This window comes from Enterobacter cloacae complex sp. 2024EL-00711 (assembly GCF_047529885.1).
In the GTDB taxonomy this organism is placed as follows: domain Bacteria; phylum Pseudomonadota; class Gammaproteobacteria; order Enterobacterales; family Enterobacteriaceae; genus Enterobacter; species Enterobacter ludwigii.
The window spans coordinates 1,084,324-1,199,372 of the sequence record NZ_JBLIZC010000001.1 but is presented as its reverse complement, the minus strand read 5'-3'; the positions used below and the strand labels follow the sequence as shown (position 1 = coordinate 1,199,372).

The 115,049-nt window shown below is 54.8% G+C and carries 106 protein-coding genes (2 of these 106 only partly in view); 66 read left to right on the top strand and 40 right to left on the bottom strand.

Features of this window, described 5'->3' with window-relative positions:
- The 3 genes from ACMVME_RS05840 to ACMVME_RS05830 form a co-directional block, all read left to right on the top strand.
- Positions 1-194, top strand: the end of a protein-coding gene (locus ACMVME_RS05840; RefSeq protein ID WP_316246176.1) for a phage terminase large subunit family protein. The gene continues 421 nt to the left of window position 1, outside the view; only the last 194 of its 615 coding nucleotides appear in the window; its start codon lies beyond the left edge, outside the window; the stop codon is at positions 192-194.
- Positions 195-200: 6 nt separating this feature from the next.
- Positions 201-638 (top strand): terminase gpA endonuclease subunit, encoded by a 438-nt coding sequence (locus ACMVME_RS05835; protein ID WP_316246177.1) that lies wholly within the window; start codon positions 201-203, stop codon positions 636-638.
- Between the two features lie 211 nt (positions 639-849).
- Positions 850-1,590, top strand: a complete 741-nt coding sequence (locus ACMVME_RS05830; RefSeq protein WP_068794434.1) for a hypothetical protein — start codon at positions 850-852, stop codon at positions 1,588-1,590.
- A 66-nt stretch (positions 1,591-1,656) separates the two neighbouring features.
- On the opposite strand, the gene ACMVME_RS05825 is transcribed toward ACMVME_RS05830, so the two are convergent.
- Positions 1,657-1,905: a hypothetical protein gene (locus ACMVME_RS05825; RefSeq protein WP_072001204.1), complete on the bottom strand. Its 249-nt coding sequence runs from the start codon at positions 1,903-1,905 to the stop codon at positions 1,657-1,659.
- Between the two features lie 45 nt (positions 1,906-1,950).
- Here ACMVME_RS05825 and ACMVME_RS05820 point away from each other — a divergent pair, with 45 nt between their 5' ends.
- The 4 genes from ACMVME_RS05820 (at position 1,951) to ACMVME_RS05805 (ending at position 4,956) form a co-directional block, all read left to right on the top strand.
- Positions 1,951-2,664: a methyltransferase gene (locus ACMVME_RS05820; protein ID WP_068794435.1), complete on the top strand. Its 714-nt coding sequence runs from the start codon at positions 1,951-1,953 to the stop codon at positions 2,662-2,664.
- Positions 2,665-2,755: 91 nt separating this feature from the next.
- Entirely contained in the window at positions 2,756-2,977 is a 222-nt protein-coding gene (locus ACMVME_RS05815; protein ID WP_072051591.1) for a DUF2188 domain-containing protein, read from the top strand.
- Positions 2,978-3,347: 370 nt separating this feature from the next.
- Positions 3,348-3,731 carry a biofilm formation regulator BssR gene (bssR, locus tag ACMVME_RS05810; protein ID WP_020884887.1) on the top strand — a complete coding sequence of 128 codons (384 nt, stop codon included), beginning with the start codon at positions 3,348-3,350 and terminating at the stop codon, positions 3,729-3,731.
- A 106-nt stretch (positions 3,732-3,837) separates the two neighbouring features.
- Positions 3,838-4,956, top strand: coding sequence for a PQQ-dependent sugar dehydrogenase (locus ACMVME_RS05805; RefSeq protein WP_014169289.1), 1,119 nt, complete (start codon positions 3,838-3,840; stop codon positions 4,954-4,956).
- Here ACMVME_RS05805 and ACMVME_RS05800 read toward each other — a convergent pair whose 3' ends face one another.
- Positions 4,957-5,583, bottom strand: a complete 627-nt coding sequence (locus ACMVME_RS05800; protein WP_068794436.1) for a glutathione S-transferase family protein — start codon at positions 5,581-5,583, stop codon at positions 4,957-4,959.
- Between the two features lie 256 nt (positions 5,584-5,839).
- On the opposite strand from ACMVME_RS05800, the gene dacC reads away from it, so the two are divergent.
- On the top strand, positions 5,840-7,045 hold the full coding sequence (gene dacC, locus ACMVME_RS05795; RefSeq protein WP_020884884.1) for a serine-type D-Ala-D-Ala carboxypeptidase: 1,206 nt from the start codon (positions 5,840-5,842) through the stop codon (positions 7,043-7,045).
- 52 nt (positions 7,046-7,097) lie between these two features.
- Here dacC and deoR read toward each other — a convergent pair whose 3' ends face one another.
- The 3 genes from deoR to ACMVME_RS05780 all read right to left on the bottom strand — a co-directional run bounded on the left by deoR (position 7,098) and on the right by ACMVME_RS05780 (position 9,268).
- On the bottom strand, positions 7,098-7,856 hold the full coding sequence (deoR, locus tag ACMVME_RS05790; RefSeq protein ID WP_068794437.1) for a DNA-binding transcriptional repressor DeoR: 759 nt from the start codon (positions 7,854-7,856) through the stop codon (positions 7,098-7,100).
- Positions 7,857-7,923: 67 nt separating this feature from the next.
- A complete protein-coding gene (gene ybjG / locus ACMVME_RS05785) occupies positions 7,924-8,532 on the bottom strand; it encodes an undecaprenyl-diphosphate phosphatase (RefSeq protein WP_032677753.1) in 609 nt (202 codons plus the stop codon).
- A 7-nt stretch (positions 8,533-8,539) separates the two neighbouring features.
- Entirely contained in the window at positions 8,540-9,268 is a 729-nt protein-coding gene (locus ACMVME_RS05780) for a phosphatase PAP2 family protein (protein WP_068794438.1), read from the bottom strand.
- 168 nt (positions 9,269-9,436) lie between these two features.
- Here ACMVME_RS05780 and ACMVME_RS05775 point away from each other — a divergent pair, with 168 nt between their 5' ends.
- On the top strand, positions 9,437-10,669 hold the full coding sequence (locus tag ACMVME_RS05775; protein WP_014169295.1) for an MFS transporter: 1,233 nt from the start codon (positions 9,437-9,439) through the stop codon (positions 10,667-10,669).
- A 40-nt stretch (positions 10,670-10,709) separates the two neighbouring features.
- Here the strand turns inward: ACMVME_RS05775 and ACMVME_RS05770 are convergent, their stop codons facing one another.
- Both ACMVME_RS05770 and ACMVME_RS05765 read right to left on the bottom strand, forming a co-directional pair.
- Positions 10,710-11,522 (bottom strand): Cof-type HAD-IIB family hydrolase, encoded by an 813-nt coding sequence (locus ACMVME_RS05770; protein WP_020884881.1) that lies wholly within the window; start codon positions 11,520-11,522, stop codon positions 10,710-10,712.
- Positions 11,512-12,726 carry an MFS transporter gene (locus tag ACMVME_RS05765; protein WP_050736557.1) on the bottom strand — a complete coding sequence of 405 codons (1,215 nt, stop codon included), beginning with the start codon at positions 12,724-12,726 and terminating at the stop codon, positions 11,512-11,514. Before ACMVME_RS05765 ends, ACMVME_RS05770 begins: the two co-directional genes overlap by 11 nt.
- A gap of 82 nt (positions 12,727-12,808) precedes the next feature.
- Between ACMVME_RS05765 and ACMVME_RS05760 the strand changes: the two genes are divergently transcribed.
- Positions 12,809-13,360, top strand: coding sequence for a TetR/AcrR family transcriptional regulator (locus ACMVME_RS05760; RefSeq protein ID WP_020884879.1), 552 nt, complete (start codon positions 12,809-12,811; stop codon positions 13,358-13,360).
- Here the strand turns inward: ACMVME_RS05760 and ACMVME_RS05755 are convergent.
- The 5 genes from ACMVME_RS05755 to ACMVME_RS05735 all read right to left on the bottom strand — a co-directional run bounded on the left by ACMVME_RS05755 (position 13,357) and on the right by ACMVME_RS05735 (position 18,277).
- Entirely contained in the window at positions 13,357-14,133 is a 777-nt protein-coding gene (locus ACMVME_RS05755) for an SDR family NAD(P)-dependent oxidoreductase (protein ID WP_068794439.1), read from the bottom strand. The two genes, ACMVME_RS05760 and ACMVME_RS05755, sit on opposite strands and share 4 nt — an antisense overlap.
- A 117-nt stretch (positions 14,134-14,250) precedes the next feature.
- Positions 14,251-14,682 carry a glutaredoxin-dependent arsenate reductase gene (arsC, locus tag ACMVME_RS05750; RefSeq protein ID WP_025204600.1) on the bottom strand — a complete coding sequence of 144 codons (432 nt, stop codon included), beginning with the start codon at positions 14,680-14,682 and terminating at the stop codon, positions 14,251-14,253.
- Positions 14,683-14,694: 12 nt separating this feature from the next.
- On the bottom strand, positions 14,695-15,984 hold the full coding sequence (locus ACMVME_RS05745) for an arsenic transporter (protein ID WP_068794440.1): 1,290 nt from the start codon (positions 15,982-15,984) through the stop codon (positions 14,695-14,697).
- A gap of 36 nt (positions 15,985-16,020) precedes the next feature.
- Positions 16,021-16,341, bottom strand: a complete 321-nt coding sequence (locus tag ACMVME_RS05740) for a metalloregulator ArsR/SmtB family transcription factor (protein ID WP_040017017.1) — start codon at positions 16,339-16,341, stop codon at positions 16,021-16,023.
- 250 nt (positions 16,342-16,591) lie between these two features.
- Positions 16,592-18,277 carry an aspartate:alanine antiporter gene (locus ACMVME_RS05735; protein WP_014169303.1) on the bottom strand — a complete coding sequence of 562 codons (1,686 nt, stop codon included), beginning with the start codon at positions 18,275-18,277 and terminating at the stop codon, positions 16,592-16,594.
- A gap of 273 nt (positions 18,278-18,550) precedes the next feature.
- Here ACMVME_RS05735 and ACMVME_RS05730 point away from each other — a divergent pair, with 273 nt between their 5' ends.
- On the top strand, positions 18,551-18,925 hold the full coding sequence (locus tag ACMVME_RS05730; protein WP_032677760.1) for an inner membrane protein YbjM: 375 nt from the start codon (positions 18,551-18,553) through the stop codon (positions 18,923-18,925).
- Positions 18,926-18,955: 30 nt separating this feature from the next.
- Here the strand turns inward: ACMVME_RS05730 and ACMVME_RS05725 are convergent, their stop codons facing one another.
- Positions 18,956-19,225, bottom strand: a complete 270-nt coding sequence (locus tag ACMVME_RS05725) for a GrxA family glutaredoxin (protein ID WP_014169305.1) — start codon at positions 19,223-19,225, stop codon at positions 18,956-18,958.
- A 182-nt stretch (positions 19,226-19,407) separates the two neighbouring features.
- On the opposite strand from ACMVME_RS05725, the gene nfsA reads away from it, so the two are divergent.
- The 11 genes from nfsA to ACMVME_RS05670 all read left to right on the top strand — a co-directional run bounded on the left by nfsA (position 19,408) and on the right by ACMVME_RS05670 (position 30,125).
- Positions 19,408-20,130, top strand: a complete 723-nt coding sequence (nfsA, locus tag ACMVME_RS05720; protein WP_025204598.1) for a nitroreductase NfsA — start codon at positions 19,408-19,410, stop codon at positions 20,128-20,130.
- 69 nt (positions 20,131-20,199) lie between these two features.
- Positions 20,200-21,102 carry a 30S ribosomal protein S6--L-glutamate ligase gene (rimK, locus tag ACMVME_RS05715; protein WP_020884872.1) on the top strand — a complete coding sequence of 301 codons (903 nt, stop codon included), beginning with the start codon at positions 20,200-20,202 and terminating at the stop codon, positions 21,100-21,102.
- 63 nt (positions 21,103-21,165) lie between these two features.
- Positions 21,166-21,642, top strand: coding sequence for a YbjN domain-containing protein (locus tag ACMVME_RS05710; RefSeq protein ID WP_020884871.1), 477 nt, complete (start codon positions 21,166-21,168; stop codon positions 21,640-21,642).
- Between the two features lie 351 nt (positions 21,643-21,993).
- Positions 21,994-23,106, top strand: a complete 1,113-nt coding sequence (potF, locus tag ACMVME_RS05705) for a spermidine/putrescine ABC transporter substrate-binding protein PotF (RefSeq protein WP_014169310.1) — start codon at positions 21,994-21,996, stop codon at positions 23,104-23,106.
- Positions 23,107-23,249: 143 nt separating this feature from the next.
- On the top strand, positions 23,250-24,383 hold the full coding sequence (gene potG, locus ACMVME_RS05700; protein WP_041162516.1) for a putrescine ABC transporter ATP-binding subunit PotG: 1,134 nt from the start codon (positions 23,250-23,252) through the stop codon (positions 24,381-24,383).
- A 10-nt stretch (positions 24,384-24,393) separates the two neighbouring features.
- Positions 24,394-25,347, top strand: a complete 954-nt coding sequence (gene potH / locus ACMVME_RS05695) for a putrescine ABC transporter permease PotH (RefSeq protein ID WP_014169313.1) — start codon at positions 24,394-24,396, stop codon at positions 25,345-25,347.
- Positions 25,344-26,189 carry a putrescine ABC transporter permease PotI gene (gene potI, locus ACMVME_RS05690; protein ID WP_020884869.1) on the top strand — a complete coding sequence of 282 codons (846 nt, stop codon included), beginning with the start codon at positions 25,344-25,346 and terminating at the stop codon, positions 26,187-26,189. The genes potH and potI overlap by 4 nt, the downstream gene beginning before the upstream one ends.
- A 65-nt stretch (positions 26,190-26,254) precedes the next feature.
- Positions 26,255-26,728, top strand: coding sequence for a YbjO family protein (locus ACMVME_RS05685; RefSeq protein WP_014169315.1), 474 nt, complete (start codon positions 26,255-26,257; stop codon positions 26,726-26,728).
- A gap of 40 nt (positions 26,729-26,768) precedes the next feature.
- A complete protein-coding gene (rlmC, locus tag ACMVME_RS05680; protein ID WP_044858516.1) occupies positions 26,769-27,896 on the top strand; it encodes a 23S rRNA (uracil(747)-C(5))-methyltransferase RlmC in 1,128 nt (375 codons plus the stop codon).
- Positions 27,897-27,967: 71 nt separating this feature from the next.
- Positions 27,968-28,672 (top strand): response regulator transcription factor, encoded by a 705-nt coding sequence (locus tag ACMVME_RS05675; protein ID WP_014169317.1) that lies wholly within the window; start codon positions 27,968-27,970, stop codon positions 28,670-28,672.
- Positions 28,659-30,125 carry an ATP-binding protein gene (locus ACMVME_RS05670; RefSeq protein ID WP_020884866.1) on the top strand — a complete coding sequence of 489 codons (1,467 nt, stop codon included), beginning with the start codon at positions 28,659-28,661 and terminating at the stop codon, positions 30,123-30,125. Before ACMVME_RS05675 ends, ACMVME_RS05670 begins: the two co-directional genes overlap by 14 nt.
- Positions 30,126-30,188: 63 nt before the next feature.
- Here the strand turns inward: ACMVME_RS05670 and artJ are convergent, their stop codons facing one another.
- The 6 genes from artJ to ACMVME_RS05640 all read right to left on the bottom strand — a co-directional run bounded on the left by artJ (position 30,189) and on the right by ACMVME_RS05640 (position 34,714).
- Positions 30,189-30,920, bottom strand: coding sequence for an arginine ABC transporter substrate-binding protein ArtJ (gene artJ / locus ACMVME_RS05665; protein ID WP_251858791.1), 732 nt, complete (start codon positions 30,918-30,920; stop codon positions 30,189-30,191).
- Between the two features lie 177 nt (positions 30,921-31,097).
- On the bottom strand, positions 31,098-31,766 hold the full coding sequence (gene artM / locus ACMVME_RS05660; RefSeq protein ID WP_025204592.1) for an arginine ABC transporter permease ArtM: 669 nt from the start codon (positions 31,764-31,766) through the stop codon (positions 31,098-31,100).
- The gene (gene artQ / locus ACMVME_RS05655) at positions 31,766-32,482 is read right to left on the bottom strand and encodes an arginine ABC transporter permease ArtQ (RefSeq protein ID WP_014169322.1); all 717 of its coding nucleotides are present in this window, start codon (positions 32,480-32,482) and stop codon (positions 31,766-31,768) included. Before artQ ends, artM begins: the two co-directional genes overlap by 1 nt.
- Positions 32,483-32,488: 6 nt before the next feature.
- Complete coding sequence (artI, locus tag ACMVME_RS05650; RefSeq protein WP_020884864.1) at positions 32,489-33,220, bottom strand: arginine ABC transporter substrate-binding protein ArtI; 732 nt, start codon at positions 33,218-33,220, stop codon at positions 32,489-32,491.
- A gap of 20 nt (positions 33,221-33,240) precedes the next feature.
- Positions 33,241-33,969 (bottom strand): arginine ABC transporter ATP-binding protein ArtP, encoded by a 729-nt coding sequence (gene artP / locus ACMVME_RS05645; RefSeq protein WP_014169324.1) that lies wholly within the window; start codon positions 33,967-33,969, stop codon positions 33,241-33,243.
- A gap of 226 nt (positions 33,970-34,195) precedes the next feature.
- Positions 34,196-34,714, bottom strand: coding sequence for a lipoprotein (locus tag ACMVME_RS05640; RefSeq protein ID WP_040017025.1), 519 nt, complete (start codon positions 34,712-34,714; stop codon positions 34,196-34,198).
- 97 nt (positions 34,715-34,811) lie between these two features.
- On the opposite strand from ACMVME_RS05640, the gene ACMVME_RS05635 reads away from it, so the two are divergent.
- The 3 genes from ACMVME_RS05635 to ACMVME_RS05625 all read left to right on the top strand — a co-directional run bounded on the left by ACMVME_RS05635 (position 34,812) and on the right by ACMVME_RS05625 (position 36,854).
- Positions 34,812-35,135, top strand: coding sequence for a heavy metal-binding domain-containing protein (locus ACMVME_RS05635; protein ID WP_006174327.1), 324 nt, complete (start codon positions 34,812-34,814; stop codon positions 35,133-35,135).
- Positions 35,132-35,962, top strand: a complete 831-nt coding sequence (locus tag ACMVME_RS05630) for an N-acetylmuramoyl-L-alanine amidase (RefSeq protein ID WP_251858790.1) — start codon at positions 35,132-35,134, stop codon at positions 35,960-35,962. The genes ACMVME_RS05635 and ACMVME_RS05630 overlap by 4 nt, the downstream gene beginning before the upstream one ends.
- Before the next feature lie 268 nt (positions 35,963-36,230).
- The gene (locus ACMVME_RS05625; RefSeq protein WP_044859038.1) at positions 36,231-36,854 is read left to right on the top strand and encodes a helix-turn-helix domain-containing protein; all 624 of its coding nucleotides are present in this window, start codon (positions 36,231-36,233) and stop codon (positions 36,852-36,854) included.
- Here the strand turns inward: ACMVME_RS05625 and ACMVME_RS05620 are convergent, their stop codons facing one another.
- Together ACMVME_RS05620 and ACMVME_RS05615 are read right to left on the bottom strand one after the other, a co-directional pair.
- Complete coding sequence (locus ACMVME_RS05620) at positions 36,855-37,451, bottom strand: hypothetical protein (RefSeq protein ID WP_047955284.1); 597 nt, start codon at positions 37,449-37,451, stop codon at positions 36,855-36,857.
- The gene (locus ACMVME_RS05615) at positions 37,451-39,013 is read right to left on the bottom strand and encodes an ExeA family protein (RefSeq protein WP_068794446.1); all 1,563 of its coding nucleotides are present in this window, start codon (positions 39,011-39,013) and stop codon (positions 37,451-37,453) included. The genes ACMVME_RS05620 and ACMVME_RS05615 overlap by 1 nt, the downstream gene beginning before the upstream one ends.
- A gap of 300 nt (positions 39,014-39,313) precedes the next feature.
- Here ACMVME_RS05615 and gspC point away from each other — a divergent pair, with 300 nt between their 5' ends.
- The 15 genes from gspC to ACMVME_RS05540 all read left to right on the top strand — a co-directional run bounded on the left by gspC (position 39,314) and on the right by ACMVME_RS05540 (position 55,581).
- Positions 39,314-40,045 (top strand): type II secretion system protein GspC, encoded by a 732-nt coding sequence (gene gspC, locus ACMVME_RS05610; RefSeq protein ID WP_068794881.1) that lies wholly within the window; start codon positions 39,314-39,316, stop codon positions 40,043-40,045.
- 13 nt (positions 40,046-40,058) lie between these two features.
- On the top strand, positions 40,059-41,975 hold the full coding sequence (gene gspD, locus ACMVME_RS05605) for a type II secretion system secretin GspD (RefSeq protein WP_068794447.1): 1,917 nt from the start codon (positions 40,059-40,061) through the stop codon (positions 41,973-41,975).
- A gap of 14 nt (positions 41,976-41,989) precedes the next feature.
- Positions 41,990-43,468: a type II secretion system ATPase GspE gene (gene gspE / locus ACMVME_RS05600; protein WP_068794448.1), complete on the top strand. Its 1,479-nt coding sequence runs from the start codon at positions 41,990-41,992 to the stop codon at positions 43,466-43,468.
- Positions 43,468-44,676, top strand: coding sequence for a type II secretion system inner membrane protein GspF (gspF, locus tag ACMVME_RS05595; RefSeq protein ID WP_068794449.1), 1,209 nt, complete (start codon positions 43,468-43,470; stop codon positions 44,674-44,676). The genes gspE and gspF overlap by 1 nt, the downstream gene beginning before the upstream one ends.
- Positions 44,677-44,679: 3 nt before the next feature.
- Positions 44,680-45,129, top strand: a complete 450-nt coding sequence (gene gspG, locus ACMVME_RS05590) for a type II secretion system major pseudopilin GspG (protein ID WP_014169334.1) — start codon at positions 44,680-44,682, stop codon at positions 45,127-45,129.
- Positions 45,129-45,614, top strand: coding sequence for a type II secretion system minor pseudopilin GspH (gspH, locus tag ACMVME_RS05585; protein WP_014169335.1), 486 nt, complete (start codon positions 45,129-45,131; stop codon positions 45,612-45,614). Before gspG ends, gspH begins: the two co-directional genes overlap by 1 nt.
- A complete protein-coding gene (gene gspI / locus ACMVME_RS05580) occupies positions 45,607-45,987 on the top strand; it encodes a type II secretion system minor pseudopilin GspI (RefSeq protein WP_014169336.1) in 381 nt (126 codons plus the stop codon). The genes gspH and gspI overlap by 8 nt, the downstream gene beginning before the upstream one ends.
- Complete coding sequence (gene gspJ / locus ACMVME_RS05575) at positions 45,984-46,607, top strand: type II secretion system minor pseudopilin GspJ (RefSeq protein WP_020884854.1); 624 nt, start codon at positions 45,984-45,986, stop codon at positions 46,605-46,607. Before gspI ends, gspJ begins: the two co-directional genes overlap by 4 nt.
- A complete protein-coding gene (gspK, locus tag ACMVME_RS05570; protein WP_068794450.1) occupies positions 46,604-47,614 on the top strand; it encodes a type II secretion system minor pseudopilin GspK in 1,011 nt (336 codons plus the stop codon). Before gspJ ends, gspK begins: the two co-directional genes overlap by 4 nt.
- 15 nt (positions 47,615-47,629) lie before the next feature.
- Complete coding sequence (gene gspL, locus ACMVME_RS05565; protein WP_068794882.1) at positions 47,630-48,763, top strand: type II secretion system protein GspL; 1,134 nt, start codon at positions 47,630-47,632, stop codon at positions 48,761-48,763.
- Positions 48,760-49,245, top strand: a complete 486-nt coding sequence (gene gspM, locus ACMVME_RS05560; RefSeq protein ID WP_068794451.1) for a type II secretion system protein GspM — start codon at positions 48,760-48,762, stop codon at positions 49,243-49,245. The genes gspL and gspM overlap by 4 nt, the downstream gene beginning before the upstream one ends.
- Positions 49,242-50,039 (top strand): prepilin peptidase, encoded by a 798-nt coding sequence (locus tag ACMVME_RS05555; RefSeq protein ID WP_068794452.1) that lies wholly within the window; start codon positions 49,242-49,244, stop codon positions 50,037-50,039. The genes gspM and ACMVME_RS05555 overlap by 4 nt, the downstream gene beginning before the upstream one ends.
- Before the next feature lie 260 nt (positions 50,040-50,299).
- Positions 50,300-53,035: a glycosyl hydrolase family 18 protein gene (locus tag ACMVME_RS05550; RefSeq protein ID WP_032681347.1), complete on the top strand. Its 2,736-nt coding sequence runs from the start codon at positions 50,300-50,302 to the stop codon at positions 53,033-53,035.
- Positions 53,036-53,172: 137 nt separating this feature from the next.
- A complete protein-coding gene (iagB, locus tag ACMVME_RS05545) occupies positions 53,173-53,613 on the top strand; it encodes a type III secretion system invasion protein IagB (RefSeq protein WP_020884847.1) in 441 nt (146 codons plus the stop codon).
- A gap of 144 nt (positions 53,614-53,757) precedes the next feature.
- The gene (locus ACMVME_RS05540) at positions 53,758-55,581 is read left to right on the top strand and encodes a chitinase (protein ID WP_020884846.1); all 1,824 of its coding nucleotides are present in this window, start codon (positions 53,758-53,760) and stop codon (positions 55,579-55,581) included.
- Positions 55,582-55,643: 62 nt separating this feature from the next.
- Here the strand turns inward: ACMVME_RS05540 and ACMVME_RS05535 are convergent, their stop codons facing one another.
- The 4 genes from ACMVME_RS05535 to poxB all read right to left on the bottom strand — a co-directional run bounded on the left by ACMVME_RS05535 (position 55,644) and on the right by poxB (position 60,955).
- Positions 55,644-56,657, bottom strand: coding sequence for an NAD-dependent epimerase/dehydratase family protein (locus ACMVME_RS05535; protein WP_020884845.1), 1,014 nt, complete (start codon positions 56,655-56,657; stop codon positions 55,644-55,646).
- Positions 56,658-56,746: 89 nt separating this feature from the next.
- Positions 56,747-58,186, bottom strand: coding sequence for an SDR family oxidoreductase (locus ACMVME_RS05530; RefSeq protein WP_032677782.1), 1,440 nt, complete (start codon positions 58,184-58,186; stop codon positions 56,747-56,749).
- A 10-nt stretch (positions 58,187-58,196) separates the two neighbouring features.
- Positions 58,197-59,198: a low-specificity L-threonine aldolase gene (ltaE, locus tag ACMVME_RS05525; protein WP_025204576.1), complete on the bottom strand. Its 1,002-nt coding sequence runs from the start codon at positions 59,196-59,198 to the stop codon at positions 58,197-58,199.
- A 38-nt stretch (positions 59,199-59,236) separates the two neighbouring features.
- On the bottom strand, positions 59,237-60,955 hold the full coding sequence (gene poxB, locus ACMVME_RS05520; protein WP_014169348.1) for a ubiquinone-dependent pyruvate dehydrogenase: 1,719 nt from the start codon (positions 60,953-60,955) through the stop codon (positions 59,237-59,239).
- A 151-nt stretch (positions 60,956-61,106) separates the two neighbouring features.
- Here poxB and ACMVME_RS05515 point away from each other — a divergent pair, with 151 nt between their 5' ends.
- Positions 61,107-61,541 (top strand): DoxX family protein, encoded by a 435-nt coding sequence (locus tag ACMVME_RS05515; protein WP_032677784.1) that lies wholly within the window; start codon positions 61,107-61,109, stop codon positions 61,539-61,541.
- A gap of 45 nt (positions 61,542-61,586) precedes the next feature.
- On the opposite strand, the gene hcr is transcribed toward ACMVME_RS05515, so the two are convergent.
- The 4 genes from hcr to aqpZ form a co-directional block, all read right to left on the bottom strand.
- Entirely contained in the window at positions 61,587-62,555 is a 969-nt protein-coding gene (gene hcr / locus ACMVME_RS05510; RefSeq protein WP_014169350.1) for an NADH oxidoreductase, read from the bottom strand.
- A gap of 10 nt (positions 62,556-62,565) precedes the next feature.
- The gene (hcp, locus tag ACMVME_RS05505) at positions 62,566-64,218 is read right to left on the bottom strand and encodes a hydroxylamine reductase (protein ID WP_032677785.1); all 1,653 of its coding nucleotides are present in this window, start codon (positions 64,216-64,218) and stop codon (positions 62,566-62,568) included.
- Between the two features lie 144 nt (positions 64,219-64,362).
- Entirely contained in the window at positions 64,363-65,262 is a 900-nt protein-coding gene (locus ACMVME_RS05500; RefSeq protein WP_020884841.1) for a lysine exporter LysO family protein, read from the bottom strand.
- A 166-nt stretch (positions 65,263-65,428) separates the two neighbouring features.
- Positions 65,429-66,124, bottom strand: a complete 696-nt coding sequence (gene aqpZ, locus ACMVME_RS05495; protein ID WP_025204573.1) for an aquaporin Z — start codon at positions 66,122-66,124, stop codon at positions 65,429-65,431.
- Positions 66,125-66,413: 289 nt separating this feature from the next.
- On the opposite strand from aqpZ, the gene ACMVME_RS05490 reads away from it, so the two are divergent.
- Entirely contained in the window at positions 66,414-68,072 is a 1,659-nt protein-coding gene (locus tag ACMVME_RS05490) for an ATP-dependent endonuclease (protein ID WP_014169354.1), read from the top strand.
- Here ACMVME_RS05490 and ACMVME_RS05485 read toward each other — a convergent pair.
- Positions 68,069-69,025 (bottom strand): VirK/YbjX family protein, encoded by a 957-nt coding sequence (locus ACMVME_RS05485; protein ID WP_020884839.1) that lies wholly within the window; start codon positions 69,023-69,025, stop codon positions 68,069-68,071. The two genes, ACMVME_RS05490 and ACMVME_RS05485, sit on opposite strands and share 4 nt — an antisense overlap.
- Before the next feature lie 159 nt (positions 69,026-69,184).
- Between ACMVME_RS05485 and macA the strand changes: the two genes are divergently transcribed.
- Positions 69,185-70,300 (top strand): macrolide transporter subunit MacA, encoded by a 1,116-nt coding sequence (gene macA / locus ACMVME_RS05480; RefSeq protein WP_020884838.1) that lies wholly within the window; start codon positions 69,185-69,187, stop codon positions 70,298-70,300.
- Positions 70,297-72,237 carry a macrolide ABC transporter ATP-binding protein/permease MacB gene (macB, locus tag ACMVME_RS05475; RefSeq protein ID WP_068794454.1) on the top strand — a complete coding sequence of 647 codons (1,941 nt, stop codon included), beginning with the start codon at positions 70,297-70,299 and terminating at the stop codon, positions 72,235-72,237. Before macA ends, macB begins: the two co-directional genes overlap by 4 nt.
- A gap of 70 nt (positions 72,238-72,307) precedes the next feature.
- Here macB and cspD read toward each other — a convergent pair whose 3' ends face one another.
- Positions 72,308-72,529 (bottom strand): cold shock-like protein CspD, encoded by a 222-nt coding sequence (cspD, locus tag ACMVME_RS05470; protein WP_008499993.1) that lies wholly within the window; start codon positions 72,527-72,529, stop codon positions 72,308-72,310.
- Between the two features lie 267 nt (positions 72,530-72,796).
- On the opposite strand from cspD, the gene clpS reads away from it, so the two are divergent.
- The 3 genes from clpS (at position 72,797) to ACMVME_RS05455 (ending at position 76,243) form a co-directional block, all read left to right on the top strand.
- Positions 72,797-73,117: an ATP-dependent Clp protease adapter ClpS gene (gene clpS, locus ACMVME_RS05465; RefSeq protein ID WP_006174393.1), complete on the top strand. Its 321-nt coding sequence runs from the start codon at positions 72,797-72,799 to the stop codon at positions 73,115-73,117.
- A gap of 28 nt (positions 73,118-73,145) precedes the next feature.
- Positions 73,146-75,425, top strand: coding sequence for an ATP-dependent Clp protease ATP-binding subunit ClpA (clpA, locus tag ACMVME_RS05460; protein ID WP_020884836.1), 2,280 nt, complete (start codon positions 73,146-73,148; stop codon positions 75,423-75,425).
- 371 nt (positions 75,426-75,796) lie between these two features.
- Entirely contained in the window at positions 75,797-76,243 is a 447-nt protein-coding gene (locus tag ACMVME_RS05455; protein ID WP_068794455.1) for a hypothetical protein, read from the top strand.
- 70 nt (positions 76,244-76,313) lie between these two features.
- On the opposite strand, the gene infA is transcribed toward ACMVME_RS05455, so the two are convergent.
- The 5 genes from infA to trxB all read right to left on the bottom strand — a co-directional run bounded on the left by infA (position 76,314) and on the right by trxB (position 82,138).
- Entirely contained in the window at positions 76,314-76,532 is a 219-nt protein-coding gene (infA, locus tag ACMVME_RS05450; protein WP_002211347.1) for a translation initiation factor IF-1, read from the bottom strand.
- A gap of 284 nt (positions 76,533-76,816) precedes the next feature.
- Positions 76,817-77,521: a leucyl/phenylalanyl-tRNA--protein transferase gene (aat, locus tag ACMVME_RS05445; RefSeq protein WP_014169362.1), complete on the bottom strand. Its 705-nt coding sequence runs from the start codon at positions 77,519-77,521 to the stop codon at positions 76,817-76,819.
- 46 nt (positions 77,522-77,567) lie between these two features.
- Positions 77,568-79,289, bottom strand: a complete 1,722-nt coding sequence (cydC, locus tag ACMVME_RS05440) for a heme ABC transporter ATP-binding protein/permease CydC (protein ID WP_014169363.1) — start codon at positions 79,287-79,289, stop codon at positions 77,568-77,570.
- Positions 79,289-81,055, bottom strand: coding sequence for a heme ABC transporter permease/ATP-binding protein CydD (cydD, locus tag ACMVME_RS05435; RefSeq protein WP_193163011.1), 1,767 nt, complete (start codon positions 81,053-81,055; stop codon positions 79,289-79,291). The genes cydC and cydD overlap by 1 nt, the downstream gene beginning before the upstream one ends.
- Before the next feature lie 114 nt (positions 81,056-81,169).
- Positions 81,170-82,138 (bottom strand): thioredoxin-disulfide reductase, encoded by a 969-nt coding sequence (gene trxB / locus ACMVME_RS05430; protein ID WP_025204565.1) that lies wholly within the window; start codon positions 82,136-82,138, stop codon positions 81,170-81,172.
- 544 nt (positions 82,139-82,682) lie between these two features.
- Here trxB and lrp point away from each other — a divergent pair.
- The 10 genes from lrp to ACMVME_RS05380 all read left to right on the top strand — a co-directional run bounded on the left by lrp (position 82,683) and on the right by ACMVME_RS05380 (position 96,903).
- Complete coding sequence (gene lrp / locus ACMVME_RS05425) at positions 82,683-83,177, top strand: leucine-responsive transcriptional regulator Lrp (RefSeq protein ID WP_000228469.1); 495 nt, start codon at positions 82,683-82,685, stop codon at positions 83,175-83,177.
- Positions 83,178-83,312: 135 nt separating this feature from the next.
- Complete coding sequence (locus ACMVME_RS05420; RefSeq protein ID WP_068794457.1) at positions 83,313-87,209, top strand: DNA translocase FtsK 4TM domain-containing protein; 3,897 nt, start codon at positions 83,313-83,315, stop codon at positions 87,207-87,209.
- Between the two features lie 127 nt (positions 87,210-87,336).
- Positions 87,337-87,951, top strand: coding sequence for an outer membrane lipoprotein chaperone LolA (gene lolA, locus ACMVME_RS05415; RefSeq protein ID WP_014169368.1), 615 nt, complete (start codon positions 87,337-87,339; stop codon positions 87,949-87,951).
- Between the two features lie 9 nt (positions 87,952-87,960).
- Complete coding sequence (gene rarA / locus ACMVME_RS05410) at positions 87,961-89,304, top strand: replication-associated recombination protein RarA (protein ID WP_068794458.1); 1,344 nt, start codon at positions 87,961-87,963, stop codon at positions 89,302-89,304.
- A 92-nt stretch (positions 89,305-89,396) separates the two neighbouring features.
- Complete coding sequence (gene serS, locus ACMVME_RS05405) at positions 89,397-90,689, top strand: serine--tRNA ligase (protein ID WP_414743394.1); 1,293 nt, start codon at positions 89,397-89,399, stop codon at positions 90,687-90,689.
- 211 nt (positions 90,690-90,900) lie between these two features.
- Positions 90,901-93,342: a dimethylsulfoxide reductase subunit A gene (gene dmsA / locus ACMVME_RS05400; protein ID WP_020884827.1), complete on the top strand. Its 2,442-nt coding sequence runs from the start codon at positions 90,901-90,903 to the stop codon at positions 93,340-93,342.
- A gap of 10 nt (positions 93,343-93,352) precedes the next feature.
- The gene (locus ACMVME_RS05395) at positions 93,353-93,970 is read left to right on the top strand and encodes a DMSO/selenate family reductase complex B subunit (RefSeq protein WP_014169373.1); all 618 of its coding nucleotides are present in this window, start codon (positions 93,353-93,355) and stop codon (positions 93,968-93,970) included.
- Between the two features lies 1 nt (position 93,971).
- Complete coding sequence (locus ACMVME_RS05390; RefSeq protein ID WP_014169375.1) at positions 93,972-94,835, top strand: dimethyl sulfoxide reductase anchor subunit family protein; 864 nt, start codon at positions 93,972-93,974, stop codon at positions 94,833-94,835.
- Between the two features lie 274 nt (positions 94,836-95,109).
- Positions 95,110-96,258, top strand: coding sequence for an MFS transporter (locus ACMVME_RS05385; protein WP_014169376.1), 1,149 nt, complete (start codon positions 95,110-95,112; stop codon positions 96,256-96,258).
- A 123-nt stretch (positions 96,259-96,381) separates the two neighbouring features.
- The gene (locus ACMVME_RS05380; protein WP_014169377.1) at positions 96,382-96,903 is read left to right on the top strand and encodes an anti-virulence regulator CigR family protein; all 522 of its coding nucleotides are present in this window, start codon (positions 96,382-96,384) and stop codon (positions 96,901-96,903) included.
- A gap of 34 nt (positions 96,904-96,937) precedes the next feature.
- Here ACMVME_RS05380 and pflA read toward each other — a convergent pair whose 3' ends face one another.
- From pflA to ycaO, 4 genes are all read right to left on the bottom strand, one after another.
- The gene (pflA, locus tag ACMVME_RS05375; RefSeq protein WP_020884823.1) at positions 96,938-97,678 is read right to left on the bottom strand and encodes a pyruvate formate lyase 1-activating protein; all 741 of its coding nucleotides are present in this window, start codon (positions 97,676-97,678) and stop codon (positions 96,938-96,940) included.
- 204 nt (positions 97,679-97,882) lie between these two features.
- A complete protein-coding gene (pflB, locus tag ACMVME_RS05370) occupies positions 97,883-100,165 on the bottom strand; it encodes a formate C-acetyltransferase (RefSeq protein ID WP_014169380.1) in 2,283 nt (760 codons plus the stop codon).
- Positions 100,166-100,216: 51 nt separating this feature from the next.
- Complete coding sequence (gene focA / locus ACMVME_RS05365) at positions 100,217-101,074, bottom strand: formate transporter FocA (RefSeq protein WP_025204555.1); 858 nt, start codon at positions 101,072-101,074, stop codon at positions 100,217-100,219.
- A gap of 406 nt (positions 101,075-101,480) precedes the next feature.
- A complete protein-coding gene (ycaO, locus tag ACMVME_RS05360) occupies positions 101,481-103,241 on the bottom strand; it encodes a 30S ribosomal protein S12 methylthiotransferase accessory factor YcaO (RefSeq protein WP_032677795.1) in 1,761 nt (586 codons plus the stop codon).
- 127 nt (positions 103,242-103,368) lie between these two features.
- Between ycaO and ACMVME_RS05355 the strand changes: the two genes are divergently transcribed.
- The 9 genes from ACMVME_RS05355 to lpxK all read left to right on the top strand — a co-directional run.
- A complete protein-coding gene (locus ACMVME_RS05355) occupies positions 103,369-104,061 on the top strand; it encodes a DUF421 domain-containing protein (protein WP_020884820.1) in 693 nt (230 codons plus the stop codon).
- A gap of 162 nt (positions 104,062-104,223) precedes the next feature.
- Positions 104,224-105,312, top strand: coding sequence for a 3-phosphoserine/phosphohydroxythreonine transaminase (gene serC, locus ACMVME_RS05350; protein ID WP_014169384.1), 1,089 nt, complete (start codon positions 104,224-104,226; stop codon positions 105,310-105,312).
- A 69-nt stretch (positions 105,313-105,381) separates the two neighbouring features.
- Complete coding sequence (gene aroA / locus ACMVME_RS05345; RefSeq protein ID WP_414743393.1) at positions 105,382-106,665, top strand: 3-phosphoshikimate 1-carboxyvinyltransferase; 1,284 nt, start codon at positions 105,382-105,384, stop codon at positions 106,663-106,665.
- 253 nt (positions 106,666-106,918) lie between these two features.
- Positions 106,919-107,602, top strand: coding sequence for a (d)CMP kinase (gene cmk, locus ACMVME_RS05340; protein WP_014169386.1), 684 nt, complete (start codon positions 106,919-106,921; stop codon positions 107,600-107,602).
- Positions 107,603-107,712: 110 nt separating this feature from the next.
- A complete protein-coding gene (gene rpsA, locus ACMVME_RS05335; RefSeq protein WP_014169387.1) occupies positions 107,713-109,386 on the top strand; it encodes a 30S ribosomal protein S1 in 1,674 nt (557 codons plus the stop codon).
- 171 nt (positions 109,387-109,557) lie between these two features.
- A complete protein-coding gene (ihfB, locus tag ACMVME_RS05330; protein WP_008499965.1) occupies positions 109,558-109,845 on the top strand; it encodes an integration host factor subunit beta in 288 nt (95 codons plus the stop codon).
- Positions 109,846-110,060: 215 nt separating this feature from the next.
- On the top strand, positions 110,061-112,325 hold the full coding sequence (locus ACMVME_RS05325; protein WP_068794460.1) for a ComEC family protein: 2,265 nt from the start codon (positions 110,061-110,063) through the stop codon (positions 112,323-112,325).
- Positions 112,326-112,361: 36 nt separating this feature from the next.
- Positions 112,362-114,110 (top strand): lipid A ABC transporter ATP-binding protein/permease MsbA, encoded by a 1,749-nt coding sequence (msbA, locus tag ACMVME_RS05320; protein ID WP_020884816.1) that lies wholly within the window; start codon positions 112,362-112,364, stop codon positions 114,108-114,110.
- On the top strand, positions 114,107-115,049 hold the 5' portion of the coding sequence (gene lpxK, locus ACMVME_RS05315; protein WP_068794461.1) for a tetraacyldisaccharide 4'-kinase. The gene runs 35 nt beyond the window's last position; 943 of the gene's 978 nt are visible here — the first part of the coding sequence; its start codon is at positions 114,107-114,109; its stop codon lies beyond the right edge, outside the window. Before msbA ends, lpxK begins: the two co-directional genes overlap by 4 nt.

Below are 115,049 nucleotides of genomic sequence, written 5' to 3'. Positions count from 1 at the left end.
TTAATGCGGAATATAACCTATCTGATAAACGCCGTTACTTTGTTACACATTCTTGCGGTCATGAGTATATTTTTGAATGGGAGCAGGTAGCATTCGAATTTAAATATTTAGAGAATGGTAGAGCAATTCCAGATAGTACAACTACCCGTTTAATATGTCCGTGCTGTGAAAAGGAAATTGATGAACATACATGACATCAAATGATTGATAACGGGCGATGGGTTGCAACTAATCCAGATGGTGAACCTGGTGTAGTAGGTTATCAAATCAGCCGTATGTATTCCCCATTGAATACGATTACTGAAATGGTAAGTAAGTTTGCTGATGCCCTTTATAACTTCAATCTACAAACATTCTATAACAACGAACTTGGATTACCTTATGAGGATGAATATCAAAAAGAATTAGATATTCTCCAATTGGAATCACTACGCGAAGATGAATTTAACCTACATAAAATCCCTGAAAGTACGTTAGGTATTTGTATATCAGTTGATCAGCAAATTGATAGATGCGAAGCCACTATATTAGGCTTTGATGAGAAGAACATATATGTACTTGGTCATAAAATTAAAGCCCCACAAGGGGCTTTTTTAAATTTTAAATGGGTTGATTATGTTGTTTTTTTAAATGTATAAAAGCAATTGTGTTATTAATAATGTATGCAAAATAATTTCATTGGTTTATGAAGTAATTAATAAGAAATTATGCTATATAGTGTTAATTATTTTTATAAAACACTTGAAATTAAAAGCTCTTTGTTGATAATATTACATGTATTTTGTTGATCTAATGTTGATGAATCGACCGCACTTGAACATAAGTTAATATATTTTAGGGGTATTGGTTGTGAAATATATAATCTCCACGGCTGTGGTTCTGATTTTTACATTTTTGTTATTGTGCTCCCTGTTTGTTTTTAATCCTGCTCTATTCAAAGATGTTAAAATTACTGATTATATAAGTGCTATATCATCGATGGTATCGCTTTTAATAGCTTTTTATGCCTTCTATTTTGCAAAAGATTATTTAGGTCAGGAAAAAAGAAAGAATGCAGCAAAATTAGCTTTTGATATAATTCAAAAGGATTTGCCACAGATTTCACAATTAGATGAGGTTTTTGATAGCCTCTATGTTTTGGAGCAGACTATAAAACGGTTTCATAAAAGTTTGACCCCCGATGAAGAGCATTATTGTATTGAGGTTTTTATTAAGTATAATGAAAAATTAAGTGCTGTAGTTAAAGATTTACATAATAAAAATAATATATTAAAAACAAACTTGCTGAGTGCATCTATACTTGGTTGCAAAATTAGAGATGATGTTGATACTTTTGATAAAATTCTGAGAAATCACCAATTTTTGATGCTTAGTGTGATTGGTATTCGAGAAGTCCTTATAACTTCATTAGAATATGAAAATAATGAAGAACTTGGTCAGTTTGTTAACCCAGGTAAGGTAGAGTCACAACTTGACAAGCTCAATGACTCTATTACGCGATCCTTATATTATTACAAACAGTTCAATAATGAAGTTTCTAAAATACAAAGTGATACTGTCGATGTGGATAGTTTATTTGTTTTTAAATGATTAGATTAATTATTAGATGTTATAGATAATTATTTTAGGCTACAGTTTAATGTAGCCCCAAAAAATTTATTCACACTTCCAGATCGTATTCTGTACACCACTACCTTTAGGTAGATGTGGGTTCATATTGGCACTATGAACGTATGTTGCCTTTTCCTTTCCATACTGCTGACATGCTTCATTTGCTGTTTTTTGTAAGCTATCTAAACCATACCAACCGTCAGACTGAATACTAACAGTTTTACCATCATTATATTGTACTGCTGCACATCCCGCTAATGTTAACGGGATAAGAATCATTATTAGGGATTTCATTATTATTTCCTAAATACCCGTACAACAACTGTACAAGGGTATTTTATGGCAAGAATTACTAAAAAGGAATCTGCATTACACATTCAGGTTATGGATCTCATCCACTCTGATAAGCAACTCACAGAAGACAATAAAGAGTTTATCTTCAACAACTACAAAGGCGATGGTATAGGGGCTACTGGTGCTTTCTTCACACCTGAAATGCTCGCATGGGATTTCATACTTGATGCTGGCTGTACTGGTCAGTGTATCGAACTATGTGCGGGTATAGGTCGCCTCAGCTACTACCAGTACTTAAGAAACAACCCAACACACATTACTTGTGTCGAACTAAATCCAGAGTACGTAATGATTGGGAAGAGGGTACTACCTGAAGCTGAATGGATTATTGGTGACGCTCTACAGTACTCATCAGACCGTTTCTATGAAGTTGCCTATGGCAATCCACCTTTCGGTAAGATCAACACGTCAGAAGCGTATACAGGCCGTTATAAGGGCAGTGAGTTTGAATACAAGGTGATTGAACATGCAAGTACCTTATCCTCATATGGGGTATGGATAGTACCGCAGGGTTCAGCAGGGTTTAAGTACTCTGGACATAGGTACTATGACGCTTCAGTACAGACAGCTAAGTACCAGAAGTTAGTTAATGATACAGGGTACACGTTTCAACCTGAGGTATGGATTGATACCAGTATCTACAAGAACGAATGGAACGGTACAAAGGTAATCTGTGAGGTTGTGACGGTTGAGTACTAAAAATGTGATTTCAAGCAAGTGTAACGCTACATATTGTGTCTATACTTACTTATTGCACCACATGGTGTATTTCACACAGCAGGTAACTTGTATGGGTAAGAACCAACATGTAGTAACGCATCCTGATGGATGGGCTGTAAAAGGTGAAGGTAACGAACGAGCAACTTCTGTACATTCAACGCAAGCTGAAGCTATAGAAGCTGCTCGTGAGATTGCTCGACATCAACAAAGTGAATTGTTAATTCATGGACGTGATGGGCAGATTCGTTCTCGTGACTCATATGGCAACGATCCATATCCGCCTAAGGGATAAATTTTAGGAAAACAAAAGAGGCCAATGGCCTCTTTTTTTGTCTTTTCAATAGATAACGTTGAGTGAATATTTATTAGGCGGATTTTATTTCTTGATTGTTAGGGCAGCCCAGGGAGACGAAGCCGATTTTAGGCTGGTGCGTAACATTGCTCATAGGTTAAAAATTCATCAATTATGGAGTTATCAGGGCGGGATTTTACAGCGTTCCGCGGGGGATTTATACACTCTTTGCGAGGCGGATGACCGACGAGAAGGTTGTAACATTGTAAATAATGTTAATCAGTTAAGAATTATTGATCTCAGGCATTAAACTGTACAAAAAATAACCTTATTCTGAATGTGCACAATGGCTGACAGAGGAGGAAAGAGCATGTCCGTTGACAGACTGAAACGCGATCTGCTTAACAAGCTGATCAATGCCCGAATCGACCTTGCCGCGTACCTGCAGTTGAGGAAGGCAAAAGGGTATATGTCAGTCAGCGAAAGCGAACATCTGCGTGATAATCTCTTTGAACTTTGCAACTTCATGCGTGAAAAAGCACCCGTCCTGAAAGCGGAATACGCCGAAAGCGAACTCGTTGCGCTGCGCCGCGCCGCCGAGGTGCTCTCCATTGCAGGGGTATGTTTGATGAACGGACGCCACGACTGCCCAAATTTTATTGCTGTTAACGCGGAGAAGCTTGAAAACTGCCTGACCACGCTCTCTCTATGCATCATGTGTCTGAACAAGCACGAGACGCTTGAACAACACTGACACCGGGGGAGGCAACTCCCCCTTCTGATTAAGCTTTTGTAAAAGTGATAACGTGCCCGGACCCAGTGGCTAACCTTTATGCCATAAACCGATAAAGGAGCGCGTTATGCATCGATCTTCGCTGATTTTCCTGCCTGCGTTATTTTTCCCGATTTCTCTCCTCGCCGCCCCTGACGCGGTAAAAGTCGACGTTGTGCAAAACCGGCTCGATCATCCCTGGTCGATGGCGTTCCTGCCGGACAATAAAGGGCTGCTGGTGACCCTTAAGGGAGGCCAGTTAAAGCACTGGCAGGCCGGAAAAGGGCTTTCCGACCCGATCGTCGGCGTACCCAAGGTCTGGGCAAACGGCCAGGGCGGGTTGCTGGACGTGGCACTCGCCCCGGATTTTGAAAAATCGCGCCGCGTCTGGCTGAGCTATGCCGAGGCGGGGAATGACGGCAAAGCGGGAACGGCGGTTGGCTATGGCCGCTTAAGCGATGATCTCTCCCGAATTGAAGGTTTCCAGGTGGTCTTCCGTCAGATGCCGAAACTGTCCACCGGTAACCATTTCGGTGGTCGACTGGTCTTCGACGGTAAAGGCCATCTGTTTATTGGTCTGGGTGAGAACAACCAGCGTCCGACGGCGCAGGATCTGGATAAACTGCAGGGCAAAGTTGTGCGCCTGACGGAGGACGGCAAAGTGCCTGCCGATAATCCGTTTGTGAACACTCCCGGCGCACGGCCCGAAATCTGGTCTTACGGCATTCGTAACCCGCAGGGGATGGCGATGAACCCCTGGAGCGACACGCTATGGCTTAACGAGCACGGCCCGCGCGGCGGGGATGAAATCAATATCCCGGAGAAAGGCAAAAACTACGGCTGGCCGCTGGCGACGCACGGTATCAACTACAGCGGCCTGAAGATCCCGGAAGCCCAGGGCGAGCACGTCGAGGGAACGGAAAAGCCGCTGTTTGTCTGGAAAGTGTCCCCCGCCGTGAGCGGGATGGCGTTTTACAACAGTGACGTATTCCCGCAGTGGAAAAACACGCTGTTTGTCGGGGCGCTGAAGGAGAAAGACGTTATCGTGCTGAGCGTGGAGGGTAACACGGTCACCGAGAAGGGGCGAATTTTAGGTGACAGAGACCAGCGCATTCGCGATGTGCGGGTGGGGCCGGATGGGTATCTGTATGTCCTGACCGATGAGACGGACGGGCAACTGTTGAAAGTCAGCCCGTCCGGATCGTAATCACGTCACCGGGATCATCACCACGTGATGGTATGCCGGGCGCTCGCTCAGTTGCTTCAGCCAGCGCTCAAGATGCGGGCGCGGCGTCCAGGTAACGTCAATATTAGTCAGGTTCCAGATGAAGGGCGCAACGGCAATATCGCCTACGCCGAAGCGTTCGCCTGAGAACCACGGATGCTTCGCCAGTTCGTCGTCCATCATCGCAAACAGGTTTTCACAGGTGTCCTGGGCTGCATGAATGGCAGGATAGTCGCGGTCAGCTTCGGGGGTTCTGACAAGCCCCATCAGGATCACACGGTGTGCGGGGGAGAGCGTCTGGTTTGCCCAGTCCATCCACTTTTCACCCTGAGCGCGTTGGGCAGGACTGTCCACCCACAGGCGGCTCTGACCATACTGTGCCGCGAGGTAACGCACGATGGTGTTGGACTCCCACAGCGTCACGTCGGTCTCTTCGTCGCGCAGCAAGGGCACCAGACCGTTTGGGTTCATGGCCAGATAGTCGGCATCTTTATTTACCCCAAACTGCAAACCTGCCATCACCTGCTTAAACGGTAAATCCAGCTCCTCCAGCGTCCAGAGGACTTTCTTAACGTTGGTTGAATTGTTCCTGCCCCACAGCGTAATCATAGAAACTCCCGAAATAGTCAAACAACCTGAGATGTGAATCAACGCCAGCGATTTGCCATGGTGAGATAAACCTAACAATTACGCAACAGAAGACAAAAAAATCGCCTGAATCAAAGCGTATCTGAATGTTATTGCATAAACTTTAATAACTTTACCTTGGTTAGGTTTCTTTAACCGTTTTAGTGCGCTATTACTCATCGCTTCTTGCGACACGGTGATGTGACGTAATTTTTGAATGGACACTCGGGTGGCATTTATGACGCGAAAAATGACTTCTCTGCGCAGCCTGGCGGCAGGCTCTGCGCTCCTTTTCCTGTTTGTACCAACTCTCTACGCAGCGGAACAGGCTGCGCCCGAAGCGCCGCCTGTGGATGCGCGCGCCTGGATCCTGATGGATTATTCCAGTGGTAAAGTGCTGGCGGAAGGCAATGCGGATGAGAAACTTGACCCGGCAAGCCTGACGAAAATCATGACCAGCTATGTGGTGGGTCAGGCGCTGAAAGCGGGCAAAATCAAGCTTGACGATATGGTCACCATTGGGAAGGACGCCTGGGCGACCGGCAACCCGGCGCTGCGTGGGTCATCGGTGATGTTCCTCAAACCCGGCGATCAGGTGTCAGTGTCTGATTTGAATAAAGGGGTCATTATCCAGTCCGGTAACGATGCCTGTATTGCGCTGGCCGATTACGTTGCGGGCAGCCAGGACTCCTTTATTGGCCTGATGAACGGCTACGCGCAAAAACTGGGCCTGACCAATACCACCTTTAAAACCGTGCACGGTCTTGATGCGCCGGGTCAGTTCAGTACCGCGCGCGACATGGCGCTGTTAGGCAAAGCGTTGATCCACGACGTGCCGGATGAATATGCCATCCACAAAGAAAAAGAGTTTACCTTCAACAAAATCCGCCAGCCGAACCGTAACCGTCTGCTGTGGAGCAGCAACGTCAACGTCGACGGTATGAAGACCGGCACCACGGCCGGCGCGGGTTATAACCTGGTCGCTTCCGCAACTCAGGGCGATATGCGCCTGATCTCGGTCGTGCTGGGCACCAAAACCGACCGCATTCGTTTTAATGAATCAGAAAAATTGCTGACCTGGGGTTTCCGCTTCTATGAAACCGTCACGCCCATTAAACCGGATGCCACGTTCATCAGCCAGCGCGTCTGGTTTGGTGACAAGAGTGAAGTGAACCTGGGGGCGGGTGAAGGCGGGTCGGTGACCATTCCCCGTGGTCAGCTGAAAAACCTGAAAGCCAGCTACACCCTGACCGACAGCCAGCTCACCGCGCCGCTGAAAAAAGGCCAGGTGGTCGGGACGATTGATTTCCAGCTTAATGGCAAATCGATTGAACAGCGTCCGCTGATTGTGATGGAAGCGGTAGAAGAGGGCGGTTTCTTTAGCCGGATGTGGGACTTCGTCATGATGAAATTCCACGGATGGTTTGGCAGCTGGTTCAGTTAAGCCTCCATTGTCGGGTGGCATCGCGCCACCCGGCATGACCTCTGCACCTGACTCAGTACATCAACTTCACCTGCTGCGCTTTCGCGTAGGCCACGGTCTCTTCATCCGGACGGCAATCGCTGACGATGGCGTCAAAGCGCGACAGCTCACCCATTCTTGCCGGACGAACCTTGCCAAACTTGCTGTGATCGACCACCAGCACATGGTACTGCGCGGCGCTTAATGCCCAGTGCTTGACCGGCAACTCTTCCAGGTTAAAGCAGGTTGCTCCCTGACGGACAGTGACCCCCGCTGCGGAATAAAACGCGGTATCCGGACATACGTTGCTGAGCGTATCCTGCAGATTCAGCGGCTTAAAGATGGCATTGCTGGCGTGAAACTCACCGCCACAGAGGATCACCCGGCACTCGGGTTTCTCCTGCAGTGCCAGAAAGGTATTCAGCGAGTAACACACCGCCGTAAACGGGATGCTGCTGTCGATCGCTTCGATTATCCACGGCGTGGTGGTGCCGCAGTCAAAAAACAGCGTCTGATGCGGCTGCACCAACGAGGCCGCAAGCCGGGCGGCTTTGCGTTTCTCTTCCACCAGGCGCGTCTTTTGGTCGCTGATCAGATAATGGCTGGCGCTACGCGGCTCAAGCACAATGTACCCGCCCAGCAGCACGACAGGCGCGCTCTCGCTGTTCAGATCCCGGCGAATGGTCATCTCAGAGACCCCGAGGAGACTGGCGGCTTCCTTAAGATGAAGCTTATCACTGCGCTTCAGCGCCTGTATCAGCTGAGCAATGCGGTCATCGCGACGTGTTTCCATAGTTCCTCGGGATAAAAAAGTGAACCCCCGCAGGGCGGGGGTTCAAGTGTAACCTGTCAGACTGGGGTTAGTCACGTACCCAGCCTTTGCGGATCGGGATAGCAAAAAGGGTGCGATAAAGATAAGACAGGCCGCGGTAGAGCGCTTCACCGAAGAGATTCCACAGGAGCGCTGCGCTGACGCAGCCGATGAGACCGACCAGCAACCCCCCCACCATATCCATCGGCCAGTGGACGCCGAGATAAACGCGAGACCAGGCGATAGCCCCGGCCACCATCATCAGCACCGCACCCGACCACAGACGATGCCAGAACAGGAAGGCCAGCGCGAAGGTAAAGATAACCGTCCCGTGATCGCTTGGGAACGAGTCATCCGGAGCATGGTGCAGGAAGGTATACCCCGCGTGGTCGACGAAGGGGCGGTCGTGCGGGAACGTCAGGCCCAGAATGTAGCTGACCAGCACGCTGATCCCGAGGGCCATCGCCATCTTAATTACCAGCTGGCGCTGCGCCTTCACCTGGCTTCTCGGTCCCCACAGCCAGAGGATCGCCGCCAGCACCGGCACGATACTGATCAGATCTTTTGCCAGGAAGGTGGCGAAATCAATCATCCACTCTGGCGAGGCCGGAGTGGCGTTGATGAGATAAAACAGCTGGTAATTCAAATTCTCTAACATTGCGTTGTCACTCTTTAGCAAACCAGGTGGAGACCAGACCGTAGACCACCAACTGGGAAAACCAGACCCACCACCCAGCCCACAGGTTGTGAGAGAAAAAATGCGCCCCGCGCATGACCTGGCCGTAACCCATCGCCAGACCTAAAGCGACGCCCAGCACGACGAAGCACCAGGCAAGACGCGGACGCTCGCGCCAGAAGGCAAAGAACAGTCCCATCACCATAAAGCCGCTTGAGGCATGACCGCCGGGGAAACAGCGCCCCGGACCGCTGTCAGCGGGAGCGGCACTGAACAGCGGATAAGAAACGGCCTTACCGCCATACTCCACCAGATCCCACGGGCAGCTGTGATGGCTTATGCTTTTCAGTACGCCAACCACCAGCGCGCCAAGCCCCATCAGCAGCGCGGCCGTGACCAGTCTCGCATTGCGCCTGAACGCGCCATAAATGAGCGCAACAGCACCTGCGGCGATGGCGATGTACTTCGCCAGTCGATGGTTCAGCAGGTCCAGCAGGTGGTCTTGCTGCAGTGGAAAACGGTGAGCAGCTGCGTCATACCATAAACCGGTGATCCATCTGTCGAGCGTTTCATCGCGGGATAGCCAGGTAAACAGCACGGCAAGGGCTATCAGTATTAAAAGCTGATAACCATAAAAGCGGGGTGGTAGACGGTAAAGTCGTTTTGTCTTATTTGTCTGTAAGTTAGACAATTCTGAACGGCTGGAAGTGGGTGCCATAATCCGGAGTCGTTGACGAGAAATGGGGCTATCATAAATCTGTCAACTTAAGGAAACCTTAAACAAAGACGATATGTGCTTTATTTCTGTTTCTTCTGGATAAATCACTATCTCGGGCCAGGGCATTTCATTACACTCGTCGCGATTTTGTCACGATAAAGAGATTGCATGTTAAACCGTTCTTCTTCTGGTTCACGTCTGGGTCGTCAGGCGTTGCTTTTCCCCTTATGTCTGGTGCTCTACGAATTCTCTACTTACATCGGCAACGATATGATCCAGCCCGGCATGCTGGCCGTTGTCGAACAGTACAACGCAGGGATCGAATGGGTACCGACCTCCATGACCGCTTATCTGGCTGGCGGCATGTTTTTGCAGTGGCTGTTAGGGCCGCTGTCGGATCGTATTGGCCGTCGTCCGGTGATGCTGACGGGCGTGGTGTGGTTTATCGTGACCTGCCTCGCCACGCTGCTGGCGCAAAATATTGAGCAATTTACCCTGCTGCGCTTCCTGCAGGGGGTGAGCCTCTGCTTTATCGGTGCCGTCGGGTATGCCGCCATCCAGGAGTCGTTTGAGGAAGCGGTGTGTATCAAGATTACCGCGCTGATGGCGAACGTGGCGCTGATCGCGCCCCTGCTGGGGCCGCTGGTGGGCGCTGCCTGGGTACACGTTGCGCCGTGGGAAGGGATGTTCGTGCTGTTTGCCGTGCTGGCCGCCGTCGCTTTCTTTGGCCTGCACCGCGCGATGCCGGAAACCGCTACCCGTCTGGGTGAGAAACTGTCGCTAAAAGAGCTGGGCCGGGATTACAAAGAAGTGCTGAAGAACGGCCGCTTTGTGGCGGGCGCGCTGGCGACGGGGTTTGTTAGCCTGCCTCTGCTGGCGTGGATTGCCCAGTCGCCGGTCATTATCATTAGCGGTGAGCAGCTCAGCAGCTATGAGTATGGCCTGCTGCAGGTGCCGATTTTTGGCGCGCTGATTATCGGTAACCTGGTGCTGGCGCGTCTCACATCCCGCCGTACGGTGCGTGCCTTGATCATTATGGGCGGCTGGCCCATCGCTGCCGGGCTGGTTCTGGCGGCGGTCGCGACAGTGGTGTCGTCCCATGCGTATCTGTGGATGACCGCAGGATTAAGCGTTTACGCGTTCGGTATCGGTGTGGCGAATGCCGGGCTGGTGCGCCTGACCCTGTTCGCCAGCGAGATGAGCAAAGGCACGGTGTCAGCGGCGATGGGCATGTTGCAAATGCTGATTTTCACCGTTGGAATCGAGGTGAGCAAACACGCCTACGCATTTGGCGGCAACGGTCTGTTCAGCCTGTTTAATCTGGCTAACGGCGTGCTGTGGGTTGGGCTTATCGTGGTGTTCCTGAAGGATAAACGCGTCGGGAATGCTTTACAGCCGTAAGCTGTTTTCCCTCTCCCGGCGGGAGAGGGCCATGGTGGCGTCAATGAAACGGCGCTTCGCCGTTCAACACCTTATCAATTACATCCAGCACGCCTTCGTCGTTATTGTGCGGGGCTTCAAAGCGCGCCACCGCCTTAATATGCGGCCTGGCGTTTGCCATCGCAAAGCTGAACCCTGACTGGCGCAACATTTCTACGTCGTTCCCGCTATCGCCAAAAGCCACCACTTCGCTGTCATCAATGCCCCAGCGCTTTTGCAGTATTCGCAGACCGTTGGCTTTATGCACCCCGGGGATGATGAGGTCGATACTGCCGTGGCCGGTCGTGACGGGCACCATAATGTCGTTCAGCTTTTCGTGCAGCATCGCCTGAATACGCGGGATGTCGTCGTCAGAGACGTTAAGCCCGAATTTGAAGAAAATATCGTTCAGGTTGCCGAAATCACTCACCATTTCGAGACGGTGGTAGTACTTTGCCGCGATATCCTTAAAGCCGTCGTCATAGTGCTTCAGCGTATAGGCGCTGCTTTTTCCGCAGGCGATAATCTCAATGCCCGGCACATCGTTTAACACGGCGGCAACGGTGTCGAAGTGCGTCTTCGACAGTTCACCGTTAAAGACATCTTCCCCGGCGCTGACCACCCAGCCGCCATTTTCCGCGACAAACGCAATTTCATGGGCAATCTCCGGGAAAAAGGAAATCAGCTGGTAGTATTGGTTGCCGCTGGCAACCGCAAAGCGAATGCCTTGCGCTTTCATTCGTGCATATTGCGCCAGAAAACGCGGGCGGTTATAGGTCTTGGCATCGCTCAGAAACGTGCCATCCATGTCGACGGCGATCAGTTTAACGCTCATATCCCTTCTCCAGTGTCGTTTGTTCCGTTTCCGGCTTCGCGACCGCGCGCGCTACCAGCGCTGCGATGATCACTAACCCTAACACCACCAGCATGGCGCTGCGGAGCCCGTAGTGCTCACCGAGGAAGCCGAGCAGCGGTGGCCCCACCAGGAAGGCGAGGTAGCCCGTGGTGGCCACCACGCTGACGCGGGTCGGTGCATCCGGGCCAGTGTCGCTGGCGGCTGAAATGGTGAGCGGGAAGCCAAGCGATGCCCCCAGACCCCAGAGGATCACCGACACGCCGGCAATCCAGTCCACGTCCACAAAGATGATCATCGCAATCCCCAGCCCGCCCAGCAGGGCGCTGGCACGCACCACCGCCACGCGGCTGTAGCGGTCAATAAACCAGCCACCGGTAAAGCGCCCGACGGTCATCCCGAGGGTGAAACCGGCGTAGATCAGGGAGCCGGAAGTTGGGCTAAAACCGTGGCCGTCAACCATCAGCAGCGGCAGCCAGTCGTTAGCGGACCCTTCCGCAAAGGCCATCGCCAGCACCACCACGCCGATCAGCATCAGCTGAATGTCGCGGTAAAACGGCAGCCCTTTTTCCGCGGTGGCGTGTTCGTCAGAGGTGTTCTTGCCGGTGCCGTCAGGGATCGCCCGGATACCGGTCAGAATGGGGATAATACATACCAGTGCGGCCAGCAGAATATGCAGGTTCGCGGCGACGCCCGAGGCCGTCAGCGCCATCCCCACACCCGCACCGGCCAGCGTGCCAAGGCTGTAAAAGCCATGCATCATCGGCAGTACGGTTTTATTCATCTCACGTTCAACCGATGCCCCTTCAACGTTAATGGCCACTTCAGCGGCACCGAAGCTGCCGCCAAACACCGTCAGCCCAAGGGCAAACAGCACCGGCGAGGCAAACCACAGCGCCACGCTCAGCACCAGCATCCCGAACACGGCACAGCACATGGTGGTGCGGATGACCGCCCGTGTACCGAAGCGTTTGACAAGCCACGCGGAGCACAGAATACCGCTCATGGAGCCTATCGACAGGCCAAACAGCACGATGCCCATCTCGGCCGTTGAGACGGATAAAATATCGCGAATGGCCGGGGTTCGCGTGGCCCATGAGGCCATCAGCAGACCGGGAATAAAGAAGAACATAAACAGCGCCCACATGCGCAGTTGCAGAGTTCTACGGGGGGAGGTCAGAGTCATTGAAGTCAGCACCGGAAGTACAACAATAGCGACAACACTAGCAAGTTTGTGTACATTTGTACACAAACCACGTGGGGAATTTATGAGCAGAGCACCGAACGATCCTCAACGCCGGGAGAAGATCCTGCAGGCGACCCTGGACACCATTGCAGAGCACGGTATTCATGCCGTGACGCACCGGAAAATCGCCACCTGCGCGGGCGTGCCGCTGGGGTCGATGACCTATTATTTTGACGGTATGGAGTCGCTGCTGGAAGAGGCCTTTACGTGGTTTACCCGGCAGATGTCGCAGCAGTATCGGGATTTCTTCGCCGGCGTGACCGGGCCAGAAATGGCGTGCGAATCCATCACCACGCTGATCCACAGTTCGCAGGTCACGACGCCGCAGAATATGGCGCTGATGTACCAGCTCTATGCCTTTATGCACCGCAGTGCGGCGCTCAAAACGGTAATGCAGGACTGGATGAAGATGAGCCAGACCACGCTTGAGCAGTGGTTCGACCCGGTGACCACCCGCGCGCTGGATGCCTTTATCGAAGGGATGACGCTGCACTTTGTGACCGACAGAGCCCCGCTCACCCGGGAGGAGATCCGGGCGATGGTCGGCAGGATAGCGGGCGAGAGCGGACGTTAGATTGTGGTCGCGCCGGCCGTCATGTTTACCGTTGTGCCCGTGATGGCACCGGCTGCATCTGACGCCAGAAACGCGATGGTGTCTGCCACCTGCTCCAGCGTCGGCAGGCGATTCAGCATCGTGCTCTGTGCCGCGCCCTCCAGAAACTGCTCCACGCTGATACCCATCGCCTGCGCCTTGATGGCGAACAGGTCACCCACACAGGAACCGGCCTGAACCGCGTCGGCTATCGCATGCGAACGCACGCACAGGACGCGAATATTCTTTGCCCCCAGCTCCGCCGCGAGCGCACGGGTTAACGCTTCCGTCCCCGCACAGCCAACGATATGCCCGAGATGTCCCGGCATCGCCATATTTGCAGCCGGAGCAACGACGGTGATAAACGTTCCGGCACGCTCACCGCCCATACGGGGTGCGACAGCTTTGGCGATGTTGAAATAGGCGGCCAGAAAAGGGTCGAACCCCTGTCTGAATTCACTGAGCGTTAATGCGTCGAGGCGTTTACCCTGGTCATGCATAAAGCCCGTGGCATTCACGACGATATCAATCCCGGCAACGTCCGGGAGCGTCGCGTCGGCATTGAGAGCATCGAAAACAAACCGCCGGGCTGACCCGCCAGCGGCGTGAATGCGGTTAGCGACGTGCTCCAGCCTGGCCTGATCGCGTGCCGCGAGGTAGACCGTAGCCCCTTCACGGGCGAGCGCATACGCAGCGGCGCTGCCAATAGCGCCGCTGCCACCAAAGATAACGGCGGTTTTATTTTTGAGACTCATACCTGCATCCCCTCACCAGACCGGTCCATCAAATTATGGGTCGGGTGACGGCGGATGCAACTCCGCCACGGGGCAGGGTAAGTGGCTGACAAGACTTACGGCATCACTATCAGCAGATTAGCTGCCGGAGATTTTTTTTCCGCTGGCGTCCACCACCGCTTCGCCATCTTCTTTCGTAAACGCCCCTTTCTGTGCATCAGGCAGGATATCGAGTACGACTTCGGAAGGGCGGCACAGGCGAGTGCCCAGCGGCGTCACCACGATCGGACGGTTAATCAGGATCGGATGCTGCAGCATAGAATCGATAAGCTGGTCGTCGGTAAACCGGTCCCCGGCGAGGCCCAGCTGTTCATAAGGTTCGACATTTTTGCGCAGCAAATCCCGCACGGAAATCCCCATCTCAGCAATCAGTCTGGTCAGTTCATCACGAGACGGTGGGTTCTCGAGGTACAGAATAATTTCGGGTTCAGTGCCGCTGTTGCGGATCATCTCCAGCGTGTTGCGCGAGGTGCCGCAGGCTGGATTGTGGTAAATGGTGATATGGCTCATATCCGTTACTCATTACAGTGTGAAGGAGAGACGTAACGCCAGCGCGGCGAGCGTCACAAACAGAACCGGCAACGTCATGATGATGCCTGTCCGGAAATAATAGCCCCAGGTGATCGTCATGTTTTTCTGCGCCAGGACATGGAGCCAGAGCAGGGTGGCCAGGCTGCCGATAGGCGTGATCTTCGGACCCAGGTCGCAGCCAATCACGTTGGCATAAATCATCGCGTCTTTAATCACACCCGATGCCGTGCTGCCATCGACAGACAGTGCCCCAATCAGGACGGTCGGCATATTGTTCATTATGGATGACAGGAACGCCGTGATGAACCCGGTACCGAGCGTGGTGGCCCACAGGCCATGCCCGGCGAGGAGATTAAGAACCCCTGACAGATACTCCGTCAGCCCGGCATTGCGCAGGCCATACACCACCAGATACATCCCCAGCGAGAAGATAACGATCTGCCAAGGTGCGCCACGAAGCACTTTTCCCGTATTAATGGCATGCCCGCGCTTTGCAACGGCAAACAAAATCAACGCGCCTGCTGTCGCGATAGCACTGACCGGAATACCGAGCGGTTCAAGTACAAAGAACCCGACAAGGAGCAGTAACAGAACAACCCAGCCCGTTCTGAAGGTTGGAAGATCGTTAATCGCGCGGGAAGGCTCGCGGAGTTTTGACAGGTCGTATGCTGGCGGAATGTCCTTTCGAAAGAACAGGTGCAGCATCACCAGCGTGGCCGCAATCGCGGCCAGATCCACGGGGATCATCACCGAGGCGTATTCGCTGAACCCCAGCGAGAAGAAGTCTGCCGATACGATATTCACCAGGTTCGAAACGATTAGCGGCAGGCTGGCAGTGTCGGCGATAAATCCAGCCGCCATGACAAACGCCAGCGTGGCCTGCTTGCTGAACCCGAGGGCGAGCAGCATGGCGATAACGATGGGCGTGAGGATAAGCGCCGCGCCGTCGTTGGCAAAAAGCGCCGCAACGGCCGCACCCAGCAGAACGATATACGTAAACAGTAACCGGCCCTTGCCATTACCCCAGCGGGCCACATGCAGCGCCGCCCACTCGAAAAATCCGGACTCATCAAGCAGCAGGCTGATGATGATGACGGCGATAAACGTGGCCGTCGCGTTCCAGACAATATTCCACACCACCGGAATATCGTTAATGTGGATCACGCCGCTGACCAGCGCCAGTACAGCACCCATCGTGGCGCTCCAGCCGATACTTAACCCTCTGGGCTGCCAGATGACCAGCACCAGTGTAAACAGAAAAATTGCCCCAGCCAGAAACATCGTGAACTCCGTTATATCTGTTTTTATGAATGTGTTTTAACACGCGCCCGGAAGACGGTTTTTCAGCTTTGCGCGAGTCTCTTCCCGCAAGCAGTTCCAGCTGTTCTCAATCACGGTGGCAGCCCATGCCGGCATAGTGGGGGACAAACGGTAATAAACCCATTTCCCTTCCCGGCGATCGCTCACCAGCCCGGATTCACGCAGCAGTGCCATATGGCGCGATACCTTGGGCTGTGATTCAGCCGTGGCGGAACAGAGATCGCAGACGCACAGTTCCCCGGCTTCGCGCAGAAGCATGACGATGGACAGGCGGGTCTCGTCGGAGAGGGCTTTGAAAAGTTGGACCGGATGTAGCATCGGCTTTCCTGCGGTTGGTTATATATATGGTTAAGCATATATGTTTGGATGGAAAGAGGGAAGGCGGAATGTTGAAGAGGGGAATTTCAGGCAACAAAAAACCCATCAACCTTGAACCAAAACGGCGGGGTTGATGGGCTCCACAAATTGGGGACATCAAAGAAAAGCAGTGGCAATAGTTATGACTGCCCCCTGATAAAAAAGTTCTGCGCGTAACGAAAATTTTTTCGTCGTGCGCAGAACTTAAGAGTTATCCGAGTCCAGGCCAGATGATGATGATCAGCGTACCCGCCAGCGTAAGCAGTACGTTAGCGATAGCGTAGGTGCCCGCATAGCCCAGCGCAGGAATATTGCTGCGTGCGGTATCACTGATAATTTCCATTGCCGGGGCGCAGGTACGGGCCCCCATCATTGCCCCGAAGAGCAGGGCGCGGTTCATGCGAAGCACATAAGCACCGAACAGGAAGCAAATCACTACCGGTACCAGGCTGACGATAAGTCCGGAAACCAACATCTGCCAGCCAACAGCCCCCAGGCTGTGGCCAATGCCGCTACCGGCGCTTAAGCCGACGCCCGCCATAAAGACCATCAGACCAAACTCTTTCACCATATTAAGCGCACCCTGCGGAATGTAGCCGAAGGTCGGGTGGTTCGCTCGCAGGAAGCCCAGCATGATGCCGGCGAACAGCAGCCCGGCAGCGTTACCGATGCCAAAGCTAAAGTTGCTGAACTGGAAGGTGATCATCCCGATCATCAGGCCAACGATAAAGAAGGCGCAGAAGGCCAGCAGGTCGGTGACCTGGCTGTGAATAGAGATAAAGCCGATGCGGTCTGCAACGGTTTTCACGCGTCGCGCATCGCCGCTGACCTGAAGAACGTCGCCTTTGTTCAGCACGACGTTGTCGTCAATTGGCATCTCAATCTGGCTGCGGATCACGCGGTTGAGGAAGCAACCATGATCGGTCAGCTTCAGCTGCGCCAGACGACGGCCGACGGCGTTATGGTTTTTCACCACAATCTCTTCGGTGACGATACGCATATCGAGCAGATCGCGGTCAAACACCTCTTTACCGTTGCGGAAGCTCGGGTCGAGGCGGGCGTGGGCATCCGGGTAACCGACCAGGGCAATGTCATCGCCCATCTGCAGCACGGCGTCGCCGTCCGGGTTTGCCAGAATGCCGTTACGGCGAATACGTTCGATATAGCAGCCTGTCTGGCGGTAAATCCCCAGCTCGCGGAGGTTTTTCCCGTCCGCCCATGCAACCAGCTCGGGCCCAACGCGGTAGGCGCGAATCACGGGCAGATAGACTTTACGCTTGCTGTCAGTGTCCAGACCGCGTTCGCGGGCAATTTGCTGAGCGCTGGTCTGCAAATCCTGGTGCTGCAGTTTTGGCAGGTAGCGGGCGCCCACAATCAGGCTCACCAGACCAATCAGATAGGTCAGGGCATAGCCCAGGCTCAGGTGGTCGAGCGCGGTAGAGAGTTGCGCACCGGCCATGCCGGAGTGGCGCAGGGTATCGCCTGCACCCACCAGCACCGGCGTGGAGGTCATCGAGCCGGCGAGCATACCGGCCGTCAGCCCGATATCCCAGCCAAACAGTTTACCCAGTCCTAAGGCGATCAGCAGCGCGCTGCCGACCATGACCAGCGCCAGCATCAGATAATTTTTGCCGTCGCGGAAGAAAATTGAAAAAAAGTTGGGCCCGGCTTCCACACCAACACAAAAAATAAACAGCATAAAGCCTAAGTTGAGCGCGTCCGTGTTAATGCTGAAATGCTGCTGGCCTAATAATAGTGAGACGACTAAAACGCCAATGGAATTACCAAGTTGAACCGAACCAAGGCGCAATTTACCCAGGCAAAGGCCCAGCGCCAGTACCACAAATAATAACAGGATGTAATTCCCATTTAACAAGTCTGCGACGTTTATATTCACGGAGGCTAACTTCTTGTTTACCAGTAAGTTGTTGAATGAAAGGACTTTTTGGGCTACTGTTTTCTGGGTCAGGGAAAGGCTTTAACGCTCCCTGTTTCCAGCTTTATTCCCTAAAACATTAGCTGGCGGTTAGTTTAATCGTATTAGCTACTGACAGCCACCTATTATCGCTTCACCCTGTGTGTACTTTGGCAAGGATTGCCGCATTGCTTTATCTGACTGGGCGTCTACCCGACGAAAGTGTATTTGATAGAGATAAGTCAGGAGGATAGTTTGAACATTAAACGAAACTGGGCGGGGGTGATCAGCTGCTTTTTGCTGTTCATTGTCGTTTGCATGTCCCTCGCTTTTAATGTGAAGGGAGCATTCAGGGCGTCGGGTCATCCGGAGCTGGGGTTGCTCTTTTTCACACTGCCAGGGGCTGCTGCCAGTTTTCTCTCCCGCCGGGGGGAAGTGGTGAAACCGTTACTGGGCGCAATACTTGCAGCGCCGCTGTGTCTGCTGCTGATGCGGTCACTGTATATTTCTACGCGAAGTTTCTGGCAGGAGCTGGCGTGGTTGCTGAGTGGCGTCTTCTGGTGCGCACTGGGAGCGCTATGCTTTTTGTTTGTTCACAGCATGTTGGCCCGGCGCAGACACCACAAATAAAAACGCCCTCAGGGTGAGGGCGTCTTAGCATTACTGAGCGGCAAACAGGCCCAGATGCTCTTTAGCGTATGCTTCAAAGTCTGTGCAACCGCCGATGTGTTTCTGATCGAGGAAAATCTGCGGTACGGTTTCAACCGGTTTACCCACGGTTTTTTCCAGATCGGCTTTGCTGATCCCTTCCGCGTGGATATCAACATAACGGAAGTTAAAATCATCACGCTCTTCGGTCAGTTTCTCAGCCAGCTCTTTCGCGCGCACACAGTAAGGGCACCCTGGACGACCAAAAATTACTGCAAACATTTCTCTCTCCTCGAAAACAAGCCTGACGGCGAATGGGTCTATAGTGCCCGATAACCTGCCGTCATTAAAGAAGGTTTCGCCTGTCGTTATAATACCTCTCAGCTATGTTTCGCCAATTACATCGCGCGCATCATTGCCTATACTGGCTGCGATATGATTCACGCAAGACAAAGAGAGACAAGATGACGCCAACCATAGACCTGCTACGTTCCCATCGTTCAATTCGCCACTTCACCGACGAGCCGATAACGCCGGCGCAGCGTGAAGCCATTATTGACAGTGCAAGGGCGACATCCAGCTCCAGCTTCCTGCAGTGCAGCTCCATTATTCGTATTACCGACCCGGCAATGCGTGAACAACTGGTGACCCTCACCGGTGGACAAAAGCATGTGGCACAGGCAGCCGAGTTCTGGGTGTTCTGCGCCGATTTTAACCGCCATCTGCAGATCTGCCCGCAAGCCGAGCTTGGCCTTGCCGAGCAGCTGCTGCTGGGCGTCGTGGACACCGCGCTGATGGCGCAAAACGCCTTCACGGCGGCGGAATCGCTGGGGCTGGGCGGCGTGTACATTGGCGGGCTGCGTAACAATATCGAAAGCGTTACCGAACTGCTGAAGCTGCCAAAACATGTTCTGCCCCTGTTTGGCCTGTGCCTTGGCTGGCCTGCGGATAACCCGGACCTCAAGCCGCGCCTGCCTGCGGCGATGCTGGTGCATGAAAACCACTACCAGCCTGTCGATCAGGATGTGCTGGCGCAATACGATGAAGAGCTGGCGCACTACTACATGACGCGCGACAGCAATAACCGTCGCGATACCTGGAGTGACCACATTCGTCGCACCATCATTAAAGAGAATCGCCCGTTTATTCTCGACTATCTGCACAAACAGGGCTGGGCGACACGATAGCCCATTCATCCTGCGCCTGCCTGCGTGTATGATACGCAGGCTTTTTCCATGTCTTTAGAGAGGTGCAGGGTGAAAATTGCCATTTTGTCCCGGGATGGAACGCTCTATTCATGTAAACGCCTGCGAGAAGCGGCGGCAAAACGGGGGCATCAGGTTGAGATCCTCGATCCGATGTCCTGCTATATGAACATTGATCCTGCTGCCTCATCGATTCATTACAAAGGCCGTAAGCTCCCGCATTTTGATGCGGTTATCCCCCGCATCGGCTCCCAGATAACCTATTACGGCACGGCCGCGTTGCGCCAGTTTGAGATGCTGGGCAGTTATCCGCTCAATGAATCCGTTGCGATATCTCGGGCCCGCGATAAGCTCCGTTCGCTGCAATTGCTTGCCCGGCAGGGAATCGATCTTCCGGTTACCGGCATTGCGCATTCACCGGACGACACCAGCGATTTAATCGATATGGTGGGTGGCGCGCCGTTAGTGATCAAGCTGGTGGAAGGCACTCAGGGCATTGGTGTGGTGCTGGCCGAAACGCGGCAGGCGGCGGAAAGCGTGATTGACGCCTTTCGAGGGCTGAATGCCCATATTCTGGTGCAGGAGTACATTGAAGAAGCCAAAGGGCGCGACATTCGCTGTTTTGTTGTCGGTAACGAGGTGGTTGCGGCCATCGAACGCCAGGCAAAAGAGGGCGACTTCCGCTCTAATCTGCACCGTGGCGGCGTGGCGAGAGTCGCGGATATCAGCGATCGCGAGCGTGAGATTGCCGTGAAGGCGGCGCAAACGCTGGGGCTGGATGTGGCGGGTGTTGATTTACTGCGGGCGACGCGCGGGCCGTTGGTGATGGAGGTGAATGCCTCACCGGGACTGGAAGGGGTGGAAAAAACCACCGGGGTCGATATTGCGGGTAAAATGATCTCATGGGTCGAGCGCCACGCAACGCCGGGCTACTGTCTGAAAACGGGCGGTTAAATGGATTACAGCGCACTTTTTGCGTACTCTATGCGAAGTTTTTATTAAAGAGGCTGCACCGCGATGGATTTACAGGTCGTTCCAACACTGGATACGTTACGTCAATGGCTCGATGATGCCGGTATCACTTTCTTTGAATGTGATTCCTGCCAGGCGCTGCATTTGCCTCATATGCAAAATTTCGATGGTATTTTCGATGCCAAAATCGATCTCATTAACGACGTGATCCTCTTCTCTGCGCTGGCCGAAGTGAAACCGTCTGCGCTGCTGGCCCTGGCCTCTGACCTGTCGGCCATCAACGCCAGTTCTTTGACGGTGAAAGCATTTCTCGATATACAGGATGATAATCTGCCAAAACTGGTCGTTTGCCAGTCTTTATTCTCCGGTGCCGGCCTCTCATTCAAGCAGTTCTCCTGGTTTATGCGCTTGAGTGAAGAGCAAATTTCGATGGTAATGATGGAAGCGAATGCGCACCATCTGCTGTATAGCACGGAAGATGATGCAGAGAATAATGATGCATCTCCCAATTTTCTTCACTAAGCCTGTCTGACTTTTGCGCAGTCGCTGCCATAGCGGCTGCATAACGCCATTTTTTCTGCTGCTTTTAACCTTTCTTTAAAGAATTTTTCACCTCCCCAAACGCCATTTCGGCTTATCACGTAGACATAACCTGCATAAAAAATTGATAAAAGGCGTTTTTTCGTCTGGGCTATAGCCGGAGACACGGGCTACAGTTATTCTTGCGATGCTTAAAAAAGCGAGCGGATCCTGCCGGGTAAAGAGGTTTCTTTTTATTTCGTGCAGAGCGACAAACTATGCATGATTATTGCATATCTTCAGATTGCACAGTTTTAGTTCGTTTGTTAACGAGCTTTCAGAAGGAATAACGATATGATCGCCTTGAATAAAAAATGGTTATCGGGTCTGGTTGCGGGTGCTCTGATGGCCGTCTCTGCCGGCACGCTCGCTGCGGAACAAAAAACGCTGCACGTTTATAACTGGTCTGACTATATCGCGCCGGATACCGTCGCTAATTTCGAAAAAGAAACCGGCATTAAAGTGGTCTATGACGTTTTCGATTCCAACGAAGTGCTGGAAGGGAAACTGATGGCGGGCAGTACCGGTTTTGACCTGGTGGTACCTTCCGCAAGCTTCCTTGAGCGTCAGCTGACGGCAGGTGTTTTCCAGCCGCTCGATAAGAGCAAATTACCGAACTGGAAAAACCTCGATCCGGAAGTGCTTAAGCTGGTCGCCAAGCATGACCCGGACAACAAATACGCGATGCCGTATCTGTGGGCGACCACCGGTATTGGCTATAACGTCGATAAAGTCAAAGCGGTGCTGGGTAAAGATGTCAAACTCGACAGCTGGGACGTGGTGCTGAAGCCGGAAAACCTTGAGAAGCTGAAAAGCTGCGGCGTCTCTTTCCTGGATGCGCCAGAAGAGATTTTCGCCACCGTGCTGAACTACCTGGGCAAAGATCCTAACAGCAGCAAGGCCGATGATTACACCGGCCCGGCAACCGATCTGCTGCTGAAGCTGCGTCCGAACATTCGTTACTTCCACTCCTCGCAGTACATCAACGACCTGGCAAACGGCGACATCTGCGTGGCGATTGGCTGGGCAGGGGACGTATGGCAGGCGGCTAACCGCGCCAAAGAAGCCAAAAACGGCGTGAATGTTTCCTACTTCATTCCAAAAGAGGGCGCGCTGGCGTTCTTCGACGTCTTCGCCATGCCGGCTGACGCGAAAAACAAAGACGAAGCTTACCAGTTCCTTAACTACCTGATGCGTCCGGAAGTCATCGCGCATATCAGCGATCACGTCTATTACGCTAACGGCAATAAGGCCTCTGTGCCGCTGGTCAGCGAAGAGATCCGCAATAACCCGGCTATCTATCCGCCGGCGGATGTGTTTGCCAAGCTGTTCACCCTGAAAGTTCAGGATCCAAAAATTGACCGCGTGCGTACCCGTGCGTGGACCAAAGTGAAAAGCGGTAAATAACGGCGTCCGGTACGGTTGCCCGGTGGCGAAAACGCTCACCGGGCCTGCTAAACCCGTCGGTCGGGCTGGCGTGAGCGCCGCCCGACGATGCGCACCCTGATGGTGCGTTTGCACCAGTTTTGATTTCTGCCGGAGAGCACCCCGTGAATGACGCGATCCCCCGCCCGCAGGCGAAAGTCCGTAAAGCGCTGACCCCGCTTCTTGAAATTCGTAACCTCACCAAATCTTTCGATGGTCAGCATGCCGTGGACGACGTCAGCCTGACTATCTACAAAGGTGAAATTTTTGCCCTTCTGGGCGCATCTGGCTGCGGTAAATCGACCCTGCTGCGTATGCTGGCCGGTTTTGAACAGCCTACCGCCGGGCAAATCATGCTGGATGGTGTCGATCTCTCCCGCGTGCCGCCGTATCAGCGCCCGATAAACATGATGTTCCAGTCTTACGCGCTCTTCCCACATATGACGGTGGAGCAGAATATCGCCTTTGGTCTTAAGCAGGACAAACTGCCGAAAGCCGAAATCACCGCCCGCGTGGCGGAGATGCTCAGCCTGGTGCACATGCAGGAGTTCGCGAAGCGTAAACCGCATCAGCTCTCTGGTGGCCAGCGTCAGCGCGTGGCGCTGGCCAGAAGCCTGGCGAAACGGCCTAAGCTGCTGCTCCTCGATGAACCGATGGGCGCCCTGGATAAAAAACTGCGTGACCGTATGCAGCTGGAAGTGGTGGATATCCTTGAGCGCGTGGGGGTGACCTGCGTGATGGTTACCCACGACCAGGAAGAGGCGATGACCATGGCCGGGCGTATTGCGATCATGAACCGCGGTAAGTTCGTACAGATTGGCGAGCCGGAAGAGATTTATGAGCATCCGACCACCCGCTACAGCGCGGAGTTCATCGGGTCGGTCAACGTCTTCGAAGGGCTGCTGAAATCGCGCGAGGAAGACGGTCTGGTGATTGAGTCGCCGGGGCTGCAGCATCCGCTTAAGGTCGATCCGGATAGCTCGGTGGTGGATAACGTGCCGGTGTATGTCGCGCTCCGCCCGGAGAAGATCATGCTGTGCGAAGATCCGCCGGCCGATGGCTTTAACTTCGCCGTCGGGGAAGTGGTGCACATTGCTTACCTGGGCGACCTCTCCATCTACCATGTGCGTCTGAAAAGCGGGCAGATGCTCAGCGCCCAGCTGCAGAACGAACATCGTTATCGCAAGGGACAGCCGACCTGGGGCGACGAAGTGCGCCTGTGCTGGGATGCGGACAGTTGTGTAGTGCTGACGGTATAAGGAGCGGACAATGAGTACCTTAGAACCTCCAGCCCGCGTTGAGAAACCGGGTGGCTTCGCGCACTGGCTGGCGCGCATGCAGATGAATCACGGACGCAAGCTGGTGATTGCCATGCCTTACGTGTGGCTGATCCTGCTGTTCCTGCTGCCGTTCCTGATTGTTTTTAAGATAAGCCTGGCGGAAATGGCGCGGGCGATCCCGCCCTATACCAACCTGCTGGACTGGGCTGACGGACAGCTGACGCTGACCCTTAACCTCGGCAATTTCCTGCAGTTGACGGAAGATCCGCTCTATTTCGAAGCTTATCTGCAGTCGTTGCAGGTGGCGGCGATCTCGACGATCTGCTGTTTGCTGCTGGGTTACCCTCTGGCATGGGCCGTGGCGCACAGTAAATCCTCGACGCGCAACATTCTGCTGTTGCTGGTGATCCTGCCGTCATGGACCTCGTTCCTGATCCGCGTCTACGCGTGGATGGGGATCCTGAAAAACAACGGCGTGCTGAATAACTTCCTGATGTGGCTTGGGGTTATCGATCAGCCCCTGACAATCCTGCATACCAATCTCGCGGTCTATATCGGGATTGTTTACGCCTATCTGCCGTTTATGGTGCTGCCAATTTATACGGCGCTGACGCGTATCGATTATTCGCTGGTGGAAGCATCGCTTGACCTTGGTGCCCGCCCGCTTAAAACCTTCTTCAGCGTTATCGTTCCGTTGACCCGGGGCGGCATTATTGCCGGGTCGATGCTGGTCTTTATCCCGGCGGTAGGGGAGTTTGTTATCCCGGAACTGCTCGGTGGCCCGGACAGCATCATGATTGGGCGTGTGCTGTGGCAGGAGTTCTTTAATAACCGCGACTGGCCTGTGGCGTCTGCGGTGGCGATCGTGATGTTGCTCCTGCTGATCGTACCGATCATGTGGTTCCACAAACATCAGCAGAAACAGATGGGAGACCACGGATGAACAACTTACCGGTAGTGCGCTCCCCGTGGCGAATTGCCATCCTGGTGATTGGCTTTACTTTCCTGTATGCACCCATGTTGATGCTGGTGATCTACTCGTTCAACAGCTCCAAACTGGTAACGGTATGGGCCGGCTGGTCGACGCGCTGGTACGGCGAATTGTTCCATGATGACGCGATGATGAGCGCGGTGGGGCTGAGCCTGACCATCGCCGCGCTGGCAGCCACGATGGCCTCCGTGTTGGGGACCATTGCCGCGCTGGTGATGGTGCGCTTCGGGCGTTTTCGGGGGTCGAACGGCTTTGCCTTTATGATTACCGCGCCGCTGGTTATGCCAGACGTTATCACCGGTCTGGCGCTGTTGCTGCTGTTCGTGGCCCTGGCGCATGCCATTGGCTGGCCGGCAGATCGCGGGATGCTCACCATCTGGCTGGCGCACGTCACCTTCTGTACCGCGTACGTGGCGGTGGTTATCTCTTCGCGTTTGCGCGAGCTGGACCGCTCCATTGAAGAGGCGGCGATGGATCTCGGAGCGACGCCGCTGAAGGTCTTCTTCATCATCACGCTGCCGATGATTATGCCGGCGGTGATCTCCGGCTGGCTGCTGGCGTTTACGCTGTCGCTCGACGATCTGGTTATCGCCAGCTTTGTCTCAGGACCGGGCGCGACGACGCTGCCTATGCTGGTCTTCTCCAGCGTACGCATGGGGGTCAATCCGGAGATTAACGCCCTGGCCTCGATTATCCTCGGGGTGGTCGGAATTGTCGGATTTATCGCCTGGTATTTGATGGCGCGCGCGGAAAAACAACGTGTGCGTGATATCCAGCGTGCAAGACGCGGCTGAAGGATTTAAAATTTCCAGTGATGTGCCGCGCATGACGCGGCACTGTTTTTCAGGGAAGTAAAACATTGGGATTATTAAAAAAATCACGTCTTACGCACGCTCGTCCAAACGTTCCTGCACTGGTGCAGGTGGCGGCGCTCGCTATTATTATGATCCGCTGTCTTGATGTGCTGATGATCCTTAACACCCTGGGTGTGCGCGGTATGGCTGAATTCATTCACCGCAGCGTACAGACGTGGAACCTGACGCTGGTCTTTTTGAGCAGCCTGGTACTGGTGTTTATCGAGATTTACTGCGCATTTTCGCTGGTCAGAGGACGCAACTGGGCACGCTGGGTCTATTTGCTGACGCAAATTACGGCGGCGAGCTATCTGTGGGCCGCCTCGCTGGGGTATGGCTATCCGGAACTGTTCAGCATTGCGGGTGGATCAAAACGCGAGATTTTGCACGCGCTGTTTTTGCAAAAACTCCCGGATATGCTGGTGCTGTTCTTCCTGTTCGTGCCTGCTTCCAGTCGGCGGTTCTTCCAGCTGCAATAATGTGTATAATCGCAGCCCTCGTGATTCTTAAGGTTTTGATATGCAGTGCGCACTTTATGACGCCGGTCGCTGCCGCTCCTGTCAGTGGATAGAACAGCCGGTTTCTCAGCAACTCACCGCCAAAATGGCCGACCTGCAACACCTGCTGGCAGACCATGCCGTGGGCGAATGGTGCGCACCTGTCAGCGGGCCGGAGCAGGGCTTTCGTAATAAAGCCAAAATGGTGGTGAGCGGCAGCGTTGAAAAACCGCTGCTGGGCATGTTGCATCGCGAGGGTACGCCTGAAGATTTAACCGACTGTCCGCTTTATCCCGCCTCGTTTGCGCCGGTCTTTGCTGCGCTCAAACCGTTTATTGCCCGTGCCGGGTTAACGCCCTATAACGTTGCCCGCAAGCGCGGCGAGCTCAAATACCTTCTTCTTACCGAAAGCCAGGTAGACGGCAGCATGATGCTGCGCTTTGTTCTGCGCTCAGAAGCCAAGGTGGAGCAGCTTCGCGCGGCGTTGCCATGGCTTCAGCAACAGCTTCCGCAGTTAACCGTTATCACTGCGAATATTCAGCCGGTGCATATGGCTATCATGGAAGGGGAGCGGGAGATCTTCTTCACCGAACAGCATGCGCTGGCAGAAACGTTCAACGATGTACCGCTGTGGATCCGTCCGCAAAGCTTCTTCCAGACCAACCCGACCGTCGCGAGTGCGCTTTATGCCACCGCCCGTGACTGGGTGCGGGCGTTAAATATCCATCATATGTGGGATCTGTTCTGCGGGGTGGGCGGCTTCGGTCTGCACTGCGCCACGCCAGACATGCAGCTTACCGGGATTGAGATCTCCGCCGAAGCGATTGCCTGTGCCAGACAGTCTGCCGCAGAGCTTGGGTTGACCCGGCTGCACTTCCAGGCGCTGGACTCCACGCAGTTCGCGACGGGGCAGGACAATGTGCCTGAACTGGTGCTGGTGAACCCGCCGCGCCGGGGCATCGGGAAAGCGCTGTGCGACTATCTGAGCCAGATGGCACCGGACTACATCGTCTACTCCAGCTGCAACGCGCAGACGATGGCAAAAGATATCGCGACGCTGCCGGGCTACCGCATTGAACGCGTCCAGCTGTTCGATATGTTCCCGCATACCGCGCATTATGAAGTCCTGACGCTACTCGTTAAATCTTAAACAAAATGTGAACTCTGTCCGCCTGCGAAATCAGGTAAGCTTATCTCATCAGAATTGAAGAAGGCTTACCCATGAAGCAGATCCTGCTGGTGGAAGATGACCACGATATCGCGGCGCTTCTGCGCCTCAACTTAGAAGATGAAGGCTACGCCATCACCCACGAGCCCGACGGGGGCAATGCCTTACAGCGCCTCGAAAAGCAGCCGTGGGATGCGGTGATCCTCGATTTAATGCTCCCCAATGTCGACGGTCTGGAGATTTGCCGTCGCATTCGCCAGATGACCCGCTATCTGCCGGTGATCATCATCAGCGCCCGCAGCAGCGAAACCGACCGCATTACCGGGCTGGAAACCGGGGCGGACGATTATCTGGCCAAGCCGTTTTCGGTACAGGAACTGATCGCGCGTATCAAGGCGCTGTTCCGGCGCCAGCAGGCGATGGGGCAGGCGCAAAGTGCCGGGAATATTCAGGCTCACGGCCTGACGCTCGACCCGCTGGCGCGTAGCGTGCTTTTGCACGGCCAGGTGGTGGATCTCACCCCGCGCGAGTTTGAACTGCTGTACTTCTTTGCCCGTCATCCCGGTGAAGTTTTCTCGCGTCTGGCGCTGCTGGAACAGGTCTGGGGCTATCAGCACGAAGGTTACGAACACACCGTCAACACCCACATTAACCGCCTGCGCATCAAGATTGAGAAGGACGCCGCCGAGCCGGAGATCATTCGCACCGTCTGGGGCAAAGGCTACAAATTTGCGGAGCCAAACGATGCGCCGCTTTAGCCTGAGCCAGCGCCTGACGCTGCTGTTTATTCTGCTGCTGACGCTCTGTGCGACCATCGCCTGCGCGGTGCAACTTTACAGCACCACGCAGTACGGTAATGCAATGGTGCAGCGGCTGTCCGGTGGCCTGGCGCAGCAGATTGTCCAGCGGGAACCGATTCTGGATGCGCAGGGCAGGGTTGACCGCCACGCGCTGAAACCGCTCTTTGACCGGCTGATGACCTTCAATCCAAGCGTCGAACTGTACGTTGTCTCGCCTGATGGCGAACTGCTGGCTGACGCCGCGCCGCCGGGGCATATCCAGCGGCAAAAAATCGACCTCGGGCCGGTGCAGACTTTCCTCAGTGATGCCGCACGGCCGGTACTGGGCGATGACCCGCGAAGCCAGAACAAAAAGGTTTTCAGCGCAACGCCGTTGCGTCAGGACGGAGAACTGAAAGGCTATCTGTATATTATTCTGCAGGGCGAAGAGTCAAACGCGCTGGCGGAGATGGCCTGGCATCAGGCGCTCTGGAGCACCGTCCTGTGGTCATTGATGTGGGTCGCGCTGTTTGGTTTGCTGGCGGGGTTACTGGTCTGGTACTGGGTAACGCGTCCGGTCAAACGTCTCACGCAGGAAGTGGCCGGGCTGGAGCAGGACAGCATTAGTGCCATTAAGCAGCTGGCGGCGCAGCCTACTGAAACCACGGTAAAGGATGAAGTGGCCACGCTGCGCAATACGTTTATCGAGCTGGCCCGTAAAATCACCCTGCAGTGGGATCAGCTGGCCGACAGCGATCGTCAGCGCCGGGAGTTTATCGCCAATATTTCGCATGATTTACGCACGCCGCTCACCTCCTTGCTGGGCTATCTCGAAACGCTGTCGCTGAAATCCGCGACGCTGACGCCGCAGGAGCATCAGCAGTATCTCGCCACGGCGCTGCGCCAGGGGCAGAAAGTGCGTCATCTTTCGCAGCAGCTGTTTGAACTGGCGCGCCTTGAGCACGGCGGCATCAAACCGCAGCGCGAGCGTTTTGCCATGGGGGAGCTGATTTCAGACGTGGCGCAGAAATTTGAACTCACGGCCCGCACGCGGGAGGTGAACCTGCGCATTGATGTACCGGGCCCGTTGCCGCTGGTGAATGCCGATGTCTCGATGATTGAGCGGGTGGTGACTAACCTGCTGGATAACGCGATGCGGCATACGCCGACCGGTGGAGAGGTCCGTCTGGCGGTCTGGCAGGAGAACGCGCAGCTACAGGTTGAGGTGGCTGATAATGGAACCGGCGTTGATGCTTCTCTTCGCAACGATCTGTTTGAGCGTCCTTCGGCGTTAAATCCGCAGGCATCACGGGAAAACCGTGGCGGGTTGGGGCTGTTGATTGTGAAACGCATGCTGGAACTGCACGGCGGGGGGATCAGGCTGATGGAGTCCACGAACGGGGCTCGTTTTCGCTTCTTTGTTCCACTGTGAAATTGCCGGGTTTGCCCGGCCTACAGACCACCCCCGTAGGCCAGGCTACCCGACAAAAAGCTGTTATTGCGGGAACCACCGATCGCTGATTTTCTTGTACGTGCCGTCAGCTTTAATTGCTTTCAGCGCGCCATTCAGTTTTTCCAGCAGGGCTTTGTTATCCGGACGCACCGCAATGCCCAGGCCCGTACCGAAGTACTGTGGATCGGTCACTTTTTCGGTCGCGGTGCCCAGCTGTGGGTTGGTTTTCAGCCACTCGTTCACCACCGCAGTGTCACCGAAGACACCATCAATACGGCCATTTTTCAGGTCGATAATGGCATTCTGGTAGCTGTCATAGGCCACGGTTTTCACTTCAGGATGTTTGTCCTGCAGGTATTTCTGGTGCGTGGTGCCGTTTTCCATCCCAATGCGTTTGCCTTTCAACTGGTCAAAGGATGTGTAAGCTCCTTTCTTCGCAATGACCACCGCCGAGTTGGCGTAGTACGGGTCGGTGAAGGTGACCTGCTTGCTACGCTCTGGCGTGATGTCCATCCCGGAGATCACCGCGTCGTATTTTTTGAATTTCAGCGACGGGATCAGGCTGTCAAACGCATGGTTAGTGAACGTGCAGTCGGCCTGCATCTGTTTGCACAGGGCTCTGGCGAGGTCGATATCAAAACCGACAATCTGGTTGCTGGCATCCAGCGACTCAAACGGCGGATAGGTGGCCGAAACGCCGAAGTTGATTTTATCTGCAGCTGATGCGCCAGCGGCGAAAGTGGCCAGTAAAGCGGCCAGAACTAACTTTTTCATTGTAATGCTCCCGTCTGTCAGTCTGTCTTATGCGCCGTGTCTGCGGCATGGAAATACAATGCCATTTAATGAATTTATATTCAATAAAAATGATTAAATATTATTTAACCCATAAAAAAAGACGGGCAGTCGTTAGACTTGCCCGTCTTCGTCAATAAAATTTATGCAAATCTGTGATTAATTACGGCGCTCAAACGCCAGCGCTTTACGTTCGATAAGGCGCATCATCAGCGTCAGCAAACCGTTTACCACCAGATAGACCACGCCCGCGGCACCAAACACCATGACGTCATAGGTGCGTCCATAGAGCAGCTGCCCGTGGCCCATGACTTCCATCAGCGTGATGGTGTAGGCCAGAGACGTACTCTTGAAAACCAGCACCACTTCGTTGGAGTAGGAGGAGAGCGCACGTTTAAACGCGTACGGCAGCAAAATAGCCAGCGTGTCTTTCTTGCTCATGCCCAGCGCACCACAGGACTGCCATTGCCCTTCCGGGATGGCACGAATAGCCCCGTAGAACAGCTGCGTGGTATAGGCCGCACTGTTCAGCGAAAGGGCAATCAGGGCGCACAGCCATGGCTCAGAAAGCAGGTGCCAGATAACCGGATACTCCTGCAGCGACGGGAACTGACCCGGGCCGTAGTAAATCAGGAAGATCTGCACCAGCAGCGGTGTACCGGTGAACAAGGTAATGTAGGCTCGCACAATCCATACCAGCACCGGCGTTTTTAGCGTCAGGACGATGGTAAAGATCAACGCCAGGATCAGCGCTACGATGATCGATGCGACGGTCAGCGTCAGGCTGGTGTGCAGCCCTTTCATCAGCTCCGGAAAATAGTCAAGCATCAGCCTGGTCTCCGTTCAAAGCGCGTCGCACGCAGATCAATGCGCTTGAGGATGTACTGACTCACCAGCGTGATCACCAGGTAGATAGCCGCTGCCACGATGTACCAGGTAAACGGCTCCTGGGTACGGGTCGCGATACTTTTGGTTTGCAGCATTAAATCGTTCACGCTGATCAGGCTTACCAGCGCGGTATCTTTCAGCAGCACCAGCCACTGGTTACCCAGCCCGGGCAGCGCATGACGCCACATCTGCGGCATCACCAGACGGAAGAAGATCGCCGATTTCGACAAGCCTAACGCCTGGCCAGACTCCCACTGTCCCTGCGGAACCGCTTTCAGCGCACCGCGCAGGGTTTGCGAAGCATACGCGGAATAGAGCAGAGAGAGGGCAATCACGCCGCACAGGAACGGGCTGACGTCAAAGTTCTCAATCTGCATCTGCACCGGGATCTGCACCACACCCAGATTGAGGGTGAAGCCGTCCGACAGCGTTAACAGCAGCTGCGAGGAGCCAAAATAGATAAACAGGACCACCAGAATTTCAGGCAGCCCGCGCAGCACGGTGACCAGCGCTGAGCCGGCCCATGCGACAGGGAACCATTTTGCTGATTCCCATACCGCAAAGATCATCGCCAGCACAAGGCCGATAATCAGTGCGCAAACGGCAAGGCCGACGGTCATCCCGGCGGCGCTTGCTAAAGGAAAAATTTCATTCATCAGGAATTACTTCTGGAACCATTTTTTGTAGATGGTTTCGTAGGTGCCGTCTTTCTTCACTTTTTCCAGCGCAGCGTTGAATTTCTGCTGCAGCTCAGTGTTGCCCTGACGAACGGCAATACCCAGACCCGTGCCGAAGTAATCCTTGTCGGTCACTTTATCGCCCACTGGCGCCAGTTTATCGTTGGCTTTCAGCCACTCGGTCACCACGGCGGTGTCGCCGAACACGCCATCAATACGGCCGTTCTGCAGATCCAGCTTCGCATTCTGGTAGCTGTCATACGGAACGGTGGTGATTTCCGGGTGTTTATCCATGATGAATTTCTGGTGCGTGGTGCCGTTCTGCACGCCCACTTTCTTGCCTTTCAGCTGATCAACCGACGTGAATTTGCCTTTCTGACCAATAAACAGGGCAGAGTTGTCGTAGTAAGGGGTGGTGAACAGAACCTGTTTTTCGCGCTCAGGGGTGATATCCATTCCGGCCATAACGGCGTCGATACGGCGGAACTTCAGGCTTGGGATCAGGCTGTCGAACGCCTGGTTGCTGAAGGTACAGGTTGCGTCGATCTCTTTACACAGGGCGTTTGCCAGATCCACGTCAAAGCCGACAATTTTATTGTTCGCATCAATGGATTCAAACGGAGGATAAGACGCTTCAGTCGCGAAACGAATCGTCTGGGCTGCGGTAGCGGAAAGGGTGACGCTGGCGAGCAGCGCGGCAAGTAATACTTTTTTCATTATCATTTCCCCTGACACAATCAATGAGATAAATAGTTTTTGAACGCATCGGTTTGCGGGTTTGAGAAGCAGCTCGCATCACCTTGCTCAACGATATACCCGTTTTCCATGTAGACCACGCGGCTGGCCGTTTTGCGCGCCACTTCCACTTCATGGGTTACGATGACCTGAGTAATATGGGTTTCCGCCAGCTCGCGAATGATGCTCACGATCTGGGCAGTAATTTCGGGATCCAGCGCCGCGGTCGGTTCATCAAACAGCAGTACCGCAGGCTCCATCATCAGCGCACGGGCAATCGCCACACGTTGCTGCTGACCACCGGACAGGTGCAGCGGATAGCGGTCGCTGTAAGGCTTAAGGCGCAGACGCTCCAGCAGCTTATCCGCACGCGCGATCGCCTGATCTTTACTTAAGCCCAGCACGCGGCACGGGGCTTCGATCAGGTTTTGCAGTACGGTCAGATGCGGCCAGAGATTGTATTGCTGGAAGACCATGCCAACGTTTTGACGCAGCTCACGAATCGCTTTATCAGACGGTGTTTTCGCGAAATCAAAATGGTTACCGGCGATAGCCAGCGTACCCGAACGGGGCATTTCAAGCAGATTAAGGACACGCAGAAGGGAGCTTTTACCTGCACCGCTTGGGCCAAGCAAAACCAGCGTTTCGCCTTCCGGGCAGTCCAGCGTGATGTCAAACAGCGCCTGGTGTGCGCCGTAGAAGCAGTTAATGCCGTTTAGTTTAATACTCATCGGGGCAGTCTTTACTCATCCAGGCAATCTATAGCAATTGAGGCCGCAGATAGTACCGTTGACAGAATAGTTATGCAATATTTCTGCGTTAAAAGTTAAATATAACCCGCAATACCCTCTAAACATAGCACAAAATAGCGAGCGGCAATGTCGGCGAGTATAAATGTCGGCATTCCGCATGAAATGCCGCACATTTTACGGGGTTAACGCTTTTTAAACGGGAGGCTTAGCGGTTTTCAATTGACTGGCGGAGCGTGCCTGCCGGGGCGTGAACGTTGCCACCGACGTACCTTACGTCGTCCACCGCCCAGCACTGACCTTCACGGATCATCAGCACTTCATCCTGCCAGGTCTGGGTTCCCTGTGTCAGTTTGACGCGCAGGGGAATGTTTCGCGCATCGGTGTTTGGGATCGTTGAAGCACTGGTGACCTCGGCGCTGTCAGGCAGCGTGGCGCGGCTGGAGAACGGATCGGATTTAAGCAGCGCGTTATGCTGCGGATCGCGGGTGGCGTCGCTCAGCAGTTTCGCCAGGCCGTCACTCAGATACGGTCGCAGGGCGGTAATATCATTGCTACGGTGCTGTATGCGGTAATCATAGAACTGTTGCGCCACGGTATCCGGGCCGCCCTCAATGCATGGGCCGCTGCGGGTACCAATATCCTTAAAGGCTGGCGTGACCGTGGTGGTGCAGGCGCTGAGCACCAGCGCGCAGGGCACGAAAAGTGTTAAAGCTGAATAGCGCATGTTGATTTCCTTATTTATTAACTATCCTTTCAATCATAGCGTAACGAACCGATAATGCTGTACCTAAGGCATTGAACGCTAAAGAAGGAGAGAAAGTATGCAGTTTTCAACAACGCCTACCCTGGAAGGGCAACCTATTACCGAGTACTGCGGCGTGGTCACCGGCGAAGCCATACTGGGCGCGAACATTTTCCGGGACTTCTTTGCCGGCATTCGCGATATCGTAGGGGGACGTTCTGGCGCGTATGAGAAAGAGCTGCGCAAAGCCCGCGAAATTGCGTTTAAAGAGCTTGGCGAGCAGGCCAAGGCGCTGGGTGCAGATGCCGTGGTAGGCATCGATATTGACTACGAAACGGTCGGTAAAGATGCCAGCATGCTGATGGTGAGCGTAAGCGGTACGGCGGTGAAAACCCGTCGATGAAGCGCTCGCTTGCCACACTCCTGCTGGCGCTGTTGCTGGCAGGGTGCGCCACGGAAAAAGGCATTATTGATAAAGGTGCCTATGAGCTGGATACCCGCCATCAGGCCCAGGCGGCTTACCCGCGTATAAAGGTGCTGGTGATCCACTACACCGCCGATGACTTTGACAGCTCGCTGGCGACGTTAACCGACAAGAATGTCAGCTCTCACTACCTGATCCCCGCCAAACCGCCTGCCCCTGAGGGCAAACCGCGTATCTGGCAGCTGGTGCCGGAGAGCGAACTGGCATGGCATGCCGGCATCAGCTTCTGGCGCGGCACCAACCGTATTAATGACACCTCCGTGGGGATTGAGCTGGAAAACCGTGGCTGGCAAAAAACGGCGGGAGTAAAACACTTCACCCCGTTCGAGCCGGCGCAAATTGCTGCTCTGATCCCGCTCGCCAAAGACATTATCGCCCGCTACGACATTAAGCCGCAGAACGTCGTCGCGCACTCTGATATTGCCCCCCAGCGTAAAGACGATCCCGGCCCGCTGTTCCCCTGGCGCGAACTGGCGCAGCAGGGAATTGGTGCCTGGCCCGATCCGGACCGCGTCAACTTTTATCTCGATGGACAGCCACGCTATCAGGAAGTGGACAGCGCACTGCTGCTCGATCTGTTAGCGCGGTATGGTTATGAAGTGCCTGAGGCTGCCACAGCCCAGCAGCAGAAAAGAGTGATTACCGCGTTTCAAATGCACTTCCGTCCACAGCTGTGGAATGGTGTGGCTGACCGTGAAACGCTGGCCATCGCTGAAGCGCTTCTGGAAAAGTACGGACAGGGGTGATCCTGCGGGATACCCCCTCGTGAGTATTTTTCGCGTAATTTAAGTAAGATTAATCTTAAGTACAAACTCAATTCATTTTTAGTTAATTGACTTAAAATTATCCGGATTTAAGATGGACACATAGCTTGCTAAGTAAAGCAGCAAATTAACGTAAACAATTTCTACTTTTATTTTCTCCTTGAGTGTTTCATCAGGAAAATATTCCTGGGTTGAGGCCTTACGTCTTAATCCTGAGTTTTATATTTCACATCTTAAATTGGGTATAATAATGTTAAGCATCTACGGTAAAAAATTACGTCCGCAAAACGAAGTCAACGCAATTATTTCTGCAACGTCAGGATTTGAAGAGAAGACGTTAAAAAAGTGGCAGAAAATATCTACCAGTGATTCACAGTATATTCATATTATCGTCAGTGGCGACGTTGAGTTCCGCCGCGAATCTGATGAATTGTGCATGTTCACCGCTCAGGGGCCGTGTATATTTGGGCTTTGTTCTATGTTTTACAGCGCCACGCACATGTATGGCCTCATTCGGTCGAATACCGTCGTGCGCTCGATAAAAAAAGAGGCCTTCGCCCAGCTAATGACTGAAAACAATCTGTGGCCGGAACTGACGAAAGTGCTCTCCTGGTATATTTGTATGCTGAGTAAGCGTGACGATGTGCTGGTTGCCCGCAGCGCCTATTCGGTAGTGCGCGAATTTTTATACGAGATTAATGAACTGATTGTTCAGCATCAGCGTGATATCAATATATATGACTATATTCAGGAATACACCAACCTGGCACGCAGTACCATTATTAAAATTCTCTCTGACCTGAAAAAGGGTCAGTATATTGTGGTGGAAAAGGGGCGACTCCTTAACCTGACATCCTTGCCTGAAAAATATTAATTACTCCAGCCGGTCTCCTTTATGACGTAAAGGGGACCGGGAAATATCCTGCGTTTCGTCAACCGGCGGCGCGGGAATTTTGCCTTGCGAATAATCCTGCTCTTGTTCTTTTAACGCCTGCTTAAACAATTCTGTTAATGAGGAACTGTCGCTGCCAGCCCGTGCAGAAGCGTCGGTGTGTGCCCCGGTACCGGGTAACGTATCCCGCGCGGTATCGTGCTGAGCCGCTCCTTCAGGCGCCTGCTGCCAGTCGGTATCATCGCCGTTAATCGGCAGATCCTGCAGGGCAGGCATATCCTCATGCACCGGCGCAGGTTTAGGGTGCGGATGCGGGAAGGGTTTGCTCACATACACATAATGCATATCTGAAAGCTGTGTTTCCGGTCTGGCGCTGCTCGCGTTGATGGGGGCGGGGGCAGGGTGGCGCAGATCCCAATACACATGCGCGTACAACCCGGCCATCAGCATGGCGCACAGACCCAGGAGTCCTAAAACGGTGTGGGCAAAAACGTGTCTCAGTCCGGGAAGACGATATGAAAACCAGACCGCTTCCCCGGTGGTGTAGCTGCGCTGAGCCGCAAGGCTGATAGTAGACATCAGGAATGCTTCTCCTGCATTTTCGCATCCGGTATTGCATGCGAAGCCTGGATCAATACGCTCGGCGTGGTGTTGGTTTCCCGCATTAACTGCATCAATGTCTCTTCGCCGGGAATACCGTCCACATGCAGATGCATTTTTTGCTGGAACGCGCGGGTGCGTTTCATCATCTCCGCAGTCCAGCGCTGAGCGTGGGTTTCAGGCTGAGAAAGGGCCTGGCTCAGCTGCTGATCAAGCCAGGTCATCTCTTTGCCGTCACTGGTTGCGCTGATGGCGTCTTTACCTTCCGGCGTCAGGCGGTGCAGTTGCGTATAGTTTCCGGTTGCATGCCGGTTAAACCAGTTGCGACTGACCTGCCAGGTCCGGTTATTCATCAGTAAGTCCATCGAGGTTTCTCCGACGCGGGCGACCACCGCATAGTTAAGATGATTGCCGGTTTTGAGCTCGCTCACCCACGGATAACCTTCGCCTGCCAGCGCATCCGGAGAGGCATTTCCCTGCTTACACATCAGGTTTACCTTCACCGCGTTTTGACACAGCGCATCGTCCGCCGAGGCGTCATACCCCCACATCAGATAAAGCTGATGCATCGCGTCCGGCTGATTGACTATTTCCTTGTCGATAACCGGCACGACGGGGGCCTGAACGGGGGCGGCCGGGTGTTTCCAGCTTATCGGGACCGGCAGAGAAACCGGGAGGCGAGCAGTCATTGAGGCGGTGAAATACCAGCCGCAAGCCGCGAACAGCACAGAGGCAAACAGTGAAACCGTTGCCAGACGCTTACCCTGTTTTTTCGCGGGCAGCACCTCTGCGGCCGCCAGGCGTAAATGTCGCGGACTGACCTGGCTTGCGCGTTCGGTCCAGGCCGCGAGCATCGACAGGTGCGCCAGCGCATTCAGTTCACTGATTTTCCCTTTTGTCATTGCGTGCATCTTACGCACGCGCGCCGGGGATAACGGCGAGCTTTCGCCCCCGTGCTCTTCGCACTGCGCCTGCACGTAGCTGAGATATTCACGGCAGGTCAGGGGGCGCAAGGTGTGGTGGGTATGCACATATTCACGCAGATCAGATTGCTGTAGCCGCGCCGCCTGATTTTCCGCGCCCGTCAGCACCACCGATAAATGAAACCCCAGCTCCTGCGCACGGGTGAGCAACATCCCCAGCACCGTCCGGCAGGTCTCTTTCATGGCTTCAGTATGGGAAATGACCAGCACGGTGGCCTGCGTTTTCCCGGCTTGCCACTGCTGCAGCACGGTATCGACCGCCTGAATACGGCTGGCGATTGCTTTCGTGTCCGGGCTGAGCTTGTACAGCAGGCTACTGGCGCTCAGTTTTGGAAACGCGTTGATGGCAAGAACGCGGTTGTCGCTGTTTTTCAGCGCATCGCTGAACTGGCCCAACAGCGAGGTATCATCGCTAAAGAGCCCGCATATTCCCGCCTGTTGGGTTTTCTCTTTCAGCAGGTTAAAGACGTCCTGATGATAAGGCACCAGAAAATCCCCGGATAAGCGGGTGACCTTCCTGAAGGGCGGGGTTTTAAAAGTAAAGTGGCTCTGATACATAACGACTTACCGTCTCTGATTAGGAATAGCAACAGGTCGTGAAATTACGGTAAGGAGACGGGGCGATCAATTTTTCAACTGGGTAAAAATATCCGGCAGAAATGTCCTAACACCTTGGTTTTAGACGGTCAATAATTTTCTTTATTAAAGTTGGTGGCGAAGTCGATGGTCGTATTAACCATGTCTCATTACTCTCTTCACACGTTTTGTCGCAGCGTGATGCTGCTTATTTTCGCTTTGTTAAAGGCCAGATGAAAAATGAGGTTCTCATTTCTGTCACGGTGGATAACCCCTTGCATGATGTTGGCGCTGTTAATTTTTAGCGGCCAGCAAGGGTATTTCACGTTTAAAGATTATAAAAAGGTTACGAATAGGTTGGCTAACTCTGATGCGCAGCCGCTGAAAAACCGCCGCGAAGAGAAAACATTCACGCTTTTCACGGCGGCAGCACGTCAGGACACTGGGCCGGCTGCGCTAAAAGCCCCGCTGGCGGCGGAAATAGAAGGCATTGTGCGCAGTGATGACCCCTGGCTTTCCTTCGCCGTTATTAAAACGCCCGCGGGCCAGAAGAGCTACCGCGAAGGGGAGCCGCTGACCGGTTTTAACGATGCCTTTATTCAGGAAATTAACAAAGACAGTGTCGTCGTGAATTATGAAGGCATCACGCAGACGCTGGCCTTAAAGAAACCGGATTATTTCAAGGGCGGCGTTGATAGCGGCCCGGTAACCAAATCGACAAAAGATGCAGGCGCAGACACGCTGCATCTGAATGATTATCTGGTATTAAAACCGGTTGTCGAAAAAGGCCAACTGGAAGGCTATGCCATTAATCCCCGGAATGCTTCTTCCTTTTATAGCCATTCAGGACTGAAAAAAGGGGACGTGGCAGTCGAAGTGAATGCTGTCGATATGACCGATGAAGTCAAGGCAAAAAATATTATTGCTGAATGGTCAAAAATGAAAGAAGCGGAGGTTGTCGTCAGACGTCACGCTCACCTTGAAAATATTCGGGTCAATGTTCTTAACAATTAATAAGTGTACAGACATGAAGAAATTTCCATGGGCGTGCGTGGCGCTGACCGCATTGTCGTTATATTCGGGTTCGCTGCTCGCAGCCAACTTTAGCGCGAGTTTTAAAAATACCGATATCCGCGAGTTTATCGATACGGTAGGCCGCAACCTTAACAAAACCATTCTCGTCGACCCGTCGGTTCAGGGCTCCGTATCCGTCAGAACCTACAACGTGCTGACGGAGGATGAGTATTACCAGTTCTTCCTGAGCGTGCTGGATCTCTACGGTCTCTCGGTGATCCCGATGGATAACGGCATGGTTAAAGTGGTGCGCTCAAGCGTGGCCCGCACCGCCGGTGCGCCGCTGGCAGACAGCACAAACCCGGGCAAAGGCGATGAGATTATTACCCGTGTCGTGCGCATGGAAAACGTGCCGGTGCGTGAACTCGCGCCGCTGTTGCGTCAACTGAACGATGCCACCGGCATCGGCAACGTGGTGCACTTCGAGCCTTCCAACGTGCTGCTGTTAACCGGTAAAGCGTCCGTGGTGAACCGGCTGGTGGATCTGGTCCAGCGCGTGGATAAAGACGGTGTTCAGCGTCGCGAAATCGTCCCCCTGCGCTTTGCTTCCGCCAAAGCGCTCTCCGACATGTTGAATAATCTCAACAATGAAGAGCAGAAAGGGCAGAACGCGCCGCAGTTGGCCACCAAAGTGGTGGCGGATGACGAAACCAACAGCCTGGTGATCAGCGGTTCGGAAGATGCGCGCACGCGTACCCGCAGCCTGATCCATGAGTTAGATCGCGAGCAGAACAACGAGGGGAATACCCGCGTCTTCTATCTCAAGTACGCCAGCGCAACCAAAGTGGTTCCGGTGCTCACCGGTATTGGCGAACAGCTGAAAGACAAAGCTGGCACCGCGAAGACGAAAACCGCCACCGCGGCAACCGATCTGAATATTACCGCCGACGAGTCAACCAACTCGCTGGTGATCACCGCGCAGCCTAACGTGATGAACTCCCTTGAGAAGGTGATCGACAAGCTCGACATCCGCCGTCCGCAGGTGCTGGTGGAAGCCATCATTGCTGAAGTGCAGGACGGCAACGGTCTGGATCTCGGCGTGCAGTGGACCGGCAAGCACGGTGGCGTCCAGTTCGGCTCCACCGGCCTGCCCATTAGTCAGATAAAAAATGGCACCATCAAGGGCGCCAGCTTTACTGGCCTGGCGACCGGCTTCTTTAACGGTGATTTCGGTGCGCTGATGACCGCGCTCTCAACCGACGGCAAAAACGACATCCTTTCCACGCCAAGCGTGGTCACGCTGGATAATAAAGAGGCGTCATTCAATGTCGGTCAGGACGTGCCGGTGCTTTCCGGTTCGCAGACCACCAGTGGCGATAATGTCTTTAACTCCGTAGAGCGCAAGACGGTGGGGACCAAACTGAAAATTGTGCCGCAAATCAACGACGGCGACATGATCCACCTGAAGATTGAGCAGGAAGTCTCAAGCGTCGACAACAGCGCAACGGAAGACGCCAGCCTTGGCCCAACCTTTAATACCCGAACCATCAATAACGAAGTGATGGTGCACAGCGGGCAAACGGTGGTGCTCGGTGGCCTGATGGAGAATGTCACTAAGCAGTCGGTCTCCAAAGTGCCGCTGCTGGGGGATATTCCGCTGGTCGGGCAGCTTTTCCGCTACACCTCGCAGGACGCGTCCAAACGCAACCTGATGGTCTTTATTCATACCACCGTGCTGCGTGACGACGACAACTACAGCGCGGCGTCGAAAGAGAAATATGACCAGATCCGCGCCCGCCAGCAGCAGCGCGTTGAGGAGAAAAAGCTCGGGATCATTGAACCGGCGGATAACGCCGTGTTACCCGCGTTCCCTGCTGCGAGTGCTGCATCGGTGAAAACCAGCGCGTCCCGCAATCCGTTTAAAGAGTAAGGCGGAGGTATCACGTGGACGAACTGAGCAAAACCCTGTGTAGCAGCGGCTACGCAAAAGATAACGGCGTTTTATTTTATCACGATGCGGTCTATATCCGTGATGACACCCCGGCACTCGCGCTGCTGGAAGTGCGTCGGGTGCTGGGACGCGCGTTTGTCCCGGTCACCCTGACGGCGGAAGCCTTCGATGAAATGCTGGCCAGGATCTGGCAGCAGAGCAGCGGGGTGTCCCAGCAACTGGTGGACGATATGGACGCCGATATCGATCTGATGGCGTTAACCGAGGAGATCCCGGATAACGAAGATCTGCTCGATAACGATGAAAACTCGCCAGTGATCCGCCTGATCAACGCCATTCTCGGCGAGGCGGTAAAAGAGGGCGCGTCGGATATTCATATTGAAACCTTCGAGCGTACGCTGAGCATTCGCTTTCGCGTCGACGGCGTGTTGCGTCCGGTGTTGCAGCCCGCGCGTAAGCTCGCGCCGCTGCTGGTTTCGCGTATCAAGGTGATGTCCCGGCTGGATATCGCGGAGAAACGTCTGCCGCAGGATGGCCGTATTTCCCTGCGCATTGGCCGTAAGGCTGTCGACGTGCGCGTATCGACCATTCCGTCCCAGTACGGTGAACGCGTGGTCATGCGTCTGCTCGATAAAAGCAATCTCAAGCCTGATATCAACAAGCTTGGGCTGATTGATGAAGAACGGGAGAAGTTACAAAGGCTGATTGACCGCCCGCATGGCATTATCCTGGTCACCGGGCCAACGGGTTCCGGTAAAAGTACCACCCTGTACGCGATTCTCTCGGCGCTGAACGGCCATGAGCGCAACATCCTGACCGTAGAAGATCCTATTGAATACGAGCTGGAAGGGGTGGGGCAGACGCAGGTTAACCCGCGCGTGGACATGACCTTTGCCCGCGGGCTGCGCGCGATTCTGCGCCAGGACCCGGACGTGGTGATGATCGGCGAAATCCGTGACGCCGAGACGGCGCAAATTGCGGTGCAGGCGTCGCTCACCGGTCACCTGGTCATGTCTACGCTGCACACCAACAGCGCCGCCGGGGCGATAACCCGCCTGCGGGATATGGGGCTGGAGTCATTTTTAATCGGTTCATCGTTACTGGGGGTCATTGCCCAGCGTCTGGTGCGTCGGCTGTGTCCGCACTGCCGTACCACCAGTCCGCTGGATGACAATGAAAAGGCGCTGTTCAGCTTTATGGACCAGCCGCCACACGCGATCTATCGCGCGGTGGGGTGCGAACACTGCCGCCAGAGCGGCTATCAGGGGCGCGCCGGTATTCATGAGTTTCTGGTGGTCGACAGCACCCTGCGCCGCGCCATTCATGAAGATAAAGACGAAATGGCCATCGAAACCGAGCTCTTTAAGCAGGCCTACAGCCTGCGTGAGAACGGGCTGCTGAAGGTGATCGGCGGCGTCACTTCGCTGGAAGAGGTGATGCGCGTCACCGCCGAGCGCGGAGGAGATGCGTAATGGCCTTCTACGCCTGGACGGCGAGGGATACCGCGGGCAAAACCCGGCGTGGCACGTTGCAGGCTGAGGGGCAAAAGCAGGTTCGCCAGATGTTGCGCGAGCAAAAGCTGATGCCCGTCAGTATCAACGAAACCCGTGAGGTTGCGGCTGCCGGTAATGCGAACGCCGGGGCAAAACTCTCCACGCCGATGCTGTCGATGTTTACCCGTCAGCTGTCGACGCTCGTCAACGCTGCGCTGCCGCTGGAGAGCGCGCTGAAGGCAATCGCGAAACAGACGGAGGACAAAAAGCTCGCGGCGATGGTGGTGGACATCCGCGAGAAGGTGGTGGAAGGGCATACGCTGTTTGACGCCTTCAGCCAGTTTCCGCGCAGCTTCGACAAGCTCTACTGCACGCTGGTAATGGCCGGTGAAAAGACCGGCCATCTGGGCGACGTGCTGGAAAAGCTGGCCGAGTACAACGAGCAGCGTCAGAAGATGAAAAGCAAACTGACGCAGGCGATGGTCTACCCGATCACCCTGACCGTGGTGGCCATCGCGGTGATCGGCATTCTGCTGGTGGCGGTTGTGCCCCAGGTGATTGAGCAGTTCACCCATATGAAACAGCAGCTGCCGATCACCACCCGCACGCTGATCGCGGTGAGTGATTTCCTGCAGGTTTACGGCCTCTATATCGTCGGCAGCCTGGCAGGCGGGATGATGGGTTTTAAGGCCTGGCTTCGAAACGCTAAAAATCGTTTCCGCTGGCACGGCTGGCTGGTGAACGGTTCGCCCGTCAAAAAGCTGGTCTGCGCCATCAACAGCGCCCGCTATATCCGTACCCTGAGCATTCTGCAGGCCAGTAGCGTGCCGTTGCTGGAGGGGATGTATATCGCGATGGACGGGATCGAAAACCGGTATGCCCGGCAGGTGCTGGAGCAGGCGGCGGATACCGTGCGCCAGGGTGCATCGCTTTATGCGGCTCTGGAGCAGGCGAAATTATTCCCGCCGACCATGCTGTATATGATTGCCTCCGGGGAAGAGAGTGGGGAATTAGGCCATTTAATGGACCGCGCGGCGGAAAACCAGGAATCGGCATTACAGCATCGTATTACGTTAACGTTGTCGGTATTTGAACCGGCACTGGTGGTATCTATGGCGACGATTGTTTTATTCATCGTCCTGTCAATATTACAACCGCTTCTGCAACTTAATAATATGGTAGGTTAAATCATGGCTATAAAACGTAAACACCTGGCTCGCCAGGCGGGCTTCACCTTGCTCGAGTTAATGGTGGTTATTGTTATTCTCGGCGTACTCGCGAGTATGGTGGTACCCAATTTAATGGGCAATAAAGAAAAAGCGGATACCCAAAAAGCGACCAGCGATATCGTCGCGCTCGAAGGCTCGCTGGATATGTATAAGCTGGATAATCACCGCTATCCCACCACCGAGCAGGGCTTGCAGGCGCTGGTCACGAAGCCAGAGATTGCGCCCATTCCCAACGGCTACCGTGCGGACGGTTATATCCGCCGCCTGCCGCAGGACCCGTGGGGCGGGGATTATATTCTGGTCAGCCCGGGTGAACACGGTGCCGTAGACGTTTTCTCCGCAGGTCCGGATGGCGAAGCCAATACCGCCGATGATATTACAAACTGGTCTCTGGATAAGAAAGAGAAATAATGAAACGTCAACGCGGCTTTACGTTGCTGGAAATTATTCTGGCGCTGGTGATATTTGCCAGCTGCGCCATGATGGTGGTTTCAACAATACCCTCACGCAGCGGTGCGGATATATTTGGTCAGCAATTAAAAGCCCTCGTTGATTATGGTTCAGACCGGGCAGTGATGGACGGAAATATCGTGGGGTTGGTTATGACCGCGGATAAATACCGGCTGGTGACGCTCGAGGATAAAAACGGTGAACGTCACTGGGTGTCGTTATCCGCGGGGCGGATAACGACCCGGGGTGATTTCCCGCCGGAGATGCACGTCTCGCTCACGCCGCAGCGTCTCGCCGCCACGGTAACATCCGAACCGCAGGTGCTATTTCTGCCAGACGGTGAAATCAGCCGCTTCACGCTGGCGCTGCAAAGTCGCGATAACGCGCACCATTTCCGCGTGGTGTCGCAAGGCGCGGCCCCTGTAACGGTAGAAAACGATGGCTAACGGCAAGAGAAAGCAAAAGGGGATGACGCTGCTGGAGGTGATGGTCGCGCTGGTCATCTTCTCCACCGCCGCACTGGCGCTGATGAACTCGGTCTCCCTGAACGTGCGTTTCACCCACGGGCTGGCCGATACATTGCAGGCCAGCTGGGTCGCCGAAAATCAACTGGCTGAGGCGCAGCTCAACAGACGTGATTTTCCTGACGCTGAAGCGCAGGGGGCAGAGGTCATGGGCGGGCGCAGCTGGGCCTGGCGAAAGCAGCGCGTAAAAACCGCGGCTAACGGCTGGGCGAATGCCATCCGCGTCTATGCAGAAGGCGATGAAAGCCAGCCGGTTATTTCACTGCAGGTTATCGCGCCGGGAGAGGAACCGTGAAGAAAATCCGACGCCAGCGGGGATTTACCCTGCTGGAGATCATGATTGCGCTGACCATTTTTGCGGTGATCAGCACCCTGGCCTGGCAAATCCTCGACGGGGCGATGCGCACCAGTTCGGCGACGGAGGCCAGCGCGGCAAAGCTCAATCAGCTTCAGCGTGCCTGGAGCCTGATGGAACGCGATTTCTATCAGCTTCAGGCGCGTGCGCCGCGCAACGAGCCGGATACATTTCGTCAGGGGGATGACGGCCTTGAGCTGACCACGCTGAACGGCGTGAGCGGAACTGTACAGCTGGAGCGCGTGCGCTGGCGGCTGGAAGAGGGGCGACTGTACCGGGATGTCTGGCCGGTGATTGACAGCCCGGCGGATGCCAGACCCGATGCGGTGCCGATTGTTGGCGAGGTGAAATCCCTGCAGTGGCGTTTTTACCGTCAGGGCTGGCAAAAAAGCTGGAACGACCCGGCACATCTGCCGGATGGCGTCGAGCTGACGCTGACGATGGAAAACGGGGAGACCTGGCGCTGGGTGTTTACGACGCCGGGCGATATCCCCGAGGCCGCCGCGCCAGCGCCCGCAGACGCACCTGCCGCGCCACCTGCAGCGGAAGCGACATCATGAAGGCTTTACGTAAACAGAAAGGCGTCGCGCTGCTGGTGGTACTGATCCTGCTGGTCATGATGTCGGCGCTGGCTGCCAGAATCAGCCAGCAGTTCTGCCGCAATCTGCAGAAAACCCATTACCAGGTGAGTCAGCAGCAGCTGCGCTGGGCCATGCAGGCTCAGGAGAAGGTGGTCAAAGATCGTCTGCAGAGCGACGCCAGCGGTGAGAGTAAAGCCCTTAGCCTGCAGGGTGACTGGCACCAGCCGCTGGAGACCCGGGGTGACGATTACACGGTGGTCAGTCAGGTGGAAGACGCCCAGGACTGCTTCAACGTGAATAACCTGCTGGCGGCCGATGACATCGCGCAGGGGCAAAATGCGCCCGCGGTGCCGGAAAAACCGCGGAAAGAGCAGATTGTTGAGCAACTCCTGACCGGGAGTGGCCTCAGCCAGTCCACGGCGCACGAGGTTTACTCGCAGCTGGTGGACTATCTGGATGGCGATACCACCACGGCCAGCGAGGGGGCGGAGGGCGATGCCTGGGCGGGCGTGGTGCCCCCCCGGCAGCCCGCAAACCAGATGATGCGCACGATCGCTGAGATCATGCTGCTGCCGGCATTTCCGGCAACGGCATACCGGAAGGTGAGCTCGCTGCTGTGTGCCTTACCGGATACCGCCAGCAAGGTGGATGTGAACACCCTGAAACCGGAACAGGCCGCCTTACTGGCCGCCATGTTCCCCGGAAAAATAACGCAAGAAGATGCCGTACGCCTGATTGAATCGCGTCCTGAAACCGGCTGGGAAAATATGGAAACCTTCAGCAACGCGCTGGAGCAGGCCTTCCCGCAGGTGAAAGACGACCTTCCGCAGGTGGCCGGACAACTCTCCACCCAAAGCCGGTACTTCCGCGTTAACTATACCGGCAACACCGATGCGCTAACGCTTCGCGTGGTAAGCCAGCTTCAGGTCAATAACGAAGCCGGTGAGATCGTGACGTGGCAACGTCGTTACCGAATGATTGAATAAGAAAAGCAGATGGCTATGAAACAGGTACTTTTTGTTCGTCCCGACAGCCGTGAGGGCGGGAAAATAATGTGGTGTGCTTCCGGCAGCCAGCAGGTTGACGTTGTGGAGCGCCTTGACGCGCTGGCAGACCATCCTCTCGCGGCCCGGGTCTGTTTACTGTTGCCCGCGGGCAACATGATCTTCCGCCATTTTACGTTGCCGAAAAAAGTTGCCTCTCAGACGGCGGCGTTCTCGTGGCTGGCGGAAGAGACGCTCATTGGCGAGGTGGACAACCTTCACTGGACGGTGCTTCACAAAAAGGGGGCCAACGTTGACGCGGTGGCGATTGATACCGATCTTCTGCGCGGGTGGTTAGCCCGTTGCCAGGAGGCCGGTTTGAAGGTGATTCAGGTGCTGCCGGATGCCTGGCTGCTGCCGGTGACGGCAGGAGGAAGCACGCTGCTTGCCCTGGATGACCGCTACTGGCTGCGCCTGTCGCCCCATGTCGCCAGCGAAATGGAGGCCAGCCTGCTGCCGCTGCTGATGCAAAAAAAACCAGACGGTGACGTGTGCTGTTACGGCGAACCGCCAGCCGGTGTCGGGGTGGATCTTCTGCACCCGTGGCAGCATCCGCTGGTGTTGATCCAGCCCCAGTGGCAATCCTGTCGGGTCACCCTCCTGCACGGTGAATTCAGCCCGAAGGCAGGGAAAGGCAGCGCGTCTAAAGGAATAAAAATCGCGATGGCGGCGGCGGGCCTGCTGTCTCTCGGGCTGTTGCTGGGCCCGCGGATCGCGATGGCCTGGATGCTGGTACAGCAGGAAAATCGGGTTCAGCAGGAGATCGTTCAGGTTTATCAGCACCATTTTCCCAGCATGCGCCAGCAGACCAATATCAAATACCACTTTGGTCAAAACATGAAAAAGCAGCACAAAGGGGTATTCCTGCAGCTGGATGATCTTGAGCAAGCCAGGCAGGCCGTACCCGCACTTGAGATCTCCCTGCTTGAGTACGATGCGCAACAAAATGCGCTGACCCTGAGCGTCAGTGCGCAAAGTCAGGCCGCGCTGCAGTCGTTTGTGGAGACAACGGGGGAGCGTTTTGATTTCACCCTACAGCCTGTTTCTACCACTGCACCTTATACCGCCATGATCGCAGGGAAATATAAATGAAAGAGCGAATTACGAAGCTTACGTCGCGTTATCAACAATACAGCATCCGGGAGAAATATATTTTAAAAACCGGTGCCGTTACCCTCCTGGCCGCGGCTGTTTATTACGCGGGCATGATGCCACTGGATAATATGATTCAAAATAGCAAATCAACGCTGACCCGACAAAAAGAGACGCTGAACTGGATGCGCAGAGAAATAGATAAACACCACCTTCCGGTGATGATCATTAAAACGGATAACCCGCGCACGGTGGTGGAGAATAGCGCTCATGAAATTAACCTTTCCCTGACGGAGGTGCGTCAGGACGGGCAAACCTTATCGTTCGTGGTGAACCGCGTAAACGTGTATGAATTAAAAAACTGGCTGCGGGAAATCAACCAGACCTCCGGCGTCAGGCTGCAAAAAATGAACCTTACGCCGGTCGATCACCTCAGTGACGTGAAAGCAGAAGTGCAGCTCACCTGGCGCAAAACCGCATGAACACCGTTGCGCTGATGCGGGAAGTCTACCCGGTGGGGTTCCCGGTGATGAGTGCGATCCTGGGCAGCATGGTGGGCAGTTTTCTGGGGGTTGTCGCTGAGCGCGTGCCGGGCATGGTGATGGAGGAGGAAGGCGCGGGCAACTTGCTGTTTCCGGCCTCTCACTGCCCGGTGTGCCAGCATGATCTTGCGGCCTGGGAGAATATCCCGCTGGTCAGCTGGCTAGTATTGCGCGGGCGCTGCAGGCAGTGCGGCACGGCCATCCCGCTGCGCTTATTGATGCTCGAACTCGTCACCGCGCTCTTTTTTGGCCTCACCGCCTTGTGCATTCCGGGCGAACCGGCGTTGTTCTCACTGTGGTTGCTGGCCGCGTTTCTGCTGCCGCTGGCGATGATTGACTGGCAGCATCAGCTGCTCCCTGACTGTCTGACCCAGCCGTTGCTGTGGGCAGGACTGTTGTTACACCTCGTTGACCACACGCTACCGCTTAAGGATGCGCTGGTGGGGGCGGTGGCTGGCTACCTTTCGCTCTGGTCTCTCTACTGGGCATTTCGTCTGCTTACCGGACGAGAAGGATTAGGCTATGGCGATTTTAAACTTCTGGCGGCGTTAGGCGCCTGGTGCGGCTGGCAGGCACTGCCCACCCTGGAATTGATTGCCGCGTTAAGCGGTATTGTCGGATATTTCGCGACAACACATGCGAATAAAAATAACCGCATTATTTCTTTCGGTCCTTATTTAGCTTTTGCCGGCATGACGGTTTTTGTTTATCAGGTTGCCTGTTCCACATTCTGAATACACCGGTCAAGTTTTTTTAGTGATTTTTTCGATTGGGGAATGAAAGGAATACAGTATTTATTCAGCGTATCGTTAAAGACATAAGCTTCACAGAATTCGAGCTTGTATCTTTTAATGGAGGAATACAGCGCGCCACAGAAATAGCGGTTAACGATTATTGCTTAAGTTGAAATTCAAAGTCTGTAAAAAACTATTCCATGTTTTAAAGGAAGACATGGGTCATTAACGTTTACAAATAAATTTATCAGGAAATAAAAATGAAATTTATGAAGCCTAAATATCTGGCGCTTTTCGTTGCAGCGGCGTCCAGCTCTGCCTTCGCGGCGGCGCCAGGTACGCCAACCCTCAGCAGTGGCAATGATAAGTTTGCGATTGTTGAAGTTGACCAGGCAGCGCAAGACTATAACAGCCTTGTGAAAGTCCATGATGGCGCGGATGTGAAAGTTGAGTGGAACGTCTGGAGCGGCGATGCGCCAACCTCGGCGAAAGTGCTTCTGGATGGTCAGGCCGTGTGGAGTGGTGCCGCAAGCGCCTCCGGGTCAGCCACCTTCAAAGTGAAAAAGGGCGGACGCTATCAGGAGCAGGTTGAACTCTGTAACGCCAGCGGGTGTTCTAAAAGTGCCAGCAAACTGATCATCGTGGCGGACACGGACGGGAGCCATCTGCTGCCGCTGAACACCACCCTGAAGGAAAATAACAAAACTTTCTCTCAACATACGGACAAAGTGGTGGGTGCCTATTTCCCTGAGTGGGGCGTCTATGGGCGTGAGTTCCCGGTGGATAAAATCCCTGCGGCGAACCTGAACCACATTTTGTACGGTTTCATTCCGATCTGTGGCGGTGATGGCATCAACGACGGGTTAAAAACGGTTGAGAACGGCAACAGCTTCGCCGCACTGCAGCGCGCCTGCGCGGGCCGTCAGGATTACACCGTGGCCATTCACGATCCGTGGGCGGCATTGCAAAAACCGCAGGCCGGCGTGACCAACTGGGACGATCCCTACAAAGGTAACTTTGGTCAGTTGATGGCGCTGAAAAAAGCCCATCCGGATCTGAAAGTGCTGCCTTCCATTGGCGGCTGGACGATGTCCGATCCGTTCTTCCAGATGCATGATTCAGCGATCCGCGCACGCTTCGTCTCTTCCGTGAAAGAGTTCCTGAAAACCTGGAAATTCTTCGACGGGGTCGATATTGACTGGGAATTCCCGGGGGGTGGTGGCGTGTCGGAAAATCTTGGCAACCCTGCTCAGGACAAAGCCACCTATACTGCGGTGATGCACGATCTGCGCGCGATGCTGAACGAGCTGTCAGCAGAAACGGGCCGTACGTACGAACTGACCACCGCCATTGGTTCCGGTAAAGACAAAATTGAAGACGTGGATTACACCACGGCGCAGCAGTACCTCGACCACATCTTCCTGATGAGCTACGACTTCTACGGCGGCTGGAGCAACACTGATCTCGGCCACCAGGCGGCGTTGCACGGCGCGGAGTGGAAACCGGACACCAACTACACCACTGAAAACGGCGTGAACGCGCTGCTGGAGCAGGGCGTGCAGCCGGGCAAGATTGTTGTGGGGGCGGGCATGTACGGTCGCGGCTGGACCGGCGTTCATGGCTACACCGGCGACAATCCGTTCACCGGTACGGCAACGGGCGCGGTCAAAGGCACCTGGGAACCGGGCGTGGTTGACTACCGTCAGATTGCGAACGAGTACAAAGGCAAGCCAGGCTGGGAATACAAATACGATGCCGCGGCAGAAGCGCCGTATCTGTTCAATAAAGCCACCGGCGACCTGATTACCTATGAAGACGCGCGTTCTACCACGGCAAAAGGTAAGTATGTGCTGGCGAAAAACCTGGGCGGTCTGTTCTCCTGGTCCATCGACTCGGACAATGGCGACATCCTTAATGCGATGAACGAAAGCCTGTTGGGCGGCGGTTCAACGCCGGTTGATCCCGTTGTCACCAACCATGCGCCGATCGCTGCGGCTGCCGATCAGACCGTGACCGGGCCTGTTACCGTCACCCTCGATGGCTCTGCGTCTGGCGATCCGGACGGCGACGCCATTACCTATAAGTGGACCCAGATTTCCGGTCCAGCCGTGACCCTTACCAACAGCACGAAAGCCAAAGCCTCCTTCGGCGCGGCGGCAGTGACTCAGAACCAGACGCTCTCCTTCCGCCTGACGGTGAAAGATGCGAAAGGCCTGACGAACGCCATTGATGTTCAGGTCGTGAACAAAGCACCTAAAGCGAACCAGGCACCGGTGGTCAACCCGATGGAAAGCATCACGCTGCAGGCGGGTGAAACCTATGCCCTGCATGCGCAGGCAGCCGATCCGGATGGTGACGCGCTGACCTATGCCTGGAGCGTGCCGGCGGACATGAACGCAACCGGAACTGACACCGCGAACGTGAATATCACCGCACCGGCTGTCGCATCCGATTCTACCTACACCCTGAGCGTGGTGGTCAGCGACGGTAAAACCAGCGTTCAATCGAACGTGCAGGTTATTGTCACGCCAAAAGCAGCCGATGAGGTCACGCCGCCATCTGACGAGGTGACACCACCAGCCGATGAGGTCACGCCGCCATCTGACGAGGTGACACCACCTGCCGATGAGGTCACGCCACCTTCTGATGAAGGCTCTGCCACCGGCAGCTGTGATGCACCTGTTGATGCCAATGCCAGCCAGTACCCGGCCTGGAGTGCGAGCAAAATCTACAACAGTGGTGACACCGTGAGCGCCGACAACCTGGTGTGGAAAGCGAAGTACTGGACACAGGGCAATAAACCTGGCTTTGACGCAGATGCGTGGGAGCTGGTCAGCCAGGTGAAAATGAACTGGCGTTCAGATGTGGTTTACAACGGTGGCGATACGACCACCTACCAGGGGTATGTCTACCGTGCGAAATGGTGGACCCGTGGTGATAAACCAGGTAACAGCGATGTATGGGTGAAAGAAGGCGCGTCAGCAGACTGCAAATAACCATCTTAGCCTGAGGTTGCGGGTTTGATATCGCCTGCAATCGTTGACCACACCCCGTTTCGGGTGTGGTCAACCCCTTCCGGAATAAGACAGCGTGCGCAAGGAGAAGGATCGTCAGTAAATAAACAGGTAATGAGATGAAACGCTTTTTATTGTTATTGCTTATTTTAAGTCAGAGTGCGGCAGCAAATTGCTGGGATAAAGCGGCGCATTATTATCATGTTGATCCGTATTTATTATATGCCATTGCGCAGGTGGAATCCGGTATGAATCCGAATGCCGTGGGGTGGAATCAGGATGGCTCGCGGGATGTGGGATTAATGCAGATTAACAGCACGCATTTCAGCGAACTGCAGCGCCAGGGCATTGATGAGAACCGGCTTGTGACCGAGCCCTGCACCTCCATTATGGTGGGCGCGTCAATACTGTCGACGATGATCAACGTATATGGCTATAACTGGGAAGCCGTCGGGGCTTATAACGCGGGAGTGAAAAAAGAGAATTATTCAAAGCGCATGAATTATGCCCGCAAGGTCTGGGCGAAATATCAGGAGATAAAACCTCGTTCCTCTTATTAATTCTGCTTTTTGTTTTTTGAAGCGTACCCAGAGGTGCGCTTCAGAAAATGAAAAATTACCGCACTCTTTGGTTTATTTATTAAGGGAATAATACATAAACCGTGATTGCATTAACCCTTGTTGCTATATATAGGATGAGTTGAAATGACCAAAAGGACCTTACTGAGCGTGCTCGTTGCGGGTGCATGCATTGCGCCTTTCATGGCACAGGCTGCGACGCTGCAGGCAACCACCAGCGAGCCGTTCACCCTGAAAGCCAGCGATCTGGCGAAGAAAGAACAGGAACTGACTAACTTTCCACTGATGGCGTCGGTTAAAGACACCATTCGTACGCTGGATAATGCCCAGGTTGAGCTGATTGAGCCAGGCCGTGCAGCGAACCCGGATAACGTCAAACGCGTTGAAGGCATTGTGAAGGCCAGCGACTGGGAATACCTTTTCCCGATGCGAGCACAGTCCTACACCTACAGTAACTTCCTCAAAGCGGTGGGCAAATTCCCGGCGCTGTGTAAGACCTACAACGACGGCCGTGACAGCGACGCCATCTGCCGTAAAGAGCTGGCCACCATGTTTGCCCACTTCGCACAGGAAACCGGCGGTCACGAAAGCTGGCGTCCGGAAGCCGAATGGCGTCAGGCGCTGGTTCACGTTCGCGAAATGGGCTGGACCGAAGGGCAGAAAGGCGGTTACAACGGCGAATGTAATCCTGATATCTGGCAGGGACAAACCTGGCCGTGCGGCAAAGACAAAGACGGCGATTTCGTGAGTTACTTTGGCCGTGGGGCAAAACAGCTGTCTTATAACTACAACTACGGTCCGTTCTCTGAAGCGATGTTCGGCACTGTCCGCACGCTGCTCGACAAGCCGGAGCTGGTGGCTGACACCTGGCTGAACCTGGCAAGCGCCATCTTCTTCTTCGCCTACCCGCAGCCGCCGAAACCGAGCATGCTGCAAGTTATCGACGGCACCTGGCAGCCAAACGATCATGACAAAGCCAACGGCCTGGTTCCGGGCTTCGGCGTGACCACCCAGATCATTAACGGTGGCGTAGAGTGTGGCGGCCCGACTGAGATTGCCCAGTCTGAAAACCGTATCAAGTACTACAAAGAGTTTGCGAAGTACCTGAAAGTGCCTGTCCCGGCAAATGAAGTGCTCGGCTGTGCCAACATGAAGCAGTTCGATGAAGGCGGCGCCGGTGCGCTGAAGATTTACTGGGAGCAGGACTGGGGATGGAGTGCCGATACGCCAGACGGTAAAACCTATTCCTGCCAGCTGGTCGGTTATCAGACGCCGTTCAGCGCCTTTAAAGAGGGTGACTACACGAACTGCGTGAAGAAGTTCTATAACGTCAACATTATCAACGATGACGGTTCCGCCGTGACGCCGGACGAGCATCCGGTCACTCCGGCACCGACGCCATCGGAAGATGAAACCCCGGCACCGGTTCCGGACGAAACGCCGGCAGAACCGACCGTGGTGAACCACGCACCGGTCGCGCAGATTGCGGGCCCAATCGGTGCGGTGGAAGCGGGCGCGCAGGTATCCCTGAGCGCAGAAGGATCCACTGACCAGGACGGCAACACGCTGACCTACACCTGGCGTTCACAGGATGGCCAGACGGTCACCGGTGAAGACAAGGCGGTGGTGACCTTTACCGCGCCCGAGTCTGCGACGGCTCAACAGTATGAAGTCAGCCTGACCGTGAGCGATGGCGAGCTGAGCAGCACCACTTCCTATCTGCTGAACGTTAAAGCGAAAGCCACGACGCCGTCTGAAAACGACGGTACCTCAGGTGCTTACGCCGCGTGGAGCGCGAACAGCAAGTACAAGGCAGGCGATATCGTGAATAACCACGGTAAACTGTTCCAGTGCAAACCGTTCCCGTACAGCGGCTGGTGTAACAATGCTCCGGCGTACTACGAGCCAGGCGCGGGTCTGGCGTGGTCAGACGCCTGGACGGCGCTGTAAAACAAAACGGCAACCTTCGGGTTGCCGTTTTCGTCTCTGTTCTCTGAGATGAGCGCACTCAATTAGCGATGCAATTTACCGTGGTCACGCAGCCAGGCGGCAGTACGCACAATCCCTTCATCCAGGGAGACAATCGGCTTATACCCCAGTTCGTTTTCTGCGCGGGTGATATCCAGCGTAAAATCAAAGTTGAGCTTTGACACACCGTAGTGCGTCAACGCAGGCTCTTTCGCCGATTTACTCCCAAGACGCTCCATACTGCGGGCAATCATATCCAGCATCGGGTAGGGCACGGAACGAATACGGCAGTCGATTTGCAACTCGTCAATCAACCTTTGCACGATGCTGCGCAGCGTGCAGGGCTCACCGTTGGTGATATTGTACGCGCGACCGGAAATCAGGGTATCGCAGTCCGGCTGGCTTGCCAGCCACATGGCGTGGACCGCATTTTCGTAGTACGTCATATCCACCATCGCATCGCCACCGCGGGGCAGCAGCACGCTGCCGTAGTGGTGCATCATCTGCGCCAGACGCGGGATAAACACTTTGTCATGCGGGCCGAACAGGCTCTGAGGACGCAATACGGTAAAACGGGTGTGCGGGTTCGACTGCGCCAGCAGATCAATCACCTCTTCGCTGGCCGCTTTACTGCGGGCAAACTCACAGGCAAAGCGCGCCGGGCGAAAATCTTCCTGCACGTCGCGGTGATGGTGATAGTCGAAATAGAGAGACGGGGAGGAGATATGAATAAAGTTACGCACGCCCCAGGCCACGGCCCATTCACCCAGACGACGGGTGGCACGCACGTTGGCGAGGTCAAAAGCTTCCTGGGTGCCCCACGGGGAGGTAAAACTGGAGCAGTGCCACAGCGTATCGATACCGGCCAGCATCACCTTGGCCTGAGAGGAGACCAGCTCCGTCAGGTCGGCATGGACAAACTCTGCGCCCATTTTTTGCAGCAGTTTACCCATCGCTTCGTTGCGACCGGTGGCCCTGACGCTGATGCCTTTGTTGCGCAGAAACTCGACCGCATTTCGGCCTAAGCCGCTGGTCGCCCCGGTAACCAGTACCTTCATAACAATCCACTGTGTTGAAAAAGAATTTCGTGCGCATTCTTTCGTGAATTACGGCGGGTTGCAATGGGAAAGGTGAAAGAATAAGAGTTTTATTGAGTTATTTTCGTCTTTTGTTCTGCCAGCTGCGCGATACGTTTCGCCATTCCGCGAAAGATAAACAGGTGAGCGGGGATCATTAACAACCAGTAGAAAAGCCCCGGCATACCGTGCGGGTGCCACCATGCACGAACGTCCAGTTCACGATGGTCGCCTTTGTCTTTTAGCGTAAAGCACAACCGTCCCAGACCGGGCGCTTTCATGCCAAACAGCAGCGCCAGCTGTTTTTCGGGCTCGACGATAATTACCTTCCAGCTGTCAACCGTATCGCCTACCGCAAGATACGGGTGTGCAGGACGGCCTTTCGCCAGCCTGTGTCCTACCAGCAGATCCAGTGCGCCACGGGTTTGCCAGAGGATATTGCCGAAGAAATAGCGTTCTTTGCCGCCAATCTGATTCACCACCTCCCACAGGTCTGCCAGAGTTGCCGGGGTGTTCACCGTGCAGCCCGCCTGTTTAGGAAAGTAACCGTACTCAGGCCGCCAGCGGGCAAACGCCTGGGCGTCATAGCCCCAGTCGCTGGAGTTCATCAGCTGTTCCTCTTCCTTGAGCGTATTGCGTACCGCGTCATCGAAACGGATCAGCGTCTGGGGGATCAGCGCACGCAACGCACGATCGTCGGCCAGCAGATCGTGTTTGAGCCCCTGGATCAGCGCTTTTGCGGTCGTCGGCGGCACGGACGTAATGACGTTTAAAAACCACACCGAGATCCAGCGGGTAGGGAAGGGAATGGGGATCAGCCAGCGTCGGCGGCCGCTGACACGCATAAAATGTTCGAACTGTTGCTGGTAGCTCAGCACTTCCGGGCCGGCAGCCTCAAGCACACGGTGTTGCTCAGCCGGATGGTCCAGCAGGGCCACCAGATAATGGCGTAAATTTTCCAGCGCAATCGGCGTGGTGCGCGATCGCACCCAGCGCGGCGGGGTAAGCACCGGCAGGTTGTACACCATGTCGCGCATCACTTCGAACGCGGCGGAGCCGGCCCCGACGATGATCCCCGCCCGCAGTTCGGTGACGGGAATATTGGCGCCGCGCAGGGTCTCAGCCGTGAGCTGACGGGCGCGAAGATGATCGGACTGCTCGTTAGCAGGCGCCTGCAGCGAGCTTAAAAAAATCACCTGCTTCACCGGTGTGCGCAACAGCGCGTCGCGGACGTTCATCGCCACCTGACGCTCGTGGGCGATAAAATCGCCCCCTTCGCCCATGCTGTGAACAAGGTAGTAAAGCGTGTCGACCCCTTCCAGTAACGCCGGCAGCGTCGTGGGCCAGTTGAGATCGACGTTGTGACAGGTCACCCCGGGCAGGTGCAGTTTTTGCAGACGCTCCGTGTTGCGTGCCACGGCCAGCACCTGGTGCCCCTGCTGACTTAACGCAGTGGTGAGATGCTGACCGATATACCCACTGGCACCGAGTACCAGAATACGTTGCGGCACGCTCTGCTCCTTAGCGCTGTAAAAACGCCTGCCAGTGTTTCACCACGTCTGCCAGCTGCTGACGATTAACGTCTAAGTGCATAACCAGGCGTACCACCGGCGAGGCGTTGATCAACACGCCACGGGCTTTCATAAACTCACCCAGCGCGGCAGCGTGCTCTTCGCCCACGCGAATGAACAGCATGTTGGTATCGTGGCGCATAACGTCTGCACCAATCTCGCGTAGCTGTGCGGCCATCCACGCGGCGTTTTCATGATCGTCTTTCAGGCGGGCCACGTTGTTTTTCAGGGCGTACAGTCCGGCTGCCGCCAGAATACCGGCCTGGCGCATCCCGCCGCCGGTCATCTTACGCCAGCGGACCGCGCGTTTGATGTAGTCCGCATTGCCCACCAGCAGCGAGCCAACGGGCGTCCCCAGCCCTTTAGACAGGCAAATAGTGAACGAATCGCAATACTGCGTGATGTCTTTCAGCTCGCAGCCATACTCCACCACGGCGTTAAAGATGCGCGCGCCGTCCACGTGCAGCCCGAGTTTGCGCTCGCGGGTGAATTCCCACGCTGCTTTCAGGTACTCGCGCGGCAGCACTTTGCCGTTGTGGGTGTTTTCCAGACTGAGCAGCCTGGTGCGGGCGAAATGCACATCATCGACTTTGATTTTCGCCGCGACCTTGTCGAGCGGCAGGGTGCCGTCCGGGGCGGCATCAATCGGCTGAGGCTGAATGCTGCCCAGTACCGCCGCACCGCCTGCTTCGTACAGGTAATTGTGCGCGCCCTGACCGGCAATATACTCTTCACCGCGTTCGCAGTGGCTGAGCAACGCCACCAGGTTGGCCTGGGTGCCGGATGGCAGAAACAGGGCGGCCTCTTTACCGCTTAGCTCGGCGGCATAACGCTGCAGCGCATTCACCGTTGGATCGTCACCGTAGACGTCGTCCCCGACCGGGGCGGCCATCATCTCTTCGAGCATGGCGCGACCCGGACGGGTAACGGTATCACTGCGTAAATCAATCATTTCACATCCCTTTAATTTAAGAGGTTATGTGAAATGTTTTACCTGAGCCAGTTGGTTTTTGCCAGTTCGATTACCTCATCACCGCGTCCGCTGATGATGGCGCGCAGCATATAGAGGCTGAATCCTTTGGCCTGCTCGAGTTTAATCTGCGGTGGGATCGCCAGCTCTTCTTTCGCCACCACCACATCCACCAGTACCGGACCGTCGATGGAGAAGGCGCGCTGCAGGGCTTCATCGACTTCTGAGGCTTTCTCTACGCGAATACCCGTGATGCCGCAGGCTTCAGCGATGCGCGCGAAGTTGGTGTCGTGTAGCTCGGTGCCGTCCGTCAGATAGCCACCTGCCTTCATCTCCATCGCCACAAAGCCCAGCACGCTGTTGTTAAAGACCACGATTTTCAGCGGGAGCTTCATCTGCACAACCGACAGGAAATCGCCCATCAGCATGCTGAACCCGCCGTCGCCGCACATCGCCACCACCTGACGCTCTGGTGCGGTGGCCTTGGCCCCCAGCGCCTGCGGCATGGCGTTGGCCATCGAACCGTGGTTGAACGACCCCAGCAGACGGCGTTTGCCGTTCATCTTCAGATAGCGTGCCGCCCAGACGGTCGGGGTGCCCACGTCGCAGGTAAAAATGGCGTCGTCGTCCGCGAAATGGCTAATTTGCTGCGCCAGATACTGGGGATGAATGGCTTTGTCGCTCGGTTTGGCAAGATCGTCCAGTCCTTTGCGTGCATCGCGGTAATCACTGAGGGCTTTGTCGAGGAACTTCCGGTCGGTTTTTTCTTCCACCAGCGGCAGCAGGGCGGCGAGGGTGGATTTGATGTCCCCTACCAGCGCCATATCGACTTTACTGTGGGCACCAATACTGCCCGGGTTAATATCAATCTGAATGATTTTGGCATCCGTCGGGTAAAACGCGCGGTACGGGAACTGGGTGCCGAGCAGGATCAGCGTGTCGGCATTCATCATGGTGTGGAAACCGCTGGAAAAACCGATCAGTCCGGTCATGCCCACGTCATACGGATTGTCATATTCGACGTGCTCTTTGCCGCGCAGGGCGTGAACAATCGGGGATTTTAACTTGCCGGCAAATTCCACCAGCTCTTTGTGCGCGCCTGCGCAGCCACTGCCGCACATCAGGGCGATATTGCTGGAATAACGCAGCAGCTGCGCGAGCTTTTTGAGCTCTTCTTCAGCCGGCGTGATGACAGGCTGTGGGGCGTGATACCAGTGCGAACTGGCACCTTCAGGCGCGGCCTTCAGCGCCACGTCACCGGGAATAACGACCACCGAAACACCGCGGTTAAGCACGGCTTTGCGCATTGCAATGGCCAGAACCTGAGGGATCTGTTCTGGTGAGGAAACTAATTCGCAATAGTGGCTGCATTCACGGAACAGCTCCTGAGGATGCGTCTCCTGAAAATAGCCGCTGCCGATTTCGGAAGAAGGGATGTGAGCGGCAATCGCCAGGACCGGTACGTGATTGCGGTGGCAGTCAAACAGGCCGTTGATCAAGTGAAGGTTGCCCGGTCCGCACGATCCGGCGCAGACGGCCAGTTCACCCGTCACCTGCGCTTCCGCACCAGCCGCGAAGGCGGCAACCTCTTCATGACGGGTTGGCATCCATTCAATGGTCTTCATTTTATTGAGGCTATCGCTCAGCCCGTTCAGGGAGTCGCCGGTTACGCCCCAGATGCGCTTTACGCCTGCCTGCTCGAGGGTTTTTGCTATGTATGCAGCCACGGTTTGTTTCATGGGTGTCCATCTCCTTTAAGTGATATCGCTTACAAGCTTAGAAGAAAGTCACTGTATTGCCGCGCTTTCCCCCTTATTAAAAGGTGCTTTTCACCCGCAATGATTCGGCATAATCTGGTCATCACACAGATGAAAACAGGAATCATTTCAAATGGTTAAATCATTGTTAATTGCTGTTAATGAAAAGCTATCATGTGACGACGCCGGCAAACTCTTGTTACGACTTGCCGTCGGTGGGCTGATGCTTTTTCACGGTTTACACAAGTTATTGGGTGGCGTGGGGTTCATCAGCGGCATGCTGGTGGAAAAAGGCTTACCGGGGTTTATCGCCTACGGCGTGCTCATTGGCGAAGTGGTGGCGCCTGTCCTGATTATCGTGGGGCTTTTTACGCGCCCGGCGGCGCTGGTGCTGGCGTTTACCATGATTGTGGCGTGGCTGATGGTCGGGACGGGGGAAACCTTTGCGCTGGACGCGGTAGGTGCCTGGGCGATTGAGAGCCTGGTGTACTTCTTTATCGGTGCGCTGGCGGTAGCATGTTTAGGCGCTGGGCGTTTTGCGTTGGGGAAAGCGCCGGTCTGGCGGTAGGCGTACTAACCGGGGGTAAACGCGAGCGCTTACCCCCGTCATTCGCTACGCCAGCACAAGATCGCCCTGTGGATGACACGAGCACGCCAGCACGTATCCGTCGGCGATTTCTGCCTCGGTCAGCGTCATGGTGCTCGTCACGGTGTACTCACCGGAGACCACTTTGGTCTTGCAGCAGCCACATACACCAGCACGGCATGCTGCCACCACCGGCACGTTGTTGCTTTCCAGCGCGTCCAGTAGCGTGGTGCCGACCCGGCCAAAGAAAGTCTGAGCAGGCTGCAGTCTGGTGAACGTAATTCCGCTGGTTGCCGCTTCCGCCACCGGGGTGAAGAACTGCTCTTTGAAGAAGCGGGTCACGCCCAGTGCTTTCACGTCCTGCTCAACGATATCCATATACGGCGCCGGCCCACAGGTCATCACGGTACGATCCGCGAGGTCCGGGACGCTTTGCAGCAGTTCACGGCTCAGACGTCCGGCGACAAAACCGTGGGTTGCGTTATGTTCCGCCACCAGCGTCACCGGATAGTTACGCCACTCTTCGGCAAAGATCACATCTTCCGGCGAGCGCACGCTGAAGATCACCTGAACATCAGCCTGCGGACGGTTTTTCGCCAGCCAGCGACGCATTGACATGATCGGCGTGACGCCGCACCCGGCGGCCAGCAGCAGGAATTTATCTTCCGCTTTATCGTCACAGGTGAAATCCCCGTGTGCGTCCGACAGCCAGAGGTAATCCCCGCGCTTCACGTCCCGGGTCAGCCACTGCGAGCCTGCGCCATCATCGATACGGCGGATAGTGAGCGTGATGTACTCGCTCACGCCCGGCGTCGAGGAGATCGTGTAGGCGCGCAGCGTGTCCGCTGAGTTGCGGACACTGACCAGCGCATACTGACCTGCACGGTACGGATAGTAGTCATGGCACAGCAGGGACAGCGTCCACACATCCGGCGTCTCCTGATGGATGTGATGAACCTGCATCCGCCACGGACATTGTGAGGTTGGCATGGTCATGAATAACTCCTTACGCGCTCAGCAGCTGCTGCATATCTTCTTCTACGGTGGTCACGGAACGCAGACCAAACTTCTCGTTCAGCACGGCCAGCAGATCCGGTGTCAGGAAGCCGGGTGCGGTTGGGCCAGTCACAATGTTGGTCACGCCGAGAGAGAGCAGGGTCAGCAGGATGACGATCGCTTTCTGTTCAAACCAGGAGAGCACCAGCGACAGCGGCAGATCGTTGACGCCGCAGCCCAGTTTTTCCGCCAGCGTGACGGCCAGAATGATGGCAGAGTAGGCATCGTTACACTGACCCGCATCGACCAGACGTGGCAAACCTTCAATGTTGCCGAAGTCCAGCTTGTTGAAACGGTATTTACCGCACGCCAGCGTCAGGATCAGGCAATCTTCCGGTACGCTGGTGGCGAAATCGGTGAAGTAGTTACGCTCACCGCGCGCGCCGTCACAGCCGCCAATCAGGAAGATATGGCGCAGTTTTTCACGGCTCACGAGGTCAATCAGTGAATCCGCGGCACCGAGCAGGGTTTCACGACCAAAGCCGACGGTGATCAGATGTTCGATTTCGCTGTACGGGAAGCCACCCATCTGCTGCGCCTGGGCGATGACCGGGCCGAAATCATCCCCTTCCAGGTGGCTCACCCCCGGCCAGCCAACGATGCTGCGGGTCCAGATGCGGTCGTCATACGCGCCAACGGTGGGGTCGATGATGCAGTTAGAGGTCATCACGATGGGGCCCGGGAAACGGGCGAACTCAACCTGCTGGTTCTGCCAGCCGCTACCGTAGTTCCCGACCAGGTGTTTAAATTTACGCAGTTCCGGGTAGCCGTGTGCGGGCAGCATTTCGCCGTGGGTATAGACGTTAACGCCCGTGCCTTCGGTCTGCTTCAGCAGGTTATAGAGGTCTTTCAGGTCATGGCCGGAGATCAGGATGCACTTGCCTTCGGTCGCTTTAACGTTAACCTGCGTCGGCGTCGGGTGGCCGTAGGTGCGGGTTTCACCGGCATCCAGAATACGCATCACGTTGAAGTTCATCTGGCCGATTTCCATTGAACATTCGAGCAGCGGATTCATCTCGGCAGGCCAGGTACCCAGCCACGCCATGATTTTGTGGTACTGAGCATAGATAGCGTTATCGTACTGGCCCAGAACGTGTGCGTGTTCCATATAGGCCGCGGCCCCTTTCAGGCCGTACAGGCAGAGCAGACGCAGGCCGAGAATGTTCTCGCCAATCGCCGCTTTATCTTTGTTGGGGGTGAATTCTGCTGCCTGACGCTGCAGCTCGCCCAGGTCATCGCTCACCAGTTGCAGGTCTGCCATTGGGTTTTCTACCCGCGCATTGGCATCGGCGCTCAGGCACTGCGCTTTCAGCGCTTCACGCAACGCAATTGCTTCGCGGGCATAGCCGACGATGCGCGGGGAATCAAAGTTAACGTTAGTCAGCGTGGAGAAAAAGGCGCGGGGGGCGAAACTGTCTACATAGTGGTCAATAATGCCATATTCGCGGGCCTTGAATGCCCATGCGGAAAGGCCTTGCAGGGCGGCAATCAGCAGATCCTGCAGGTCTGATGTTTCTGCGGTTTTGCCGCACATACCTTGCGCATAAGAGCAGCCATTGCCTGCCGGGGTACGGATGGTTTGTTCACATTGCACACAAAACATAATCACACCTGTTAAAGTTATATTTGATATACATGTTTGAGATTATGCCTGTGACTGAACGGTGAAAAGGGCTTTCTTCTACAAAATAGAGGGAGATTGATTTAGCGCAATTTTGGCGGCAGAAAGCCTACCGCCAGAGGAGTATCAGGCGGAGAAAAACGCCATCAGAACGGGAACCAGCAGGCTCAAAATAAAGCCATGCACGATGGCGGCAGGCACCATCTCCAGCCCACCTGAACGCTGCAGAACCGGCAGGGTAAAGTCCATCGACGTGGCGCCACACAGCCCCAGTGCGGTCGAGCGACTGCGGCGCACCAGGCCCGGGATCAGCATAATGGCAATTAATTCTCGCGCCAGGTCGTTAAAGAAGGCGGCGCTCCCGATGACCGGACCGAACGATTCGGTCAGCAGAATACCGGAAAGTGAATACCAGCCAAATCCGGAGGCCATTGCCAGACCGGTTTTTAACGGCAGGCCGAGAATAAAAGCGTTAATCACGCCCGCCACCAGTGAGCTAATGACGACGATAACCGCGACGATCATTCCACGACGATTCAGGACAATCTGTTTCAACGTCATGCCATTATTTCGCAGCTGAATACCGATAAGGAACAGCAGGAAAATGAGGGTATATTCACTGGCTTCCGTCGCGTGCTGTAAAAAATTCCATCCGCTCAACCCAAGAACAAAACCCAGCACTACGACGCCGCATAATTTTAAAGATTCCAGCGCCATTGCAATTCGTGACGGCAGTTTTTCCTGATGGTGGTGGTTTTTCCACGGAATAGTGCGCTCAAGCCAGAAAAGTGCGGCAATATTGCACAGCAAAATAACGGCGCAGGTGACGACAGAATAATGCAGGATCGCCAGCAGATTGGTGGCCAGATTATCCAGAAACGCCAGGCTTATCCCCATAAAGAAAAGAATGACGTAGACAATCCAGCTCAGAAAACGGTTGATAAGCCGTAACGCGGATTCGCGATGTAGCGGGATAAGGTAGCCCACAATCAGAGGCAGCAGAATGATGAGGAGTCCTGAAAACATGAACAACGGGTCCTTGTGAATATCTGTTAAGCGCCAGAGACACTACCCAATAAACGTTGTCAGGTAAAGGAGCAACAAAAAAGCCGGGTGGCAGCAACGCCTGACCCGGCCTGAGTGTTGTCATGCAGGTCGGGTAAGCGTAAGTGCTACCCGACTGCACACGCAATTAATCGCGTTTTTCCAGCAGGGTGCGATACAGCACGCCGCCCAGAATACCGCCGATGATTGGCATTACCCAGAACAGCCACAGCTGCTCAAGCGCCCAGCCGCCCTGGAAAATAGCGACGGCAGTACTGCGCGCCGGGTTTACGGAGGTGTTGGTGACCGGAATAGAGATCAGGTGGATAAGCGTCAGCGCCAGACCAATGGCAATAGGAGCGAAGCCCGCCGGGGCGTGTTTGTCGGTTGCGCCGTGGATCACCAGCAGGAAGCCTGCGGTCAGCACAATTTCAATCACGATGGCAGAGAGCATGGAGTAACCGCCAGGGGAGTGTTCGCCGAAACCGTTTGAGGCGAAGCCGCTTGCGGCGGCGTCAAAGCCGGCTTTACCGCTGGCAATAACGTACAGAACTGCTGCAGCAATAATCCCGCCAACAACCTGGGCCACAATATAACCAATGACTTCTTTAGCAGGGAAACGACCGCCCGCCCATAAACCTAATGTCACCGCCGGATTAAAATGACCACCGGAAATATGACCCACGGCAAACGCCATGGTTAATACGGTTAAACCGAATGCCAGCGCTACGCCGACAAAACCAATACCTAATTCCGGAAATGCTGCTGCCAGAACGGCGCTACCGCAGCCACCAAACACCAGCCAGAATGTACCAAAGCATTCTGCTGCTAATTTTCTAAACATAACCACCTCAATAATAAACTTCACACGCGTTCCTGCGTGCGGGATATCGTCAAAAAAGGGATGACGACTCAAAGAGCCATTATTTTAAAAACAAAAACATCCCTTCGCCACTAAAATTAATTCGGTTAATTTGATTTATGGCAACGTGATGTCATTCCTTGTTCAAATCGACGGTAAATAGAGCATAGACCAATTCTCTACAGCACGAAGGTTGTGCTGTCGTGTCAAAGTTCCTGCCGCTATACTGCTGATAACTTAAAGGAAAAAGTGATCATCTCGCGGGGGATTTATGCTTCTCGAACGTGTGGAAATTGTTGGGTTCCGCGGTATTAACCGCCTGTCGCTGCAGCTTGAGCAGAACAACGTCCTGATCGGTGAGAACGCGTGGGGTAAGTCCAGCCTGCTGGATGCGCTGACGCTGCTGCTTTCGCCCGAAGACGATCTGTATCATTTTGCCCATGATGATTTCTGGTTTCCTCCCGGCGATGTGAATGGCCGCGAAAAACACCTGCACATTATTCTGACGTTCCGCGAATCCGAGCCGGGGCGTCACCGCGTGCGTCGCTTCCGGCCGTTATCACCCTGCTGGGTCCCGTGCGACGACGGTTTCCACCGGATTTTCTACCGGCTGGAAGGTGAGATGGCAGAAAACGAGGGTGTATTAACCCTGCGTGATTTCCTCGATGAGAAAGCCAACCCTATTCCGCTGGATGACATCGACGACCTGGCTCGCCACCTGATTCGCCTGATGCCGGTGTTGCGCCTGCGTGATGCGCGTTTTATGCGGCGGATCCGCAACGGCACCGTACCGAATATGCCGGAAGTGGAAGTGACCGCCCGCGAGCTGGATTTCCTGGCGCGAGAGCTGGTGGCGCGTCCGCAAAATCTGACCGATGGTCAAATCCGCCAGGGGTTGTCGGCAATGGTACAACTGCTGGAACACTATTTTTCCGAGCAGGGGACGTCGGAGTCGCGTCATCGTCTGATGCGCCGCCGCTCTCACGATGAACAACGCAGCTGGCGTTACCTCGATATCATTAACCGGATGATCGACAGGCCTGGTGGCCGTACCCATCGGGTGATTTTGCTGGGGCTGTTTTCGACGCTACTGCAGGCCAAGGGCACCGTTCGTCTCGACCGTGACGCCCGCCCGCTGCTGCTGGTGGAAGACCCGGAAACGCGCCTGCACCCGATCATGCTCTCGGTGGCGTGGCACCTGTTGAATCTGCTGCCGCTGCAGCGCGTGACCACCACCAATTCCGGCGAGTTATTGTCCCTGACCCCGGTTGAGCACGTCTGCCGTCTGGTACGTGAGTCTTCCCGCGTCACCGCCTATCGCCTCGGGCCGGGCGGGATGAACGCGGAAGAGGGACGTCGTATCTCGTTCCACATCCGCTTTAATCGTGCGTCGTCGCTGTTCGCCCGCTGCTGGCTGCTGGTTGAGGGAGAAACGGAAACCTGGGTTATCAACGAACTGGCGCGTCAGTGCGGCCACCATTTTGATGCCGAAGGTATCAAGGTCATCGAATTTGCCCAGTCGGGGATCAAGCCGCTGATCAAATTCGCCCGGCGGATGGGCATTGAATGGCATGTACTGGTGGATGGTGACGAAGCGGGGAAAAAATATGCCGCGACCGTGCGTGGCCTGCTGAATAATGAGCGCGAAGAAGAGCGCGACCACCTAACCATGCTGCCGGCCATGGACATGGAGCACTTTATGTACCGTCAGGGGTTTGACGACGTGTTCCACCGGATTGCGATGGTGCCGGTGGATGTGCCAATGAACATGCGGCGCGTGATTGCCAAAGCCATCCACCGCTCTTCAAAACCTGATTTAGCGATTGAGGTGGCGACGGAAGCGGGTAGACGGGGCGTGGAGTCCGTGCCGACGCTGCTGCGCAAGATGTTCTCCCGCGTGCTGTGGCTGGCACGCGGGAAAGCGGATTAAGCGCGGGTCGCCTGCGTGACGTGTTGCGTCAGGCTGTCCAGTAACGCATAGCGGCGGCGGTACTCAGCGCGCTTTTTGCTCGCAATCTCGTCCATCGGCTTACGGGGCATGGCGAGCGGCAGCATGAAGTGGCCGTTATCCTGTTTTTGCCCGCCGAGGGAGAGCCAGAAGCTGTCATAATCGGCCAGCAATTTTCCCTCTTTTTTCTTGCGGTAACGCCAGCTGCGGTAGATATGCGTGGCGTTACTCACCGCGACAATATGCTCAACCGGGAAAGCTGCGCCAAGCGTCATTGCCGTTTCAACCAGCAGGCGTTTCGGGAACAGGCCGTGACACGCTTTGGTCGCCCCCTGGATCAGTTCATGTGGAACGTGTGCTTTTGCCCCCTGCAGGCCGCCGATGAACAGCGTTGTTTTTCCTTCAAACGGGCACAGCGTGAAGGTCATTTCCGCCAGCACGGTATTCTGATGGTTACAAAAGACGAGGGTGGCTTCACCCTCTTTATCCATGAAGGCGTCGGCGCACAGGCGCACAGTAAACTGCTGTTCGTCTTTTCCGGTCAGGGTCAGCAGGGTTGCCCCCTGCGGTGAAAGGTAACCCTTGACCAGCGTTGCCGGAAGCTGGCGCGTCATGGTCTGGTAGTGCCAGGTCAGCGATTCCAGCGCCTGTCGGCGATCCATGTCCACCGTTAACCACGGGCGGTGCAGGCGGCACGGCAGCCCCGGTTGCACCTGCAACATTTGCATCAGGCGCGGCTGCTTTGCCAGCTCTGACAGCAGGCGCGTGGTGCTGAACGGTGTCATCAGCGAACGGAGCATGAATTTACGTCGATAAGCGGGGTTTTGCCATGCCAGCCCCGGAGTGATCTTCCCGAAGGCCAGATTATTGAAGAGCTGCCAGCCGGATTTAGGCTGGTGCTGATGAGAAATAAGTGTATCGACGATGGAAGACATGTTAGATCCTGCTTCTGAAGGAAGGGTTCTATTTCAGCAGGCGAAATTTCAATAACTCATCAACAAATTGAGGCGATTTCGGTGCGCGGGGGTTTCGTTGAGGAGTCGTTTAGATAGAATCAACGTTTATAATTGCCAGAACATTTATTTGGAATATTTATGAACCTCAAGGGAAAACGCAGAACGTGGTTTCTGCTGCTGGCGGTAATTGTTATCGGGGGAGGGTTCTGGCTATGGCAGATCCTGAATGCCCCTGTACCACAGTATCAAACACTGATTGTCCGTCCGGGCGAGCTGCAGCAAAACGTGCTGGCGACGGGAAAACTGGATGCCCTGCGCAAGGTTGACGTGGGTGCACAGGTAAGCGGTCAGTTGAAAACGCTGTCGGTTGAGATTGGCGACAAGGTGAAAAAAGGCCAGCTGCTGGGCGTTATCGATCCTGAGCAGGCGCAAAACCAGATCCGTGAGGTGGAAGCCACGCTCATGGAACTGCGTGCCCAGCGTGCACAGGCGCAGGCTGAGCGCAACCTGGCCCAGGTAACGTTAACGCGTCAGCAGGCGCTGGCCAAAACGCAGGCCATCTCGAAACAAGATTTAGACACGGCTGCCACCGAGCTGGCGGTTAAGCAGGCGCAGATCGGGACTATCGATGCGCAGATCAAGCGCAACCAGGCCTCGCTGGATACGGCCAAAACCAACCTCGACTATACGCAGATTGTGGCGCCCATGGCCGGGGAAGTGACTCAAATTACCACGCTGCAGGGGCAAACGGTGATTGCGGCGCAGCAGGCGCCCAACATTCTGACCCTGGCGGACATGAGCACCATGCTGGTGAAAGCCCAGGTCTCAGAGGCGGATGTTATTCATCTGAAGCCGGGGCAGAAAGCCTGGTTTACCGTCCTCGGCGATCCTCAGACGCGCTATGAAGGCGCGCTAAAAGACATTCTGCCGACGCCGGAAAAAGTGAACGATGCCATCTTCTACTATGCGCGCTTCGAGGTACCTAACCCGCAGGGCGTGTTGCGTCTGGATATGACCGCACAGGTGCACATTCAGCTTACCGGCGTGAAAAATGTGCTCACCATTCCTCTCTCTGCGCTGGGTGAATCCACCGGCGAGAGCCGCTATAAAGTGAAAGTGCTGCGCAACGGCGAAACGCGTGAGCGAGAAGTGGTCATTGGTGCGCGTAATGACACCGACGTGGTGGTGGTCAAAGGGCTGGAAGAGGGTGAGGAGGTTGTCACCAGCGAAAGCCTGCCCGGAGCCGCTAAATGACGGCGTTGCTTGAGCTGAATGACATTCGTCGCAGCTATCCGTCGGGTGATGGCCCGGTTGAGGTGCTGAAGGGGATCACCCTGCGCGTCGAAGCGGGCGAGATGGTGGCGATTGTCGGTGCGTCCGGCTCCGGTAAATCGACGCTGATGAATATTCTCGGCTGTCTGGACAGACCCACCAGCGGCACCTATCGGGTGGCCGGAATGGATGTTTCCACGCTGGACGGTGACGCGCTGGCAAAACTGCGGCGGGAACATTTCGGTTTTATCTTCCAGCGTTACCATCTGCTCTCTCACCTGACGGCGGCGCAGAACGTCGAAGTGCCGGCGGTCTATGCCGGCGTCGAGCGGAAAAAACGCCTTGAGCGCGCCCAGATGCTGCTGACGCGTCTGGGGCTGGCGGAACGGGTGGAGTACCAGCCCTCGCAGCTTTCCGGCGGCCAGCAGCAGCGTGTCAGTATCGCACGCGCGCTGATGAACGGCGGTCAGGTGATCCTCGCAGATGAACCGACCGGGGCGCTCGACAGCCATTCGGGTGAAGAGGTGATGGCGATCCTTCACCAGCTTCGCGATCAGGGGCATACGGTCATCATCGTTACCCACGATCCGCAGGTGGCTGCACAGGCCGAGCGCATCATTGAGATCCGCGACGGAGAGCTGGTCAGCAACCCGCCGGCGCGACACGCCCGGGAGGCGGCACCGAAAGAAGTCCTGCCGGCGTCAACCGGCTGGGGACAATTTTCCAGCGGGTTTCGTGAGGCGCTGACCATGGCCTGGCTGGCGATGGCTGCCAATAAAATGCGCACCCTGTTGACCATGCTGGGCATCATCATTGGTATCGCCTCGGTGGTGTCGATTGTGGTCGTGGGCGACGCGGCCAAACAGCTGGTGCTGGCGGATATTCGGGCCATCGGGACCAACACCATTGATGTCTATCCCGGCAAAGATTTTGGCGATGACGAGCCGCAGTATCAGCAGGCGCTGAAGTACGACGATCTGGCGGCTATCCAGAAGCAGCCGTGGGTGAATTCGGCCACGCCGGCGGTCTCACAAAACCTCCGTCTGCGGGTAGGCAATGTTGACGTTGCTGCCAGCGCCAACGGCGTCAGCGGCGATTACTTTAACGTCTATGGCATGACCTTCAGCGAAGGTGCCACCTTCAATGCCGAGCAGTTAGCGGGCCGGGCGCAGGTGGTGGTGCTTGATGCCAACTCGCGCCGGCAGCTCTTCCCCAATAAAACCAACGTGGTGGGCGAGGTTATCCTGGTCGGAAACATGCCTGCGACGGTGATTGGCGTGGCGGAAGAGAAACAGTCGATGTTTGGCAGCAGCAAAATCCTGCGCGTCTGGCTACCCTATACCACCATTTCCGGGCGGATTATGGGGCAGTCCTGGCTGAACTCCATCACCGTTCGCGTGAAGGAAGGCTACGACAGCGCGCAGGCCGAGCAACAGCTGGAACGGCTGCTGACGTTGCGTCACGGGAAGAAAGATTTCTTCACCTGGAATATGGACGGTCTCTTGAAAACGGCGGAAAAGACCACACGTACTCTTCAGCTGTTCCTGACGCTGGTGGCGGTGATCTCGCTGGTGGTTGGCGGTATCGGGGTGATGAATATCATGCTGGTATCGGTCACGGAACGTACCCGGGAGATTGGCATCCGCATGGCCGTCGGTGCCAGAGCCAGCGATGTGCTGCAGCAATTTTTGATTGAAGCGGTGCTGGTGTGTCTGGTGGGCGGCGCGATGGGCATTGCGCTGTCGATGATGATCGCGTTTGCTCTGCAGCTTTTTTTACCCGGCTGGGAGATTGGTTTCTCGCCGGTGGCCATTCTTACCGCATTTTTGTGTTCGACTTTTACCGGCATTTTGTTTGGCTGGCTGCCTGCCCGCAATGCGGCGCGTCTGGATCCTGTGGATGCGTTGGCTCGCGAATAGGCTGAAAATAAAAATGCCAGCCGATCGGGCTGGCATTTTGACGGCGGGATGTACACAATAAAACAGAGAGCTATGCGACCGTTTCTGCTTCAATGGGTACGATCAGGCTTGCATGATTGCCTTTTGGTCCCTGGTGTACATCGAACCGGACGGACTGCCCGGCTTTGAGCGTTCTGTAACCATCCATCTGAATGGTGGAATAGTGAGCGAAGATATCCTCGCCGCCGCCTTCGGGGCAGATGAAGCCAAACCCTTTGGCGTTGTTGAACCACTTAACAGTACCCATTTCCATGCTTCGACATCCTTCGTAAATCTTATAAGTTAAGATGGAATGAACCGGTGGTGGAGTGGGGGCTGTTCAAAACCTCGCCATCTCACGCTTGTACAATTTAGAGAAACGAAAGAAGTCGTCAAGCGTTTGGCGCTTGAGATGGGACAATAATCAACCAAAGTTTGAAGCAGTTAACGCTATTGCAACAGTTTGTGACAGACATCGCGGATGACAGTAATAGATGATTGTTATCTAACATCTGAGGTAGATTCAAAGTGGTTATGCAAAATGGGTAAGACCAACGACTGGCTGGATTTTGACCAGCTGGCGGAAGATAAAGTGCGTGACGCGCTAAAACCGCCATCTATGTATAAAGTTATGTTAATGAACGATGATTACACGCCGATGGAATTTGTTATTGACGTGCTACAAAAGTTCTTTTCTTATGATGTAGAACGTGCAACGCAACTGATGCTTACCGTTCATTATCGTGGCAAAGCTATCTGCGGCATCTTTACCGCCGAAGTGGCGGAGACCAAAGTCGCGATGGTGAACGATTATGCGAGGGAGAACGAGCATCCGTTGCTGTGTACGCTGGAAAAGGCCTGATAAGGCATAAAATTTGGGGGAGGTGCCTATGCTCAATCAAGAACTGGAACTCAGTTTAAATATGGCTTTCGCCAGAGCGCGTGAGCACCGACATGAGTTTATGACCGTCGAGCATTTACTGCTCGCACTGCTTAGCAACCCATCTGCCCGCGAAGCGCTGGAAGCCTGCTCCGTGGATCTGGTGGCGCTACGTCAGGAACTCGAAGCCTTCATCGAACAAACCACACCGGTGCTGCCAGCCAGTGAAGAAGAGCGCGACACGCAGCCGACGCTCAGCTTCCAGCGCGTGTTGCAGCGTGCGGTCTTCCACGTCCAGTCTTCCGGACGTAGCGAAGTGACGGGCGCAAATGTGCTGGTCGCCATCTTCAGCGAGCAGGAGTCACAGGCAGCCTACCTGCTGCGCAAACACGAAGTCAGCCGACTCGACGTGGTTAACTTTATCTCTCACGGAACGCGTAAAGACGAGCCGAACCAGGCATCGGATTCCAGCAATCAGGTCAATAACAATGAAGAGCAAGCAGGCGGGGAGGATCGTATGGAAAACTTCACCACCAATCTCAACCAGCTTGCTCGCGTTGGCGGTATCGACCCGCTGATTGGTCGCGATAAAGAGCTGGAGCGCGCGATCCAGGTATTGTGCCGTCGCCGCAAGAACAACCCGCTGCTGGTGGGTGAATCCGGCGTCGGTAAAACCGCGATTGCCGAGGGGCTCGCCTGGCGTATTGTGCAGGGCGACGTACCGGAAGTGATTGCCGATTGCACCATCTACTCGCTGGATATTGGCTCGCTGCTGGCGGGCACTAAATACCGCGGCGATTTTGAAAAACGCTTTAAGGCGCTTTTGAAACAGCTTGAGCAGGACACCAACAGCATTCTGTTTATCGATGAGATCCACACCATCATCGGTGCCGGTGCGGCCTCGGGTGGCCAGGTGGATGCCGCTAACCTGATCAAACCGCTGCTCTCCAGCGGTAAGATCCGCGTGATTGGCTCTACAACGTATCAGGAGTTCAGCAACATCTTTGAGAAAGATCGTGCCCTGGCGCGTCGTTTCCAGAAAATCGATGTGACTGAACCTTCTGTTGAAGAAACCGTGCAGATCATCAACGGTCTGAAACCGAAGTACGAAGCGCACCACGATGTGCGTTATACCGCCAAAGCGGTGCGTGCGGCGGTGGAGCTGGCGGTGAAATACATCAACGATCGTCATCTGCCGGATAAGGCCATTGACGTGATTGATGAGGCAGGGGCGCGTGCGCGTCTGATGCCAGCCAGCAAGCGTAAGAAAACCGTAAACGTGGCGGATATCGAGACCGTGGTGGCCCGTATCGCGCGTATCCCTGAGAAGAGCGTTTCTCAGAGCGACCGTGACACGCTGCGCACCCTTGGCAATCGCCTGAAAATGTTGGTCTTTGGGCAGGATAAAGCCATTGAGGCGTTAACCGAAGCCATCAAGATGGCCCGTGCCGGACTGGGGCATGAACATAAGCCTGTCGGTTCCTTCCTGTTCGCCGGTCCGACCGGTGTGGGGAAAACCGAGGTAACGGTTCAGCTCTCCAAAGCGCTGGGCATTGAGCTGCTGCGTTTTGATATGTCCGAGTACATGGAGCGTCACACCGTCAGCCGTTTGATTGGTGCGCCTCCGGGCTATGTGGGCTTTGACCAGGGCGGTCTGTTAACCGACGCGGTGATCAAGCATCCGCACGCGGTACTGCTGCTCGATGAAATCGAGAAAGCGCACCCGGACGTGTTCAATATCCTGCTGCAGGTGATGGACAACGGGACGCTGACCGATAACAACGGGCGCAAGGCGGACTTCCGCAACGTAGTGCTGGTAATGACCACCAACGCCGGTGTACGTGAAACGGAGCGCAAATCTATCGGCCTTATCCATCAGGATAACAGCACCGATGCGATGGAAGAGATCAAGAAGATCTTTACGCCGGAGTTCCGTAACCGTCTGGACAACATTATCTGGTTCGATCACCTCTCTACCGAGGTTATCCATCAGGTAGTGGATAAATTCATCGTCGAACTGCAGGTTCAGCTGGATCAGAAAGGCGTGTCGCTGGAAGTGAGCCAGGAGGCCCGCAACTGGCTGGCTGAGAAAGGCTACGACCGTGCGATGGGGGCCCGTCCAATGGCGCGTGTGATTCAGGACAACCTGAAGAAACCGCTGGCGAACGAGCTGCTGTTTGGCTTGCTGGTAGACGGCGGTCAGGTGACGGTCGCGCTGGACCAGGAGAAGAATGAGCTGACGTATGATTTCCAGAGTGCGCAGAAGCACAAGCCGGAAGCGGCTCACTAATTTCCAGCATTAGTCTTAAAAACCGGGCAACTGCCCGGTTTTTTTATGCCTGCCCGCACCGAAACTTTGCGAGGCGCTTTCCATATTTTCATCTCACTCATTGCTGTATAAATTCACAGTCCTAGAATGGCGACGCACCTGCAAAATCAGGTGTCGGGATTGGCGTCCTGAAAGTGTGTGAGCAGCACCATTGCTGCAGGCTTCGTTCGCCCTAAGGAAAAGGGTATAATTCTGCATCTGGCGGGCGAATCGGAAGCTTCTTTTGAAGCGCCAGTAGCACACACACTGGTACGCCAATTCCTTTTCGTCCGCCGCCAGCGAATCTGGCGTTTCCTGCGGTGGTAACTCAACGTGTGTGAAGGTATTACCCAATGAATACAGAAAACTGTTTCTCCCAGCTCTACAGCGAACTCTCCCTCAACCCCGATCTCCCGACCCTGGCCGGGCGCTGCATGCTGCTCACCGAAATTCTGCTGGACTGCAATGCCCACCCGCAAACGCAGCCCGTGTGCCGCTGTTTAGGCGCGTATCTGGAAGAAGTCAAAACCGGACTCACAGAATCAATGCGTGATTTTCAGATAGTGGAATTTGAGGAGGACGCTGAACCACCGCGACAAAAAGCGTGGCTTCTGGAAGATACCGAAACAAAGTGCGACTACTGTCGGGCAGTAAACCACGTGCTGCTGGTGTCCCATTTTGATCGGGATATGCTGCCGCACCTGACGGGATTGCTGCATGAGATGGCGCATTCCATGGCCGGGGATTTAATCACGCCGGCGCAGCCCCGCATGACAATACATCTTCCTGCCCGGCATTAAGCCGTTAAATAAAAAAGGCCGGGGTTAACCCGACCTTTATATATTCATCTGCCATTACAGGCGAAAACAATTAGCGACTACGGAAGACAATGCGGCCTTTGCTCAGGTCGTACGGGGTCAGTTCAACAGTCACTTTGTCGCCCGTTAAAATGCGGATGTAGTTTTTGCGCATTTTACCGGAGATGTGCGCAGTTACCACGTGACCGTTTTCCAGCTCTACGCGAAACATGGTGTTAGGCAACGTATCAAGTACGGTACCCTGCATTTCAATATTGTCTTCTTTGGCCATCTAATCCTCTGGGGTATCACTACCAAGTTTTGAACCGGCAAGATAATGCCGAAATTCATCAATTAAGTAAAGAATTGCGCGTTTAAAACGCAGCAAAATAGTTTCGGCGCATTGCCCAAGCGTCACGGTACAACCGAACGGAAAGCGCATTCGTAAAGGGGATACAACAGGATAAACGTCAGGACGTTATCTGAAGCGGAGGACCCAAACGGCGGCGAGGCAACAGGCAGAACCTACTCTGCGGCATAATTATAACACCCTCACAAAAAATATGCGGAAAACATTTAGGCATTGGGCATAAAGAGCGTTCTTGGTACCCAGAAGTCTCGCGGGAGCTTCTCCTGACGGCAAACGTCCAGATGTTCTATGTAGTGGCGGCGGGGGATTTCAACCGCGCCGAGCGAGGCAGTATGCTCATTGAGGACCTGGCAATCCATCAGTTTTCCGCCGCGCTGGGCAAACTCCTGGCAGAAGATCAGCAGCGCGGTTTTCGAGGCATTCACGGCACGGGAGAACATCGATTCGCCGCAAAACAGCGTCCCCTGCGCAACGCCATACATCCCGCCGACGAGTTCACCGTCTTGCCAGACTTCAATGGAGTGCGCGAAACCCAGCTCATGCAGCTGGTGATAGGCGGTAATGATATCGCGGGTGATCCAGGTTCCTTCATGACGGTCTTCGGCACAGCCTTCAATGACCTGACCGAAGGCATGATTTAGGGTGACGCGGTAGGGTGATTTCGCATGGAAACGCTTCATGCTGCGGCTCAGGTGAAACTGCGCCGGCCACAGCACGGCACGGGGATCGGGCGACCACCATAAAATCGGGTCGCCGGGTGAAAACCACGGGAAAATGCCACGCTGGTAAGCCATCAAAAGCCGCGCAGGACTGAGGTCGCCGCCAAGGGCCAGCAGCCCATTAGGTTCACGCAGCGCTCCCTCCGGCGAAGGGAACGCGATGTTATGACGAGAAAGCTGGACCAGGCGCATGACAGCAGAACTCCAATACGCGAGTTAGGATCGGTACAAATATAGTCTACAGACGCTGTTTAAACTGGTAGTAGCGACCCTGTTTCGCCAACAGTTCTGTGTGACTACCTTGCTCAATAATATGTCCGTTGTCCATCACAATTATCTGATCAAAACTCGCCAGCCCGCGCAGGCGGTGGGTGACCATCAGCACGGTTTTTCCGGTCATAACATGGGCCAGTAAATCAAGGATTTGGCTCTCGGTTGTTGCGTCCAGCCCTTCAGTGGGTTCATCAAGCAGCATCAGCGGCGCATCGTGCAGCAACGCGCGTGCAATCGCCAGACGGCGCAACTCGCCGCCGGAGAGCTGACGACCGCCTTCCCCGAGCCAGCCGTTCAGCCCGTCGTTCTCAAGCAGTTTTTGCAGCCCAACCTGCTCCAGCATGGCGCGCAGATCATCGTCGGAGGCCTGAGGTGCCGCGAGCAGCAGGTTATCACGCAGTGTTGCGCTGAAGAGGTGCACGCGCTGCGGAACCACGCTCACGGTCTTGCGCAGCGTCTGTTCGCTGAAGTCGGTCAGCGGCGTATCGTTAAACCGAATCTGACCGTGCTGCGGATCCCAGGCACGGGTCAGTAGCTGAAGAAGGGTGGATTTACCGCAACCGGTACGACCGAGGAGCGCAATCCGCTGGCCTGCTTTAACAGACAGCGTGATCCCTTCCAGCGCGTTTTGCGCCTGTTTTTCATAGGCAAAGGTGACGTTATCCAGGGTCAGCGCAACCTGCGCCGGCACGGCGGTCTGAGCGCCGCTGAACGTAACCTCCGGCTCCTGTTCGGCAATCTGGGTGATGCGCAGGGCAGAAGCGATGACCTGCCCGAGATGCTGGAAGGCGCCCGTCACCGGGGCCAGCGCTTCAAACGCGGCCAGGGCGCAGAAAACGAAGAGAGCAATCAGAGGGCCGGGCTGGGTATTCCCGCCTACGCCACCTGAAGCCATCCACAGCATGGCGATGACCGCCACGCCGCCGATCAACATCATCAGCGCCTGGGAGAATGCCGTCAGCTCCGACTGGCGGCGCTGGGCTTCATGCCAGTTCAGCTCAGTGCTTTCCATTTGACTGCGATAACGCGTGCTGGCACCAAAAATGGTCAGTTCCGCCTGTCCCTGCAGCCAGGATGTCAGCTGTTGTCGGTAGTCGCCGCGCAGTCGCGTCAGGTTCTCGCCAGTAGATTTACCTGCACGATAAAACAGCGGTGGCAGGATAATCAGCGTCAGCAGCATGATGCCACCCAGCGTGAGCGCAACGGGAACGTCCAGAACCGACAACCCCAGCGTGACCACCACAATCACCACAAACGCCCCCACGATGGGTGAGATGACACGCAGGTAAAGGTGATCCAGCGTGTCGACATCGGCTACGACACGGTTGAGTAACTCACCCTGACGAAAACGTACCAGCCCGGCAGGGGAGAGGGGTAGCAGTTTGCTGAAGGTGTAAATGCGCAGGTGCTGTAGCACGCGGAAAGTGGCATCGTGGCTGACCAGACGCTCAAAATAACGTCCGGCAGTACGCGTGATTGCGGTGCCGCGAACGCCTGCCGCCGGAAGCATATAGTTAAAGCTGTATAAACCCGCGAACCCCGCGACGGCCGAAGCGGATAAGAACCAGCCGGAGAGCGTAAGCAGACCGATGCTGGCAAGCAGGGTAACAATCGCCAGCACAATGCCCAGCAGCAGCATCCATTTATGGCGTTTATAGAGCGCAAGATAGGGAAGCAGAGCACGCATCAGATATCCTCCTGACGGTTTGCCAGCAGGGTGGCAAACAGGCCCTGCGCGGCAACGAGAGAGGCGTAATCGCCTTGCTCAACAATATGACCATTTTCCATGACCCAAATCTGATCCCAGTCAGCAATACCTTCCAGCTGATGGGTGACCATCAGGGTGGTTTGCTGCCGCGAGGCCGCATTCAGGGCATCCATGACGCGTTGCTCACTGTGTGCGTCAAGGCTCGCTGCTGGCTCGTCGAGCAGCATGAGCTGGCATGGGTTAAGCAGCGCGCGGGCAACCGCCACACGCTGGGCCTGACCGACTGACAGGCCGGCAGACTGGTCACCGACAACGGTATCGACACCCTGCTGTAGCTGCGGCAGAAACTCGCTGACCCAGGCGCGGTCGAGCACGGATTGCAGTTCATCGTCACGCGCATCCGGGCGAGCCAGCAGCACATTGTCTCGCAGCGTGGCGGCAGGAAGCTGAGGGTTTTGTCCCACCCAGCTAAGCTGTTTACGCCAGGCAAGCGGATCGAGATCGCGCAGTTCAGTTTGGTTGATCCGCAGCGATCCGGTGTAGGCCATAAAACCCGATAGCGCATTGAGCAGAGAGCTTTTCCCTGAACCGCTGATGCCTACGAGCACCACACGTTTTCCGGCCGGAAGGGTAAAGTTAAGCGGACCTGCCAGCACGTTGCCTTCAGGCGAAAGAATGGAGAAATCACGTGCTTCAAGGGTAACCGGCTCTTTGGCGTTCAGGGTCACGTCACCGCGTTCCGGATGCGCCAGTGGCGTTTCCATAAACGTTTTCAGGCTGTCAGCCGCGCCCACGGCCTGCGCTTTTGCATGATAGAAGGTACCCAGATCGCGAAGCGGCTGGAAAAATTCGGGGGCCAGTATCAGCGCAAGGAAACCGGCTGAAAGGGTCACAGCCGTGCCGTAGTGGCCAAAATCCAGCGCGCCGAGATACGAGAAGCCAAAGTAGACTGCCACAAGCGCAATCGACAGCGAGGTAAAGAATTCGAGTACGCCGGAGGAGAGGAACGCCAGACGTAACACTTCCATGGTGCGCTGACGGAAATCCTGCGATGCGAGGCGGATATTTTCAGTTTCCGCTTCACCGCGGCCAAAAATGCGCAACGTTTCCATGCCGCGCAGACGGTCAAGGAAATGGCCGCTTAAGCGACCCAGAGCCAGAAAGTTACGTCGGTTAGCGTCCGCGGCACCCATGCCCACCAGCGCCATAAACAGCGGGATCAACGGGGCTGTGCCCAGCAGGATCAGCGCCGCCATCCAGTTGACCGGGAAGATGGCGATGACAATCAGCAACGGAACGAAGACGGCTAGCGCCATCTGTGGCAGATAGCGCGCATAGTAGTCATGCATATCGTCAATCTGCTCAAGGATCAGCGTCGCCCAGCTTCCCGCGGGTTTACCCTGGATCCACGCCGGACCGGCCTCCTGAAGGCGGTCAAGCACCTGACGGCGGATCTCATAGCGGATATGCTGTCCGGCGTGAAAACCCACGCGCTCACGCAGCCAGACCACCCAGGCACGAAGAACAAAAATCAGGATCAGGACGATAAAGGGCAACAGGAGCGCTTCGCGCGGAATGTTCTCCATGATCATGTGATTAAGAATGCGGGCCAGCAGCCATGCCTGGGCAACAATCAACAGACCACTGACAAACCCCAGAAAACGGGAGATTGTTAGCCAGCGGCGGGAAAGAACGCTTTGCTGTTTCAGCCAGCGTGTTAACTCTTGTTGACGGGTTTTTTCCATTGCGTACTTAGCAGGTGACGTTATTAGAAGTTGGGCAGCGCAATGTTACAACGGAGAGACAATAAAGGCGACTTATCGCCGCCTTTATTTACGTTTGTTACTGACTTGTAAAGATTATTTACCTTGTTCCGCCAGCCCGTCGAGGTAGCGTTCCGCGTCCAGCGCGGCCATACAGCCGGTGCCAGCAGAGGTGATCGCCTGACGGTAGATATGGTCCATCACATCGCCAGCAGCGAATACGCCAGGAATGCTGGTCTGGGTCGCGTTGCCGTGAATACCGGACTGCACTTTGATGTAGCCGTTTTCCAGCTCCAGTTGCCCCTCGAAAATCGCGGTGTTCGGGCTGTGACCGATCGCCACAAACAGACCCGCCACTTCCAGCGTTTCGACGTTATCGGTGTTCTGGGTATCACGAATACGCAGACCGGCAACGCCCATCTGATCGCCCGTGACTTCTTCCAGGGTACGGTTGGTGTGCAGCACGATATTGCCACTCGCCACTTTATCCATCAGACGTTTGATCAGGATCTTCTCTGCGCGGAAGGTGTCACGACGGTGGATCAGGTGCACTTCAGAGGCGATGTTCGCCAGATAAAGGGCTTCTTCCACGGCAGTGTTGCCGCCACCGATAACCGCCACTTTCTGGTTGCGATAGAAGAAACCATCGCAGGTTGCGCAGGCGGAGACGCCACGGCCTTTGAATGCTTCTTCAGACGGCAGACCGAGGTAACGGGCAGAAGCGCCGGTCGCGATGATCAGCGCATCACAGGTGTATTCGCCACTGTCGCCCGTCAGACGGAACGGACGGTTCTGCAGGTCAACCTTGTTGATATGATCGAACAGAATTTCGGTTTCGAATTTCGTCGCATGCTCGTGCATACGCTCCATCAGCAGCGGCCCGGTCAGGTCGTTCGGGTCGCCTGGCCAGTTTTCCACTTCCGTGGTGGTGGTCAGCTGACCGCCTTTTTCCATGCCGGTAATCAGAACCGGTTGCAGGTTAGCGCGTGCAGCATAGACCGCCGCGGTATATCCCGCAGGTCCAGAACCAAGAATTAGCAGCTTACTGTGTTTGGCCGTGCCCATGAGATCCCCATTGTTGTTGGCAGACATTTGGCTGGATTGTAGGGAATTTGTTGCCGTAAAAAAAGAGCGCAGCAATTTTGATATCGATATGTGCAATAGCCAGCGACGATGAATTAAGCGCTATAACATCACGCTTTGCGCCGAAATTCGCTCGTTTGTACGGCAATAAAATGAGGATTAATACCCTGCCGTAATGAATATCCGGCATGTTGTACTAAAAATCGATGTTTTGCTTTGACAATCCCCTGCGCTTTTGCGAAAACATTCAAGGAAGAAAAAAAACCGCGTTAACCGCATGCCGCATAGGCATGCACGTAAATGCCATTTTTACCGGGTCAGTGAAATCTACGCATGGCGTGGACAGACGCCATACGTGATATCGGTGACTGCCTTCGGGCAACGGTCTTCTTACCAACAGAACCCGAATCCGCATCGCGTCTAATACATAACCAGGCGATGTGATGACTAACGGGTACAGGCTCTGAACAGTGATGTGCACAGGGTCCAGGCAGGAGTAGGGAAGGAATACAGAGAGACAATAATAATGGTAGATAGCAAGAAGCGCCCTGGCAAAGATCTCGACCGTATCGATCGTAACATTCTTAATGAATTGCAAAAGGATGGGCGTATTTCCAACGTCGAGCTTTCAAAACGTGTGGGTCTTTCCCCGACGCCGTGCCTTGAGCGTGTGCGCCGACTGGAAAGACAGGGTTTCATTCAGGGCTATACGGCTCTGTTGAACCCGCATTATCTGGATGCCTCACTTCTGGTATTTGTTGAGATTACTCTGAATCGTGGTGCGCCGGATGTGTTTGAGCAATTTAACGCCGCTGTACAAAAACTTGAAGAAATTCAAGAGTGTCATCTGGTATCCGGTGATTTCGACTACCTGTTGAAAACCCGTGTGCCTGATATGTCCGCCTACCGTAAGCTGCTGGGTGAAACCCTGCTGCGTCTGCCGGGCGTGAATGACACCCGTACCTATGTGGTGATGGAAGAAGTCAAACAGAGCAATCGTCTGGTTATTAAGACGCGCTAACACGGAACAGGTGCAAAATCAGTGTAGTTTGATTACACTCCTGTTAATCCATACAGCAACAGTGCCGGGGATACCCGGCGCTGTTGTCCGTTTTAGCAAACAGGCAGGATATGCCTGATACCTGGAGAGCCTTTCTTGAGCCAGGAATACACTGAAGACAAAGAAGTCACATTATCGAAGCTAAGCAGCGGACGTCGTCTCCTCGAGGCTTTGCTGATTGTTATTGCCCTTTTTGCCGTCTGGCTGATGGCAGCCCTACTCAGTTTCAACCCCTCAGATCCCAGCTGGTCACAAACCGCCTGGCATGAGCCTATCCATAACTTAGGCGGTGTTCCCGGCGCCTGGCTTGCAGATACGCTCTTCTTCATTTTCGGGGTGATGGCCTACACCCTTCCCGTCATTATCATTGGCGGATGCTGGTTTGCCTGGCGCCATCGTCAAAACGATGACTATATCGACTATTTCGCGGTGTCGCTGCGCCTGATTGGCGCACTGGCGCTAATCCTCACCTCGTGTGGGCTGGCGGCTATCAACGCCGATGATATCTGGTATTTCGCCTCTGGCGGGGTGATCGGCAGCCTGTTGAGTTCTGCGCTACAGCCCATGCTTCACAGCAGCGGTGGAACGCTTGCGTTGCTCTGCATCTGGGCGGCAGGACTGACACTGTTCACCGGCTGGTCGTGGGTGAGCATCGCCGAGAAGATTGGCAGCTTTATCCTTACCCTCCTGACCTTCGCCAGCAACCGTACCCGTCGCGACGATACGTGGGTTGACGAAGATGAATATGAAGATGAGTACGAAGAGGAAGACGATGCTCCCGTTCAGCGTCGCGAATCTCGTCGTGCCCGCATTATGCGCGGCGCGCTGGCGCGTCGTCAGCGTGTTGCCGAGAAATTTGCCAACCCGCTAGGCCGTAAAACCGATGCGGCGCTCTTCTCCGGCAAACGCATGGATGAAGACGATCAGGTTGAATATCGTGCAGCCGGTGCGGCTGTCGATCCAAACGATGTGCTCTTCTCCGGCAACCGTGCCACGCCGGGAGCGTTTGATGAATACGACCCGCTGTTAAATGGTCACTCCGTGACCGAGCCGGTCGCTGCAGCGGCCGCCGCCACTACGGCTTCACAGGCGTATGCCGCTCCAGCCGATGCGGTGATGCCTTCAGCACCGGTTCCACCACCCGAATCCGCCATTCAGCAACCTCAGGTGGAGTGGCAAACCGCCCCTGGTGTTCATACGCCTGAGCCGGTTATTGCGCCAGAGCCAGAGAGCTATATTCCTGTCCAGCAGGAAGCCTGGCAGCAGCCTTATCAGCCGGAGCCGGCATATGAGCCTCAGGGATATCCGCAGTACGCGCAGCCTGCTGCACAGCCTCATCAGGAGTACGTGCCGGAGCCGGTTGAACCTGAACAGCCATACGTAGCGCCTCAGCCAGAGCCTGACGTGGTGGAAGAGGCGAAACCGTCTCGTCCGCCATTGTACTATTTTGAAGAGGTCGAAGAGCGTCGTGCCCGCGAGCGTGAACAGCTGGCGGCCTGGTATCAGCCTGTGCCTGAACCGGTGCAGGAGCCTGTAACCAAAGCACCTTCTGTTTCGGTTCCTCCGGTTGATCCAACGCCTGCCGTTGCACCTGTTGCTGAAAGCGTGAAGCAGGCTACAGCGGCAGCCGCTGCGGCAGCCCCGGTCTTTAGCCTCGCCACAGGCGGTGCGCCACGTCCACAGGTGAAAGAAGGCATTGGCCCGCAGTTACCTCGCCCAAACCGTGTTCGCGTGCCAACGCGGCGTGAGCTGGCCTCCTACGGTATCAAGCTGCCTTCTCAGCGTATGGCTGAGGAAAAAGCGCGCGAGAATGAGTATGAAGATGACGTTGATGAAATGCATCAGGATGAACTGGCGCGCCAGTTCGCCGCCCAGCAGCATCAGCGCTATGGCGAAGAATACCAGCATGAAGTGTATCATCCACAAGACGAAGATGACGCGGCTGAGGCGGAATTAGCGCGCCAGTTCGCGGCCACGCAGCAGCAGCGTTATGCCGGAGAGCAGCCCGCCGGAGCGAATCCGTTCTCGCTGTCGGATTTTGAATTCTCGCCAATGAAAGATCTGGTGGATGATGGCCCGAGCGAGCCGCTGTTCACGCCGAGCGTGATGCCGGACGCTGAACCGACGCGTCCGCAGACTGCGCCAGCGCCGCAGGCGTATGCACAGCCGCAACAACCGGCACCGCAGGCGTATGCACAGCCGCAACAACCGGCACCGCAGGCGTTTGCACAGCCGCAACAACCAGCGCCGCAGGCGTATGCTCAGCAGCAGCAACCGGCGCCGCAGGCGTATGCACAGCCGCAGCAACCTGCACCGCAGGCGTTTGCACAGCCGCAACAACCAGCGCCGCAAGCGTATGCTCAGCAGCAGCAACCGGCGCCGCAGGCTTACGCGCAACCGCAGCAGCCACCACAGTCGCCGCAGTTCCAGCAGCCTCAGGCACAGCCGCAGGAGAGTCTCATTCACCCGCTGCTGATGCGTAACGGCGACAGCCGTCCGTTGCAGCGTCCAAGCACGCCTCTGCCGTCGCTGGATCTGTTAACCCCACCGCCGGCTGAAGTCGAGCCGGTCGATACCTTTGCTCTTGAGCAGATGGCTCGTCTGGTGGAAGCGCGTCTGGCGGACTTCCGTATCAAGGCTGATGTGGTCAACTACTCCCCAGGGCCGGTGATCACTCGCTTCGAACTTAATCTGGCACCAGGCGTAAAAGCCGCGCGTATTTCTAACCTTTCCCGTGACCTGGCGCGGTCTCTGTCGACCGTGGCGGTGCGTGTTGTAGAGGTTATTCCGGGTAAACCTTACGTCGGTCTTGAACTGCCGAATAAGAAACGTCAGACCGTTTACCTGCGCGAAGTCCTGGATAACGCGAAGTTCCGCGATAACCCGTCACCGCTGAGCGTGGTTCTGGGTAAAGATATTGCGGGCGAGCCGGTGGTGGCCGATCTGGCAAAAATGCCTCACCTGCTGGTGGCAGGTACCACCGGCTCCGGTAAATCCGTCGGTGTGAACGCCATGATCCTCAGCATGCTCTATAAAGCGCAGCCGGAAGATGTCCGTTTCATCATGATCGACCCGAAAATGCTGGAACTGTCGGTCTATGAAGGTATCCCGCATCTGCTGACAGAAGTGGTTACCGACATGAAAGACGCGGCCAATGCCCTGCGCTGGAGCGTTAATGAGATGGAGCGTCGCTACAAGCTGATGTCTGCGCTGGGCGTGCGTAACCTTGCCGGTTATAACGAGAAAATCGCCGAAGCGGCACGGATGGGCCGCCCGATTCCGGACCCTTACTGGAAACCGGGCGACAGCATGGATGCCCAACATCCGGTGCTGGAAAAACTGCCTTACATCGTCGTCCTGGTGGATGAATTCGCTGACCTGATGATGACCGTCGGTAAAAAAGTGGAAGAGCTGATTGCACGTCTGGCGCAAAAAGCGCGTGCGGCCGGCATCCACCTGGTTCTGGCGACGCAGCGTCCGTCTGTGGACGTCATTACGGGTCTGATCAAAGCGAACATTCCAACCCGTATCGCGTTTACCGTATCGAGCAAAATTGACTCGCGTACTATTCTCGACCAGGGTGGCGCGGAGTCGCTGCTGGGTATGGGGGACATGCTTTACTCTGGCCCGAACTCCACCTCTCCGGTGCGTGTTCACGGCGCATTTGTTCGCGACCAGGAAGTTCACGCCGTGGTGCAGGACTGGAAAGCGCGCGGTCGTCCGCAATATGTTGATGGCATTACCTCCGACAGCGAAAGCGAAGGCGGCGGTGGTGGCCTGGACGGCGGCGAGGAGCTGGATCCGTTATTCGACCAGGCGGTTAACTTCGTCACCGAAAAACGTAAAGCCTCTATCTCGGGTGTGCAGCGTCAGTTCCGCATCGGCTACAACCGCGCAGCGCGCATCATCGAGCAGATGGAAGCGCAGGGCATTGTGAGCGAGCAGGGGCACAACGGTAACCGTGAGGTGCTGGCACCGCCGCCGTTTGATTAACCTTCAGTGATTGCAAAGAAGGGTAAATCAGCCAAAATTAAGCATTTTCTTCTGTCGCCTGCCTTCGGGCAGGTACACAATAGAGGGCAGAACCCCATATCGGGATGACGTATTTTAAGGAATAACAATGAAAAAAATCGCAATCGCCTGTGCATTACTCACCAGTTTTGTCGCCAGCAGCGTCTGGGCTGATGCAGCCAGCGACCTTAAAAGCCGACTGGATAAAGTGAGCAGTTTCCACGCCAGCTTCACGCAAAAAGTGACTGACGGCAGTGGCAATGCGGTGCAGGAAGGTCAGGGGGATTTGTGGGTAAAACGCCCGAATCTGTTTAACTGGCATATGACTCAGCCGGATGAGAGCATCCTGGTTTCTGATGGTAAGACCCTGTGGTTCTACAACCCGTTTGTCGAGCAGGCTACCGCGACCTGGCTGAAAGACGCGACCAGCAATACGCCTTTCATGCTGATTGCGCGTAACCAGTCCAGCGACTGGCAGCAGTACAATATCAAACAGAATGGTGATGAGTTTGTTCTGACGCCGAAAGGCAGCAATGGCAACCTGAAACAGTTCACCATCAACGTGAGCACCAACGGAACCATTAATCAGTTTGGTGCGGTTGAGCAGGACGACCAGCGTAGCAGCTACCAGCTCAAGACCCAGCAAAACGGCGCGGTTGACGCGTCTAAATTCACCTTTACCCCGCCGCAGGGCGTAACGGTGGACGATCAGCGCAACAAGTAAGAGGCATGAGTGAGCAATCTGTCGCTCGATTTTTCTGAGAATGCGTTTCAACCTCTGGCCGCTCGTATGCGGCCAGAAAATTTAGCGCAGTACATCGGCCAGCAACACCTGCTGGCTGCGGGGAAACCCTTGCCGCGTGCCATTGAGGCCGGGCATCTGCACTCCATGATCCTCTGGGGCCCACCCGGTACAGGCAAAACCACGCTCGCGGAAGTTATCGCCCGCTATGCTAACGCGGATGTCGAGCGCATCTCGGCGGTCACGTCCGGCGTGAAGGAGATCCGCGAGGCAATTGAACGTGCGCGGCAAAATCGCAATGCAGGGCGACGTACCATTCTCTTTGTCGACGAAGTTCACCGTTTCAATAAAAGCCAGCAGGATGCTTTCCTGCCGCACATTGAAGACGGCACCATTTTCTTCATCGGTGCCACCACCGAAAACCCGTCGTTTGAACTCAATTCCGCACTGCTTTCCCGTGCACGTGTTTACCTGCTCAAATCCCTGACCGTGGAGGATATTGAACAGGTTCTCACGCAGGCGATGAACGATAACGTGCGCGGCTACGGCGGGCAGCATATCGTTCTACCTGACGACACGCGCCGGGCGATCGCTGAGCTGGTTAACGGCGACGCCCGCCGGGCACTCAATACGCTGGAAATGATGGCCGATATGGCCGAAGTGGATGCGTCCGGCAAACGGGTACTGAAACCGGCGTTGCTCACCGAAATCGCCGGGGAGCGCAGCGCGCGTTTCGACAATAAAGGCGATCGGTTTTACGATCTGATTTCGGCACTGCATAAGTCGGTGCGCGGCAGCGCGCCCGATGCGGCGCTTTACTGGTATGCCCGCATTATCACCGCCGGTGGCGATCCGCTGTATGTGGCCCGTCGCTGCCTGGCGATTGCCTCTGAAGATGTCGGGAATGCCGACCCGCGCGCCATGCAGGTGGCTATTTCGGCCTGGGACTGCTTTACCCGCGTCGGGCCTGCTGAAGGCGAGCGTGCTATCGCTCAGGCGATTGTTTATCTGGCCTGCGCACCGAAAAGTAACGCTGTCTATACCGCCTTTAAAGCGGCCATGTCCGACGCTCGTGAACGCCCGGATTATGACGTGCCGGTTCATCTGCGCAATGCGCCGACCAAACTGATGAAAGAGATGGGATACGGGCAGGAGTACCGCTACGCCCACGACGAACCCAATGCCTACGCCGCCGGGGAGGAATATTTCCCGCAGGAGATGGCACAAACCCGCTATTATCACCCCACAAACAGAGGTCTTGAAGGCAAGATTGGCGAAAAGCTCGCCTGGCTCGCCGGACAGGATCAAAATAGCCCTATAAAACGCTACCGTTAGTGCGATCGTTGCGGTAATGTTGGCAATGTATCCCTGTGGCCGCAGGCTGTGGTCACATTTTCCTATTTTAATTCGATAAGCACAGGATAAGCATGCTCGATCCCAATCTGCTGCGTAATGAGCCAGACGCAGTCGCTGAAAAACTGGCACGCCGGGGCTTTAAGCTGGATGTAGATAAGCTGCGCGCTCTTGAAGAGCGTCGTAAAGTTCTGCAGGTACAAACTGAAAATCTGCAGGCAGAGCGTAATTCTCGATCGAAATCCATCGGCCAGGCGAAAGCGCGCGGGGAAGACATTGAGCCATTACGCCTGGAAGTGAACAAACTGGGTGAAGAGCTGGATCAGGCGAAAGCGGAGCTGGACGTGCTTCAGGCCGAGATCCGTGATATCGCGCTGGCGATCCCGAACATTCCTGACGATAGCGTACCTGTCGGTAAAGATGAAAACGACAACGTTGAAGTGAAACGCTGGGGCACGCCTCGCGAGTTCGACTTCGAGGTTCGCGATCATGTGACCCTGGGCGAAATGCATGCCGGCCTGGACTTTGCGGCCGCAGTTAAGCTGACCGGTTCTCGCTTCGTTGTGATGAAAGGCCAGATTGCTCATCTGCATCGCGCTCTGGCGCAGTTTATGCTGGATCTGCACACCGAGCAGCACGGTTACAGCGAAACCTACGTCCCGTATCTGGTTAACCACGATACGCTGTACGGTACTGGCCAGCTGCCAAAATTTGCCGGCGATCTGTTCCACACCCGTCCGCTGGATGAGGAAGCTGACAGCAGCAACTACGCGCTGATCCCAACTGCGGAAGTGCCGCTGACTAACCTCTTGCGTGATGAGATCATCGACGAAGACGACCTGCCAATCAAACTGACAGCACACTCTCCGTGCTTCCGTTCTGAAGCGGGTTCTTACGGTCGTGACACGCGTGGTCTGATCCGTATGCACCAGTTCGACAAAGTAGAGATGGTGCAGATTGTCCGCCCGGAAGAGTCGATGGACGCGCTGGAAGAGATGACCGGCCACGCTGAGAAAGTGCTGGAGCTGCTGGGTCTGCCGTACCGTCGTATGGCGCTGTGCACCGGTGATATGGGCTTTGGTGCCTGCAAAACCTTCGACCTGGAAGTCTGGGTTCCTGCGCAGAATACCTACCGTGAAATCTCCTCCTGCTCAAACGTCTGGGATTTCCAGGCGCGTCGTATGCAGGCACGTTGCCGCAGCAAGTCTGACAAGAAAACTCGTCTGGTGCATACCCTGAACGGTTCTGGTCTGGCTGTCGGTCGTACACTGGTTGCCGTGCTGGAAAACTATCAGCAGGCGGACGGTCGTATTGAGATCCCTGAAGTGCTGCGTCCGTACATGAAAGGCCAGCAGTACATCGGTTAATGATTTGACGTGAAACAAAAAAGCGCCTCAGGGCGCTTTTTTTATACCTTAGAATTGATACGACGCAATAACCCCTCCCTCCAAAGTAGTAATACTCCTCCGAATGAAAGTCAGCATAAAAAACCAATAACGAAGTTATTCGTTATATATAAAACTATATAGCGGCATATGCCGCCTCTCTTTTCTTTGTGAGCAACCAAAGTGAGTCTCTATGAAAATCAAAGCGCCTGAAGCGTTAATGGCTGCCGAGGTCACTCGCCGTGGGTTGATGAAAACCACGGCAATTGGTGGTCTGGCCGTTGCCAGCAGCGCCTTTACGCTCCCTTTTTCTCGTCTGGTGTCGGCGGCGGATGCATTGTCCCCGGCCACCCCGGAAAAAGTGGTGTGGAGTGCCTGTACCGTAAACTGCGGTAGCCGTTGTCCACTGCGTATGCATGTGGTGGATGGTGAGATTAAATATGTCGAAACCGATAATACCGGGGACGATAACTACGAGGGGTTACATCAGGTCCGCGCCTGCTTACGCGGCCGTTCAATGCGTCGTCGCGTTTATAACCCGGACCGCCTGAAGTACCCGATGAAACGCGTTGGCAAGCGTGGAGAAGGGAAGTTCGAGCGCATTAGCTGGGATGAAGCCTACGACATTATCGCGACGAACATGCAGCGTCTGATCAAAGACTACGGCAACGAATCCATCTATCTGAACTATGGCACCGGGACGCTCGGCGGCACGCTGACCCGCTCCTGGCCACCGGGGAAAACGCTGGTGGCCCGTCTGATGAACTGCTGCGGCGGTTATCTGAACCATTATGGCGACTACTCTTCGGCGCAGATTGCCGCCGGTCTGAACTACACCTACGGTGGCTGGGCAGACGGTAACAGCCCGTCTGATATCGAAAACAGTAAGCTGGTGGTGCTGTTCGGCAACAACCCGGGTGAAACGCGCATGAGCGGTGGCGGGGTAACGTACTACCTCGAACAAGCGCGCGCCAAATCGAATGCCCGCATGATTATTATCGACCCGCGCTATACCGACACCGGAGCAGGGCGTGAAGATGAGTGGATTCCGATTCGTCCAGGCACCGATGCTGCGCTGGTCTCCGCGCTGGCATGGGTGATGATCACTGAAAATCTGGTCGATCAGCCGTTCCTCGATAAATACTGCGTCGGTTATGACGAGAAAACATTGCCAGCCAGCGCGCCGGCTAATGGCCACTATAAGGCCTATATTCTCGGTCAGGGCAGCGACGGTATTGCCAAAACGCCGGAATGGGCGTCCACCATCACGGGAATTCCGGTTGACCGTATTGTTCAACTGGCACGCGAGATTGGTTCGGCTAAACCGGCCTATATTAGTCAGGGCTGGGGTCCACAGCGTCATGCGAACGGTGAAATTGCCACCCGTGCCATTTCGATGCTCGCCATTCTGACGGGTAACGTAGGCATTCATGGCGGTAACACCGGTGCGCGTGAAGGCTCCTATGAAGTGCCGTTTGAACGTATGCCGACGCTGGAAAACCCGGTTCAGACCAGTATCTCCATGTTTATGTGGACTGATGCCATTGAACGCGGCCCGGAAATGACTGCGCTGCGTGACGGCGTGCGGGGTAAGGACAAACTGGATGTCCCGATCAAAATGATCTGGAACTACGCCGGCAACTGTCTCATCAACCAGCACTCTGAAATTAACCGCACCCATGAAATCCTGCAGGATGACAAGAAGTGCGAGATGATTGTGGTGATCGACTGCCACATGACTTCTTCGGCAAAATATGCCGATATTATTCTCCCGGACTGCACGGCTTCTGAGCAGATGGATTTCGCGCTGGATGCCTCCTGCGGCAACATGTCCTATGTCATCTTTACCGATCAGGCTATTAAACCTCGCTTTGAGTGCAAAACCATCTATGAGATGACCTCTGAGCTGGCGAAACGTCTTGGCGTTGAGCAGCAATTTACCGAGGGGCGCACGCAGGAAGGGTGGATGCGCCATCTGCATGAACTCTCCCGCAAAGCGATCCCTGACCTTCCGGATTTCGATACCTTCCGTGAGCAGGGGATGTACAAACAGCGTGATCCGGAAGGCCACCACGTGGCGTACAAAGCTTTCCGTGACGATCCGCAGGCCAATCCGCTGACCACGCCATCGGGCAAAATTGAAATTTATTCAGAAGAGCTGGCAAAAATTGCCTCTACCTGGGAGTTGCCGGAAGGGGATGTTATCGATCCGCTGCCGATCTACACGCCGGGCTTTGAAAACTACAACGATCCGCTGACCGCGAAATTCCCGCTGCAGTTGACCGGCTTCCACTACAAAGCGCGTGTTCACTCTACCTATGGCAACGTCGACGTACTGAAAGCTGCCTGCCGTCAGGAGATGTGGATTAACCCGATGGATGCCAAAGCCCGTGGGATCAGCAATGGCGACCGCGTGCGCATCTTTAACGGTCGCGGTGAGGTACACATTGAAGCCAAGGTGACTCCGCGCATGATGCCTGGCGTTGTCGCGCTGGGGGAAGGGGCCTGGTATAGCCCGGATGCGAATCGCATCGACCAGGCAGGCAGTATTAACGTACTGACCACGCAGCGTCCGTCGCCACTGGCGAAGGGCAACCCGTCCCACACGAACCTTGTTCAGGTTGAAAAGGTGTAAGGAGTAACCGATGACAACCCAGTATGGATTTTTTATTGATTCCAGCCGCTGCACCGGGTGCAAAACCTGCGAGCTCGCCTGCAAGGATTACAAAGATTTAACCCCGGACGTCAGCTTCCGCCGTATTTACGAATACGCGGGCGGTGACTGGCAGGAAGACAACGGTGTCTGGCACCAGAACGTGTTTGCCTACTACCTGTCGATTGCCTGCAACCACTGCGAAGACCCGGCCTGCACCAAGGTCTGCCCGAGCGGGGCGATGCACAAGCGTGACGACGGGTTTGTGGTGGTGGATGAAGATGTCTGCATCGGCTGTCGCTACTGCCACATGGCCTGTCCGTACGGTGCCCCGCAGTATAATGCCGCCAAAGGGCATATGACCAAGTGCGACGGCTGCCACACTCGCGTGGCAGACGGCAAAAAGCCGATCTGCGTGGAGTCCTGTCCGCTGCGTGCGCTGGACTTCGGTCCTATCGACGAGCTGCGTAAAAAACATGGTCAGCTGGCGGCCGTCGCGCCGCTGCCGTCCGCGCACTTCACGAAGCCAAGCATCGTGATTAAACCTAACGCCAACAGCCGCCCGACAGGGGATACCACCGGCTACCTGGCAAACCCGAAGGAGGTGTGAGATGGGAAGTGGATGGCATGAATGGCCGCTGATGATCTTCACGGTCTTTGGGCAGTGTGTGGCGGGCGGTTTTATTGTCCTCGCGCTGGCGCTGCTGAAAGGGAATCTCACTGCTGAGCAACAACAACGTTTAGTGTTGAGTATGTTTGGCCTGTGGGTGCTGATGGGAATTGGCTTTATTGCCTCTACGCTGCACCTCGGCTCGCCAATGCGCGCGTTCAACTCCCTGAACCGGGTGGGCGCGTCGTCACTCAGTAATGAAATCGCCAGCGGTGCGATCTTCTTTGCTGTGGGTGGGCTGGGTTGGCTGCTGGCAGCACTGAAGAAATTGCCGGCAGGGCTGCGCAGCGTGTGGCTGATTGTCACGATGGTGCTGGGCGTGGTGTTTGTGTGGATGATGGTGCGGGTCTATAACACCATCGACACCGTGCCGACCTGGTACAGCATCTGGACGCCGATGAGCTTCTTCCTGACGCTGTTTATTGGTGGGCCGCTTCTTGGCTTCATGCTGCTGCGCGTCGCGGGTGTTGACGGTTGGGCGATGCGTTTGCTGCCTGTCGTTTCACTGCTGGCGCTGGTGGTGAGCGCAGTCGTCACCCTGATGCAGGGCGCGGAGCTGGCAACCATTCACAGCTCTGTTCAGCAGGCGTCTGCCCTGGTGCCGGCATACGGCTCGCTGATGGCCTGGCGCGTGGTCCTGCTGGTGGCGGCACTGGTGTGCTGGATTGTGCCTCAGCTTAAGGGGTATCAACCCGCGTTGCCGCTCCTGTCACTGGCTTTTGTGCTGGTCCTCGCAGGTGAACTGATCGGCCGCGGTGTGTTCTACGGTTTGCATATGACCGTAGGTATGGCCGTCGCCAGTTAACGTTGCCGTGGGTGAGATAAAGCCGGGACGGAGCGCCCGGCTTTTTTTATTTTAATCATGAAATTTTTCGACTGACGTTTTGTTTTCACTTCGGGCATTAATAAATAAAAACAGATACATAATTCATATCTATAGCAGGCGTTGCATTAGCAGGATAAGTTTTTTAAATCGACAGGGAACATATCGTGCGTGGCGGTGAAAACAGTGGATTGACTTTGTTTTTGCCAGTGGCATGATGCGCACGAAATCTGAACTTCCTCGCGGTTTTTAATCCATGACCATCTATACCCGGCCAGTGCTTTTATTGCTCTGTGGCCTGCTTCTGCTGACCCTGGCGATCGCAGTGTTAAATACGCTCGTCCCGCTGTGGCTCGCCCATGAAAACTTACCGACCTGGCAGGTGGGTATGGTCAGCTCGTCCTTTTTTACCGGCAACCTGCTGGGTACGCTGGTTACAGGAAGCCTGATTAAACGCTTTGGTTTTAACCGCAGCTATTATCTGGCCTCGCTGCTCTTCGCTGTCGGATGTGCCGGGCTGGGCCTGATGGTCGGCTTCTGGAGTTGGATGGTATGGCGCTTTATCGCCGGAGTGGGTTGCGCGATGATTTGGGTGGTGGTTGAAAGCGCGCTGATGTGCAGCGGCACGTCACGTAACCGCGGACGCCTGCTGGCAGCCTATATGATGGTTTATTACATCGGTACCGTGCTTGGTCAACTGATGGTGAGCAAACTGCCAACCGACCTGATGAGCGTTCTGCCGTGGGTGACGGGAATGGTGCTGGCAGCAATCCTGCCGCTGCTCTTTACGCGCATTGTGAACCAGAATAGCGAACACCAGGAAGCAACCCACGTCTGGCCAATGCTGAGACTGCGTCAGGCGCGTCTTGGCGTTAACGGCTGTATTATCTCCGGAATTGTGCTTGGTTCACTGTATGGCCTGATGCCGCTTTATCTGAACCATCAGGGCGTCAGCGATTCCGGGATCGGTTTCTGGATGGCGGTGATGGTGAGTGCGGGGATTGTCGGTCAGTGGCCGATTGGACGCCTGGCCGATCGCTTTGGTCGCCTGTTGGTGCTGCGTGTTCAGGTTTTTGTGGTGATCATGGGTTGTCTCGCCATGCTCAGCAATGCGGCGATGGCGCCTGCGCTGTTTATTCTGGGTGCCGCAGGTTTTACGCTCTATCCGGTCGCGATGGCCTGGGCCTGTGAGAAAGTTGAACACCACCAGTTAGTGGCAATGAACCAGGCGTTGTTACTGAGCTATACCATCGGCAGCCTGCTGGGACCGACCTTTACCGCGATGCTGATGCAGAATTACTCCGACAATTTGCTGTTTATTATGATTGCCAGCGTATCGTTTATTTATCTCTTAATGCTGCTGCGCAAAGTGGGAGAACACCCGACGCCTGTGGCGCATGCCTGATTAATAAAAAGCCAGTCGATGACTGGCTTTTTTGTCCCCATCACATATAAGACTTTTACGTATTGTTTGTTTATTGCACCAGGCGATAATTCAGGTGAGTTATATCACTAAAAGGCAACAATCATGTCTACTCGTCGTTTTACCACTACCGCTCTGGCAGTAGTGTTGTCTTTAACGTTTGCTGTAGCTCCGGTCATGGCTAACCCGGGTAACGGGAATGGCAGTGGTCACGGGAACAGTGGCGGACAAGGTAATGGCGGCAGTCACGGCAATTCCGGTAGTCATGGCAACGGAAATTCCGGTACCCACGGTAATAAACAAAATAACGGACAGGAAAATCCAGGTAAATCGAATAAAAGCGTCAGTGACGATGTCGACGCCCGTGTGAGCTTCGATCATGCCCGTCACCTGGCACTCAATTACGGCTTAACAGGTTATGAGTCACTGCCTCCGGGTATTGCGAAGAACCTCGCACGCGGTAAACCGCTCCCTCCGGGCATTGCGAAGAAAACCGTGCCGGCTTCTATGCTGGGCCAGCTTCCTTCCTATCCTGGCTATGAATGGCGTGTCGTCGGTGACGATCTGGTCTTAATTGCGCTGAGTACTGCGGTTGTGACCACCATTATTAATGGCGTCTTCAGATAATATAAAAAAGGCCCGGTTCTCACCGGGCCTTTTCTTAATACATTACCTTGTGGCCGTACTGTTCAAGAATACCTTTCACGCGTTCCATCGTCTCTTTCTTCGGCGGCTTAACGCCATCGAGTTTATATTCTTCGCCCATGGCGACCCACTTGTGTTTACCCAGTTCGTGGTAGGGCAGAAGCTCAATTTTCTCAACGTTGCCCATATCGCGGGTAAATTCTCCCAGCCGATGCGCGGAATCGTCATCATCTGACCAGCCAGGTACAACAACATAGCGGATCCAGGTTTTGATGCCTTTCCCGGAGATGTATTTGGCGAACTCCAGCGTACGGTGGTTGGAAACACCCACCAGATTCTGGTGGATCTCATCGTTCATCTGTTTGAGATCGAGCATCACCAGGTCGGTGACGTCGAGCAGTTCATCAATGACCGGATCGTAGCGGCGGACAAAACCGTTTGTATCGAGACAGGTATGAATGCCTTCTTTGCGACAGGCGCGGAACCAGTCGCGCACGAATTCGGCTTGCAGAATGGCTTCACCGCCGGAAGCGGTTACGCCGCCGCCGGATGCGTTCATAAAGTGACGATAGGTCACCACCTCTTTCATCAGTTCTTCGACGGTCACTTCTTTGCCGCCGTGCGTATCCCAGGTGTCACGGTTATGGCAGTACAGGCAGCGCATCAGGCAGCCCTGGAAAAAAGTGATAAAGCGGATACCCGGGCCATCGACAGTGCCACAGGATTCAAAGGAGTGAATGCGACCAATAATTGACATTGCGGTGATATCTCCAGCATCGGCCCGTCCGGGGCCTGTGTATGCACAGCTCAAAACCGGCTGTGTTTAAGTCTGTTTTGGCTGTTATCCATAGAGTATAGATAGCGGACAAAAGAGACTGTGATGGAGAGAGTGTTAAAAAGGCCCCACGTATGTGGAGCCTTTATTGTACGCCTTTTAACGCGTGATTTCAGTCAATTCCACTTACATGGACTGAGTGAAAGTACGGGTGATAACGTCCTGCTGCTGTTCTTTCGTCAGGGAGTTAAAACGTACTGCGTAGCCGGATACACGGATGGTCAGCTGAGGATATTTCTCAGGGTGTTCCATCGCATCAAGCAGCATTTCACGGTTCATTACGTTCACGTTCAGGTGCTGACCACCTTCAATGGACGCTTCGTGGTGGAAGTAACCATCCATCAGACCCGCGAGGTTAGTTTTACGTACTTCGTCGTCTTTACCCAGCGCATTTGGCACGATAGAGAAGGTGTAAGAGATACCATCTTTCGCGTAAGCAAACGGCAGTTTAGCGACGGAGGTCAGAGAGGCAACAGCACCTTTCTGGTCACGACCGTGCATTGGGTTAGCCCCTGGGCCGAATGGCGCACCTGCGCGACGACCGTCTGGGGTGTTACCGGTTTTCTTACCATACACAACGTTAGACGTGATGGTCAGAACAGACTGAGTCGGGATAGCGTTACGGTAAGTGGTCAGTTTCTGAATTTTCTTCATGAAACGTTCAACCAGGTCAACCGCCATGTCATCAACGCGAGAGTCGTTGTTACCAAACTGCGGATATTCGCCTTCGATTTCGAAGTCAACAGCCAGACCGTCTTCGTCACGAATTGGTTTAACTTTCGCATATTTGATTGCAGACAGGGAGTCAGCCGCAACGGACAGACCTGCGATACCACACGCCATGGTGCGGATAACGTCACGGTCATGCAGCGCCATCAGAGAGGCTTCGTAGCTGTACTTGTCGTGCATGTAGTGGATAACGTTCAGGGCAGTGACGTACTGTTTAGCCAGCCAGTCCATGAAGTGATCCATACGCTCCATGACTTCATCGAAGTTCAGAACGTCGCCTTTGATTGGTTCAGACTTAGGACCAACCTGCATTTTCAGTTTTTCATCAACGCCGCCGTTGATTGCGTACAGCATGGTTTTCGCCAGGTTTGCACGCGCACCGAAGAACTGCATTTGTTTACCAACAACCATTGGGCTTACGCAGCATGCGATAGCGTAGTCATCGTTGTTGAAGTCCGGACGCATCAAGTCATCGTTCTCGTACTGCAGAGAAGAGGTGTCGATGGACACTTTAGCGGCGAATTTCTTAAAGTTCAGAGGCAGTTTTTCAGACCACAGAACGGTGATGTTCGGCTCCGGAGAAGGACCCATGGTGTACAGGGTGTTCAGGAAGCGGAAGCTGTTTTTGGTAACCAGAGTACGGCCATCAACACCCATACCACCGATAGATTCCGTTGCCCAGATTGGGTCACCAGAGAACAGCTCATCGTATTCAGGGGTACGCAGGAAGCGAACCATACGCAGTTTCATGACCAGGTGGTCAATCATTTCCTGAGCGTCTTGCTCGGTGATTTTGCCCGCTTTCATATCACGTTCGATGTAAGCATCCAGGAAGGTGGATACACGACCGAAGGACATTGCTGCACCGTTCTGAGACTTAACAGCGGCCAGGTAGCCGAAGTAGGTCCACTGGATAGCTTCCTGAGCGTTGGTTGCAGGACCAGAGATATCGCAGCCATATTTAGCCGCCATTTCTTTGATCTGACCCAGCGCGCGATGCTGTTCAGCGATTTCTTCACGCAGACGGATAGTCGCTTCCAGGTTTACACCGTTTTCCAGATCAGACTGCAGGGAAACAAACTGCGCGTATTTGTCTTTCATCAGGAAGTCGATACCGTACAGCGCAACGCGACGGTAGTCACCGATGATACGGCCACGGCCATAGGCATCTGGCAGACCAGTCAGAACGCCAGATTTACGGCAGTTCAGAATGTCTTTGGTGTAAACATCGAATACACCCTGGTTGTGGGTTTTGCGGTATTCGGTGAAGATTTTTTTCAGCATTGGGTCCAGCTCGCGGTTATACGCTTTGCAGGAACCTTCAACCATTTTGATACCACCGAACGGGATGATCGCACGTTTCAGTGGTGCTTCAGTTTGCAGACCAACGATTTTCTCAAGGGCTTTGTTAATGTAGCCAGCATCGTGAGAAGTGATGGTAGAAGCAACGGAGGTGTCAAAATCAACTGGCGCGTGAGTGCGGTTTTCCAGTTTTACGCCTTCCATTACGCTGTCCCACAGCTTGGTGGTCGCGTCAGTTGCACCAGCCAGGAAGGATTCGTCACCTTCATACGGGGTATAGTTTTTCTGAATGAAGTCACGTACGTTTACTTCATTCTGCCAGTCACCTTTCGCAAAACCTTCCCAGGCTGTGGCTAACTTTTCATTAAGCTCGGACATGTAACACCTACCTTCTTAAGTGGATTTTTTATTTACTGCCTGAGATAACCATCAATGATGGTCGTCGCCACGCAGGTAAATGACCCAGTATGTCAACCCAACTAACAGACCCCCACCGATAATGTTCCCGATAGTGACAGGGATCAGGTTATCAGTAATGAAATTCATAATAGTCAGGTGAGAGAAACTTTCCGGGGTTGAACCAACAGCAGTCCAGAACTCCGGGCTTGCAAAGTTGCGGATTACAATTCCCATTGGGATCATAAACATGTTCGCAATACTGTGCTCGAAGCCGCTGGCAACAAACATCGCAACCGGCAGAACCATAATCATGGCTTTATCCATCAGGCTACGACCCGAGTAGCTCATCCAGACAGCCAGGCAAACCATCAGGTTAGCGAGGATGCCGAGAGCAACGGCTTCGATAAATGTGTGGTGCATTTTGTGGTCTGCAGTCTGCAGGACGTTGAGTCCCCAGCCACCGTTGGCGGTCATATACTCGCCAGAGAGCCACATCAACAGAACAAAGAGCAGACAGCCAATCAGGTTGCCAACATAGACATTAAGCCAGTTGCGCGCCAGTTGACCCCAGGTAATTCTTCCGCTGGCTTTTGCCACGACAATCAACACTGTAGAAGTGAAGAGGTCGGCGCCGCAGATGACGCAAAGAATCAGTCCCAGTGAGAAGCAAATACCGCCAATCAGTTTCGCCATGCCGAAAGGCATCGCGGCAGTACCGGTGGTGGCAGTGATGTAGAAGACAAACGCGATAGAGATGAACACACCAGCCGTGATCGCCAGATAGAACGTCTTCATCGGGTGTTTCGTTGCTTTATAGACACCCGCTTCTTCGGCAACTTTGGCCATAGCAGCTGGGAGTAAAAGATCAAAAGGGTTGTCAGCTTTCACACTAACTCTCTCTTTATTAAGTCGGCGACGAGATACTAACAAAGCATTATAGAAGAGAAATTGATATAGATCATATCTCGCCTGGCTTATAGGCCCGCAATGTGTATGGATTTACAGCAAAAGCGGAGTAAGTATTTGATTATCCGTATAAAAATAAATTTTAAAAGTTATGAAAAGAGTTGAATTATTTCTTTCGGCCACCTCTGCAACAGTTAATTAATATGGAGTAATTACCATAAAAAGTAACAGTAAAGCCCAGGTAAATATTATTATATTTACCCATATTTAACTTTATTATTACAATCAACAGTCATTGCCGAAAAAAATAAAAAACGGGGCAATGAAATTGCCCCGTAATATAGCCCAGACGATTGAATACGCCTACAGCTGATAATGTTATATGCGCTTATTTTGACCAGTAAGCGGATTTCGCCTTCTGCAATTTTTCATACGCTTTCAGCAGAGACTGATGTGCCGGGAAGGCTTTCAGGTCGCTATCCACAGCCTGAAGACCATAGAACGGCGCTTCACCGCTCAGTGCTGCGCTGGCGGCTTCAACGGCGTCAGCACCGTACATGCGAACAAACGCATTCAGGTATTGCAGCGGCTGACGATCTTCTTCCTGCGCGAGAAGCAGCAGGGTTTGCAGGCAGCGATAGTAGTTAGTGCGCTCGGCAGAGAAGACAGACTGGTTAAACTCCATAGTCCACTCGGTCCAGGCCAGAGCCTGATCCAGATCGCCACCAGCCAGTGCCAGCATTGCTTTCAGCTCACCAATACGCAGGGTATACCAGCCGTTATCTTTACCGGTCGCCAGACCCAGCAGCTCGCGTACGCGAGTGAAGTCATCATGGCCTTCTTCGTCCAGTTGCGCGATCAGGTTCAGGTAATCTTCTTTTTCCCATTCGCTGCCCGGCAAGGCCAGAAGGGTTTCACGCAGGTGCGCGCCCATGCTGTTGTTCGCCAGCCACAGATCTTCTGCCGGATAGATGTCGGACATGCCCGGCACCAGAATGCGGCAGGCGTACACGCCAAGGTGTTCGTAGTCAGCGATGTAGACTTCTTTATCTTCCGCCTTAAAGATAGCCATCAGCGTGGCGAACTCTTCTTCGGTGGTACCTGCAAAGCTCCAGTCGACGAACGGATAGTCCGCGTCCTGCTTAAACAGATCCCAGGAGATCAAACCGCTGGAGTCGATGAAGTGGGTTTCAAGGTTGGTGTGCTCGGCCACTTCTTCATCGTCAAAGGTCGGTGGCGTAAACACGTCCAGATCTTTCAGGCCACGGCCCTGCAGTAACTCGGTGACGGTACGCTCCAGCGCCACGCCAAAGTCAGGGTGCGCGCCGAAAGAGGCGAAGCAGGTTCCGTTTTCAGGGTTAAACAGCACCACACAGATAACCGGGTATTTACCGCCCAGTGAGCCGTCATAGGCAAAGATTGGGAAACCTTCCGCTTCCAGCCTGGCGATGGATTCCACCACGCCCGGGTAGCGCGCCAGCACGTCAGCCGGAATTTCAGGCAGGCTGATGGATTCGGCAATGATGCGGTTTTTAATATGGCGTTCGAAGACTTCAGACAGCCCCTGTACGCGCGCTTCATTACGGGTATTACCGGCAGACATACCGTTGGACACATACAGGTTGCCAACGATGTTCATCGGGATATAGACGGTCTGCTCATCAGACTGACGCGTGAACGGCAGGGCGCAGATACCACGATCCTCATTGCCGGACTGCAGATCGATCAGCATGCTGGCGGTCAGTTCGTTTTCCGGATCGTAGAACGCACGCAGACGCGCGTCGAGAATGCCTTCCGGCAGCGCGTCGTCTTCAGGCAGCGGGAACCATTTTTCGTTCGGATAGTGCACAAACGGGCCGTTGGCGATGGTTTCACCCAGCCAGAAATCGGCGAAGAAATAGTTGGTCGACAGACGTTCAAAATACTCACCCAGCGCAGAGGCCAGTGCCGCTTTTTTTGTCGCGCCTTTACCATTGGTAAAGCACAGGGCACACTCTTTATCGCGAATATGCACGGACCAGACATGAGGCACCGGGTTGAGCCAGGAGGCTTCTTCGATATTAAAGCCCAGGTCGGTCAGTTTCTGCTGGAAGCGAGCGATGGAATCTTCCAGAGCGGCGTCTTTGCCGGGGATAAACGTTTGAGTCATGGCGTTCACTTTTATCGTACGTAAAGCGCGCAATGATACGGGTTTTGCGTGACAGGTGCTATCTTCGGCGAAAATAAAAGACTCGACTATGCTTACAGACAGTAACTTACTGTTAAGGCATAGAAAAATGAAAGCATTTGATCTCCAGCGGATGGCGTTTGATAAAGTTCCTCCCGAATTTTTGGGCGAAGTGGCCCTACGCAGCCTGTATACCTTTGTATTGGTCTTCCTGTTTCTCAAAATCACCGGGCGGCGTGGTGTCCGGCAGATGTCCCTCTTTGAGGTGCTGATTATTCTGACGCTGGGTTCAGCGGCGGGGGATGTCGCCTTTTACGACGATGTGCCGATGGTGCCGGTCTTTATCGTTTTTGTCTCACTGGCGCTACTTTACCGGCTTGTTATGTGGCTGATGTCGAAAAGTGAAAAGCTGGAAGATCTTCTCGAAGGGAAGCCGGTGGTTATCGTCGAGAACGGGCGGCTGGCCTGGGAAAATGTACAGAGTGCCAACATGACCGAGTTCGAGTTTTTTATGGAACTGCGTCTGAACAGCGTTGAACAACTCGGGCAGGTGCGGCTGGCAATCATGGAAACGAACGGGCAAATCAGCGTCTATTACTATGCTGACGACGAGGTGAAGCCGGGGCTCTGTATTCTGCCGGATATGCTTATTGAGCGTTTCACGACCGTGCCTGAGTCAGGCGAATATGCCTGTATAAGATGTAGCCATGTTGTGGCGATGCAGCCGGGCGATCATCAATTATGTCCCCGCTGTACAAATCCGGAGTGGACGAAGGTTAGCCGGGCCAAACGCCTTACCTGACAGCCATATTGTCGGTTTTGCCGCAGAGAGGTGGCAGAATGTATTGTGTGACGCGGGACACATTTCACCGGTCATAAGTTTTAGACATTGCGGCGCGTGTCACTGAATGATAAAACCGATATCCACAGTTATAACTTATTGCTTTTAGCGTGGTGAGGGGAAATGGCTCAAGTCTTTAATTTCAGTTCAGGTCCGGCGATGTTGCCGGCAGACGTGCTTAAACAGGCTCAACAGGAACTTTGTGACTGGAACGGTCTGGGTACGTCGGTGATGGAAATCAGCCACCGTGGTAAAGAGTTTATTCAGGTGGCGGAAGAGGCAGAAAAGGATTTTCGCGATCTGCTGAACATTCCCTCAAACTACAAAGTTTTGTTCTGCCACGGCGGTGGCCGCGGTCAGTTTGCTGGCGTCCCGCTGAATATCCTCGGCGACAAAACCACGGCAGACTACGTTGATGCGGGTTACTGGGCGGCAAGTGCGGTCAAAGAAGCCAAAAAGTACTGCTCGCCAAATGTTATCGACGCCAAAATTACCGTTGATGGCCTGCGTGCCGTGAAGCCGATGAGCGAATGGCAGCTCTCTGATAACGCTGCGTACCTGCACTATTGCCCAAATGAAACCATCGACGGGATTGCCATCGACGAGACCCCGAACTTCGGTAAAGACGTGGTGGTTGCAGCCGATTTCTCCTCTACCATTTTGTCCGCGCCAATTGACGTCAGCCGCTACGGTGTTATCTATGCGGGTGCGCAGAAAAATATCGGCCCGGCGGGTTTGACGATCGTCATCGTGCGCGAAGATTTGCTGGGTAAAGCCCATCAGTCTTGCCCGTCTATTCTGGATTATACGGTCCTCAACGATAACGACTCCATGTTCAACACCCCCCCTACGTTTGCCTGGTACCTCTCTGGCCTGGTCTTTAAATGGCTCAAGCAAAACGGCGGCGTGGCGCAGATGGACAAAATCAATCAGCAGAAAGCCGACCTGCTGTATGGCGTGATCGATAAGAGCGATTTCTACCGTAACGATGTCTCGAAAGCTAATCGTTCTCGTATGAATGTGCCGTTCCAGCTGGCGGACAGCAACCTGGATAAAGTCTTCCTTGAAGCGTCCTTCGCTGCAGGCCTGCATGCGCTGAAAGGCCACCGTGTTGTAGGCGGTATGCGTGCCTCTATCTATAACGCGATGCCGCTGGAAGGGGTTAAAACCCTGACCGATTTCATGATCGACTTCGAACGTCGCCACGGTTAATTACGCTGTTTTTCACCCCCGTAGCCCTGCTGCGGGGTTTTTATTATGTTGAGTTGAGAGTTAAGTTTCATGGAATCCCTGACGTTACAACCTATCGCGCGGGTAGATGGCACCATTAATCTGCCTGGTTCAAAAAGTGTCTCGAACCGCGCTCTGCTGCTGGCAGCTCTGGCAAACGGCACCACCGTCCTCACAAACCTGCTGGACAGCGATGACGTGCGCCATATGCTCAATGCGCTGAAAGCGTTGGGAGTTCATTACACGCTGTCTGACGACCGCACCCGCTGTGAAGTGACCGGCAACGGCGGCGCGTTACGCTCGGCTGAAGAGCGTGAACTGTTTCTGGGTAACGCGGGGACGGCAATGCGCCCGCTGGCGGCGGCCCTGTGCCTGGGCAGCAACAACATTGTGCTGACCGGTGAGCCGCGCATGAAAGAGCGTCCCATTGGTCATCTGGTGGATGCCCTTCGTCAGGGCGGCGCGCAGATTGAGTATCTGGAGCAGGAAAATTACCCGCCTCTGCGTCTGCGCGGTGGTTTCAATGGCGGTAGCGTCGACGTGGATGGCAGCGTCTCCAGCCAGTTCCTGACGGCTCTGCTGATGACTGCGCCGCTGGCACCACAGGATACGGTCATCACCATCAAAGGCGACCTGGTCTCTAAACCGTACATTGATATTACGCTGCACCTGATGAAAACCTTCGGGGTTGAGGTGGAAAACCGCGCTTATCAGCAATTTGTGGTTCGCGGTGCGCAGCAGTACCAGTCTCCGGGTCATTACCTTGTGGAAGGTGATGCTTCGTCTGCCTCCTATTTCCTGGCGGCAGGGGCGATTAAGGGCGGTACGGTGAAAGTGACCGGCATTGGTCGTAACAGCGTTCAGGGCGATATCCGTTTTGCTGACGTGCTGGAAAAAATGGGCGCCACGATTACCTGGGGTGATGATTTCATCTCCTGCACCCATGGCGAGCTGAACGCTATCGATATGGACATGAACCATATCCCGGATGCGGCGATGACCATTGCCACGGCGGCGCTCTTCGCAAAAGGCACCACGACGCTGCGTAACATTTACAACTGGCGCGTAAAAGAGACTGACCGTCTGTTCGCGATGGCGACCGAACTGCGTAAAGTGGGCGCCGAAGTGGAGGAGGGCGAAGACTACATCCGCGTCACGCCTCCGGCAAAACTGCAGTTTACGGAAATCGGCACCTATAACGATCACCGCATGGCAATGTGCTTCTCGCTGGTGGCGCTCTCCGATACGCCGGTGACCATTCTCGACCCGAAATGTACGGCGAAAACCTTCCCGGACTACTTCGAGCAATTGGCGCGTATCAGTACCCCTGCCTGATTTGCCTTCGCGCCAGCCTCTGTGCTGGCGCGCTTACAGCGTTCCCACTCATTGACGTGATGATCTACACTTCTGAAGATGTGCGCCTGCCGCCTGCAAGCAACGCGAACGATGTAGAAGTATCATTGCGCAATAATTCTTCATCTAAATACCTGTAATTCGCGTTTTTGCACACAACGTTAACGATTGTGGGCATTGGCGCGTATAATGCGCGGCGTTTACGTTAACGGTATGCCTGTTTAAGGAGATAAAGATGACGGCAATTGCCCCGGTCATAACCATTGATGGCCCAAGCGGTGCAGGAAAGGGCACCTTGTGCAAGGCAATGGCGGAAGCATTGCAATGGCATCTGCTGGACTCTGGTGCTATTTACCGCGTGTTAGCGCTTGCGGCGCTGCATCACCATGTTGATGTGGCCTCCGAAGACGCGCTGGTTCCGCTGGCTACCCATCTTGATGTTCGCTTTATCTCAACCAACGGAAATCTGGAAGTGATTCTCGAAGGTGAAGATGTCAGCGGTGAAATTCGGACTCAGGACGTGGCGAATGCCGCGTCACAGGTTGCCGCTTTCCCGCGCGTGCGTGAAGCACTGCTGCGCCGTCAACGCGCCTTCCGCGAACTGCCTGGCCTGATCGCTGACGGGCGTGACATGGGAACCGTTGTCTTCCCTGATGCGCCAGTGAAAATTTTCCTCGACGCCTCCTCAGAAGAACGGGCTCAACGCCGCATGCTTCAGTTGCAGGAAAAGGGGTTTAGTGTTAACTTTGATCGCCTTTTGTCCGAGATAAAAGAGCGCGATGACCGCGATCGTAACCGCGCCGTCGCCCCACTTGTTCCTGCAGAAGATGCATTAGTTCTGGATTCAACCAGTTTAACTATTGAGCAAGTGATTGAAAAAGCGCTACAATATGCGCGCCAAAAACTGGCACTCGCGTAATTGCGACCGATTTAGCAGTACCCCCGCTGCAATGGATTGACGGCGGGTATGTGAAACAACCCCATCCGGCACGGAGCCAGGTGGACGTTATATTAACCTGAAGATTAAACATGACTGAATCTTTTGCTCAACTATTTGAAGAATCCTTAAAAACAATCGAAACCCGTCCGGGTTCCATCGTTCGTGGTGTTGTTGTTGCTATCGACAAAGACGTAGTACTGGTTGACGCCGGTCTGAAATCTGAGTCCGCCATTCCGGCAGAGCAGTTCAAAAACGCCCAGGGCGAGCTGGAAATCCAGGTTGGTGACGAAGTTGACGTTGCTCTGGATGCAGTAGAAGACGGCTTCGGCGAAACCCTGCTTTCCCGTGAAAAAGCTAAACGTCACGAAGCTTGGATCACGCTGGAAAAAGCTTACGAAGAAGCTGAAACTGTGGTCGGTGTTATCAACGGCAAAGTTAAAGGTGGCTTCACTGTTGAGCTGAATGGTATTCGTGCGTTCCTGCCAGGTTCTCTGGTAGACGTTCGTCCAGTCCGTGACACCCTGCACCTCGAAGGCAAAGAGCTTGAGTTCAAAGTAATCAAGCTGGACCAGAAGCGTAACAACGTTGTTGTATCCCGTCGTGCCGTTATCGAATCCGAAAACAGCGCAGAACGCGATCAGCTGCTGGAAAACCTGCAGGAAGGCATGGAAGTCAAAGGTATCGTTAAGAACCTCACTGACTACGGCGCATTCGTTGACCTGGGCGGCGTTGATGGCCTGCTGCACATCACCGACATGGCGTGGAAACGCGTTAAGCACCCAAGCGAAATCGTGAACGTGGGCGACGAAATCACTGTTAAAGTGCTGAAGTTCGACCGCGAGCGTACTCGTGTATCCCTCGGCCTGAAACAGCTGGGCGAAGATCCATGGGTAGCTATCGCTAAGCGTTACCCAGAAGGTACTAAACTGACTGGTCGCGTTACCAACCTGACTGACTACGGCTGCTTCGTTGAAATCGAAGAAGGCGTTGAAGGCCTGGTGCACGTTTCCGAAATGGACTGGACCAACAAAAACATCCACCCATCCAAAGTTGTTAACGTTGGTGATGTAGTGGAAGTTATGGTTCTGGATATCGACGAAGAACGTCGTCGTATCTCCCTGGGCCTGAAACAGTGCAAAAACAACCCATGGCAGCAGTTCGCGGAAACCCACAACAAGGGTGACCGTGTTGAAGGTAAAATCAAGTCTATCACTGACTTCGGTATCTTCATCGGCCTGGACGGCGGCATCGATGGCCTGGTTCACCTGTCTGACATCTCCTGGAACGTTGCAGGCGAAGAAGCAGTTCGTGAATACAAAAAAGGCGACGAAATCGCTGCAGTTGTTCTGCAGGTTGACGCAGAGCGTGAACGTATCTCCCTGGGCGTTAAACAGCTCGCAGAAGATCCGTTCAACAACTGGGTTGCACTGAACAAGAAAGGCGCAATCGTAAACGGGAAAGTCACTGCAGTTGACGCTAAAGGCGCAACCGTAGAACTGGCTGACGGCGTTGAAGGTTACCTGCGCGCTTCTGAAGCTTCACGTGACCGCGTTGAAGATGCGACTCTGGTTCTGAACGTTGGTGACGACGTTGAAGCTAAGTTCACCGGTGTTGACCGTAAGAACCGTGCAATCAGCCTGTCTGTTCGTGCTAAAGACGAAGCTGATGAGAAAGATGCAATCGCAACTGTTAACAAACAGGAAGATGCAAACTTCTCTAACAACGCAATGGCTGAAGCTTTCAAAGCAGCTAAAGGCGAGTAATATCAGGTTGTCCGCATCATTTTGAGCTGTAACGCATTTACAGCGAGAAGGATGAGGAGCAAACTTGACAGATTAGAGGATTCGTCCTGTAATCAATAACAAAGGGCGGCTACGGCCGCCCTTGTTTAATGAGCTGTTCAGCTAATTGGTTTGAAAGGAACCGGAGGAATCATGACCAAGTCAGAATTGATTGAAAGACTTGCCAGTCAGCAACCGCATATCCCTGCGAAAGCAGTGGAGGATGCCGTAAAAGAGATGCTGGAGCATATGGCCTCCACTCTTGCCCAGGGCGAGCGCATTGAAATCCGCGGTTTCGGTAGTTTTTCTCTGCACTATCGTGCTCCACGTACCGGGCGTAACCCGAAAACTGGCGATAAAGTCGAACTGGAAGGTAAGTACGTTCCACACTTTAAGCCGGGTAAAGAACTGCGCGATCGCGCCAACATTTACGGCAACTGAGTTTGGCCATCAGCGCTAAACTGGGTTCGAAAGAAAGCACCTGCGGGTGCTTTTTTTGTGCCTGTCGCTTTTATTCTGAAGATGCCGCGCAATTTTCCTTTTGTTTTCTGCAAACGGATAAAAATGTTTCAGCGCCCGCTGTAAACCGTGTTTCTTCTGGCTGACGACTCACCCTGCCTGCTTCCATACTGTCACCCTCAAACAGGGAGGTAGTAATGGGCATTCCCGCGATAAGTCTTTGCGCCATTCTGGCGATCATGCCGTTACTCTGGTTACCCGTCCTGCCTGAACGTCATACCGTGTGGGTAATGATAGCCGGTGGGATAGCGCTGGCCGCCCAGCGAAACAACATCCTGAAGTATATGGGGATTATGGTGTTATTTTGTGCCTGGGGTCTTCTTGCTGCGCAGGAAAGCGTCTGGCCGATGCAACATTTAACGACGGGAGCAGTGCAGGCAGAGATAGAAATCACGGCCACCGATGGTGCAACAATACATCAGGGCAACATTCTGCGTGTCGATGGTCAACGCTGGTGGGCATCCACGGGCGTGACGCTGTATGGCAATTACCTCCCGCAAAAGGTGTGTGCCGGTCAGCGCTGGGCTATGACGCTCAGGCTCCGGCCTGCGCATGGCGAGCTAAACGACGGGGGATATGATCCCCAGCGAAGCGCCTTTGCCCGACACCAGACGCTCAGCGGACGTTTTACGCAGGCGAAAATCGTCGATGAAAACTGCAGCTTGCGTGCTCAGTACCTGATGTCACTGCAACACCGGCTTTCTGCTTTTCACTGGGGCGCGGTTATGCTTGGGCTGGGGATGGGAGAACGTCTGGAGGTGCCCCGGGAAATTAAAGATCTGATGCGCGACACCGGCACGCTGCACCTGATGGCAATTTCGGGTCTGCATATTGCGCTGGCCGCATCCATCGTCTGGTTACTTGCGCGTGGGCTTCAGTTCTTGATGCCGGGCCACTGGATCCACTGGCAGATTCCTCTCCTGGCCGGGTTGCTCTTTGCCGCTTTCTACGCCTGGCTTACCGGGCTGCAACCGCCCGCATTGCGAACGGTTATCGCACTTGCCGTGCTGGCGGCATTGCGCATTGGCGCCCGTCAGTGGTCTCCCTGGCAGGTGTGGTGTTGCTGTATCGCGGCAATCCTGATAAGCGATCCCTTAGCCGTGCTTTCTCAAAGTCTGGCCCTTTCAGCTTTTGCCGTCGCCGCGCTGATTTTCTGGTTTCAGTGGCTGCCTCTTCCTCGCGGGCACCGGGTTCGCTGGTTACAGCCTCTGCTGAATCTGCTCTATCTGCAAACCGGCATGTTGCTTCTGCTCATGCCATTACAGGTGCTGATTTTTCATGGATTTAGCCTCTCTTCCCTGGTGGCTAATCTCTTTGCCGTCCCCCTGGTCACTTTTGTCTGCGTACCGCTGATCCTGTCCGGAATGTTGCTTCATCTGTTGCCGCTGACGGCGCTGGAAAGTGCCCTCTGGCTTGCAGCCGATAAATCCCTGGGAGGGTTGTTCTGGATGCTGATGCGCCTGCCGGATGGCTGGCAGAACGTAGATGAACGATGGCAATACCTGACGTTATTGCCCTGGCTTGCCATTATCGGCTGGCGCTTTCATGCCTGGAAATCCGTTCCTGCCGTTTGTCTGGCAGGGAGTGTCTTACTGGCATTTCCGCTCTGGCGAACGGTGAGAAGTGAGGGCTGGACACTGCATATGCTGGATGTGGGGCAGGGACTGGCAATGGTCATTGAACGCCACGGTAAAGCCCTTCTTTATGATACTGGGCTCGCCTGGCCGGGTGGTGATAGCGCCCGGCAGTTAATCATTCCGTGGCTACGCTGGCACCATTTGCAACCAGAAGGCGTCATTCTCAGTCATGAGCATCTCGACCATGCGGGCGGCCTGGCGACGCTGCAAAAAACATGGCCCACGTTATGGATAAGAAGCCCGTTAGATCGGGCGGAGCATCGGCCTTGTTTTCGCGGGCAGAGATGGATATGGGAGGGGTTAACCTTCACCGTCCACTGGCCACCTGAGGGCTATTCCGAAAGGGGGAACAATCGCTCCTGTGTGGTAAAAATCGACGATGGTGAGCAGAGTGCGTTGCTTACGGGGGATATTGAAGCGCAAGCGGAACAGACTATGCTTAGCCATTACTGGCGTCATCTGACGTCCACTGTAATACAGGTACCCCATCATGGCAGCAATACGTCTTCATCATTGCCACTGGTGCAGCGGGTAGAGGGGAGGATCGCGCTCGATTCTGCGGCCCGCTATAACGCATGGCATTTTCCGTCGGCAAAAGTTATCAGACGTTATCGAAAAGAGGGCTATATCTGGCACGATACCCCCCATTCTGGACAAATATCGGTGACATTCTCGCAACATCGATGGCAAATACAGCGCGTACGTGATGAATATTTACCGCGTTGGTATCATCAGTGGTTTGGCGCGCCCGTAGATAACGGGTAGAATATGCGGCTATTTCAACAGATGCTGGTTTTTTGAATGCATAACGACAAAGATCTCTCCACGTGGCAAACCTTCCGCCGACTCTGGCCGATGATTGCACCTTTTAAAGCAGGCTTGATCGTGGCGGGTGTAGCGTTAGTCCTCAACGCAGCCAGCGATACGTTTATGTTATCGCTTCTCAAACCGTTACTGGATGACGGTTTTGGTAAAACAGATCGCTCAGTGCTGATATGGATGCCACTGGTGGTTATTGGACTGATGATCTTACGCGGTATCACCAGCTACATTTCGAGCTACTGTATCTCCTGGGTTTCCGGGAAAGTCGTTATGACCATGCGCCGTCGGCTGTTTGGCCACATGATGGGTATGCCAGTAGCGTTCTTTGATAAGCAGTCTACCGGTACCTTGCTCTCACGAATTACCTACGACTCCGAGCAGGTGGCATCATCGTCGTCCAACGCGCTGATTACCGTGGTGCGTGAAGGTGCATCGATTATCGGTCTGTTCATCATGATGTTCTATTACAGCTGGCAGCTGTCACTGATCCTTATCGTGCTGGCACCGGTTGTCTCTATTGCTATTCGCGTCGTTTCAAAGCGTTTTCGCAACATCAGTAAGAATATGCAGAACACGATGGGCCAGGTTACGACCAGCGCTGAGCAGATGCTGAAAGGGCATAAAGAGGTGTTGATTTTCGGCGGGCAGGAAGTCGAAACCAAACGCTTTGATAAAGTCAGCAATAAAATGCGTCTGCAGGGGATGAAAATGGTTTCGGCCTCTTCAATTTCTGACCCTATCATTCAGCTGATCGCTTCTCTGGCGCTGGCCTTCGTTCTGTATGCGGCCAGCTTCCCTAGCGTGATGGAGACGCTGACGGCGGGTACCATCACCGTGGTCTTCTCATCGATGATTGCCCTGATGCGTCCGCTGAAATCACTGACGAACGTCAACGCTCAGTTCCAGCGCGGGATGGCTGCCTGCCAGACCCTGTTCAGCATTCTGGATACCGAACAGGAGAAAGATGAAGGTAAACGCGAGATTGAACGCGCCCACGGCGATGTTGAATTCCGCAATGTGACTTTCACCTATCCTGGCCGCGAAACGCCGGCTTTGCGTAATATCAACCTGTCCATTCCCGCGGGTAAAACCGTTGCGCTGGTAGGCCGCTCCGGCTCAGGTAAATCCACCATCGCCAGCCTGATCACCCGTTTCTATGATATCGACGAGGGTGAAATCCTGCTGGATGGCCATGACCTGCGGGAGTATACCCTGCAGTCCCTGCGTAACCAGGTGGCGCTGGTCTCCCAGAATGTGCATCTCTTCAACGATACTGTGGCAAACAACATTGCCTATGCGCGTACAGAAGAGTACAGCCGTGCGGAGATTGAAAAGGCGGCTCGTATGGCCTATGCGATGGACTTTATCAACAAGATGGATAACGGTCTGGATACCATTATCGGTGAGAACGGTGTACTGCTCTCCGGTGGCCAGCGCCAGCGTATCGCCATTGCTCGTGCGCTGTTGCGTGATAGCCCGATTCTGATTCTGGATGAAGCAACCTCTGCGCTGGATACGGAATCTGAACGTGCCATTCAGTCTGCGCTGGATGAGCTGCAAAAGAACCGTACGTCGCTGGTGATTGCGCACCGTCTGTCGACTATCGAGCAGGCTGACGAAATCGTCGTTGTTGAAGATGGCGTGATTGTCGAACGCGGAAGCCACTCTGATTTGCTGGCGCACCGCGGCGTTTACGCCCAACTGCATAAGATGCAATTCGGCGAATGATTGCACGCATCTGGTCCGGTGAATCACCGCTGTGGCTGCTGCTTCTGCCGCTTTCCTGGCTTTATGGCCTGGTGAGCGGCGTCATTCGTCTGCTTTACCGCTTGGGGTTAAAGCGAGCATGGCGCGCGCCGGTGCCGGTTGTCGTGGTGGGTAACCTGACGGCTGGCGGCAACGGTAAAACACCGGTGGTGATCTGGCTGGTGGAGCAACTGCAAAATCGCGGTATACGCCCAGGCGTGGTATCGCGTGGGTATGGCGGAAAAGCGGCGCAGTATCCCCTGTTGTTGACCGCGGAAACTACGACCGCTGAAGCGGGTGATGAGCCAGTATTGATTTACCAGCGTACAGGCGCACCTGTTGCGGTTTCCCCGGTACGCAGTGATGCCGTTCAGGCACTTCTTGCCGAACACATGGTAGACATTATTATTACTGACGATGGTCTGCAGCATTACGCGCTGGCGCGTGATAAAGAGATTGTGGTCATTGACGGGGTTCGCCGGTTCGGTAACGGCTGGTGGCTACCCGCCGGACCAATGCGCGAACGTGCTTCGCGTCTCAGGTCCGTTGATGCGGTGATTGTTAACGGTGGAGAGGCCAAACCGGGTGAGATCCCTATGCATCTCAGGCCGGGAATGGCGGTGAATCTATTGACCGGAGAGCGCCGTGCTGTCTCGTTGTTACCCGCGCTGGTGGCCATGGCGGGTATCGGTCATCCTCCGCGTTTCTTCGCGACGCTGGAACAGTGTGGTGCCCGGCTTGAAAAACGCGTTCCGCTGGCCGATCATCAGGCGCTGGTGCCAGATCAGGTCGCGGCCCTGACTGCGCCGGGGCAGACGCTAATCATGACTGAAAAAGATGCGGTGAAATGCCGTGCCTTTGCGAAGGATAACTGGTGGTATCTGCCGGTTGACGCTGAACTCAGCGGTGAGCAACCGGAAC

What these genes read in the sequence shown, in the direction of transcription:
- ACMVME_RS05455 (WP_068794455.1), top strand. Translation starts at nt 75,797, where the DNA reads ATGAATACAGAAAACTGTTTCTCCCAGCTCTACAGCGAACTCTCCCTC.
- pflA (WP_020884823.1), bottom strand. Translation starts at nt 97,678, where the DNA reads ATGTCAATTATTGGTCGCATTCACTCCTTTGAATCCTGTGGCACTGTC.
- ACMVME_RS05515 (WP_032677784.1), top strand. Translation starts at nt 61,107, where the DNA reads ATGGTTAAATCATTGTTAATTGCTGTTAATGAAAAGCTATCATGTGAC.
- gspM (WP_068794451.1), top strand. Translation starts at nt 48,760, where the DNA reads ATGAAAGAGCGAATTACGAAGCTTACGTCGCGTTATCAACAATACAGC.
- ACMVME_RS05485 (WP_020884839.1), bottom strand. Translation starts at nt 69,025, where the DNA reads ATGTCTTCCATCGTCGATACACTTATTTCTCATCAGCACCAGCCTAAA.
- cydC (WP_014169363.1), bottom strand. Translation starts at nt 79,289, where the DNA reads ATGCGTGCTCTGCTTCCCTATCTTGCGCTCTATAAACGCCATAAATGG.
- gspH (WP_014169335.1), top strand. Translation starts at nt 45,129, where the DNA reads ATGAAACGTCAACGCGGCTTTACGTTGCTGGAAATTATTCTGGCGCTG.
- nfsA (WP_025204598.1), top strand. Translation starts at nt 19,408, where the DNA reads ATGACGCCAACCATAGACCTGCTACGTTCCCATCGTTCAATTCGCCAC.
- deoR (WP_068794437.1), bottom strand. Translation starts at nt 7,856, where the DNA reads ATGGAAACACGTCGCGATGACCGCATTGCTCAGCTGATACAGGCGCTG.
- aqpZ (WP_025204573.1), bottom strand. Translation starts at nt 66,124, where the DNA reads ATGTTTAGAAAATTAGCAGCAGAATGCTTTGGTACATTCTGGCTGGTG.
- ybjG (WP_032677753.1), bottom strand. Translation starts at nt 8,532, where the DNA reads ATGTTAGAGAATTTGAATTACCAGCTGTTTTATCTCATCAACGCCACT.
- lrp (WP_000228469.1), top strand. Translation starts at nt 82,683, where the DNA reads ATGGTAGATAGCAAGAAGCGCCCTGGCAAAGATCTCGACCGTATCGAT.
- ACMVME_RS05355 (WP_020884820.1), top strand. Translation starts at nt 103,369, where the DNA reads ATGAAAGCATTTGATCTCCAGCGGATGGCGTTTGATAAAGTTCCTCCC.
- ACMVME_RS05395 (WP_014169373.1), top strand. Translation starts at nt 93,353, where the DNA reads ATGACAACCCAGTATGGATTTTTTATTGATTCCAGCCGCTGCACCGGG.
- aroA (WP_414743393.1), top strand. Translation starts at nt 105,382, where the DNA reads ATGGAATCCCTGACGTTACAACCTATCGCGCGGGTAGATGGCACCATT.
- ACMVME_RS05765 (WP_050736557.1), bottom strand. Translation starts at nt 12,726, where the DNA reads ATGACTCTGACCTCCCCCCGTAGAACTCTGCAACTGCGCATGTGGGCG.
- ACMVME_RS05630 (WP_251858790.1), top strand. Translation starts at nt 35,132, where the DNA reads ATGAAGCGCTCGCTTGCCACACTCCTGCTGGCGCTGTTGCTGGCAGGG.
- artQ (WP_014169322.1), bottom strand. Translation starts at nt 32,482, where the DNA reads ATGAATGAAATTTTTCCTTTAGCAAGCGCCGCCGGGATGACCGTCGGC.
- ACMVME_RS05540 (WP_020884846.1), top strand. Translation starts at nt 53,758, where the DNA reads ATGACCAAAAGGACCTTACTGAGCGTGCTCGTTGCGGGTGCATGCATT.
- artJ (WP_251858791.1), bottom strand. Translation starts at nt 30,920, where the DNA reads ATGAAAAAGTTAGTTCTGGCCGCTTTACTGGCCACTTTCGCCGCTGGC.
- ACMVME_RS05805 (WP_014169289.1), top strand. Translation starts at nt 3,838, where the DNA reads ATGCATCGATCTTCGCTGATTTTCCTGCCTGCGTTATTTTTCCCGATT.
- lolA (WP_014169368.1), top strand. Translation starts at nt 87,337, where the DNA reads ATGAAAAAAATCGCAATCGCCTGTGCATTACTCACCAGTTTTGTCGCC.
- ihfB (WP_008499965.1), top strand. Translation starts at nt 109,558, where the DNA reads ATGACCAAGTCAGAATTGATTGAAAGACTTGCCAGTCAGCAACCGCAT.
- ACMVME_RS05710 (WP_020884871.1), top strand. Translation starts at nt 21,166, where the DNA reads ATGGATTTACAGGTCGTTCCAACACTGGATACGTTACGTCAATGGCTC.
- artI (WP_020884864.1), bottom strand. Translation starts at nt 33,220, where the DNA reads ATGAAAAAAGTATTACTTGCCGCGCTGCTCGCCAGCGTCACCCTTTCC.
- ACMVME_RS05740 (WP_040017017.1), bottom strand. Translation starts at nt 16,341, where the DNA reads ATGCTACATCCGGTCCAACTTTTCAAAGCCCTCTCCGACGAGACCCGC.
- gspC (WP_068794881.1), top strand. Translation starts at nt 39,314, where the DNA reads ATGTTGGCGCTGTTAATTTTTAGCGGCCAGCAAGGGTATTTCACGTTT.
- poxB (WP_014169348.1), bottom strand. Translation starts at nt 60,955, where the DNA reads ATGAAACAAACCGTGGCTGCATACATAGCAAAAACCCTCGAGCAGGCA.
- iagB (WP_020884847.1), top strand. Translation starts at nt 53,173, where the DNA reads ATGAAACGCTTTTTATTGTTATTGCTTATTTTAAGTCAGAGTGCGGCA.
- ACMVME_RS05800 (WP_068794436.1), bottom strand. Translation starts at nt 5,583, where the DNA reads ATGATTACGCTGTGGGGCAGGAACAATTCAACCAACGTTAAGAAAGTC.
- cmk (WP_014169386.1), top strand. Translation starts at nt 106,919, where the DNA reads ATGACGGCAATTGCCCCGGTCATAACCATTGATGGCCCAAGCGGTGCA.
- artP (WP_014169324.1), bottom strand. Translation starts at nt 33,969, where the DNA reads ATGAGTATTAAACTAAACGGCATTAACTGCTTCTACGGCGCACACCAG.
- ACMVME_RS05820 (WP_068794435.1), top strand. Translation starts at nt 1,951, where the DNA reads ATGGCAAGAATTACTAAAAAGGAATCTGCATTACACATTCAGGTTATG.
- gspG (WP_014169334.1), top strand. Translation starts at nt 44,680, where the DNA reads ATGGCTATAAAACGTAAACACCTGGCTCGCCAGGCGGGCTTCACCTTG.
- gspI (WP_014169336.1), top strand. Translation starts at nt 45,607, where the DNA reads ATGGCTAACGGCAAGAGAAAGCAAAAGGGGATGACGCTGCTGGAGGTG.
- dacC (WP_020884884.1), top strand. Translation starts at nt 5,840, where the DNA reads ATGACGCGAAAAATGACTTCTCTGCGCAGCCTGGCGGCAGGCTCTGCG.
- artM (WP_025204592.1), bottom strand. Translation starts at nt 31,766, where the DNA reads ATGCTTGACTATTTTCCGGAGCTGATGAAAGGGCTGCACACCAGCCTG.
- ACMVME_RS05550 (WP_032681347.1), top strand. Translation starts at nt 50,300, where the DNA reads ATGAAATTTATGAAGCCTAAATATCTGGCGCTTTTCGTTGCAGCGGCG.
- ACMVME_RS05500 (WP_020884841.1), bottom strand. Translation starts at nt 65,262, where the DNA reads ATGTTTTCAGGACTCCTCATCATTCTGCTGCCTCTGATTGTGGGCTAC.
- msbA (WP_020884816.1), top strand. Translation starts at nt 112,362, where the DNA reads ATGCATAACGACAAAGATCTCTCCACGTGGCAAACCTTCCGCCGACTC.
- rpsA (WP_014169387.1), top strand. Translation starts at nt 107,713, where the DNA reads ATGACTGAATCTTTTGCTCAACTATTTGAAGAATCCTTAAAAACAATC.
- ACMVME_RS05835 (WP_316246177.1), top strand. Translation starts at nt 201, where the DNA reads ATGATTGATAACGGGCGATGGGTTGCAACTAATCCAGATGGTGAACCT.
- ACMVME_RS05725 (WP_014169305.1), bottom strand. Translation starts at nt 19,225, where the DNA reads ATGTTTGCAGTAATTTTTGGTCGTCCAGGGTGCCCTTACTGTGTGCGC.
- ACMVME_RS05635 (WP_006174327.1), top strand. Translation starts at nt 34,812, where the DNA reads ATGCAGTTTTCAACAACGCCTACCCTGGAAGGGCAACCTATTACCGAG.
- gspF (WP_068794449.1), top strand. Translation starts at nt 43,468, where the DNA reads ATGGCCTTCTACGCCTGGACGGCGAGGGATACCGCGGGCAAAACCCGG.
- hcr (WP_014169350.1), bottom strand. Translation starts at nt 62,555, where the DNA reads ATGACCATGCCAACCTCACAATGTCCGTGGCGGATGCAGGTTCATCAC.
- gspL (WP_068794882.1), top strand. Translation starts at nt 47,630, where the DNA reads ATGAAACAGGTACTTTTTGTTCGTCCCGACAGCCGTGAGGGCGGGAAA.
- ACMVME_RS05490 (WP_014169354.1), top strand. Translation starts at nt 66,414, where the DNA reads ATGCTTCTCGAACGTGTGGAAATTGTTGGGTTCCGCGGTATTAACCGC.
- ACMVME_RS05535 (WP_020884845.1), bottom strand. Translation starts at nt 56,657, where the DNA reads ATGAAGGTACTGGTTACCGGGGCGACCAGCGGCTTAGGCCGAAATGCG.
- potF (WP_014169310.1), top strand. Translation starts at nt 21,994, where the DNA reads ATGATCGCCTTGAATAAAAAATGGTTATCGGGTCTGGTTGCGGGTGCT.
- dmsA (WP_020884827.1), top strand. Translation starts at nt 90,901, where the DNA reads ATGAAAATCAAAGCGCCTGAAGCGTTAATGGCTGCCGAGGTCACTCGC.
- ACMVME_RS05675 (WP_014169317.1), top strand. Translation starts at nt 27,968, where the DNA reads ATGAAGCAGATCCTGCTGGTGGAAGATGACCACGATATCGCGGCGCTT.
- macB (WP_068794454.1), top strand. Translation starts at nt 70,297, where the DNA reads ATGACGGCGTTGCTTGAGCTGAATGACATTCGTCGCAGCTATCCGTCG.
- ACMVME_RS05815 (WP_072051591.1), top strand. Translation starts at nt 2,756, where the DNA reads ATGGGTAAGAACCAACATGTAGTAACGCATCCTGATGGATGGGCTGTA.
- ACMVME_RS05555 (WP_068794452.1), top strand. Translation starts at nt 49,242, where the DNA reads ATGAACACCGTTGCGCTGATGCGGGAAGTCTACCCGGTGGGGTTCCCG.
- ACMVME_RS05390 (WP_014169375.1), top strand. Translation starts at nt 93,972, where the DNA reads ATGGGAAGTGGATGGCATGAATGGCCGCTGATGATCTTCACGGTCTTT.
- ACMVME_RS05745 (WP_068794440.1), bottom strand. Translation starts at nt 15,984, where the DNA reads ATGTTTCTGGCTGGGGCAATTTTTCTGTTTACACTGGTGCTGGTCATC.
- clpA (WP_020884836.1), top strand. Translation starts at nt 73,146, where the DNA reads ATGCTCAATCAAGAACTGGAACTCAGTTTAAATATGGCTTTCGCCAGA.
- ACMVME_RS05640 (WP_040017025.1), bottom strand. Translation starts at nt 34,714, where the DNA reads ATGCGCTATTCAGCTTTAACACTTTTCGTGCCCTGCGCGCTGGTGCTC.
- ACMVME_RS05620 (WP_047955284.1), bottom strand. Translation starts at nt 37,451, where the DNA reads ATGTCTACTATCAGCCTTGCGGCTCAGCGCAGCTACACCACCGGGGAA.
- cydD (WP_193163011.1), bottom strand. Translation starts at nt 81,055, where the DNA reads ATGGAAAAAACCCGTCAACAAGAGTTAACACGCTGGCTGAAACAGCAA.
- ACMVME_RS05775 (WP_014169295.1), top strand. Translation starts at nt 9,437, where the DNA reads ATGTTAAACCGTTCTTCTTCTGGTTCACGTCTGGGTCGTCAGGCGTTG.
- ACMVME_RS05780 (WP_068794438.1), bottom strand. Translation starts at nt 9,268, where the DNA reads ATGGCACCCACTTCCAGCCGTTCAGAATTGTCTAACTTACAGACAAAT.
- ltaE (WP_025204576.1), bottom strand. Translation starts at nt 59,198, where the DNA reads ATGATTGATTTACGCAGTGATACCGTTACCCGTCCGGGTCGCGCCATG.
- ACMVME_RS05385 (WP_014169376.1), top strand. Translation starts at nt 95,110, where the DNA reads ATGACCATCTATACCCGGCCAGTGCTTTTATTGCTCTGTGGCCTGCTT.
- ACMVME_RS05760 (WP_020884879.1), top strand. Translation starts at nt 12,809, where the DNA reads ATGAGCAGAGCACCGAACGATCCTCAACGCCGGGAGAAGATCCTGCAG.
- ACMVME_RS05615 (WP_068794446.1), bottom strand. Translation starts at nt 39,013, where the DNA reads ATGTATCAGAGCCACTTTACTTTTAAAACCCCGCCCTTCAGGAAGGTC.
- ACMVME_RS05755 (WP_068794439.1), bottom strand. Translation starts at nt 14,133, where the DNA reads ATGAGTCTCAAAAATAAAACCGCCGTTATCTTTGGTGGCAGCGGCGCT.
- arsC (WP_025204600.1), bottom strand. Translation starts at nt 14,682, where the DNA reads ATGAGCCATATCACCATTTACCACAATCCAGCCTGCGGCACCTCGCGC.
- ACMVME_RS05770 (WP_020884881.1), bottom strand. Translation starts at nt 11,522, where the DNA reads ATGAGCGTTAAACTGATCGCCGTCGACATGGATGGCACGTTTCTGAGC.
- gspK (WP_068794450.1), top strand. Translation starts at nt 46,604, where the DNA reads ATGAAGGCTTTACGTAAACAGAAAGGCGTCGCGCTGCTGGTGGTACTG.
- potH (WP_014169313.1), top strand. Translation starts at nt 24,394, where the DNA reads ATGAGTACCTTAGAACCTCCAGCCCGCGTTGAGAAACCGGGTGGCTTC.
- cspD (WP_008499993.1), bottom strand. Translation starts at nt 72,529, where the DNA reads ATGGAAATGGGTACTGTTAAGTGGTTCAACAACGCCAAAGGGTTTGGC.
- serS (WP_414743394.1), top strand. Translation starts at nt 89,397, where the DNA reads ATGCTCGATCCCAATCTGCTGCGTAATGAGCCAGACGCAGTCGCTGAA.
- potI (WP_020884869.1), top strand. Translation starts at nt 25,344, where the DNA reads ATGAACAACTTACCGGTAGTGCGCTCCCCGTGGCGAATTGCCATCCTG.
- ACMVME_RS05825 (WP_072001204.1), bottom strand. Translation starts at nt 1,905, where the DNA reads ATGAAATCCCTAATAATGATTCTTATCCCGTTAACATTAGCGGGATGT.
- ACMVME_RS05625 (WP_044859038.1), top strand. Translation starts at nt 36,231, where the DNA reads ATGTTAAGCATCTACGGTAAAAAATTACGTCCGCAAAACGAAGTCAAC.
- ACMVME_RS05380 (WP_014169377.1), top strand. Translation starts at nt 96,382, where the DNA reads ATGTCTACTCGTCGTTTTACCACTACCGCTCTGGCAGTAGTGTTGTCT.
- bssR (WP_020884887.1), top strand. Translation starts at nt 3,348, where the DNA reads ATGTCCGTTGACAGACTGAAACGCGATCTGCTTAACAAGCTGATCAAT.
- ACMVME_RS05670 (WP_020884866.1), top strand. Translation starts at nt 28,659, where the DNA reads ATGCGCCGCTTTAGCCTGAGCCAGCGCCTGACGCTGCTGTTTATTCTG.
- serC (WP_014169384.1), top strand. Translation starts at nt 104,224, where the DNA reads ATGGCTCAAGTCTTTAATTTCAGTTCAGGTCCGGCGATGTTGCCGGCA.
- macA (WP_020884838.1), top strand. Translation starts at nt 69,185, where the DNA reads ATGAACCTCAAGGGAAAACGCAGAACGTGGTTTCTGCTGCTGGCGGTA.
- hcp (WP_032677785.1), bottom strand. Translation starts at nt 64,218, where the DNA reads ATGTTTTGTGTGCAATGTGAACAAACCATCCGTACCCCGGCAGGCAAT.
- trxB (WP_025204565.1), bottom strand. Translation starts at nt 82,138, where the DNA reads ATGGGCACGGCCAAACACAGTAAGCTGCTAATTCTTGGTTCTGGACCT.
- rlmC (WP_044858516.1), top strand. Translation starts at nt 26,769, where the DNA reads ATGCAGTGCGCACTTTATGACGCCGGTCGCTGCCGCTCCTGTCAGTGG.
- gspD (WP_068794447.1), top strand. Translation starts at nt 40,059, where the DNA reads ATGAAGAAATTTCCATGGGCGTGCGTGGCGCTGACCGCATTGTCGTTA.
- clpS (WP_006174393.1), top strand. Translation starts at nt 72,797, where the DNA reads ATGGGTAAGACCAACGACTGGCTGGATTTTGACCAGCTGGCGGAAGAT.
- ycaO (WP_032677795.1), bottom strand. Translation starts at nt 103,241, where the DNA reads ATGACTCAAACGTTTATCCCCGGCAAAGACGCCGCTCTGGAAGATTCC.
- aat (WP_014169362.1), bottom strand. Translation starts at nt 77,521, where the DNA reads ATGCGCCTGGTCCAGCTTTCTCGTCATAACATCGCGTTCCCTTCGCCG.
- pflB (WP_014169380.1), bottom strand. Translation starts at nt 100,165, where the DNA reads ATGTCCGAGCTTAATGAAAAGTTAGCCACAGCCTGGGAAGGTTTTGCG.
- infA (WP_002211347.1), bottom strand. Translation starts at nt 76,532, where the DNA reads ATGGCCAAAGAAGACAATATTGAAATGCAGGGTACCGTACTTGATACG.
- ACMVME_RS05325 (WP_068794460.1), top strand. Translation starts at nt 110,061, where the DNA reads ATGGGCATTCCCGCGATAAGTCTTTGCGCCATTCTGGCGATCATGCCG.